General features: G+C 49.3%; 100 protein-coding genes, 3 pseudogenes and 1 riboswitch. Of the genes and pseudogenes, 70 read left to right on the top strand and 33 right to left on the bottom strand.

The genetic code is table 11. From position 1 onward, the window contains the following. Positions 1-148: 148 nt before the first annotated feature. The 4 genes from DQG13_RS09430 to DQG13_RS09415 form a co-directional block, all read right to left on the bottom strand. Positions 149-346 (bottom strand): hypothetical protein, encoded by a 198-nt coding sequence (locus DQG13_RS09430; protein ID WP_113019495.1) that lies wholly within the window; start codon positions 344-346, stop codon positions 149-151. A 144-nt stretch (positions 347-490) separates the two neighbouring features. Beyond that, a complete protein-coding gene (locus tag DQG13_RS09425) occupies positions 491-1,030 on the bottom strand; it encodes a hypothetical protein (protein WP_113019494.1) in 540 nt (179 codons plus the stop codon). Then, a complete protein-coding gene (sda, locus tag DQG13_RS09420) occupies positions 1,014-1,187 on the bottom strand; it encodes a sporulation histidine kinase inhibitor Sda (RefSeq protein WP_113019493.1) in 174 nt (57 codons plus the stop codon). The genes DQG13_RS09425 and sda overlap by 17 nt, the downstream gene beginning before the upstream one ends. A 286-nt stretch (positions 1,188-1,473) precedes the next feature. Further along, the gene (locus tag DQG13_RS09415) at positions 1,474-1,824 is read right to left on the bottom strand and encodes a helix-turn-helix domain-containing protein (RefSeq protein WP_113019492.1); all 351 of its coding nucleotides are present in this window, start codon (positions 1,822-1,824) and stop codon (positions 1,474-1,476) included. Between the two features lie 464 nt (positions 1,825-2,288). Between DQG13_RS09415 and DQG13_RS09410 the strand changes: the two genes are divergently transcribed. From DQG13_RS09410 to DQG13_RS09375, 8 genes are all read left to right on the top strand, one after another. Then, positions 2,289-2,951 (top strand): hypothetical protein, encoded by a 663-nt coding sequence (locus DQG13_RS09410; RefSeq protein WP_113019491.1) that lies wholly within the window; start codon positions 2,289-2,291, stop codon positions 2,949-2,951. A 19-nt stretch (positions 2,952-2,970) separates the two neighbouring features. Further along, entirely contained in the window at positions 2,971-4,209 is a 1,239-nt protein-coding gene (locus DQG13_RS09405) for an S-layer homology domain-containing protein (protein WP_113019490.1), read from the top strand. A 149-nt stretch (positions 4,210-4,358) separates the two neighbouring features. After that, entirely contained in the window at positions 4,359-5,264 is a 906-nt protein-coding gene (locus DQG13_RS09400) for a hypothetical protein (RefSeq protein ID WP_113019489.1), read from the top strand. Positions 5,265-5,497: 233 nt separating this feature from the next. Next, the gene (locus tag DQG13_RS09395; RefSeq protein ID WP_113019488.1) at positions 5,498-7,669 is read left to right on the top strand and encodes an ATP-binding protein; all 2,172 of its coding nucleotides are present in this window, start codon (positions 5,498-5,500) and stop codon (positions 7,667-7,669) included. 194 nt (positions 7,670-7,863) lie between these two features. Continuing rightward, positions 7,864-11,121, top strand: coding sequence for a type I restriction-modification system endonuclease (hsdR, locus tag DQG13_RS09390; RefSeq protein WP_258525576.1), 3,258 nt, complete (start codon positions 7,864-7,866; stop codon positions 11,119-11,121). Then, positions 11,118-12,536: a class I SAM-dependent DNA methyltransferase gene (locus DQG13_RS09385; protein ID WP_113019486.1), complete on the top strand. Its 1,419-nt coding sequence runs from the start codon at positions 11,118-11,120 to the stop codon at positions 12,534-12,536. Before hsdR ends, DQG13_RS09385 begins: the two co-directional genes overlap by 4 nt. After that, complete coding sequence (locus DQG13_RS09380; protein WP_113019485.1) at positions 12,536-13,918, top strand: restriction endonuclease subunit S; 1,383 nt, start codon at positions 12,536-12,538, stop codon at positions 13,916-13,918. Before DQG13_RS09385 ends, DQG13_RS09380 begins: the two co-directional genes overlap by 1 nt. A 363-nt stretch (positions 13,919-14,281) precedes the next feature. Then, a complete protein-coding gene (locus DQG13_RS09375; RefSeq protein WP_113019484.1) occupies positions 14,282-15,151 on the top strand; it encodes an Rpn family recombination-promoting nuclease/putative transposase in 870 nt (289 codons plus the stop codon). A gap of 433 nt (positions 15,152-15,584) precedes the next feature. On the opposite strand, the gene DQG13_RS09370 is transcribed toward DQG13_RS09375, so the two are convergent. The 6 genes from DQG13_RS09370 to DQG13_RS09345 form a co-directional block, all read right to left on the bottom strand. Next, a complete protein-coding gene (locus tag DQG13_RS09370) occupies positions 15,585-16,220 on the bottom strand; it encodes a DUF2628 domain-containing protein (protein ID WP_113019560.1) in 636 nt (211 codons plus the stop codon). A gap of 28 nt (positions 16,221-16,248) precedes the next feature. Continuing rightward, complete coding sequence (locus DQG13_RS09365; RefSeq protein WP_113019483.1) at positions 16,249-16,545, bottom strand: hypothetical protein; 297 nt, start codon at positions 16,543-16,545, stop codon at positions 16,249-16,251. 53 nt (positions 16,546-16,598) lie between these two features. Further along, a complete protein-coding gene (locus DQG13_RS09360; RefSeq protein ID WP_113019482.1) occupies positions 16,599-16,784 on the bottom strand; it encodes a hypothetical protein in 186 nt (61 codons plus the stop codon). Further along, positions 16,781-18,106: a hypothetical protein gene (locus DQG13_RS09355; protein WP_113019481.1), complete on the bottom strand. Its 1,326-nt coding sequence runs from the start codon at positions 18,104-18,106 to the stop codon at positions 16,781-16,783. The genes DQG13_RS09360 and DQG13_RS09355 overlap by 4 nt, the downstream gene beginning before the upstream one ends. Positions 18,107-18,440: 334 nt before the next feature. Continuing rightward, positions 18,441-19,505 carry an S-layer homology domain-containing protein gene (locus tag DQG13_RS09350; protein WP_181592667.1) on the bottom strand — a complete coding sequence of 355 codons (1,065 nt, stop codon included), beginning with the start codon at positions 19,503-19,505 and terminating at the stop codon, positions 18,441-18,443. 59 nt (positions 19,506-19,564) lie between these two features. Further along, a complete protein-coding gene (locus DQG13_RS09345; protein ID WP_113019479.1) occupies positions 19,565-19,867 on the bottom strand; it encodes an S-layer homology domain-containing protein in 303 nt (100 codons plus the stop codon). Between the two features lie 248 nt (positions 19,868-20,115). Here DQG13_RS09345 and DQG13_RS09340 point away from each other — a divergent pair, with 248 nt between their 5' ends. The 10 genes from DQG13_RS09340 to DQG13_RS09310 all read left to right on the top strand — a co-directional run bounded on the left by DQG13_RS09340 (position 20,116) and on the right by DQG13_RS09310 (position 25,494). Beyond that, positions 20,116-20,469 (top strand): helix-turn-helix domain-containing protein, encoded by a 354-nt coding sequence (locus tag DQG13_RS09340; protein WP_113019478.1) that lies wholly within the window; start codon positions 20,116-20,118, stop codon positions 20,467-20,469. A gap of 243 nt (positions 20,470-20,712) precedes the next feature. After that, the gene (locus tag DQG13_RS09335) at positions 20,713-21,057 is read left to right on the top strand and encodes an antirestriction protein ArdA (protein WP_113019477.1); all 345 of its coding nucleotides are present in this window, start codon (positions 20,713-20,715) and stop codon (positions 21,055-21,057) included. 275 nt (positions 21,058-21,332) lie between these two features. Further along, positions 21,333-21,581, top strand: coding sequence for a hypothetical protein (locus tag DQG13_RS09330; protein WP_113019476.1), 249 nt, complete (start codon positions 21,333-21,335; stop codon positions 21,579-21,581). Between the two features lie 19 nt (positions 21,582-21,600). Then, entirely contained in the window at positions 21,601-21,774 is a 174-nt protein-coding gene (locus DQG13_RS30725; RefSeq protein WP_181592666.1) for a hypothetical protein, read from the top strand. A 114-nt stretch (positions 21,775-21,888) separates the two neighbouring features. Continuing rightward, positions 21,889-22,065 (top strand): hypothetical protein, encoded by a 177-nt coding sequence (locus tag DQG13_RS30720; RefSeq protein WP_181592665.1) that lies wholly within the window; start codon positions 21,889-21,891, stop codon positions 22,063-22,065. A gap of 213 nt (positions 22,066-22,278) precedes the next feature. Beyond that, positions 22,279-22,812: a JAB domain-containing protein gene (locus DQG13_RS09325; protein WP_113019475.1), complete on the top strand. Its 534-nt coding sequence runs from the start codon at positions 22,279-22,281 to the stop codon at positions 22,810-22,812. A gap of 81 nt (positions 22,813-22,893) precedes the next feature. Continuing rightward, positions 22,894-23,133, top strand: a complete 240-nt coding sequence (locus tag DQG13_RS09320) for a hypothetical protein (protein WP_113019474.1) — start codon at positions 22,894-22,896, stop codon at positions 23,131-23,133. A 451-nt stretch (positions 23,134-23,584) separates the two neighbouring features. Beyond that, positions 23,585-23,845, top strand: coding sequence for a hypothetical protein (locus DQG13_RS09315; RefSeq protein WP_113019473.1), 261 nt, complete (start codon positions 23,585-23,587; stop codon positions 23,843-23,845). A gap of 407 nt (positions 23,846-24,252) precedes the next feature. Further along, a complete protein-coding gene (locus DQG13_RS30540) occupies positions 24,253-24,441 on the top strand; it encodes a hypothetical protein (protein ID WP_146767127.1) in 189 nt (62 codons plus the stop codon). A 99-nt stretch (positions 24,442-24,540) separates the two neighbouring features. After that, on the top strand, positions 24,541-25,494 hold the full coding sequence (locus DQG13_RS09310; protein WP_113019472.1) for a hypothetical protein: 954 nt from the start codon (positions 24,541-24,543) through the stop codon (positions 25,492-25,494). A 423-nt stretch (positions 25,495-25,917) separates the two neighbouring features. Here DQG13_RS09310 and DQG13_RS09305 read toward each other — a convergent pair whose 3' ends face one another. After that, entirely contained in the window at positions 25,918-27,309 is a 1,392-nt protein-coding gene (locus tag DQG13_RS09305) for an aminotransferase-like domain-containing protein (protein ID WP_113019471.1), read from the bottom strand. A 112-nt stretch (positions 27,310-27,421) separates the two neighbouring features. Between DQG13_RS09305 and DQG13_RS09300 the strand changes: the two genes are divergently transcribed. Beyond that, the gene (locus DQG13_RS09300) at positions 27,422-28,138 is read left to right on the top strand and encodes an AzlC family ABC transporter permease (protein WP_113019470.1); all 717 of its coding nucleotides are present in this window, start codon (positions 27,422-27,424) and stop codon (positions 28,136-28,138) included. Continuing rightward, complete coding sequence (locus DQG13_RS09295) at positions 28,129-28,464, top strand: branched-chain amino acid transporter permease (protein ID WP_113019469.1); 336 nt, start codon at positions 28,129-28,131, stop codon at positions 28,462-28,464. The genes DQG13_RS09300 and DQG13_RS09295 overlap by 10 nt, the downstream gene beginning before the upstream one ends. 494 nt (positions 28,465-28,958) lie before the next feature. Here the strand turns inward: DQG13_RS09295 and DQG13_RS09290 are convergent, their stop codons facing one another. Further along, the gene (locus DQG13_RS09290; RefSeq protein WP_113019468.1) at positions 28,959-30,041 is read right to left on the bottom strand and encodes a YhgE/Pip domain-containing protein; all 1,083 of its coding nucleotides are present in this window, start codon (positions 30,039-30,041) and stop codon (positions 28,959-28,961) included. A gap of 1 nt (position 30,042) precedes the next feature. Beyond that, the gene (locus tag DQG13_RS09285) at positions 30,043-30,720 is read right to left on the bottom strand and encodes a MarR family winged helix-turn-helix transcriptional regulator (protein ID WP_113019467.1); all 678 of its coding nucleotides are present in this window, start codon (positions 30,718-30,720) and stop codon (positions 30,043-30,045) included. Between the two features lie 729 nt (positions 30,721-31,449). Between DQG13_RS09285 and hfq the strand changes: the two genes are divergently transcribed. Together hfq and DQG13_RS09275 are read left to right on the top strand one after the other, a co-directional pair. After that, positions 31,450-31,704: an RNA chaperone Hfq gene (gene hfq / locus DQG13_RS09280; RefSeq protein WP_220094347.1), complete on the top strand. Its 255-nt coding sequence runs from the start codon at positions 31,450-31,452 to the stop codon at positions 31,702-31,704. Further along, positions 31,704-32,309: a pentapeptide repeat-containing protein gene (locus DQG13_RS09275; protein WP_113019466.1), complete on the top strand. Its 606-nt coding sequence runs from the start codon at positions 31,704-31,706 to the stop codon at positions 32,307-32,309. Before hfq ends, DQG13_RS09275 begins: the two co-directional genes overlap by 1 nt. A 399-nt stretch (positions 32,310-32,708) precedes the next feature. Here DQG13_RS09275 and DQG13_RS31845 read toward each other — a convergent pair whose 3' ends face one another. Beyond that, entirely contained in the window at positions 32,709-32,996 is a 288-nt protein-coding gene (locus DQG13_RS31845) for a DUF1064 domain-containing protein (protein ID WP_397333955.1), read from the bottom strand. 195 nt (positions 32,997-33,191) lie between these two features. Then, the gene (locus tag DQG13_RS30535) at positions 33,192-33,524 is read right to left on the bottom strand and encodes a hypothetical protein (protein ID WP_146767126.1); all 333 of its coding nucleotides are present in this window, start codon (positions 33,522-33,524) and stop codon (positions 33,192-33,194) included. Positions 33,525-34,359: 835 nt separating this feature from the next. On the opposite strand from DQG13_RS30535, the gene DQG13_RS09265 reads away from it, so the two are divergent. The 16 genes and pseudogenes from DQG13_RS09265 (at position 34,360) to DQG13_RS09190 (ending at position 49,557) form a co-directional block, all read left to right on the top strand. Further along, entirely contained in the window at positions 34,360-35,154 is a 795-nt protein-coding gene (locus tag DQG13_RS09265) for a sensor domain-containing protein (protein WP_113019464.1), read from the top strand. A gap of 213 nt (positions 35,155-35,367) precedes the next feature. Beyond that, positions 35,368-36,309: a tRNA dihydrouridine synthase gene (locus tag DQG13_RS09260; RefSeq protein WP_113019463.1), complete on the top strand. Its 942-nt coding sequence runs from the start codon at positions 35,368-35,370 to the stop codon at positions 36,307-36,309. A gap of 119 nt (positions 36,310-36,428) precedes the next feature. Further along, positions 36,429-36,985: pseudogene (locus DQG13_RS31840) on the top strand (phosphorothioated DNA-binding restriction endonuclease family protein). 165 nt (positions 36,986-37,150) lie between these two features. Beyond that, complete coding sequence (locus DQG13_RS09250; RefSeq protein WP_113019462.1) at positions 37,151-37,636, top strand: hypothetical protein; 486 nt, start codon at positions 37,151-37,153, stop codon at positions 37,634-37,636. 104 nt (positions 37,637-37,740) lie between these two features. Further along, the gene (locus tag DQG13_RS09245; protein ID WP_220094346.1) at positions 37,741-38,541 is read left to right on the top strand and encodes an RQC domain-containing protein; all 801 of its coding nucleotides are present in this window, start codon (positions 37,741-37,743) and stop codon (positions 38,539-38,541) included. A gap of 80 nt (positions 38,542-38,621) precedes the next feature. Then, complete coding sequence (locus DQG13_RS09240; RefSeq protein ID WP_113019461.1) at positions 38,622-39,989, top strand: YecA family protein; 1,368 nt, start codon at positions 38,622-38,624, stop codon at positions 39,987-39,989. Between the two features lie 42 nt (positions 39,990-40,031). Beyond that, entirely contained in the window at positions 40,032-40,784 is a 753-nt protein-coding gene (locus DQG13_RS09235) for an alpha/beta hydrolase (protein ID WP_113019460.1), read from the top strand. Positions 40,785-41,008: 224 nt separating this feature from the next. Continuing rightward, the gene (locus DQG13_RS09230) at positions 41,009-42,313 is read left to right on the top strand and encodes a BaiN/RdsA family NAD(P)/FAD-dependent oxidoreductase (RefSeq protein WP_113019459.1); all 1,305 of its coding nucleotides are present in this window, start codon (positions 41,009-41,011) and stop codon (positions 42,311-42,313) included. After that, complete coding sequence (locus DQG13_RS09225) at positions 42,310-43,623, top strand: BaiN/RdsA family NAD(P)/FAD-dependent oxidoreductase (RefSeq protein ID WP_113019458.1); 1,314 nt, start codon at positions 42,310-42,312, stop codon at positions 43,621-43,623. Before DQG13_RS09230 ends, DQG13_RS09225 begins: the two co-directional genes overlap by 4 nt. A 424-nt stretch (positions 43,624-44,047) precedes the next feature. Further along, positions 44,048-46,186, top strand: a complete 2,139-nt coding sequence (locus DQG13_RS09220) for a pectate lyase family protein (protein WP_113019557.1) — start codon at positions 44,048-44,050, stop codon at positions 46,184-46,186. Positions 46,187-46,372: 186 nt separating this feature from the next. Then, on the top strand, positions 46,373-47,515 hold the full coding sequence (locus DQG13_RS09215; protein WP_113019457.1) for a Fic family protein: 1,143 nt from the start codon (positions 46,373-46,375) through the stop codon (positions 47,513-47,515). 84 nt (positions 47,516-47,599) lie between these two features. Then, a complete protein-coding gene (locus DQG13_RS09210; protein ID WP_258525571.1) occupies positions 47,600-47,869 on the top strand; it encodes an AbrB/MazE/SpoVT family DNA-binding domain-containing protein in 270 nt (89 codons plus the stop codon). A gap of 84 nt (positions 47,870-47,953) precedes the next feature. Continuing rightward, a complete protein-coding gene (locus DQG13_RS09205; RefSeq protein WP_258525570.1) occupies positions 47,954-48,268 on the top strand; it encodes a type II toxin-antitoxin system death-on-curing family toxin in 315 nt (104 codons plus the stop codon). 39 nt (positions 48,269-48,307) lie between these two features. Then, positions 48,308-48,631: a hypothetical protein gene (locus DQG13_RS09200; RefSeq protein WP_113019455.1), complete on the top strand. Its 324-nt coding sequence runs from the start codon at positions 48,308-48,310 to the stop codon at positions 48,629-48,631. Positions 48,632-48,724: 93 nt separating this feature from the next. Continuing rightward, positions 48,725-49,048 carry a nucleoside triphosphate pyrophosphohydrolase gene (locus DQG13_RS09195; RefSeq protein ID WP_113019454.1) on the top strand — a complete coding sequence of 108 codons (324 nt, stop codon included), beginning with the start codon at positions 48,725-48,727 and terminating at the stop codon, positions 49,046-49,048. 122 nt (positions 49,049-49,170) lie between these two features. After that, positions 49,171-49,557, top strand: a complete 387-nt coding sequence (locus tag DQG13_RS09190) for a DEAD/DEAH box helicase (RefSeq protein WP_258525569.1) — start codon at positions 49,171-49,173, stop codon at positions 49,555-49,557. A 446-nt stretch (positions 49,558-50,003) separates the two neighbouring features. Here the strand turns inward: DQG13_RS09190 and DQG13_RS09180 are convergent, their stop codons facing one another. Further along, the gene (locus DQG13_RS09180) at positions 50,004-50,264 is read right to left on the bottom strand and encodes a hypothetical protein (protein WP_113019451.1); all 261 of its coding nucleotides are present in this window, start codon (positions 50,262-50,264) and stop codon (positions 50,004-50,006) included. Between the two features lie 105 nt (positions 50,265-50,369). Between DQG13_RS09180 and DQG13_RS09175 the strand changes: the two genes are divergently transcribed. Next, the gene (locus tag DQG13_RS09175; RefSeq protein WP_113019450.1) at positions 50,370-50,591 is read left to right on the top strand and encodes a helix-turn-helix domain-containing protein; all 222 of its coding nucleotides are present in this window, start codon (positions 50,370-50,372) and stop codon (positions 50,589-50,591) included. Positions 50,592-50,991: 400 nt separating this feature from the next. Next, positions 50,992-51,264, top strand: coding sequence for an AbrB/MazE/SpoVT family DNA-binding domain-containing protein (locus tag DQG13_RS09170; RefSeq protein WP_258525568.1), 273 nt, complete (start codon positions 50,992-50,994; stop codon positions 51,262-51,264). A 208-nt stretch (positions 51,265-51,472) separates the two neighbouring features. Here the strand turns inward: DQG13_RS09170 and DQG13_RS09160 are convergent, their stop codons facing one another. Next, positions 51,473-51,751 carry a hypothetical protein gene (locus DQG13_RS09160; protein ID WP_113019448.1) on the bottom strand — a complete coding sequence of 93 codons (279 nt, stop codon included), beginning with the start codon at positions 51,749-51,751 and terminating at the stop codon, positions 51,473-51,475. 176 nt (positions 51,752-51,927) lie between these two features. Here DQG13_RS09160 and DQG13_RS09155 point away from each other — a divergent pair, with 176 nt between their 5' ends. From DQG13_RS09155 to DQG13_RS09130, 6 genes and pseudogenes are all read left to right on the top strand, one after another. After that, positions 51,928-52,497 (top strand): beta-class carbonic anhydrase, encoded by a 570-nt coding sequence (locus DQG13_RS09155; protein ID WP_113019556.1) that lies wholly within the window; start codon positions 51,928-51,930, stop codon positions 52,495-52,497. Then, entirely contained in the window at positions 52,484-53,497 is a 1,014-nt protein-coding gene (locus tag DQG13_RS09150; protein ID WP_258525567.1) for a Gfo/Idh/MocA family protein, read from the top strand. The genes DQG13_RS09155 and DQG13_RS09150 overlap by 14 nt, the downstream gene beginning before the upstream one ends. 289 nt (positions 53,498-53,786) lie before the next feature. Then, positions 53,787-55,205, top strand: coding sequence for an RtcB family protein (locus DQG13_RS09145; protein WP_113019447.1), 1,419 nt, complete (start codon positions 53,787-53,789; stop codon positions 55,203-55,205). A gap of 134 nt (positions 55,206-55,339) precedes the next feature. Then, positions 55,340-56,248 (top strand): NUDIX hydrolase, encoded by a 909-nt coding sequence (locus DQG13_RS09140; RefSeq protein WP_113019446.1) that lies wholly within the window; start codon positions 55,340-55,342, stop codon positions 56,246-56,248. Positions 56,249-56,334: 86 nt separating this feature from the next. Then, a pseudogene (locus DQG13_RS31185) lies at positions 56,335-56,475 on the top strand (NADAR domain-containing protein); the annotation flags it as partial. 47 nt (positions 56,476-56,522) lie between these two features. Beyond that, the gene (locus tag DQG13_RS09130) at positions 56,523-57,374 is read left to right on the top strand and encodes a TIGR02452 family protein (protein WP_113019444.1); all 852 of its coding nucleotides are present in this window, start codon (positions 56,523-56,525) and stop codon (positions 57,372-57,374) included. Positions 57,375-57,740: 366 nt separating this feature from the next. Here the strand turns inward: DQG13_RS09130 and DQG13_RS09125 are convergent, their stop codons facing one another. Continuing rightward, the gene (locus DQG13_RS09125; RefSeq protein WP_113019443.1) at positions 57,741-58,634 is read right to left on the bottom strand and encodes a dihydrodipicolinate synthase family protein; all 894 of its coding nucleotides are present in this window, start codon (positions 58,632-58,634) and stop codon (positions 57,741-57,743) included. A 230-nt stretch (positions 58,635-58,864) separates the two neighbouring features. Between DQG13_RS09125 and DQG13_RS09120 the strand changes: the two genes are divergently transcribed. After that, the gene (locus DQG13_RS09120) at positions 58,865-59,749 is read left to right on the top strand and encodes an MBL fold metallo-hydrolase (protein WP_113019442.1); all 885 of its coding nucleotides are present in this window, start codon (positions 58,865-58,867) and stop codon (positions 59,747-59,749) included. Positions 59,750-60,188: 439 nt separating this feature from the next. Here the strand turns inward: DQG13_RS09120 and DQG13_RS09115 are convergent, their stop codons facing one another. After that, positions 60,189-60,539, bottom strand: a complete 351-nt coding sequence (locus DQG13_RS09115; protein ID WP_258525566.1) for a transposase — start codon at positions 60,537-60,539, stop codon at positions 60,189-60,191. Between the two features lie 230 nt (positions 60,540-60,769). Between DQG13_RS09115 and DQG13_RS30715 the strand changes: the two genes are divergently transcribed. Further along, positions 60,770-60,907 carry a hypothetical protein gene (locus tag DQG13_RS30715; protein ID WP_181592663.1) on the top strand — a complete coding sequence of 46 codons (138 nt, stop codon included), beginning with the start codon at positions 60,770-60,772 and terminating at the stop codon, positions 60,905-60,907. Between the two features lie 381 nt (positions 60,908-61,288). On the opposite strand, the gene DQG13_RS30530 is transcribed toward DQG13_RS30715, so the two are convergent. The 4 genes from DQG13_RS30530 to DQG13_RS09090 all read right to left on the bottom strand — a co-directional run bounded on the left by DQG13_RS30530 (position 61,289) and on the right by DQG13_RS09090 (position 64,729). Then, positions 61,289-62,410 (bottom strand): hypothetical protein, encoded by a 1,122-nt coding sequence (locus tag DQG13_RS30530; RefSeq protein WP_146767125.1) that lies wholly within the window; start codon positions 62,408-62,410, stop codon positions 61,289-61,291. A gap of 473 nt (positions 62,411-62,883) precedes the next feature. After that, on the bottom strand, positions 62,884-63,318 hold the full coding sequence (locus DQG13_RS09100) for a hypothetical protein (protein WP_113019438.1): 435 nt from the start codon (positions 63,316-63,318) through the stop codon (positions 62,884-62,886). Positions 63,319-63,393: 75 nt separating this feature from the next. Beyond that, positions 63,394-64,167, bottom strand: coding sequence for a DUF4367 domain-containing protein (locus DQG13_RS09095; protein WP_181592662.1), 774 nt, complete (start codon positions 64,165-64,167; stop codon positions 63,394-63,396). Further along, a complete protein-coding gene (locus DQG13_RS09090) occupies positions 64,160-64,729 on the bottom strand; it encodes an RNA polymerase sigma factor (protein ID WP_113019436.1) in 570 nt (189 codons plus the stop codon). The genes DQG13_RS09095 and DQG13_RS09090 overlap by 8 nt, the downstream gene beginning before the upstream one ends. Positions 64,730-65,010: 281 nt before the next feature. On the opposite strand from DQG13_RS09090, the gene DQG13_RS09085 reads away from it, so the two are divergent. Beyond that, positions 65,011-65,760 (top strand): DUF4184 family protein, encoded by a 750-nt coding sequence (locus tag DQG13_RS09085; RefSeq protein ID WP_113019435.1) that lies wholly within the window; start codon positions 65,011-65,013, stop codon positions 65,758-65,760. Between the two features lie 70 nt (positions 65,761-65,830). On the opposite strand, the pseudogene DQG13_RS09080 reads toward DQG13_RS09085, so the two are convergent. After that, positions 65,831-66,019 (bottom strand): annotated as a pseudogene (locus tag DQG13_RS09080) (PEP-utilizing enzyme); the annotation flags it as partial. An 81-nt stretch (positions 66,020-66,100) separates the two neighbouring features. Here DQG13_RS09080 and DQG13_RS09075 point away from each other — a divergent pair. Next, positions 66,101-67,045: a 5'-nucleotidase gene (locus DQG13_RS09075; protein WP_113019434.1), complete on the top strand. Its 945-nt coding sequence runs from the start codon at positions 66,101-66,103 to the stop codon at positions 67,043-67,045. 36 nt (positions 67,046-67,081) lie between these two features. Here DQG13_RS09075 and DQG13_RS09070 read toward each other — a convergent pair whose 3' ends face one another. After that, positions 67,082-67,693: an SGNH/GDSL hydrolase family protein gene (locus DQG13_RS09070; RefSeq protein ID WP_113019433.1), complete on the bottom strand. Its 612-nt coding sequence runs from the start codon at positions 67,691-67,693 to the stop codon at positions 67,082-67,084. A gap of 138 nt (positions 67,694-67,831) precedes the next feature. Then, positions 67,832-68,479, bottom strand: a complete 648-nt coding sequence (locus DQG13_RS09065; RefSeq protein ID WP_113019432.1) for a hypothetical protein — start codon at positions 68,477-68,479, stop codon at positions 67,832-67,834. A 174-nt stretch (positions 68,480-68,653) separates the two neighbouring features. On the opposite strand from DQG13_RS09065, the gene DQG13_RS09060 reads away from it, so the two are divergent. Together DQG13_RS09060 and DQG13_RS09055 are read left to right on the top strand one after the other, a co-directional pair. Next, positions 68,654-69,847, top strand: a complete 1,194-nt coding sequence (locus DQG13_RS09060; RefSeq protein ID WP_181592661.1) for an SEC-C metal-binding domain-containing protein — start codon at positions 68,654-68,656, stop codon at positions 69,845-69,847. A 30-nt stretch (positions 69,848-69,877) separates the two neighbouring features. After that, entirely contained in the window at positions 69,878-70,696 is an 819-nt protein-coding gene (locus DQG13_RS09055; RefSeq protein WP_113019430.1) for a nitroreductase family protein, read from the top strand. An 84-nt stretch (positions 70,697-70,780) separates the two neighbouring features. Here DQG13_RS09055 and DQG13_RS09050 read toward each other — a convergent pair whose 3' ends face one another. Continuing rightward, positions 70,781-71,194 carry a VOC family protein gene (locus DQG13_RS09050; RefSeq protein WP_113019429.1) on the bottom strand — a complete coding sequence of 138 codons (414 nt, stop codon included), beginning with the start codon at positions 71,192-71,194 and terminating at the stop codon, positions 70,781-70,783. A gap of 333 nt (positions 71,195-71,527) precedes the next feature. Here DQG13_RS09050 and DQG13_RS09045 point away from each other — a divergent pair, with 333 nt between their 5' ends. The 8 genes from DQG13_RS09045 to DQG13_RS09015 all read left to right on the top strand — a co-directional run bounded on the left by DQG13_RS09045 (position 71,528) and on the right by DQG13_RS09015 (position 85,560). Beyond that, positions 71,528-72,919, top strand: a complete 1,392-nt coding sequence (locus DQG13_RS09045; protein WP_146767124.1) for an MATE family efflux transporter — start codon at positions 71,528-71,530, stop codon at positions 72,917-72,919. A 96-nt stretch (positions 72,920-73,015) separates the two neighbouring features. Next, positions 73,016-75,289, top strand: coding sequence for a helix-turn-helix domain-containing protein (locus DQG13_RS09040; protein WP_113019428.1), 2,274 nt, complete (start codon positions 73,016-73,018; stop codon positions 75,287-75,289). A gap of 243 nt (positions 75,290-75,532) precedes the next feature. After that, entirely contained in the window at positions 75,533-76,510 is a 978-nt protein-coding gene (locus tag DQG13_RS09035; RefSeq protein WP_397333952.1) for an ABC transporter permease, read from the top strand. Positions 76,511-76,527: 17 nt separating this feature from the next. Then, entirely contained in the window at positions 76,528-77,412 is an 885-nt protein-coding gene (locus DQG13_RS09030) for a carbohydrate ABC transporter permease (RefSeq protein WP_113019427.1), read from the top strand. 25 nt (positions 77,413-77,437) lie between these two features. After that, positions 77,438-79,018 carry an extracellular solute-binding protein gene (locus tag DQG13_RS09025; protein WP_113019426.1) on the top strand — a complete coding sequence of 527 codons (1,581 nt, stop codon included), beginning with the start codon at positions 77,438-77,440 and terminating at the stop codon, positions 79,016-79,018. Between the two features lie 106 nt (positions 79,019-79,124). Further along, on the top strand, positions 79,125-79,271 hold the full coding sequence (locus tag DQG13_RS30710) for a hypothetical protein (RefSeq protein ID WP_181592660.1): 147 nt from the start codon (positions 79,125-79,127) through the stop codon (positions 79,269-79,271). Then, entirely contained in the window at positions 79,261-81,582 is a 2,322-nt protein-coding gene (locus DQG13_RS09020) for a polysaccharide lyase 8 family protein (protein ID WP_181592659.1), read from the top strand. The genes DQG13_RS30710 and DQG13_RS09020 overlap by 11 nt, the downstream gene beginning before the upstream one ends. Positions 81,583-81,678: 96 nt before the next feature. Next, positions 81,679-85,560 (top strand): sugar-binding protein, encoded by a 3,882-nt coding sequence (locus DQG13_RS09015; RefSeq protein WP_113019424.1) that lies wholly within the window; start codon positions 81,679-81,681, stop codon positions 85,558-85,560. Between the two features lie 353 nt (positions 85,561-85,913). Here DQG13_RS09015 and DQG13_RS09010 read toward each other — a convergent pair whose 3' ends face one another. Then, a complete protein-coding gene (locus DQG13_RS09010; protein ID WP_113019423.1) occupies positions 85,914-87,365 on the bottom strand; it encodes a carboxylesterase/lipase family protein in 1,452 nt (483 codons plus the stop codon). Between the two features lie 60 nt (positions 87,366-87,425). Beyond that, a complete protein-coding gene (locus tag DQG13_RS09005) occupies positions 87,426-88,169 on the bottom strand; it encodes a sulfite exporter TauE/SafE family protein (RefSeq protein WP_220094350.1) in 744 nt (247 codons plus the stop codon). Between the two features lie 260 nt (positions 88,170-88,429). Between DQG13_RS09005 and DQG13_RS09000 the strand changes: the two genes are divergently transcribed. After that, positions 88,430-89,311, top strand: coding sequence for a LysR family transcriptional regulator (locus DQG13_RS09000; protein WP_113019422.1), 882 nt, complete (start codon positions 88,430-88,432; stop codon positions 89,309-89,311). A gap of 291 nt (positions 89,312-89,602) precedes the next feature. Here the strand turns inward: DQG13_RS09000 and DQG13_RS08995 are convergent, their stop codons facing one another. Continuing rightward, positions 89,603-90,640 carry a GGDEF domain-containing protein gene (locus DQG13_RS08995; protein ID WP_258525564.1) on the bottom strand — a complete coding sequence of 346 codons (1,038 nt, stop codon included), beginning with the start codon at positions 90,638-90,640 and terminating at the stop codon, positions 89,603-89,605. Positions 90,641-91,073: 433 nt separating this feature from the next. Continuing rightward, a riboswitch (cyclic di-GMP riboswitch) is annotated at positions 91,074-91,180 on the top strand. A gap of 64 nt (positions 91,181-91,244) precedes the next feature. On the opposite strand from DQG13_RS08995, the gene DQG13_RS08990 reads away from it, so the two are divergent. The 9 genes from DQG13_RS08990 (at position 91,245) to DQG13_RS08950 (ending at position 113,571) form a co-directional block, all read left to right on the top strand. Continuing rightward, positions 91,245-95,384, top strand: coding sequence for a PA14 domain-containing protein (locus DQG13_RS08990; RefSeq protein ID WP_113019421.1), 4,140 nt, complete (start codon positions 91,245-91,247; stop codon positions 95,382-95,384). Between the two features lie 25 nt (positions 95,385-95,409). Then, on the top strand, positions 95,410-98,703 hold the full coding sequence (locus DQG13_RS08985) for a fibronectin type III domain-containing protein (RefSeq protein ID WP_181592658.1): 3,294 nt from the start codon (positions 95,410-95,412) through the stop codon (positions 98,701-98,703). Positions 98,704-98,725: 22 nt separating this feature from the next. After that, complete coding sequence (locus tag DQG13_RS08980; RefSeq protein WP_113019419.1) at positions 98,726-99,721, top strand: hypothetical protein; 996 nt, start codon at positions 98,726-98,728, stop codon at positions 99,719-99,721. An 11-nt stretch (positions 99,722-99,732) separates the two neighbouring features. After that, positions 99,733-100,722 (top strand): hypothetical protein, encoded by a 990-nt coding sequence (locus DQG13_RS08975; RefSeq protein ID WP_113019418.1) that lies wholly within the window; start codon positions 99,733-99,735, stop codon positions 100,720-100,722. A gap of 11 nt (positions 100,723-100,733) precedes the next feature. After that, positions 100,734-110,915: a polymorphic toxin type 47 domain-containing protein gene (locus tag DQG13_RS31730; protein WP_113019417.1), complete on the top strand. Its 10,182-nt coding sequence runs from the start codon at positions 100,734-100,736 to the stop codon at positions 110,913-110,915. Positions 110,916-110,920: 5 nt separating this feature from the next. Beyond that, positions 110,921-111,355 (top strand): hypothetical protein, encoded by a 435-nt coding sequence (locus DQG13_RS08965; RefSeq protein WP_181592657.1) that lies wholly within the window; start codon positions 110,921-110,923, stop codon positions 111,353-111,355. A gap of 146 nt (positions 111,356-111,501) precedes the next feature. Then, positions 111,502-112,161: an RHS repeat-associated core domain-containing protein gene (locus DQG13_RS08960; RefSeq protein WP_258525563.1), complete on the top strand. Its 660-nt coding sequence runs from the start codon at positions 111,502-111,504 to the stop codon at positions 112,159-112,161. Positions 112,162-112,297: 136 nt separating this feature from the next. Continuing rightward, entirely contained in the window at positions 112,298-112,870 is a 573-nt protein-coding gene (locus tag DQG13_RS08955) for an AAA family ATPase (RefSeq protein WP_258525562.1), read from the top strand. Positions 112,871-112,965: 95 nt separating this feature from the next. After that, complete coding sequence (locus DQG13_RS08950) at positions 112,966-113,571, top strand: uracil-DNA glycosylase family protein (protein ID WP_258525561.1); 606 nt, start codon at positions 112,966-112,968, stop codon at positions 113,569-113,571. A 90-nt stretch (positions 113,572-113,661) separates the two neighbouring features. Here the strand turns inward: DQG13_RS08950 and DQG13_RS08945 are convergent, their stop codons facing one another. The 3 genes from DQG13_RS08945 to DQG13_RS31130 all read right to left on the bottom strand — a co-directional run. Next, positions 113,662-114,405: an ABC transporter permease gene (locus DQG13_RS08945; RefSeq protein ID WP_113019415.1), complete on the bottom strand. Its 744-nt coding sequence runs from the start codon at positions 114,403-114,405 to the stop codon at positions 113,662-113,664. Further along, complete coding sequence (locus DQG13_RS08940) at positions 114,392-115,126, bottom strand: ABC transporter ATP-binding protein (protein WP_113019414.1); 735 nt, start codon at positions 115,124-115,126, stop codon at positions 114,392-114,394. The genes DQG13_RS08945 and DQG13_RS08940 overlap by 14 nt, the downstream gene beginning before the upstream one ends. Before the next feature lie 31 nt (positions 115,127-115,157). Further along, on the bottom strand, positions 115,158-115,343 hold a 186-nt coding region (locus tag DQG13_RS31130; RefSeq protein WP_220094344.1), incomplete at its 5' end, for a hypothetical protein.

The following is a 115,343-nucleotide window of genomic DNA, read 5'->3' as shown; positions in this document are numbered from 1 at the left end:
CAAGCAAGATAAATAGGCATGTCCCGCCTCAGTCTGCAAAGAAGCTCTTCGATCCAAGCAGTTTCTGATTCTAATTAATGCTCCGCGGCGCCTAACCAGCATGCTTATCCTGTCCATAGAATTTCCCTCTCTTGTGTGCTAATTGCTTTTAATAGCGCTCAACCTCTTTGCCGTAATATTTTGGGAAATAGACTTGCATGTACTTGTGGGCAAGCTCTTCTTCGACCTTCCAGGAACGAATAAAGTAATTCTTCAGCACGTGAGCAGCCATGCATAAATGGCCATTTACCACGAGCCGCCGTATGAGCACCTCAATTTCTTCAGACCAAGGCTTTTTCTCGGCCATTCAAGTTCTCCTCCTCTCCAACAGTCAAACTGAAATTCTTGAAGTTCATGCATAGTCTTTCCCTCCCTTCATGGGCATCATCGCACAGCCCTTGATTTCTCTCTGTTAATAAAAAAAGACCCTACCTAATAGATCTAGGTAGAGTCATCGGAACTGGTCTAAAAAGCGGCGCATCCTGATCGTGCGTTCTTCAGTGGGATCAAAGATGTTCAGTTTGGTTACGGGGAAGGGTTTGACCATTTCGGGATTTTGGCGATACTTGGCTCTTAATTTCTTCTTGGCTGTTCTTTCAAATGAGTTGCCTTGCTCGTTCTGTTCCCATAATAATCGGCTTTCCATAATAGCCGCGGCAATATTGTCCTCATAAGGCCGATCAAGATTTGCCAGCTTGCTGATGAGCATGTTTACCTCATATGATCTGGCACTCAGAACGCCGCAATCAAAGTTTTCATAATTGAAGTGTCCACCAACATCAACGACTCTGGTAATGAGCAGCCCGAATCCCTCTATTGTTAAAGTTCCTTCCAACATGCCGAGAGCTACCCGAAATGGAGGGCAAGTATACTCGATGGTCTGCCGATACATGGTGAATTCATAATAATGGACATTCTGGTTAGGGTGGTGGATAACGTAATGGGGATTATACCTGGTTATGGTCTTCTGCGGGTTACCCTTGGGGATCATGCAGATCGCCTCCTATAGAATTAGGTTTTTCCATCATGCCGCGCCGAATCAACTCTTTTCTAAGCAGTTCTATGAAGTCCGCCTCCAATTTAAGCTCGACTGCTTTCTGAAAGGCACTCAATAGCACTTCATCACTTAACAGCTGATAATCTGCCATCCTTTTTTCTCCTCTCATGATTGACGGTTAATGCCGCGGCGCTTTAACTCATTCGATTAATGCAATGAAAACGGCATCCAGCGCTAATTTTTTGCCGCTTTCAATACGATCAAAAGCTCCTGGTCAGTTAATTCGTTCAGAGTGCTTTCCATTTGCTCACCTCCTTCCCAATGTGGGCATCATCTCACAGCCCATAATCATCTCTGTAATGCCATTAAAAGCAAAAAAAGACCTGCTCACTCATCCCGAAGGATAAGCAAACAGACCTATTTGAGGAACTGAATGATCAGCTATAAAGCGCTTTTAATAGCTTCAATGCCTTCCGCTGCTCTTCGATACTTTTGCCCTCCAACAACTTTACAATTTGAATAAGAATGCTATTATCAACCCTGTTCCTTGATTCATCAATGTCCTGAAACAGATCGCTGTATGAGACTTGTAATGCATGCAAGATGTTATCCAAGCTTTCGATTGTCCAGTTTGCGCTTCCTGTCTCCAACTTGGTTATATAAGAAGGATGTACATCGGCTTCGTGTGCAACATCCTCTTGCGTTCTCCCCTGATGATTCCTGAATCCTTGCAGCCGCTGACCGACAGCTACCTTGATCTTCTGAACATCTCTTGATTTCCTAGCCATCTCTCTCACCTCTACTCAAACAGTAGAGGAATCACTAATTCCAGTCGAAACATTATATTGCAACATAAATGCTTAACTAACCAATATATTGCATGTTATAATCGACACATACCCATAGTAGGAAATTTGTTCTAGGAAAGGAGGACTGCATTCTGCAGAGAGCCCGTACCCGAGTTAAGAATTCTGTCGATGATTTCAAAGGATATACCTTGAGGTTCATTTATTTAGGATTATGAAAACTGCATAAGTAAATTATTTCACTGTATGGAGGCTTCTATGGGATTATTAGCCGCGGCAGTCGTGGGTCTAGGATTCTTAATTGCTGGATTCCTGGGAGCAAAGAGTCTGGGAGGCAAGGCTCAATATGGATGTATGATTTTTATTATACTAATTGTGATCCTGGCTCTCTTATTTGTAGGCTTACTTTCAATGCTGGTTTGAATTTTCTATGGGGAGAGCTGCGCATGAGAAATATGCTTGTTATTGTGGTTGTGCTACTACTGCTACTAACGGGATGCAATGTTTCCAATGAAGGTAGCAACGGCGGCGACAATTCCAGCAGCCTGAAGAACGAACTGACTTACAAGAATATCAAAATTGGGGATAAGGAAGAAAAGATACTCAAAGAGTTAGGTACCCCAACAAGTGCGATTAAGCTGTCCGATATGTCAAAGAGCTTCACAAATGGTGATGATCGTAGGCAATTAAGCTATAAGGGCGTTAGTTTCCAAGTCTTGAATGGAGTGGTCTATGCTATGGAACTCAATGGAGAAGATGCCATTACGAAAAGCGATTTTAAGGTCAGGGACAAGCGGGAGAAGGCATTGGAGATATATAAGAAGTTCGAAAACGCTGTGGCGAGTAATACTCAGCTCCAAATTCTCGAAGATGGCTACTTTTTTACCATCAATTTTAATGACGATAAGTTCTGGTTAGTAGATGATAGGTATCGTTTAAAACCACCCGTTGATGCATTTAAGGAAGCTGGAGAGAACAAGGGCAAGCCGCTACGTGCTCCTGGTATCGGCGCTTGCTCAAATTCACATGCATTTAGATATGTTAGTGAATTGCTGGATACTTCATTGGGTTTCTGGGATGGTAAGCCATTCTCTTGTGGAAAATCATAATTATAAGGAGCGACTGTGAATGAGAACAAAGGTAATCCTCATTATACTTTGTGCCATGCTAATCAGTTCTGTTTCGTATGCCTCTCCCAGCTTTAAAGATGTGGGTGCCGATCACTGGGCTTTCCAAAGCATCAATGATCTTGCAATCAAAGGAATCATCACTGGTTATGCTGATGGTTCATTTAAACCATCAGCCACAATAACGAGAGCAGAGCTAGCAACAATCTTGGTTAGGGCTGGCGGGCTAAAAGCAGAGAAAGACGAATTTGAAATTGAGTACAGTGATGTTAGCGCTGATGCGTGGTACGCGGCTAATATTGAGGCTGCAGAGGAATATCTTATTGGAGATATTCGAGATGGTAAACATGTTTATGAACCAGAGCGAGAAGCAACAAGGGAGGAAATGACAACAGCCGTAGTTAGATTACTTGGATATTCATTGGTCGATTCTAAACTAGCCTATGTAGACCGATTCAACGATAAAGATGAGATATGGGCAGGGTTCATTCCATACGTTTCCATAGCAGTCGAAAAGGGTATTATTAGCGGCTACAAGGACAACACATTCAGACCCAAGGTGCCCGTTTCCCGTGCAGAAGCGGCATATATAATCTGGAAAGCATACGGTGAAGGGACGAAGCTCCAAGCTTATAGACCATCAGGAGTTAATCCGCAGGTAAAAAAATTTGAGGGAGATTGGAATACAATAGGCTCAGATGAACTATCCATTGCTCTTTCCTTTGCAGACTCATCCAACGGCAGCATCACATTCTTTTCTGAGGGCGAAGGCACTACAAGACTATTTACGTACTTTCAAAACAAGACAGATAGCATAGTCATTCACTTGGAGGAAAATGAGAAAACGACTAATATGATTTTAGCGCTTCAAGATGATAATACAGTGAATTTGGAAGTGGTTTTGGGCAATACCTACACATTAAAAAGGGTACCAGCTAATGGTGATAGTACAAGCAGTGCAGCCGAGAACTCATTAGATTTAAAAGCGTTTGAGGGTGAGTGGTGGGATAAGGATAAAGTGTTTGGCTTTGAAATAAAGGCTACAGGACCAGACAGTGGGACAATAGAGTACATTGACCGATTCTCCATAACAGAGCTTTTTACCGTCGTATCTTCCAACACCAAGAGTATTGTCATTCAGATTGGAGACAGTAAGAAGGAAGTCTCTCTTACACTGTTTACTCAAGATACGCTGATGTACATTGACGGTTCTTTTACACATGATATGTCACGGAAGTAACGATGAAGCGCCCACGTGGCGCTTTTTTATCCATATGCAGGAAATCTTTTGGAGTGTAACGAATAATAGCGTATACGAACTATAGTACAGATGGTGCCACAGCATGTTAATAGGATACATGCTTTTTTAGAAACTGAGGAGGGACAAAAATGTTATGGATTAATCCACTGAAAAGCTTAAAGAAGGATAATTTAGACTTTCAGTTTGAAAGAATCAAAGTGCCATTTTGTGATGAAATCATTAAATTTGTAAGCGATAATAGTATCCTATACTCTAAACAGGGTACAAAACCAGTGTTAGATTACAAGGAATTGTTAGTTGAATATATAGAAGGAATAGAAAGAGACTTTCAAATACTCGATAATATTATTGAATCCATATCTAGTCAGAGGTTAGAAATAAAGAAGGGCGTAAGGCAAATTAATAACGTAGATTGTAGTCTTCATTTCCTCAATAATGAATATGCGCTAGTTTTTTTTGCTGGTCATGATAGGAGGTATGATGCCTATAAGTATGGAATAGTCACTTTTGAAATGGGCAAAAAGCGTAATCATGTAATAGATTCGGAAATCATCTTTACTAAAGAAAGTTTAGATTTAGACTATAACGTTTGTAATTATTTTAGTGATCTTTTCGCACTCATGAATAATGCATCAAATGTAATTGAATTAGATGAAATCCATGAGGATGTGGAGAAAACAATACTAAAAATATTTCGGGTTGAGAATAAGTATGATTTACATAAGAATTCAGACTTTAATGACTTTTATGGAATTGAACCCTTTGTGTTTCTTAAAGATAAATATCAAACTTATATAAAAAATAAAATTAAGCTTGAGCTAACGAATAAAGGTCTCAATTTTAATAGTGATCATATAGAACTTGTGAGAATTGATAGGGTTCTCAAATCATTAATTAATGAGAAGAAGGAACATATTGAATTATTGGGAGAGGAAATCTATTTTACTAGATGTGATGAACTGGAACAGGAAAGAACAGAACTAATTCTTAAGCTTGATATGGAAGAGAGCCAACTTGAATTATTGCTAAGTTGATTCCATTTTATTTTCAGATTTTAGTCAAATCACTGGAGTGAAGAACTCAATAACAAGGGCTGAGGAAGCATGCTTTGGCGCGCACATCAGCAAGGAAATGACAATAAGATTCAGCAGGAGACTCCAAAAGTGCCTTCTGGAATTGAAAAGGGCTCAGCTACTAAACAACCTGTTATGGTTCTGCCAATAGAAACGCCTTCTTTGACAAATTCGGTTTATGGGACGAAGATTCCATGAGAAGTACCACAAGCAGCATGGGTAAAATGATTACAAGAGTGTTGCCAGGAATCGGTGAAGGAACTGGAGACCATATACTGGAGAAAAGGAAAATGAAGATGAGGCGCCAAATTGTGGCGTCTTTTTGGTTCTTTAGAAGGAGGAACTGTGTACGATTTGTCGAAATAGAAATAAACGGAAAATGCTATTCGACCACGAACAGAAAGAACTATAACAAAGAGGTGACCTTAATGGATTATTTATGTGGCTCACTATTTGAAGAGGATTACTTGCTTCGTACTCTTGGTGCGCTTGCTAATTCTCCAGACATAGCTCTTACTGAACTTGTGGCCAATGCATGGGATGCGGGGGCCTCAGAAGTTTCTATTGTCATACCTGATGAATTATCGGAAGAATTAATTGTTACTGACAATGGTACAGGACTTACGCCTGATGAATTTAAACTTCGTTGGATGACGTTAGGCTATAACCGTTTAAAACATCAGGGAAGCAACGTGTTATTCCCAGAAGGAAACGGGACTGGATTTAGAAGAGCATTCGGCAGAAATGGCGTAGGGCGTCACGGGATGCTTTGTTTTTCAAATGAATATACAGTTGAGACAACTCATACAAGTGGGATTGCCTCAAAGTTTATTGTTTCAGTGACCAGCGGACAACAGCCTTTTACACTTAAGCATGAACAAAGAATCAGTGGCAAGGGCCATGGCACTGTTCTTCGAGCAAAAGTAGAACGTAATCTGCCTGATCCGAAAATTGTTCGTAGTCTGCTTTCTGCTAGATTTATGCAGGACCCAAGATTCCAGGTGACGGTGAATGGACTTTCTATTGAGTTGATGCAACATAAGGGATTAATTGAATCCAAAATGATCAAAGTGAATAACGGCGTTACGCTTGAAATTGTAGTAATAGACTCTGCTAAAACAGCAAAGACGGCCAGGCAACATGGAGTCGCCTTCTGGGTTGGAAACAGACTTGTTGGAGAACCAAGTTGGACATTAGGCAATTACTCTATAGATGGACGGACCAGTTTTGCCAAGCGACATACTATTGTTGTGAAAACAAATGACCTTTTTGATGCTGTTATGCCCGATTGGTCCGCTTTTAGAAGATTTCCAATTATTGATGATGTATACAGGATTGTATCTACACATATAGAGTCTTTATTCAAGACTTCAATGAAAGAGCGTGTTCAAGAGACACAACGTACAGTGCTTTATCGGCATAAGTCAGAATTGTCGGAGTTACATGCACTTGGCAGAGTAGAGGTATCACAATTCATTGAGCAACTGACAGAAGAACAGCCTACAATTAACCACGATCATCTATCCGCGGCAGTGCAGGCAATTATACAACTAGAGAAATCCAGAAGTGGCGCTAACTTGATACAGAAGCTCTCAATGCTTTCAGAAGAAGATGTTGATGGGCTAAATAGGCTTTTGGATGATTGGAGTGTTAAGGATGCATTAGTCGTCCTTGATGAGATTGATAAGCGGCTTCTTGTCATCGAAGCTCTAGGGAGGTTCTCACAGGACCCCACCACGGAGGAATTAAAGACACTACATCCGCTTGTTCTTCAAGCTAGATGGCTCTTTGGTCCTGAGTTCGATTCGCCTCATTATACATCGAATGTATCTCTTACTACTGCAATGAGTAAATTGTTCCAAAAAAAAGTTGATAAAGATGCTTTCTTTAATGCTCGCAATCGTCCAGACATTATTATTTTGGAGAATGCAACTTTTTCAACAGTCTGTTCTGAAGAGTTTGAAGACGATAGTCCGCTATCAAAAATGAAAAGAATACTCATTATAGAATTAAAACGTGGTGGATTTGCAATAGGCCGAGACGAAATGGATCAGGCAGGGCATTATGTGGAAGACCTCCTCAACTCTGGACACTTGACTGGAGTCCCATTCATTAATGCTTTTGTTGTTGGGCATGCAATAGATACCAAGGTTACGAGAATTCGCAAGGTAGGGGATAATCCCGAACGTGGACGGATAGAAGCCACCACATTTGGACAGTTAGTAAGCACCGCCAACCAGCGACTTCTTAGACTAAAGGAGCAACTCGATGAGCGTTACAAAGGATATACGGATATGACCATTGTTCAAAAGGTACTGAATGAACCAAGTCAGATAGATTTGTTTGAGGAGATAGAGTCTGCTTAAGAGAAATGTTGTCCGTGCGAAATATGAGATCAGTCCTTGTAGTACGACACTTGATTTGGCACCTGCTTAGGTGCCTTCTTTATTAATGCAGGAAAAATGTCATAGAATAGCGAATAAACTTAAGAACATTGAATATAGTGAAATGACCTCATAGATGCCATTCTGAATCCATCCACCCCACAGGAGGTATTACAATGAATTTCAAATTCTTAGAGAATTCCTTTCCTGTATTATCACAAGTCGGAAGCATGGCTGAAGCATATTTGTATAGTGACACCAATTCTTGCTTAATTAAGCTGGGACAATTGGGTGAAATGATAGTCAATGCTATGTTCCAGTTAGATAATATATCTCCTCCAGCTACTGATAATACCCATGCCAATCGAATCGTACTGTTAAAGAGGAATGGCTTAATTCCAAGAGACATTGAAGATATACTCCATTCATTAAGAACAACCCGTAACAAGGCAGTCCATGCCAATTACGATTCATTCGATGATTGTAAAGTTTTGCTTGAGTTGGCATACAACTTGTCTGTATGGTTTATGCAAACTTACGGTGTTTGGAGCTACCAGCCTGCGGAATTTATCCTACCGCAAGACAATAGTAACCATGTAGACTATGAAGCTTTATTAAAAGAAAAGGAAGAACTCATTAAGAAATTAACGGAACAAGCAGAAAAGATAACCTACAGTAATACCATGACAGTTGAGGAACGGGCCAGGAAGGCAAAACGAGCAGCAGACAGTATCCACCTTTCCGAGCAAGAGACACGTTACCTAATTGATGAGCAGCTCCGAAAAGTAGGTTGGGAAGTAGACACTCTAAACCTGCGATACTCCAAAGGTACAAGGCCAGAAAAAGGAAGAAATTTAGCGATAGCTGAGTGGCCCACTAACTCTACTGTTAGTAGTAGAGGTTCGGCAGACTACGCTTTGTTTGTTGGCGAGAAGCTTGTTGGAGTCATTGAGGCGAAGAGGGCAATTACGGATATCCCTTCTGTTATTGACTATCAATGTAAGGACTATGCGAAGGAAGTCAAAGAAGAACATGCCAAATATCAGATGGGAAACTGGAACGGATACAAGGTTCCTTTTCTGTTTGCAACCAATGGACGTAAGTATTTAAAGCAGCTTGAAACAAAGTCTGGAATTTGGTTCTTGGATGCTCGTCAAAGTTCCAATATCCCTAAGGCATTGCAAGGATGGGTGAGCCCTGATGGCGTAATGGAATTGTTGGCTAAGGATATTGCAGGAGCAAATCAATCGCTTGAGAGCTTACCATATGATCTGTTGAGGGATAAAGATGGGCTCAATCTACGCAAATATCAAATAGAAGCCATCGAAGCTGCAGAGAAAGCTATTCTTGATGGGAAGGAAACCATCCTGCTGTCGATGGCCACTGGAACGGGTAAGACAAGAACGATTTTAGGCATGATATATCGTCTTGTAAAAACGGGACGCTTTCAGCGGGTTTTATTCCTTGTTGATCGAACCGCTTTAGGAGAACAAGCTCAAGATGTATTCAAAGAGGTGAAGATCGAAGATTTGATGACTCTGGACCAAATATATAATCTAAAAGGTCTTGATGATAAGTCAATTGAGAAGGAAACTAAAATTCATGTAGCCACTGTTCAAAGCCTCGTAAAGAGAATCATTTATAATGAAGATGAGGCGATGCCTTCTGTATCCGACTATGATCTCATCGTGGTTGATGAAGCTCATCGTGGGTACATTTTGGATAAAGAAATGGGTGGCGACGAGCTTCTATATCGGAATCAGGAGGATTTCGTAAGTAAATACCGTACCGTCATTGAATACTTCAATGCAGTAAAAATTGCTATGACAGCAACGCCCGCATTACACACATCACAGATTTTTGGTACACCTGTGTTTAACTATACATATCGGAAGGCGGTTATCGAGGGATACTTAGTTGATCACGATGCCCCTCATTCGATAGTAACTAGGCTAAGTAAAGACGGCATTAACTACGATAAGGGTGAGACAGTAGCTATCTATGATCCCATTACAGGTGAAATAACCAATAGCAGTGAGCTAGAGGATGAACTTAAATTTGACGTGGAAAAATTCAATCGTCAGGTTATTACTGAACCTTTTAACCAAACTGTTCTGGAGGAAATAGCAAAGGAACTTAACCCAGAAGGCGATTGTAAAACATTAATTTATGCAGTGGATGACAGTCATGCCGATCTTATCGTCAAAATTTTGAAGGAAATATATGAGCCATATGGTGTAACTAACGAAGCTGTGATGAAGATTACAGGTAGTGTTGGCGGCGGCAATAAGAAGAAGGTATTAGAGGCAATAAGGAAATTTAAAAACGAAAAGTATCCAACCATAGCAGTTACGGTAGATCTCTTGACCACAGGAATTGACGTTCCAGAGATTACGACTCTGGTTTTTATGCGCCGCGTCAAATCTCGTATACTGTTTGAGCAAATGCTAGGAAGAGCTACCCGTCTTTGTCCCGATATAGGCAAATCTCACTTCGAGATATACGATCCTGTAGGGGTCTATGAATCCCTCGAAGATGTAAACACCATGAAACCTGTCGTTGCCAAACCTACAACATCATTCAATGATCTCCTGGATGGACTTGAAGTTCTGTCTGAGGAGAGACATTCAAAGAATCAAATTGATATGATTATTGCTAAGCTTCAGAGAAAAAAACGTATTATGAGTGAAAAGGATATTTCTCGATTCCTGGAATTGTCTGGGGGTAATACTCCTGAGCAATTTATTCATAATGTAGAGGCAATGTTAGTAGGGGATGCTAAAAAGTTACTCCTTAGCAACCGTAAGTTATTTGAAATGTTGAATGAGGGTGGGTCCAAGCCAAAACGATCTGTTATTATCTCTGATAAAGAGGATGAGATGGTTAGCCACACTCGAGGTTATGGCAATGGTCTAAAGCCAGAAGATTATTTGGACCAGTTTAAAACCTTTGTTACCAACAATATAAACACGATTGCAGCACTGAATGTTATATGCACCAGACCAAAGGAACTGACTCGAGAAAGCTTAACAAGTTTAAGGGTTGTGCTTGATCAAGAGGGATTTACTGAGAAACAACTCAATACAGCTTGGAAGGAAGTAAAGAGTCAAGACATTGCCGCGGATATTATTAGTTTTATTCGCAAGGAGGCTATTGGTTCTCCTCTTATCAGCCATGAACAACGGATCGTTAATGCTGTACAAAAGCTGAAACAGAAGCATTCTTTTAGCAGAATGGAGCTTGACTGGCTAAGCCGTATTGAAGCACAATTACTTCATGAGCCTATTTTGGATAAGGAAACCTTCGATAGCGAAGCATTCAAGAACCATGGGGGCTTTGTTCGTATCAACAAGATATTCAATAATCAACTTGATAGTATCATATCTGAATTAAACGATTATATGTACGATGATGGAGGAAGAACAACAGCATGAATAACCAGACTATAGTAGCAAAGCTTTGGAACCTAAGTAACGTGCTTCGAGATGATGGGATCACTTATCATCAGTATGTAACAGAGTTGACGTATATTCTTTTTCTGAAGATGGCTAAGGAGACTGGAACAGAGGAGCAAATTCCAGTTGAATACCGTTGGGATGAACTGATGAAACCTAAGGGCATTGAACTCTTAAAATTTTATAAGAAGCTATTAACCTACTTGGGTGAAAAGAGCATAGGAAGAGTGCGCCAAATCTATGCAGGAGCATCGACAAGTATCGAAGAACCTAAAAACCTAGAGAAGATTATTACTTCTATTGATGCCCTTGACTGGTACTCAGCTAAGGAAGAGGGGCTAGGTAATCTGTATGAAGGCCTACTGGAGAAAAACGCTAATGAGAAGAAATCAGGAGCAGGGCAATATTTTACTCCTCGTGTGCTGATCGATTTGATGACAAAGTTGATAGCTCCGCAACCAGGAGAGCTATGTAATGATCCAGCTTGCGGAACATTCGGATTTATGATTGCGGCTGATCGTTATGTTAAGGATAATACCAATAATCTATTTGAGTTGTCTCCAGCGGAGCAAGATTTTCAGAAGAAGAAGGCTTTCTCTGGGTGTGAGTTAGTACATGAAACTCATCGGTTGGCCCTAATGAACGCTATGTTACATGATATAGAAGGACCAATATTGCATGCGGATACTCTATCTAGCAAAGGTAAGGAAATGAAGAACTTTGATGTGGTATTAACAAATCCACCTTTCGGTACAAAGAAGGGGGGAGAGCGTGCAAATCGAGATGACCTTTCTTTTCCTTCATCAAACAAGCAGTTAAACTTTCTTCAACATATTTATCGGAGCCTGAAAAAAAATGGTACGGCTCGCGCTGCGGTAGTGCTACCTGATAATGTTCTCTTTGCCGATGGGGATGGAGCTTCTATTCGTAATGACTTAATGGACAAATGCAATCTTCATACCGTCCTGCGGCTTCCTACAGGAATATTCTATGCCCAGGGAGTGAAGACAAACGTGCTCTTCTTTACCCGCGGCAGAATTAATGAGGATAATACTAAAGAAGTATGGTTTTATGATCTGAGAACGAATATGTCTTCCTTCGGCAAAACGAATCCGTTAAGGACCGAGCATTTTGATGCATTTATAGCAGCATATAATGCTCAAGATCGTCAGAAGGTACAGGATGAGCGTTGGAGTGTATTCACTCGTGAGCAAATTCGTGAGAAGAGCAACAGCCTTGATCTAGGACTTATTCGTGACGATAGTGTACTGGATTATGAGGATCTTCCAGATCCTATTGAAAGCGGAGAAGAAGTTGTAGCACAGCTTGAAGAAGCGGTCGACTTAATTTTGAGCGTTGTAAAGGAACTGAAGTCATTGGAGGTTAATCGCTAATGGCTAGGGGGAAGGAGCAAAGCTTATCGGCAATAGAGTATTTTGAACAAGTATTGGTGCCTGAAAATGAGCAGCCACATGAGGTGCCTGAAAATTGGTCATGGGTTAGATTTGGATATTTAGCGGCGGATATAGCAGATGGTCCTTTCGGAAGTAACCTAAAGAAAGAACATTATACTGATAACAAAGAGGTTCGAATAATCCAGTTAAGTAACATTGGCGAATATGGATGGAGAGATGACAATTCCAAATATACATCATTTGAACATGCAGAGACCATTTCACGTAGTTTAGTTAATCCAGGTGAAATTGTTATAGCAAAGATGATGCCCGCGGGGAGGGCAATTATTGTTCCTAATGATGAAAAGGCGTACGTTCTTTCGTCCGATGCGATAAAGTTTGTGCCAAAGGAATTCACAAATACTAAATACATGCTATACGCTGTTAATAGCAGTACATTCAGAAATCAAGTGACTTCAGAAACGCAAGGGATTACAAGGGCAAGAACGAGTATTGGTAAAATGAAAACTTATGCGTTTCCCCTTCCACCTCTCGCTGAACAACAACGTATCGTTGACCGAATTGAGAGCCTGTTTGCTAAGCTTGATCAGGCAAAGGAACTTGCACAAAAAGCTTTGGATAGCTTTGAAACACGTAAAGCTGCTATCCTACACAAAGCTTTTACGGGAGTTCTTACAGCGAAATGGCGTGAAAAGCATGGTGTCGGAATTAATACTTGGGAGAGGAAACAGTTTGCGGATATATGTGATATAGTTCGAGGTGGTTCACCTAGACCAGCAGGAGACCCACAATATTATGGTGGAGACATCCCATTTCTAAAAGTTGCGGATATAACAAGAAACAATAGTCCATTTGTAACTTCTGCTGAGTATTCAATAAAAGAAACAGGATTAAAGAAAACACGAATGGTTGAAGCTAATACATTGCTTTTAACAAATAGTGGTGCGACACTTGGGGTTCCTGCAATTTGTACATTCCCAACAACTTTTAATGATGGAATTGCAGCGTTTCTAAACCTTGATGCAAGAAGTCTAAAATTTATGTACTATTTTTGGACAAGTAAGACTTCCGAATTGAGAGGAATTAATAAAGGGGCTGCCCAACCAAATTTAAACACTGATATTATTGGCTCATTTATGATAGACCTTCCTACGCTTGAAGAACAGCAGGAAATTGCTCGACTTTTGGACGACTTACTCGATAAAGAACAGAAGGTAGAGGAGCTTATTGATGTAACTGATAAGATAGAACTACTGAAAAAAACCATCCTTGCTCGCGCTTTACGTGGTGGACTGGGAACAAATGATGCATGTGACGAGAGTGCGTTGGAACTGTTGAAAGAAATACTTCCGTGTCACTAGCTATTATTCGGAGATAAGGTAAAAAAAGCCTTTGTTACGGGGGAACCCTCGGGTGACATCAAAACCGTGACTACACCCGTAGAAGCCTGTGTGGCGTTGCCTTCGGACAGGGGTTCGACTCCCCTCGGCTCCATATGTACGTAGCGAAACGACAGCAAAAGACGCTATCGTTTCGTTTTTTTGTGTTCATGGCGGTTTTGCTGTCACCCAAGTGTCCCCCCGTAATCGGCTTCACGTTGGGTCAGTTGATTATTTTCTTCATTAACCCCTGCGGGGATTAGCCGGCGTATCCCACTAATAATTGTCCAATACGAATTGTCCGTAGTTACACGTCAATATCTCCTCGTGATATAATAAATGTGAATGGAGTTGATGGTCGTGGAATTTGAATTGCTTGACCCGAGGGTCGATATTATCTTTAAGCGAATCTTCGGAAGCGAACATAACAAAGATGTATTGTTGGCCTTCTTGAACAGCACCTTCCGCGAGGCCGGAGAGCCGCCGCTGACGGAGATCGTGCTGCTGAATCCGTATTCGGAGCCAGACAGTCCCGGCGACAAATTGTCCATCATGGATATTAAGGCCAAGACAGCTACCGGGCAGCTTATTAATATCGAACTCCAATTGTTTAACCCGTACCACATGGAAAAGCGGACACTGTTTTATTGGAGCGAAATGTACTACCACCAAATTCCGAAAGGCCACAATTACAATACACTAAAGAAATGTGTCACCATTAATATCTTGGATTTCACTCTCCTGAAAAATGATCGGTATCACAGCATCTTTCATCTGAAGGAGGATCATACGGGGATTCCTCTCACCGACGATATCGAGATTCATGTCATTGAACTGACGAAGCTGGATGAGCATTCGGTGCCGCTGGAAGAAGGCGGGCTGGTCAACTGGCTGCTGTTTTTGAAAGGCGTGGACAAATCCAATTGGGAGGTGCTGGCGATGAATGAACCGATGCTGAAAAAGGCAATGGATACGTTGGAGTTCTTAAGTCAGGATGCCGCGGCCCGGATGGAATATGAAGCCCGGATGAAGGCTCTCAGCGACGAGAAGTCGCGGATTGAGGGTGCAAGGCTAGAGGGGATGACTGCGGGATTAGCTGCCGGAAAATCCGAAACTGCCCGAAACCTGCTTGCGTTGGGGGCTGACGTTCCGTTCATCATGAAAGCTACCGGATTGTCAGAAACAGAGATTGAGGCATTACGTCCCATTCAATGATAGTCGAGATGAATGAAAATAGGCTGTTCCTTCGGGAGCGGCCTATTTGTATATTTTAAATCACAGATAATACCGCCTGACGGCGATTAATGAAATTGGTACGTCGTACCATTACTTGTACAGCGTACCTTTTTGAATGGATGCCTCAGCAAGAAATTAACTTAAAACTTCGAGTATAGCATTGAAGCAATTGTAGCTTCTATCGGCTCTGAATTCGGGGTTTCACACATATTCTCGCGGAGTAACATATCCAATCCCAGTAATCATGGGGATTAGTCGGACGAAGAGGATATTGCCGATTCCATTTTCCCATCAGAAAATAAGCAATCGGACTGTATAACAGACACCAAATCCCCTAACTGTAACATCACCTCAGAAAAAAAGTACAAGGATGCCCCCCTGTACTCTACAGATTCATTTATTTGCCTGATTATTAGTAGTATCTCGCGGCTTCCTGCACGAAGATGAGAACAAAGCAGATGATGACGAGCAGTATGGACAGTACAATTTGGAGAATGACACTGACCCAACTGATCCCGCCTATTTTGTGCATGTCCCGCTTCGCTTCGGAGGAGGTTGCAGCGTAGGAGAGGATACGTTCGATCTTCTTTTTCACCATGGTCCAATAGGAGCCATTACCAGTGATACCGAACGCTAGATGAGCAACGAGGGCCAATACACTGATGATACCTCCATCCAGACTGTCGTCGGTCATAATTACATACCCCAATAGAAGATACAAAGCATAATATGACGCCACCACGCCATACATTTTTCGATACGCATACCACAGGGGACCAAGGCAAAATGCTGCCCAATTCCAGCTTCCATAGGATGGCCCGTGGCTCCATTTTCGTATGTAATAATCGGCATTGTCGCCGACGAAATGCTTAATCATGCCGTCGCTAATTTTGCTGCCCGGGATGTAGGTTATAACTGCTGGGGTGGCTGCGACCGCCGCTTGTTCTTTTTGGGCCGCCGTCGCCGGAGATGCGTTGGTACGTTGCCCGCATGATTTGCAAAACAGGTCATCGTCCGCTAATTGTGTCCCGCATTTGGTGCAAAACATTGAATATCTCCTCCAAACTTATCTTCTGTTATGGGGTGAAGTATGGATAGGCGAGGGCAAGCAAACCCGCTACCACAGCCGCGGGAAGCAGGAGTTTCCGAATCAGCGTTGCAGGCTGCCGTTTTCTGCTGACCTGCACATCCCGAAGTGTCTCCACCTGCTCGTACAAAAACTCAATATGAGATGCCGTCCGAGTATGAACACTTTTGGCCTTGCCCAGTTCATCCAAAATTTCATCCATCACCGCCACGTTTTCCGCATGATGGATTGCCAGCGTCAGCACCAGCTTGATTGTCGTCTGCTGGGATTGGGCTAATGCCCGCATCAGCGAAACCATCTCCCGCTGCGTCGAGCCCGTAATGGAGCCCCAGACGCGGCCTAAGAGTCCCTGGTTCTCCAAACGATCCAGTCGATATCGATAGCGGAAAGCTGCTGCAAAGATTTTTGCACGATGCCTCGGACTTCATCTTGCCGCTTCAACTGCGGATTGGCTTTCGTAGCTGCCTTAACCTGTTGCTTGTTTGGCACATGGGCCAGCATCACTGTGTTCTGCTGCGGATTCATATATGCCTCCTTTGCAGTAGCGTTCGTTTGGCGTCCAGCCGCGAGAGAATATCGGCGGCGGTCTGGTGCTGATCGACGATCATGCCTCCCGGGTGATATTCCCGCTCCAGCCGTTGCAGCTTGTGTTCCGCTTGCATCCGATCTCGAATGGCCTCGTCGATGATGACACTGCTTTTCGCCAACAGTTGCTCATTGATCTCAGACAGCCGGGCCACATACACCGAGCCATGATGCACCATCTCTACGTTGGCTTGAACGGCCTTCGTCAGCTTGAGTACCTCACCGAACATTCCGTCGCCATAGGCTTCATCCAACAGCCGCCGCAGCGTTATGCCTGCCGCGAATGCAATACCATGTCCGATCAATCCGCCGGGGATGAACAAGGACAAGCCCGCCAGTGTGCCACCAGTGACGGCTCCCTTGAGCCCATCCTTGGCCAACTTGGTCCGCAGTTGCTCCAGCGTCATGCGGCCGGATTGATATTGAAAGAACGCCAGTAGGCCGGATACAGTAACGGATATCGCTGCACCGACAGCCGCACCGCCCAGCATTTCGGGAGCGACGGTTGTCGGCGTGAAGCCGGTAGCCAGATCATGATGAAGGATCTTGTCGCCGAGTTCATGAGCGGAATCCAGATTGTCCTGAAGAGTTCCCATCACCTTCGTCGGATTGGGGATGCCCAACTCATGAGCACGGTCGATTAGTTCCTGAGGCCCGACAAGCACTGTCGTCGGTTTGTAATGCTCGTTATCCAGAAATCCTTTGAGCGTCTCGTTGATACTGTCGGCGGATCGCAGTGTTTTTACCTGAAACTCCTGCATCACATCTCCCGTGAAGCGATTCACTTCAACCGCATCGATCCCGGGGAAGTTGCTGGTGATGCGGCCATCTGCGTTGCGGACGAAAGCGGTTCGGGTAAACAGGCTGCGAAGGTCGTCCTGCATATCACGGACAAAATCTACTTCTCCTGCGGCATCGCCCTGTATCCGGCTTAGTGCGTTGGCATACGCTTGATCGCTAACTTGCATCCGCTCCGTCAGCCAATTCCGCAATCCGTCAGCGGAGTGATACTCTTGCATATGCGGAAATTTCGCTTGCAGGGTTTCGACGATTTTCACTTCACGGACAAAAGCATTCGTTCCTTCCCACACGCCGGGAATGCCACCGTGAATGGCTTCATACGCAGGAATGGTTGTCGCCATGTTCAGGAAGTTGGATAAGCTCTGTGGAGTGAGTGTATGCCGGAGATGACGTATGCCGATGGGGCTGGACAGATCGTGTGCGGCGTTGCAGTGCTTGCAATAGTAATGGTCACGACTCATACAGGCTCGGCTCCTTTAAAGAGAGGGAGAAGCAATCTGTACTTCCCCCTCCGGAGATTCATTACAGGTTGATTCGGCGAATGGCCTTGTTCTGATCATCGTAGAGGATTACGTTGCCCTGACTGTCGAAGGCCAACTGATTGATTCTTTTAATAGGGTTACCATCGTTGTAGGTTAAATGAGAGCCATTTACAAATACAGATATGGAACCGTCCAAGCCGATTTCATAAATGGTTGCCCCACGTGTGGCATAAAATTTATTGTTGTACGCGACCACACAATCAAATGCCAGCGTATCAAATTCTTTGACAATCTCTATTTTCCGGGGAAAGACCTATAGCTTGGTGATGGTACTGATATAGGTATCAAAAACATAGATGGTGTTTGCATTGACTATGGCATCTATATGTTGCCAGGAATAGTAACTGAATGGTCCAAATGAGAAGCCAGTTTTGTCGGAGGCTTTGGCAATAACAGATGCTTCTTTGCCCAGAGTAGCCTGGCTGATGATGGAATCGTCGTAGTAGCTGTTGTAGCCGAGAAAGAGATTGTTATCATCCGTGAATTGAACAAAGCTGTAGTATGTCCCATTCGCTGGTGCATAGGTTACACTTTGTACAGTAGGGCGTATTTCGTAAAATGTAATATAGTGTGTCCCGGCAATGGTCGCTCCCAGATACAATTTATTACTGACCGGATTATACGTGAGCGATTGAAAATATGTATGCGGCTGATTAAGGGAGTATCTGTTATCCAGGCTATGGTCTGCTATAGAAAGGGTTTCAACAGTCCCGTTTCCGGCGTTAAATTTGCGAACCTTGTTTTTTTCGGCGTTGAGGAAATAGATATTGTCGTCTTTATCCAATGCCACGCTATCCAGACGGCTAATCTGTGCCATGCTGACAGGACCATCTATATCTTCCGCTCCCGTGCCACCAACCAATGTATCTACGCTGAATTTGGCATTAGCAGGTTTTGGAGTAGCCGATGGCTGCAATGTTGATTTCGGAGAAACTGTTGGTGTGGGCTGAGAGGCTGATGGTGTAGTTGTCGTAGCCCCTCCCACTCCCTTGTTATCACTTCCGTATTGGAAGGCTCTCCATAAAAGGGTGGCTGCTTCTGCCCGGGTAACGGTGGCTTGCGGACGGAAGGTTTCATCTTCATAACCGCTGACCAGTCCATTCTCGACTGCAACCGCAACATAATCCTTTGCTGCTTCTGAAATTCCATCATAATCCTTGAACATGGCTTCGATGATGCTACGGTTGGACAGACGGCTTACGTCAAAACCTTTGAGCTTTGTGATCGCTACGGTAATATCTTCACGCAACGCCGGAGCATCAGGATTGAAGATATAGCTGCCGTCTGCTGTTCGATATCCAGTCATATAGTCTTTCACGGCTTCCACATAAGGAGACGACCAGTCTGTAGCTTTTACATCTGAAAACGAAGCGTAATTCACCTTCTTAGGTTGGATACCCGAGCCTTGACGATAATCGTGGCAAATTCCGCCCTGGTCACTTGTCTGTCTGGACGATAGCGGCCATCGGGATAGCCCTCCAGAACCCTCCTACCCACCATATCGGCAATATACGAGTACGCCCAATGTGTCTGATCTACATCTGTAAAAGATACTGTGACGCCGGATGAGGCTGGAGCGTTGCGGTTTTCTTCGCCATATTCGACAGGTGCAGCAACAGCAAGAGTGGTACTGCCGAGTAGCAGCATACATGCGAGAAACAAAATAATGCACTTTTTCATGGATCGTCACACTCTCCCTTTTTACTCTCGTGTGTGTGAATCAGGCTTTTCTAGTGGATATTCAATGTAACAAATGATTCATTCCGTTCTATCAGTCCTCCAGTCAAAATCTGCTGAATCTTGGCAATCAAGGTCGTAACAGGGCCATTTTACCATCATTTCACTTATAAGTGTAGTATAAATGTCACTATAGAAGGATAAGCCGACGAATCCGCCTCAACTAAGCTTGACATAGAGGTGATTCAACGGTGGAATTTAAACAATTAGTGGGCGAGCAAGTTCGCAAGGCACGTAAGTTAAGAGGAATAACCCAAGAGAAGCTGGCGGAGCTATCCGGGGTTAGCCTGAGCTATTTGAGTGACGTGGAAAGATCGCAACGCAATATCTCATTAGAATCGTTAGGGAAGATTATAGAAGCATTGCGGATTGAACCCGCACAGCTATTTACAGATGACAGCATACCAGAGGATGCATCTTTAAATGATGCAAATGATTCACTCCGGGCTTTGAACATTTTGCTAAAAGACCGGGAGAAGGAGGACATCGACTTCGTGCTGGCAGTAGCTCGGGAATACCTGAATGCGATAGATAGGAAATCTTAATGGTATGTTAAGTGGCTTCTTATGAATTGTGGCCTTATAGCCAGCAAAAATACATATATTTTCTAGTGGTAACACGCTTATATAATGAAGGGGAGGGGTTACCGTTTCATGCCCCACCCCCTCGAATTGGACCTGCTTTCTGCTGCTGATGCAGTGGATCGCAGGTCTTTTTTGCTTTCCGGCCATTCAGCGAGGACGATGGAGCGTGAGAGAGGGCTTCATACGATATAGGAGGAAAAGAAAATGCAGATTCGGGTTTGTGCCGCAAGACGGATAGAGGAAGGTAAGGGGACGGACGGCGACGGCGAGTGGCTGTCTTTGCCGATGCCGGTGAATCAGTTGGACAGGACGATGAGGCGAATTGGGGGCAGTCGTTCAGATTGGATCATTACGGATTGGGAGGCACCGTTCTGGATCGAGGAGGACGAAGATATTTGTTGGATTAATGAAGTGGTTTATACATTGGCAGGGTATGATAAGAGGCTTGTTCATGCTCTTTGCGGCTGTATAGATAGCTTGGATATGTTTTCTCATGGTGCTGAAGACGGGCCTCTACTCTGTACAGTACGATGTTCAGAGTTTGCATGATGTAGCGGAACGATTGATGCATTCAGGGTACTACGGCATCATTCCCGCTGCAATTTGCAAATTCATCGACATGGACAAGCTGATTCGGGACATGGAAGACAAGGGCTGGCATATGCAATACGAGGTTAGGACTGCTGTCTTGTTACTGCCGTAAAGATGCGGTGCAGTTTCATTCATGGGTCTGTGGGAGCCTGCCGAGAGCGGGTTCTTTGTGCTGGGCAAAAACAGAAATAATCGCCGGAATGAGAGTACGGCACTTGAGGAGGTGATTGCATATGACCGAGAAAGAAAAGGGTCTGCCGGAGGATTTGGTGTTGCTGCTACGGCAACTGGTGATGAACGGCCAGTACCGGATCGGCGGCGTGTTGCTGTTTGTCTATTGCCGCCGCGTGTATGGCGTCGATGAAGCGACAGCTTCCCGCTGGATACAGATATACTTTCGCCGCGAGTTCCCGAAACAAGCAGAGCGGCATCGCAAGCGGTCTGTGAAGGGGGAACGCTCGAATGGGCTTTCATCATTTTAACAGAAGGGAGAATGATTCTATGACCTATGCATCTCTCATTAAGAACAGCACCAAACAGTATTTGGGCTATTGTGAGCAAAAGGGCTATGTCTACAGCGTACAGGTCGATACCGAAAAATATGCCATAGTAGCCCTGAGAGACTCTGTCGTAACGACGCTGATCATGTATCAGGTTTCGGACAATCGGTGCTAAAGAGTCGGAATGACAGTAGGAGGCTTGGGGTTAACTAGCAGGTAAGAAGTCCGTTTCGCATGATAGAACGCGAAATCGGGCTTGTTTTACATGCCTGAGAGGAGGTGAATATGGATGCAGTCGATGACAAAGTTATTGATGAGGAAGAAGCAGTTGAAGGCGATTCTGCGGATGATGGATTCCGAAGCAAGCTTCCAAACGGAGGAAGGAAGAGCCTATGCAAACCTGCTGGTGAAGGTGACGCTTATACAGATTCAGATCGATGAATTACAAAAAGAAACCGCTCCCTGAATAGAGCGGTCAAGACAAAATAACCTAATCACAGCTTATCTGAAATCATGGTTTCATGCAAGAACCAATATCATATTCTGCAAAAAGGGGGGGGCCGCGATGGTTACTCCCCTTTTTGCATTTCAGGAGGAATCATTTTGAACCCATATGCATTGTCATCAATAAAAGTTCTATTAATCTGAAACGCTTCGTGAGAAGCCGGACAGCTACCAGATGCAATTGCTCTTTTTCCGTATTTCGACTGTACAAGAACTGCTAGAGCTAACGCAGGAAGAAATCATTGAGTGTGACATCCGCCCAGCGAAAGCAAAGCAAATCATGTCCGTTCTCCGGCTGGGCAAATATCTTGCAACTCCTCCGGCATCAACAAGGATCATTATCAAAAATCCGGATGATGCTTATGAGGTACTGAAGCCGCATCTGCTGTATCGGCCTAATGAGAAGATGGTCTTGATTGGCTTAGGAACGAAGAACAACGTTGTGTTCACTGAAGTGATTTCATCTGGTACGTTAAACAGTTGCCTCTTAACGCCGCTTTTGGTTCTACGACCTTTAATCAAGAGAAACTGCACCGGAGGCATTTTAGGACATGTACACCCATCCGGGGACTGCACACCCAGTCCTGAAGATGTTTTGGTCACGAAGACCATCATGGATGCTGCCTCAGCATGTTCTCTGGAGATTACCGACCATCTTATTCTCGGGGACAATTGCTATGTCAGCTTAAGGCAGAAAGGCCTAATCTAAATCTATATCGCATTCCCAACAGCGGCTGGTCCATCGTCGGACCGGGCCGCTTTTTTGTCGCCTGAAAGGGGGGTGATACACATGTTGAGTCGAGAGTACGAGAAAACGGTTCAGGCCGTCGCCGATCTGCAAGACGCGATTGAGGCTTGCCGGAATGTGGCTGATACGATTCAGCTTGCACTCTATCAAGGGCGAATCAGCCTGTTTGCAGCGGTTATCCTGCTTCACAAGCTCGCTATTATCGAAGGTGACCTTGTTTTGCAGCTTTATCTTGCAGAAGCTCAGAAAGCTTTTCTTGCCCATTTGATAAAGAATTCGTAGACTGTACCATATAGTCGTATGGTTCAGACAAAGGCAATCATGATCATTCGGCACACGGGTAGCAACGTTTTTTTCTTGTTGATTTCGGCGGCTTTAGCAGAGATGAACGCAGGTGGCCGCTCGCTAACGCTCGCGGCCCAAGCATCATCATCGTTTGATTGTTACGCAAGCAAAGACAAAAGCTCGCCCCTTTTATCCCCGATCCCGGGGAAAGCAAAGGCTTTGCCTCTGCACTCCATATTCGCCTGCCGCTGGCATCCTTCGTCAACAGGGTTGACGAAGGCATTTATAGCTTAGGCAATAGGAGCTGCTCAGTCAAGGGTAAAGGCTATCGCCGCCTACGGCCCCTTGACTGGCTACAATCTGCCCTTTTCACGGCTACCTTTTCGGAATTCGTCATTTCTGCTTTAATAGAATCAAAGCATACGCATGGTAGTAAGGAGTGATCAATTTGCTTATACCTCAATTTTCAACCCATGTCGTACAAAATGCGGGGTATTTTATCCAATGTGAAAATCCCCTTTTTGTAGAAAGAATAATTATTACCGATGTATATCACGATTTTCCCAACGATAACACTTTTAAAGTCTATTTGTTTCTTTGTAAGCATTGTCGTACAGATGAGAAACAAAAAAAGGGAATAGCCAAAGAGAAAGATATCCTCAGCCTCGGTGATATTTCATGGAGCATAAAGGGTATTCAGGCATTCTAAAGCTTATAATCAAGATGAAGCAGTCATGAAATCTCGCCCCCAATTCATATATTCCTCATAACACAATTTTGTAACATGGTTTTAAAAATAATATATTCGCGATACCGACCTCGCGGGGCTGTTGCTGTAGTCGGCCGAGCTTCGTATCAGTGATTGGGGCAAACCCACCGACATGGGCAGTTGGCGGTTAGAAAGGCATATGCTTTCGTATTATGAAATGATCGGGAGCAGAGGGTAGCGAGGTTGGATTCTTTGCATATCTGGAAGCAGTAGCTTTACAGAGTAACCTGCTCAAAGAAGGTTTCCAGTGACTCAGATATTGTTTGGGCTGGTGAGCATTACAAAATAATACATCATAAATCAACTCAGGAACGTTGTTACTGAGCAGATGAGGGATCGGGGGAAATGTGACAATAGAGAATAAATGGCCTCAAGCTAGTCCGGATTTTTATCGAATTGCCTCCCAAGAAAATGTGGTAAGTATAAAAGGCAATTGTGATCTTGAGGTTGAATTTTATGATTATGCTAACAAGTTTAATAAATCAGCACATATTTTAACAAACCATATTTTAGAAAAAAGCCAAATAAGAGAATAAGATGTATACTTTTTTGCCATAGCTTATCTGTATAGGCATAGTCTTGAGTTGGTTTTAAAAGCTATTGGTTTTAAGTTTATAGCGAATACAGAAGAAAGAATGGAGTTTATCAAAACTACTTTCCATAATCTCTCTATAATACTCAAGACTATTGAGCCATACCTAAACAAGGAGTTAGATCCGAGCTATAAAGCATTAATTTGGATGGAGAAGCTATTTGCCGATATGAGCGAGATAGATCAGGAATCGGATTCTTTTAGATACCCATTCGGAATAATTGGGTATAAAACAGACCCATTTTCAGATAAGAAGTTTAAAATAAAATCCGTCTTTGAGAAGCAAACGCATCTCGATCTAGTCGCATTTGCTAACAAGATGGAGATTTCTTTCAATATATTATCCTGTTTTTATTCTGAATCTCCACTCACCTCACACAGCTATAACGAGTATAAGCCAATATTATTTGAAGGGGGAGGTAGTTATTATTCCCAGAGTGTAGTGGGGTACTCTTATAATAAAAATAAATTCTATCCATATGTGAGAGCATACACGGAGTCAGCTACTTACATATATGAGTATATGATGTTGGATAAAGGATTAAAAGATGATATGTTTTTACCAATGTGTTACTTGTATAGAAATGGTATTGAATTAGCAATGAAGGAAATATTGTTCGAAGAATGCTCATTAGATCATCAAAAAGCGTTAAGCCTCCTTAAAGATAGAAAGCACGGTTTCTTACGCTTATGGAACACCATTGTTGGCGATATAGAGAAACATGCTAATGCTGATACTGATGATCCTACATTAGAAAATGTGCAGAAATATATTAATCAACTTCACGAAATTGATGGAACATCTGATAAATTTAGATATCCGACAGACAAATTTTTAAAGCTACATTTTAAAAAGGAGGAGCGTTTTGATATTCAAATTGTAGCATTCTTCTTTTGTGAACTCGGATCGTTTTTAGATGGAGTTTGTATGCAGATGGCATATCAAAATGATATTCAAGCTGAGTATGAAAGTGAAATGAGGTCATATTACAAGTAAAATTAATCCCCGTCATCCCTTTAATACAGTAAGGAATTTGACTATTAATAAGCAGTCGCGTGTTTCTACCTTCCATCGCCCATGTGGCAGGCTAGGGGCTAACCTATAGTGGGATACGCCGTCTAGTCTCCGCCTGGGGCTAACGGAAGAAGACAATCAGGCTGACCCAACGGGGACCCGGTTACGGGGGGACCCTCGGGTAACATCAAAACTGTGACTACACCCGTAGAAGCCTATGTGGCGTTGCCTTCGGACAGGGGTTCAGTCCGCGCGGACCGGAGCGTAAGCGCAGGGAGGGGAGCACGGCATCTACCGCTAAGCTTGTCCTCGTGAATAAGCTTCGTCAGCAAGTTAGGTCAAGATTGAGATACTCCCTTCGGCTCCACTTCCCTGTCCGAAAAAATCGGTGTCTTTTTTATGCCGTCAGTTAACAACCCCCCTCAAGATCCCCAACCCCTTGTCCAATTCCTTCAGAGAATCCGTGGAAGCCAGGCTTATCCGCAGGAAATGACCAGGAATGCTGGCTCCGCTGCGGAACCGGTCGGAGTGAAAAACGCGGACGCCTTGAAGCAGCAAGGTTTGCTCCAGCTGTGCCCCGGCTTCCCTGTTGGAGATGGGCAACCACCGGAAGTAACTTAACGCATGGCCGGTACTTGCGTGCTGGGGGAAATATGATGCAAACAGCAGGTTGACCGATTGGGCCAGCCGTTTCTTTTCGTCCACGATTTCCTTGGCCTTGCCCGAAAAAATCAGCTCCGATATAATCTCAGCATCCAAAGATGAGGTTTTGACATTGACCGTAAAGACCGCCTTTTCAATCCGCTCTCTAAACCGCTCTCCAAATACCAAGTAAGCTACCCGTAGCCCTGAACAAAGCGACTTGGAGGTTCCACATATATAAAGAGTTTGATCCGGCAGCAGCTGATACAACGGCTGACGGTAATCCTCCACCAAGCCTGCCGTCAGAAATGCATGAATGTCATCTTCCAGCACAATTAACTGATGGCGCCGGATTACGGCAGCCAATTCATGTTTGCGCATGTCTGTCATCATAATGGTTGTGGGATTGGAGCAGGAGGGCATGAGAAAGATACCGTGCACCTCAAGTAAGCGGCATTGCTGGTCCAAATGGTCCGGGAGCATGCCGTTGCTGTCTCCAGGAATAGGAAGCAGCTGTATCCGGTACAATTTCGATATTTCGATAAAGTTGGAGTAGGTGAACTCATCCACGGCAATCCGGCTTCCCGGTTCAAACAAGGCAAACAAAGCAATGGCCAAGCCATTTTGGGCTCCTGATACAATGGCCACATGCTTTGCATCTGCACTGATCCCCAGTTCCTTCATCCAGAGCTGTCCCGCATATTTGTGCCGCGGCAATCCGGTAGGCTCATTGTAATTGAACAATTCCTCCAAAACAGTTTTCTCCGCAACTCTTCTGGCAGTTTCAGCAACAAGAGCATTACTTCCCTCGAATGAAGCAACAAAACCGAGATCAATGCAATCCTCCGCAACTTTATTCTTGGTAATGGCAACAGAACGGCCTGCGTTGGGGGAAACGAAGGTGCCTTTGCCGATAATGGCATAGATAAGCCCTTTTGATTCACAAATTTTGTAGGCACGGGTGACAGTAGTGAAGTTAAGATCCAAAAAATCCGCCAGTTCCCGCTGAGGAGGCAGCTTGGTTCCTGGAACCAGAATTCCCTCAGTAATATCATGCTCCAACAAGGAGGCAAGTGATTGATAAACAGGACGGTGAAGTGTGTTCCTGTTAGGGCGCCACGACATCGGATAATTTGTAAAGGAGTTAAATGGCATACGTATCCCCATTAAAAAAAATTGTAATGCATACAATTATAGCGTTGATTGTATGGATTTGCACGTTTAATATTACAGGATAGCAATCTTAAATAGTAGCGAGGAGACAAATATGACTAACAAAAGAATGATTTTCACAGCATTCTGCGCATCCTTTCCATCAACAGTCCCTATACTGGCCGGTTTTTTGTTCCTTGGAATTGCTTATGGAATTTTCATGAACGTATCGGGTTTTCATGCGGGCTATGCCATTGCCATGAGCTTGCTTATTTTCGCTGGGTCCATGGAGTTCGTAGCGGTGAATCTGATGCTCGGCGCGTTTCATCCAATGGGTGCCTTGATGCTTACATTAATGGTTAACGCACGGCATCTGTTTTATGGCATCTCCATGCTTGAAAACTATAGAGGATTGGGAATAAAGAAGCTTTATCTGATTTTTGGACTCTGTGATGAATCCTTTTCCATAAACCTGACAGCGGTTATTCCCCAGGGAGTGGACAGAGGCTGGTATATGTTTTTTGTAACTCTGCTGAATCATATGTATTGGGTTTTTGGAGCAGCAGTTGGCGGAATCTTCGGATCGGTAGTGCGGATGAATATGGAGGGTCTGGAATTTGTGATGACGGCGTTGTTTGTAGTGATTTTTCTGGAGCAATGGATGAAGGAGACAAGGCATACCAGTGCGCTGCTGGGTGTAGGCTTATCTCTTCTAAGTCTAATTGTGTTCGGCAGCAGCGGGTTTATTCTTCCGGCAATGACCGGTATTCTTCTGGTTTTGTCGCTGCTGCGCAAACAATTGGAAAGACTAGGTGAACCAGAATGGAAATGACGGTATTGGAGAGATGCCTGACCATTGGAATGGTGGTCCTCGGAACCATGATCACGCGTTTTCTGCCATTTGTACTTTTTCCTGCAAACCGGCTTGCTCCCGCATTTGTGCAATATCTTGGAAAGGTACTGCCCTCTGCAGCTCTCGGACTCTTGGTTATCTATAGCATGAAGGATGTCAGTTTGTTATCTTCCCATCACGGAGTGCCCGAGCTATTGTCTGTTTTGACGGTTGTCTTGCTTCACATCTGGTGCCGGAATATGCTGTTGAGTATTGCTGGCGGCACTATGTTGTACATGATGCTGCTCCAACTGGTGTTTGGATGAATTACAACCCGCGATACACGTACATGTAAGATTAAATTTATAATTCCGTACTTTCTGGGTACCGATGCCCCTCGGCTCCACTTCCCTGTCCGAAAATATCGGACAGGACCAAGAAAAGACACATTCTCTAATAACAGAGATATGTGTCTTTTTACTAGAATTACAGAAAATGGCTTCCGTGTGAAGTAATGAAAAAGCTTCGTGTAATCCTCTTTCTTGATAAGATTGTACATGCCTGATCTCCCACTTGCTACACGTATGTACGTGGCCGTCACGCAGCTCATCCTCAATCGGATCATGCCGATCTCCCTCAGCTAAACCAGGATATGAGGCGGCGGCAAATCACGACTACATGCTGAAGACCAGCAAGATGATAGACTTTATGTGCCGCGGCTATCAATTATGTGGGAGGTTCTGCGGACAGAGGTGAGTCTCCGGCTCGGCCTATATGTCAAGATCGGGGCATGACGCGCTTTTGAGTAAAAAGCCTAGAGTTAAGCTGCTCTTTGTCCAAGATTTTTTTGAATTATTGTCGCCTTGCTGGGCCAAGCAATCCGTAACACAGTAAGCCCCCACGTTACAATTGAAATCATAATTAAATTAACAGCATAACTCATTACGTCTCCACCTCCATAGACAAGGTGCATGGCCCCCTGTATCCCATTGGGTGCCGGGAGGAAAGATCCTAGATCGCGATAAAATGGGGTGAGCATCGAAACAGCAATAATATTCCCCGCTGTCATGAGTTGGAATGGAACAGAAAAAGCGTTGAGTAACGGCCCATAGTTTCCTAGCAATTCAAATGCCAGTTGAGTAAAACAAATGCTCGCGATGAAGACAAGTACTTCAAAGCTCCAGAGCTGCCAGAAGGAGGCCGCAACAGGCAAGAACATTTTTATTGCTGCCGATAACAGAAGCGGGACGATAATGGCAATGGAGGCAAGCACTAATTGGCGTCCGAAAAATAATTCCCATTTACCAAACTGACGTTTCACAATCATTGAAGCAATATTAAATTGAATATTCATCGTCATCAATGCAATGAAGGGTATAAAACCAAGTATCATTGGCAGCATGGAGATGGCAAAATTCGAAATCTTGTTCACATTGATAATTTCCGATTGAATAGGGAGTTGTTTTGCCCCAGGAACAAAAGCGATGTTTAATTGGTCCGTCAATTTTTTAGAAAATCCCTCCATTATGGATTTAACAATTTCTGAATTACGATCATTCAAGTAATAGGTAAGACTCTTCGCACCATCAACTAATGTGGTTTGCAGGTTGGCTGGAATAACTATAACCATATCAGTGTTTCCACTATCCATATCTACCAGCGCCTCTTCTTTCGAAGATGCTAAAATTGTTTGAAAGGGAGCCTCAGTTGTCAGAAATTCTAAAACATCCCTGCTTTCTTCTGTATTCTCAACAACAAGCCCAACATGAAGTTGGTCAATACGTTCAGTCGCACCATTGTAGCCTGTCATCCAGATCAGTAAAAAAATAAAAGGGAAAAAAATTGAAAATGTAATTCCTAGTTTAGCTGGTTTTGTCTTCAAAAATTCGACTATTACCTTCATTTTATTCATCCTCATTTACATTAATATTATTTAAATTATTTTGCAGTCGAAGCATTATGCTCTCAAACATCTTAATTTCTTCAGTAGAAATCCCCTCCCACGCTTTCGCATTGAGCGCTTCCGCCAGAGGCTTAAGTTTATTGAGCACTTCTCCGCAATTATCGGAAATATATAACTGAAAAGCACGGCGATCAGAAGGATCTGTCAGACGTTTCAAAAGTCCTTTGGCTTCAAGCTTTTCAACAATCTTCCCGGTGGTCGCTTGATCCTTGTGTATAAGGTTTGCCAATTTTTTCTGGCTCACTTTCTCACGATTATGTAGTTGGAAAAGCAATCCGTACTGTTCAGTTGTTAGCCCAAACTTTTTGGTTTCGATAGCAAAAGCTCTTCGATGAAGCGCAGAGGTTTGATGTAACCAGTATCCGAGCGATTCCATTTGAATATATTTTGTCATCAGGCATCTTCCTTCACTGAAATAATAAGTGAACTTATTATATGTATAATTATTAAATTTGTAAATTGATTTTTTATGTTTTTTATGACAGAGCAGGCTTTCCTTCAACAATTCATGTAGATTGGCCGCCTTGATTGAGATACCGTTGCGTCGCTGGTCAATGGCCAAATCAATAAAGTCCCTCAGCTCATGGACACGCTGTATAGCAAACTTTCTTCCCATCATTGTTTTATTCTCAACCGCTACCTAGAGCAATCCATTGAACGCTTCGGTGCGGAGATCGGTCAACATTTGGACCCGTATCGCTTGGGCTTAGAACTGCTTCTAACGATTCCGGGCGTCGATATCACTTCGGCTTCGGCCATCTTAGCTGAGGTTGGAGCAGACATGTTCAGACCATCATCTTGCATCTTGGGCGGGGGACTATCTCTGGCACCTGCGAAAGTGCAGAAATGAAAGTCCTCCCGCATCCTCCACGGAAATCTTTACTTGAAATCCGTCCCTCACTGAATGCGCATGGGCGGCATCCCAAACGAATAAGACATATTTAGCTTCTGGAAGCAGCAATCCCATTTTCTTTTTAGAAACATCCAATATGCCCTCATTCTCATTCGCTCGTCGTATGCAGACATTTTCGCAAAAAAAAATGCTTGACAACTCTGCCAGAAATGGACGGGACTTGACAGCCGTGTGCTAAGATTTAAGTTGATTGATGTCAATAATGTACGAAGACAAACTTTAAGGTGTAGAAAAGAGATTACTTACTTAAAGAGTTCCTTGATACGCTAGAAGCAGATGCCTGCGCAATCGGATTTCAAGCATATAACAGGCTGTATATGTAGTAGTCTGTGGGCAACAGCTACAATTTTTCATCAGAAAACTTACTACGAAAACTTCAACTTGAAGGCTCAAATAATTACGCAGATCATTTCGCCCTTCTAAGGAGGATTAATTATGGAGCATACAGGCTCAGAAATGATACTTCTCCAAGAGCATCAGCTTAGCCGTTTACGGAAAGAGCGCTCGGTATGTACGATTATTACTATAAATGGGGCACGGATGAAGGGGGTGATTGATCATTTCGATAAATATGTCGTACTGATCAGTGAGTCATCAGGGCGGTCGAATATGATATTCAAACATGCGATCTCCACAATTGTAGAGGAAAAAACAAAAGCAACAAAAACAAGCAACCATGGAGGCAAGTGATGTTTCAACATAGTCATCAACAATACGAAGGAGTGGACTTCGGTGCACGTGATTTGAGATACAATGAGCTCATAAACTGCAAGTTTAGTCGTTGCTCATTTGCTCACGGCTCACTCGAAGAAATCACCTCCAGCCACTGCAGATTCTCAGATTGCGACTTTATGGGTTCGATGTTAAATGGATCCATCCATACTGATACCGCCTTTGAAAATTGCCGTTTTAATGGTGCAAACCTATTTTCCGCGAAATTTGTTGAATGCAAAATGACGGGCTCTGATTTCTCCGGAGCCAATCTTGATGGGATCACAATCGTTCAAGGCGACTGGTCATATACCAACTTACGCCATGCCAGGCTTGCCCGGCAGGATCTGCGGGGAGTGAAATTTTACGAAGCTGACCTATCTGGCGCCGATTTGAACAAAGCCGATCTACGGGATGCAGATCTGACCCTAGTCCTTCTGTCCAAAGCAAAGCTGCAAGGAGCAGATATTCGAGGAGCCACCTTAAGTGGTGTGGATTTTAAGACATTTGAAGTAGCAGGCCTCCGGATGGATAAGGAGCAGACGATTTTGTTCGCTATGGGATTTGGAGCTAGAGTGGGGTAACGACTATCAATGAATGGATTATAAAAGCAGTTACCCCTTTGGTGTCATCTCCATCCGATGGTAGCCTATGTCCAGCGATAGGAAATTGTATTATTATGCAATTTCCCACGCACAACTACCCCCTCCAGCATTATGCCAACAGGGGCTCTCCATTATAAAAGTTGGCCCTTCCCAAAGCTGCTCGTAATCCCTCTACCAAATGATCCTGTCCAAACCATCTCCAAAGTTTTCCGCTCACCAATCGATTATCTTGAGTTCGTGCCAGCATACTGGTCGACCACATTTTTCTTGAAAAATCAGGAAGCAAGATCCTAAAGTCAAAGAAATATCGAACCGACTGCATCAGCAATGAGTTCCAAATAAATATTGATATCTTCCCTAAATAATGGCTAGAGACAGCTATGAAAAAATTATAGCCATCTCATTAGACTGACGGCGAAGTGGATAATCGCGTTGCATTTTTTTTATAACGCGTCCTTTAATCTCGACAACCTCCACAGAGCCATCTTTCATCTCTATATAGAAGTCTGGTGTAAACACACGTTTTTGGTATCTCTTCCCGCAATGTTCTACAGCCTCTACGATTTCAAAGGTTTTATGCAGCTCCAGCTTATGAAGAAAACCTGCGATAATCAAAGGAACTATTCGCTTATAGTAAAAACGTTCTTCTGCTTGACTTTCAAATATAGGAAGTTGTTTAAATAACGGTTCCTGTGGTTTGACTGGTTTTTGATCTTGAGCTCGAATACATGAGGATTTGCAGTAAGGAGTTCCATAAGCTCTTCTTCAGACATATGCATTGGGCACCTCTTTTGTAATCCATATCCGATTAATAATCAAGAGCAAACAGATACTGTAGAGGTATCTGTTTGTTCAATAAAACTACTCATTCAAAAATGATTTTACACAAGATTTGAGATTAATTAGTGAACTAAGAATTAGGCCGCCAATTGCAAAAAACATTGCGACGAATAGTGCATCTTCCATGCCAGCGACTAATGCCAAAGTTTCGTTGTCTGGATCTGTAGGGTTGGATACATTCATAGGGATGCCGCGGCTAATATCATCCACAAGAACTATAGGCCCGGATTTGTCAAAGAGCGAACCTACTATATGCGAAAGAACACCAGAAAGAATACAGCCAGGAAGAAGATAAACGCTCACCGATAATTTAACAACCTGTGAGGCGGAGAACTCTATAACCTTTTTGATCATATCACACGCATGTCAAGTACCCTCTAACAAACCCAAAAAAGTCAATCCCCTTTTTTGCTCATAATTTAGGGTTTCTTCCCGTAGATGTACAAACTGTCTACTTCAAGTCCGTTACTGTTTTTTTATTCCAATATATGTAACTGTCACCTACCTGGGAGGGCCAGAGGATAGAGCCATTCGGAGCCGATACCCATCAAGATAATTAGGTAATAGAGACTGTACACAGCAAACGTCAGTTATTTATTAATACATACACCAGTCTGTTTTTTTATTAAAAAAAGTGCTATTCAAAGTGCTTTTTTAATTAACTCAACTTTCGCACCTGAAAAAATAGCTTAAACCCTTGAGTACGTAAGAATAACTCAGTAGATTTGCTCATATTGACAAAAGCACCCTACTTGTTTGGTATACTCCCCTTCTACACAGCCGCGGTTCGTTTACATACCGAGAGCCCGCTTCTGGAGCGGGATTGCAGTCCCCCATCCGACACGGAAGCCAAAGAACTGCTGAATGGATTCAAATATAGCCAATAACTTCACCTGCTCCAGCCTGTCCCTAGGGCGTGTATGCAAACCCGCTTGAGGGCATCTTTCACCGTCTTTTCGCCCCTTGTTTCGTTACTTTTACTAGACGTACCCTGGTACGCCTTCGCAAAAGTGCCTTGACTGGAACGAAAATTTGGGTATTACCTGCTCTTCTCTCGGAATTTGCACACACCCTAGCCTAAAGTCGAGGTTGGGATACCTCCTAAGACCGTTATGTCAGGAAAATATAGCGGATATAATGGATGTATCACATGGAGCGTGACTTATGAGGGCAAAAGGGGTGTTTGAGTATGAAGGCAACAGATGCGACTTCAATGGCGCGGGCGGGCAAGGTGAAATGGGCGCTTTTTAATCCAAAAACCTATGCAACGATTCTCTATTTATTGCTGTCTCTCCCGTTAGGGATTATTTATTTGACATTAGCGATAACGGGACTTGTCTTATCCATCTGTTTGACTCCGATATTTATCGGAATTCCGCTGTTTTTTGGAGTAGCCAAGCTGTTGAATGGGATTGTGCATTTTGAACAAAGCATGATTAGACAAATTTTAGGCTTACCTGCTCCTTCTGCTTCGCATACCTATCATCAACCGTCTGAAGCCGGAGAAAACTGGCTGAAGCGAATGGTGAAAGGTTTTGAGGGGGCACTCTTCATCCGAAATCTGTTGCTTGTATTGCTAAGGTTTGTAACAGGCATTGTATTCTTTGTGGTTATGGTAACGTTCCTTTCACTGGGACTCGGATTTATTGCTCTTCCCGCGGTGCATATCATTTTGATGAATGAACTTCAGCTTGATATTTTAGAGAATAGCTTGTTTAGTTATTTTCATATCAATTGGACGTATAATCAGCAATATCTGCTGTACGTGGGCGTTGGCCTTATCCTTTTCTGGATCGCGCTGCGCGTTGTGAATGGACTCATGCAAATTCAGCGCAGAATCATGTATGTGGATGAGCTATATCAGCAGCCGTCAGTAGCGCCAATGGAAGCACCAATACATGCACCCGCTCAGTCGCAATATTACGAATACCAAGAGGCTTATCCCACTCAAGGCATGATGCAGCCAGCCCACAGTGAGCTTTAGAAGCGCTCCTTGGGTCAGCGCTGCCGCGGTTCGGCTCATATGAAAAGCAAGTACCTCTGACCAGATTTGGACAGAGGTTTTTGCTATTTATGGAGCTGAAGAGGGAGCGGTGTGACGACAGGAAGTTGACGAGCTTGTTAAAAAAGTTTATGCTCCCTATATTATTAGCCTAACCAAGATGGGCACTACTTGAATGAAGGAGCTATTAGCTAAATGAAATTTTATTTTGCCCCTATGGAGGGGTTGACGGGGTACATTTATAGAAATGCCCATCATGCTTTTTTCAATAACGTGGATAAATACTTTTCGCCTTTTATTGTCCCACAGCAAAACGAAAGCTTTAAAACTCGGGACATTAATGATATCTTGCCTGAACACAACCAGGGGCTGGTTTTGATTCCGCAGCTGCTGACGAATAATGCCAAGGATTTTATTCATACGTCCAAAAAATTAAAGCGGATGGGATATAATGAAATTAATTTAAATCTGGGATGTCCATCGGGAACGGTTGTTTCCAAATATAAAGGGTCCGGATTTCTTGCGAAAAGAGAAGAGCTTGATCTGTTTTTGGAAGAAATTTTTGCTCATGTGGAAACCAAAATCTCTATAAAAACCAGGCTGGGAAAAGACCAACCGGAGGAGTTTTATGCGTTAATTGAAATATTCAACAAATATCCTATGGAGGAGCTGATCATTCATCCCCGGATTCAAAAGGATTTTTATAAAAATACGCCGAATCTGAATATTTTCAGGGATGCCTTGAAGGTAAGCAAAAATCCTGTTTGCTACAATGGTGACCTTTTTACAATCAGAGAGTACAAGGAGTTTTCGGCTGATTTCCCGACGGTAGATACATTGATGCTCGGCAGAGGATTATTAGCCAATCCCGGGTTAATCAGCGAGATTTCCAATAACGTTAAAATCGATAAAAAAATGCTCAAAGACTTTCATGATAAAGTGTATGAAGGGTATCAAGGCGTACTTTTTGGAGATAAGAATGTATTGTATAAAATGAAAGAACTGTGGTTTTACATGATCCAAGTGTTTTCTGACCCTGCCAAATATATGAAGAAAATCAGGAAATCCGAACGGTTATATGATTATGATGAAGCCGTTTCAAGTGTATTCAGAGAACTGGAGCTTGTAGAGACTTAAATCAGGATTAGGATACAGAAGGACCGCTGACTGAGATGACTCCGTTCAGCGGTTTTTTCTTATGGAATATAGTATGATGGAAATAACCTTCAATTTTTGGGAAGAGGCAGGCAGGAGCTATGGATGCGTTCGAGTTAAAAGAAAAGCTATCTAAGCTTTCCATATGGAAAAAGAACGGGCAGCGGGCTCCGCATAAGCCCTTGTTGATTCTTCTGGGGTTTGCCCAGTTGCAGCAAAACCATACGACATTGCCGTATGAGCTGGTCCGGGAGAAATTAAGAAAGCTGCTGATGGAGTTTGGTCCGCCTAGACGGTCCTATCATCCGGAGGAGCCTTTTGTCCGGCTGACGACTGACGGGATTTGGAGATTAAGCGATTCGGTGGATAAAAGACAGTTTTCAGACAAGCAGCTTTTGGAACGGCATATAGAGGGGGGCTTTAATGTCAGACTTGGACATCAATTGGTAGGCGTTGACGCGGTGCACATACAATGGCATCAAGCCGGCGGCCCTGATACGGAGGAGAATGGAATTGCCCTCTGCTCCTTGCATCACAAATGTTTGACCCTGGTAAAAAGATACGTTCGCCCATTCATCCTGCCTATGCACCGAAAGGGAGGTTTATCAATTGGCATATGAGGGAGGTATTTAGAGGGCCGGCCAGATACCGCATGTGAGGATGGTGTGATATAGTTTAGAAGCAAGCAACCGCCGTCCTGTGGATGGAGGTTGTTTTAGTTTTGAAGGGATCAAGACAAAACAAAAAAGTCTTGGAGATTATCTTGACTTATCTTGGGTTCTGGTTTATTGTATGTACATAATCTGGAATGGAGGGATGGAGGATGGATAAGGGTTACCAAGATATCTTCAATCAGCTTTTGAAAACAGACCCTGAGGTACTTAGAAGCCGGTTGAGGGAGCTGGAGATTGAGCGAAAAATATTACTGACTGTTTTAGAAAAAGACGCTGCCTCTCTCAAATCTCCAAATCCATCTGCACATGAATTTCCTATTGAGACTCATGAAGATGCATTAGGCGGGGATGAAATAGTGGGGGAAGCCATTCTGACTGATGCGGACTTATCCTACAATAATCTGCGTTTTAAGATTAAATCCAATATCGCTAAGGGTTTGCCGCAAAATGGAACAGTTAAGGTTGTTTATCAAGATATATCCGTTGAAGGGACGATCCCGCCCTCAGTAAGAGGACGGATTAATGGAGTCCACTTATACAAGAAATTTCCCGATTTGTTCAAGGTCGGATCTAAATTGAATGTAAAATACTCAAAATCTGATCGCATATTAACTGTTTTAAGTGTCGAAAACTAAGATGATGGGCAAATGGAATATAGTGAATACCCGTACTTTATTCTCGTGATAAAATGAGGATAACGTCATTCAAAGATTGTTATGGATAAGGAGGTCAGGGCCACTTGAATACTCGGGGGAAAAGTCCTAAACAGCCGGCGCGAAGAGGGGCGTCCCAAAAGCGGACGAATATACCGCTGCCTGATCCGGAGCTGCATGCCATTCTGCGGGCGGCTGATGATATCATTGCCGAAGGGGGGCGTACGCAGCTGGCCAAGATCCTGAAGGGCTCCAAGGAGAAAAAATTGCTTGAGCTTGGTTTGGATCGCAATCCCTCCTATGGCTTTTACCGTGATCTTACGCTGGAGCAGATCATGGAGAAAGTGGACAATCTGATTCATACCGATTTTATCGAGACTGAGCTGTCCGGCAGGCTGCCCATGATCGTGTTCACTCCCCGCGGCTGGGCAGTGGAGCGGGAGCGGCGGGCGGAGGAGTTTCTGCGGGAATGGGATCATTGGCTTGAGAACGGGATTACGCCGCTCAGCATGGAATATTTGAAGGAACGAAACCGGGGGATGATTCTCCTGTTTCTGTACAAGATTCTGCGTTCCGGAGACAAGAAATATATTCCGTACTTGAAGCAATGGGAGAAAATCGACTTCAAGAAGGTGCAGGCGGAGATCCGGCGGGTGATCGGCGATCTGAACCGGCGGGACCAACTGAAGGAGACGGAGTGGCAGCAGCTGCTGCTGGAACGCTCAAAATCGCTGATCGTACATTCGCAGCAGCCGATTCTTCTGGCGTGTCAGGAGTGCGGAGGGCCGTTTATTTTTGATGAATTCGATTTGAATTGTTATCAGCCGGAGGGACTTCGTTTTCAAGAGATTTGCCCTCGTTGCAAGTATCGTGATGAGGAGCCTTAATCTGGCCCAGTTTAGCTTCATCTCCCATCACTTTGTGAGAAAGTCCGGGGGATTTGCAATGGGAAGAAGGAGCAGCGAACATGATTGGGAGAAATGATCCTTGCCCGTGTGGAAGCGGGAAGAAGTATAAGCAATGCTGCTTGATGAAGCAGTCTGAAGATCAGGCGGAGCAGATAAAGGTGCAGCGTTTTTTTGAACGGAAATGGAAGCTGACCAATGACCTGCATTCCTTTCTGGATGAGAAGCATGGTGGGGGATGGATGCTGGATCATCAAAAAATGGAACCCTTTGACCCATCTATAGATCATTTTAGAGAAGGACTTGGTAGCGTATGGGCCTTTTTCTTCCGTAAGTATGAGAATGGCAAACGCGGAATCGACTGGTTTCTGGAGGAGGGGGGCAGGCGGTATTCGGCAGAAGACCGGGAAATGCTTGAACGATGGAGTGCTATGAAGGTATCGTGCTACCAGATAGTTGGCCCGTATGAGCAAGGTGTGGTCATTGAAGATGTTTGGTCAGGTGAACGGTACCGGATGCCTTATTGCGAGACGATGGTGAAGCTTCCCCCGTGGTCGGTGGCTGTTGGTATGATCGAGCCCTATTTCGAAAATTGGTGTATCCATGGAGCCTTTATGTGGTGCGGTCCGGATACTAAACCGGCGGTCATGGCATTGGTGCAGCAGCTGCAAAAAGAAGCATTGCAGGCTTTGGGCCGGGAGCTGCCTCCTGCCGATATCATAGCGGATCACTATCCGGACATCATTAATATGTGCCACAGGAATAACCGGAATGAAAAACGGGTCAGCTCTCCCAAAGATACACAGGAGCAAGTATTTCTAACACGTGTGTATACTTGCAGCAATACCGAGCTGTTAGCGGAGACGCTTTTGCAAATAGAAGATGAGTATCTTCTGGCACCTGGAACGGACCCTGCAGAAGGGAGAATCGTGATTAGCCGGGCAGAAAGGTTGGACCACATACTTGACGCCTTACCGGCGGATCGCAGGGCACAGCTTGGATTGGATGATATCCTGATATTTAATAGTTTGGGTAATATTGAAATGGATACAAAGGGCGTAACCGTGTCCGGCTGGTGGAGCAATGAGCTGGAAGCTACGCTGGAGCTGCTGGAGTCGAGGATGGCGTCAGCCGTGGGGTTGAGTCGGGTCAATGAGCACCAAGAGACTCACCGGTTTCCTAAAGGGGTGATTCTGAAGGAAACTACTATCCTTACGGAAAAGGATCTCTCCGAGCAGGAGATAGTTGCATACAGCAGTTTGCCCCAGTTTTTGCAGTGGTTTCAACTTGAACAGGAGGAAAATCCGGGTGAGACCGCCGAAACACTTGTAAGGAGAAAGGAGTATGAGCAATACCGGATCAATCCCAACACGTCATTGAAGCTTCTTCGTGTGGCGCTTGGGCTGCCTGAAAGTCCTTTCGTAGGATAAGGAAAGGGAATTGCGTGATTTGGTCGGGGGGGAGATGAGAACATGCGGGGGAGCCTGGTTACAAAATGGTTTGAGGACAGGAACCTTTACATTTATACACCGCCTTCTTATGCTGAGGACGAATCGGTCTATTACCCCGCTGTATATGTCCAGGATGGGAGCTATTTGTTTGCCGATTCGATGGAGGAGCTGGAGGCGGATTTTGCCCGGGGTGTGACGCAAGAGGTGGTTTTTGTGGGGATTGAGCCTGTGGAGCGCACTCGTGAATATACTCCATGGAAGGCAACGCCCCTCCAGCCTAACGAAAATCTCGCCGGTGAGGGAGACGCTTATCTGACCTTCGTGACGGAGAACGTGATGCCCTATGTCAAGGAGCAGTACCGGATCTTGGAGGATGCCTCCCGGGCAGGGATCGCCGGGGGTTCTTTTGGAGCGCTCATTTCTCTGTATGCCGCGTACCGGAAGCCGGCACATTTCGGCCGGTTTGCCTTAATGTCCGCTTCTCTTTGGTACGAGCAGATGATGGAGTTTGTGGAGAGCAGTTCCTTTGCCCAGGAGGAAATACGCCTCTATATGTATGTTGGCGAGCAGGAGGGGGTCAAGATGGCCAACCTGCTGAAGCATATGGTTCCGAATACAAAGAAGGCCTACGCGCTTCTAAAAGATAAGGTCCCGGGCGGGGCGGGCAGCATTATGTTGGAAACAGATCCGGATGGGGTTCATAGCCATCATTATTTTAACCGGTACTTCCCTCATGCTATGAAATTTTTATATCCGGGTGCGAAGTTTGAGTAAAAGAAAATGAGTTTGTGCTTCAAGCAGCCAGTAGGTAAAGCGGCAGAGGAAACAGATGAAAGAAGGGAATCCTGGTTGGGTTTCCTTTTTTTATTTATTGAACCTCTCTTGGCTGGGAATAAATAGGGAGGATGGGGAGGCGCCCACTGGCGCGTGAGCTTTATCACTTGTGCTATAATGGTTCCCATAGAACCAAATCATCAGACAAAGGCGGATCAACTTCCATGCATCACACGTTGTTGATTATCGGCGCTGGGGCTGCCGGGCTGATGGCGGCTGTGACAGCGAAGGAGCTGGGCATTGACACCGCTATTCTGGAGGGCAATGACCGGGTCGGCAAAAAAATATTGGTGACCGGCGACGGCCGCTGCAACATTACCAATACCTCCACAGCTGCAAGCGAGGATGGAACGGCTGCGTTATCCGGCAGGTTTCACGGGAAAATGCCGGGGTTTCCTCTTCAGGTGCTGGAGCAGTTTGGCGTCCGGCAAACCATAGATTTCTTTTATTCCCTGGGGCTTCCTCTTACCGAACTGAAGGAAGGCATGATGTATCCCCGCTCCCTGCAGGCTGCATCGGTGACGGAGCTTTTTCAGCTGGCGCTGGAGGAGCGGGAGGTTCCCGTCTATTTCCAACATAAAGTAGTGGATGTCACCGTCGGAGGGGGGCATCCACGCTTCACCGTTGTATGCCGTACAGAAACGGAGGAGCAGGCGGTATATACCAGCGATTATCTGCTGCTCTCTACCGGCGGCCTGACAGCACCCCATACGGGAGCGGATGGCTCCGGGTATACCCTGGCCGAAGGGTTAGGGCATACCCTGATTCAACCTGTGCCCTCTATTGTGCAGCTTAAGGTGCAGTATCCGCACTTGAAGGCTTTGTCCGGCATCAAATTGCAGGGGCGAGCCCATATCCTGGTCAACGGGGAAATTGTCCGCAGCGAGTCCGGCGAAATCCAGTTTACGGACTATGGCCTGGCCGGTCCGCCCATCCTTCAGCTAAGCCGGGAGGCTTCGGTTCATCTTGCCAAGGGGGATTCTGTCAGCGTAGCCGTAGATTTGATGCCGGGGCGTACGGAGGAGGAGGTTGTCGATTTCCTGGACATGCATTGGGGCATCTTCGGGCACCGGACGGTTGCCGATTCCTTCATTGGCATTCTGCACAAGAAGCTCACTCCGGTTCTGCTGAAGGAAGCCGGGATCGACAAGCAGCCGTATCTGCTTTGCCAGGATCTGTCGTGGCGGGCCAAGGCGGTGTTTTACCGGATATTGAAGCATTGGGAATTCAAAGTGACGGACACCAATGGCTTTGCCCATGCCCAAACCACGGCCGGAGGCGTCAATACGGCGGAGATCATGGAAGGAACCCTGGAATCCAGGCTGGTTCCCGGGTTTTATTTTGCCGGCGAGATAGTGGATGTGGATGGGGATTTCGGCGGATACAATCTGCAATGGGCCTGGAGCTCCGGCTATGTGGCGGCCAAGGCGCTTGCCGAATCTATGAAGCAAAAGGATGTTTCGGGATGAAGGTGTACCAGAATTCGACTCATCATCAGGTGTTTGTGATTGGAGCAGGGGCCGCGGGTTTGATGGCCGCCGTTACGGCCCGGGATCTGGGGCTGGACGTGGCGATGATTGAAAGCAATGACCGCATCGGCAAAAAGGTGCTCACCACAGGCAACGGGCGCTGCAATATCACCAATGAATCCACCGCAACGGGGACAAATGAAGCCGCCGCGCTGGCGCGCAAATATCATAGCAACAACACCGGGTTTCCGCTGCCTGTTCTGGAGCAATTCGGCATCCGCCAGACCATCGATTTCTTCTTCACTCTGGGGCTGCCGCTGATCAGCCTGGAGGATGGGCGGATGTATCCCATGTCGTTGCAGGCGGGGGCGGTGCTGGATATTTTTCAGCTGGCGCTGGAGGACCGGAATGTTCCGGTATACTTTAAGAACAAGGTGCTGGATGTGGCCGTCCAAGAGGAGTACCCGCGCTTCTCCATCATATGCCGGAACGAAGCTGGGGAGGAAGCTGTCTACACCAGCGACTATCTGATCCTCTGTACAGGTGGCCTGACCGCACCGAAGACGGGAACGGACGGCTCCGGTTATACCCTGGCCGGGCGTCTGGGGCATACTCTCGTCAATCCGGTTCCGGGGATTGTACAGTTGAAGCTGGACTATCCCTACTTGAAGGAGCTGTCCGGCGTCAAATTTGACGGAACAGGCCGGATTATCGTGAACGGGGAGGTGATCCGGAGCGAGTTCGGGGAAATTCTGTTTACGGACTATGGCATCTCCGGTCCGCCCATTCTCCAGCTGAGCCGGAAGGCTGCTTTTTATATGGCCAAAGGGGAAGAGGTTACGCTGTCGGTTGATCTGATGCCGGACCGGACAGAGGATGAGGTGGCGGAGTTTCTGAATGCCCACTGGGGAAGCTTCGGACACCGGACCGTGGCCAATTCCTTCATCGGCGTACTCAACAAAAAGCTAATCCCCATCCTCCTGAAGGAGGCGGGGATTGGGGATGACCCGGGCCTGCTTTGCCGGGACCTGTCGTGGGAGACGAAGCAGGCATTCTTCCGGCTCATGAAGCATTGGGCATTCAAAGTGACGGATACCAACAGCTTCACCAACGCCCAAACCACAGCCGGCGGCATCGATACAACAGAGCTGACGGAAGGCACGCTGGAGTCGAAGCTGGTGCCGGGGCTTTATCTGGCCGGAGAAGTGATGGATGTGGATGGAGATTGCGGCGGCTACAACCTTCAGTGGGCGTGGAGCTCCGGATATGTGGCGGCAACGTCCCTTGCGAAGCGTTTGTCCGGCGGATAATTCGCTTCCCATTGCCCGCGGCGTTAACTGCCATCCCATGCAAAAGAGCCCTCAACCCATTTTTGGGGTTGGGGGCTTTTCTTCGTCGGGGAAAGGCAGGGGTTATTTTATTCTTTCGACAGGAAAATGGAGAATCCTATCATAAACGCTAAAGGAGTGGAGAGGCACTTCTTTCGACCTAAATGATACATACCTGGTGTCATTATCTCTGGATGGTAATCATTAGGACAGAATGATAGAAAAAAACACCAATATGAGCTAATGATTATGTCGGAAATGTTTTCCAATATGATAATCTGGGCATGTCCTTGATTAAGGAGAGAATGGTGGTGGGAACAGAAGCTGCAGTGTTTTGTGGTTGCGCTTTCAATAGTAGGCAAGGGTAACACATTAAAGTCGGGAGGGATTGTTCGTGAATCGGAAGATGAAACATGCAATTAGCATCGCTGTATTATTTACTCTTGTTATTTCGTTATTATCCGGCGGATTGGCCAACACCACTACCCGTGCGGCCGGGGTCACCATCACCGGCAGCGGCGGCTGGAACGAAACGGCCTATGTCCAATGGTCGCCGGTCAGCGGCGCGCAGGGGTACAATGTCTATGTGAAGCCGGCCAGTGCGGCAGATTCCCAATACAAACAATTGGACAACGAGCTGATCCGCAAGTATCCCTCCTATTGGAGAGCCGATGCAGTAGGTCTGGCCGCCGGAAGCTATGTTATGAAGGTAGAAGCCATCTTATCCGGCGGTTCCACAGCCACTGCGGTATCCGGCGCATTGTCCGTGACAGCCCATGACCGGTCGGGATTTGCCTTTTCGCCCAATTCCCAATATGGGACAAGCTCCGGCGCTTACAACAATGATGGTACCCTGAGGAGCGGGGCCAAGGTGGTCTACATCACCTCCCAGACAGCCAAAACCGTGACGCTGGATGTTATTATCAACAGCAAGGGTGGTCTCCAAACCGCTGTGGGCCTTGGCGAGATTCTGAAGCTTCGGCAAAAGGGTTATGACACCACTCCGCTTGCTATCCGGTTTATTGGAAAAATCACGGCCTCCGACATGAGCGGCCAGCTTAACAGCAGCGGATACCTTGAGGTGAAGGGGAAAAGCAACTATTCCGAAATGAACCTGACCCTGGAGGGAATCGGCAACGACGCCTATGCCTACGGCTGGGGAATGCTCCTCCGTTATGCGGGCAATGTGGAAGTACGGAACATGGGGCTGATGCTGTTCCCGGACGACGGGATTTCCATGGATACCGGCAATGTGAATGTATGGGTCCATAATAATGACGTATTCTATGGAACGGCGGGCGGGGATGCCGATCAGGCCAAGGGTGACGGCTCCACCGACCTGAAGGGCGGCTCCACCTATATCACCATCTCCTACAACCACTATTGGGACTCGGGGAAATCCTCCCTGGTGGGCTTAAGCGAATCGTCTCCATTCTATGTTACCTTCCATCATAACTGGTTTGACCATTCCGACTCCCGTCACCCCCGGATCAGAGTGGCATCGGTTCATATCTACAACAACTTCTTTGATGGCGTCTCCAAATATGGGGTTGGGATGACCTCGGGCGGCTCCGCTTTTGTGGAATCCAACTATTTCAGACAAACCAAATACCCGATGCTGATTTCCCTGCAAGGCACAGATGCCCAGGGTGAAGGCACCTTCTCCGGTGAACCCGGAGGTATCATTAAGGCCTACAACAATACCATCGTGGGCGCAACAGGTCTGATCTACGCCAACTCCAATGCGGGCACAGCGCCGGCTAATGCAACCTCCTTCGATGCTTATCTGGCTTCCTCCAGAAATGAAACCGTCCCCAGTTCCTACAAAGCGGTATCTGGCGGAACATCGTATAACAATTTTGATACCACCGTTAACACAGGGGTCAGCGCATCTGCCGTGGATAACGTCAGCAATGTGGAGCAAATTGTAAGGGCAAAAGCAGGACGCCTTGGCAACGGTGACTTCACCTGGACATTTAATAATGCAGTGGATGATACTTCGTATGCGCTCAACACAGCGCTGATGGCCAAAATCACCAGCTACGCCACGCAGCTTGTATCGGTAGGGGGCAACTCTGGCACCACGAACCCGACCCCAACACCGACAGCAACGGCCACACCTACGCCGACTCCGACACCAACTGCTACGCCGACCGCAACACCGACGGCCACACCAACAGCCACACCAACAGCCACACCGACTCCGGTACCGGGTGCATACGTGCATAACTTTACCACATCCGGCACCACCAGCAGCTTCTTCAACATCCAGGGCAATCTGTCCACCACCAAGGGAACCGTCACATACAACGGCTTAACCCTGACCCAATGCCTGAAAATCGAAAGCTCCACCAGCATTAGCTTCACCACCACCAAAGCTTCAACCTTAACCTTGGTGCTTAATTCCCCGGACGGCACCAAAATCAAGGTGGACGGCACTAGCTATGCCATGACCAATGGCATCGTCACCGTCTCCCTGGCCGCCGGCTCTCACACCATTACCAAGGCTGACACCACCAACCTGTTTTATATGAAGGTGGAGTAAACAATAGTTATATAGTGAAGGAAGGCCCTCAGCCATTTGGTTGGGGGTTTTTGCTGTATGATGATATATAAAGCAGGGTTTAAGAGTAAATATCCATGTACATAATAGGTGTAATTGAATATACTTAATATATATGAAAAATAGCGTGGATACTGGATTTTTTAGTGTAAAAAGGTGGTGTAAGAATTGACGCATTTATTTGCCTATGAGCACTTTGATAACACAGGGGAACGTTTAGTCTATAGGCCCAGTTTTAATGTATATGATTACGAGGTCCAGCAGCTTATCTTGGAGGCAGAAAGAAATATAGGAGCGCTGGCTAGATTGGGTTTAAAGAGCCATCCTCTAAAGCCTACAATTTTGCGTAATGCTATGGTTAGAACGGCACATTTCACGACTAAGATTGAACAAAACAAACTAGAGTTTAAAGAAGTGGAACAACTCTATCAAAGCTACAAGAAAAATCCCCTAACCATCAAGCAAAAAGCACAACTGGAAGTTAAAAATGTGTTTGAAACGTACGAGTTTATTTATACTTTAGATCCAAGCAAAGACTTTTCTGACATGGATGAACCTGTGTTGAAAAAGATACAGCAAACATTAATGAACCATTTAACCGGATACCCTGAAGGCTACAGGAATATTCCCGTAGTCCTTCAAGATGGCGATGGTCACATCAGTTATCAGCCTCCGGGAGCTGATGAAGTTCCGCGGCTAATGCAGGCATACTTCTCCTGGCTATTTACTAGCGTGACCGGGTTCATGAACCCTTATGAAACGGAAAAAATTCACTATGATAAGAAAGTTCACCCGCTCATCATTGCCGCAGTTACCCATCACTTAATAGCGTATATTCACCCCTTTCCAGATGGTAATGGAAGAACGGCTCGGGCTTTCTCTACATTAGTTGGTTTAATCCACCCTGACCTTGCTACCATTAAGGATGCATTCAGCGTTGAGGAATACTTCGACAAAAGAATCGAGGATTACTATGACACCCTTATGGCTGCAACACAAGGCGACTTGAAGCCTTTCCTTATATTTTATCTGGAATGTGTGAATGCTTCTCTAACCAAGGTGCTCAAGGAACTTCAACGTTATGACAGGATTAAACATGTGCGCGAACTGTTAGGAAAAGGGCATGCCAAAACGATGTTCGAATTGATTAGCCGAATGGAAGATGGCGAGAACTTCCATAGAAATCTGTTTGACGATATTCTGGAGGCATCACCCTCAAGCATTGCCAAGAACATCTCCCGATTAAAAGAGCTCGGAGTCATAAAGTCAGGAGAGGGCCGCGGAGAATATATCGTTTCTATTGTTGATTAAGCTGCTTTCATTTTGTCCGCGGGTTAATCGCCGCGTGATGCTCAGCCATATGGTTTAAAGAAACCAATGAATGGTGTGGTCAAAGTGACGAAGGATAAACAATTCCGGGTTACCCGCAAAGTCGGGCGGATGGGTAATAGCTTGGGGGTCAGTCTGCCTAAGGCACTGGCTGAAAAACTGAATGTTTCACAAGGGGATGAAGTGGAATTTGTGGAACATGAGTATGGAGAAGTGGTATTAAAAAAAGTCCGTCAAGGACAACTGCCTGAGCATGTGCGGTCGGAGGTGCTTGCAGCGTTCTTTGACGTGTTTGAAGAGGACACGGGGATTTTTGAGGACCTAAGGGATAGATGACATGGTGATTTTTTTAACTAAAGAAGAGGTTGTATCCGCACATTATTCCATGATGAAACGAATGAACAACCTGAGCGGGCTGGAGTGAAGGACCACGGCCTGCTGGACTCCGCGGTAAATAGGCCACAGCAGAGTGTGTTCGGAGAAGATGTCTACCCGACTCTATTTGACAAGGCTGCGGCTTTGCTGGAATCTCTGTTGAAGAATCATTGCTTCCACAATGGCAACAAACGCACCGCCTATCTGGCGGTTAAGGCATTTTTGATGCTAAATGGCTACCATCTGCGAATGGATCGCGAATATGCAGTAGAGTTTATCGTCGATATTGCAAAAGGCGTATATTCAGTGGAGACGCTTGCTCACATTTTGAAGGAGCATGTAGAAGAAAGAAAGGTGTAGGTTAAGGACTTGACTTTAATTTAGAAAGGATGCCTTTTGTTGGAATTAGTTCCTTTAAAAATCCCCTCCGGCTGGCAGGTCGACTGGAACAAATTTTTTTATGGCGGCATCTTAGAGCATGATTTGAGTGAAAATCTATTGATCTTAATAAATCAAACTTATCATAGAATCATCGACTTGGGATGGTACCCGGCTTCGAAACCTTCAGGGGAATATTGCATTGTCGTAGCTGAATTTTCTGAGGGTGTGCATGGTTTGGGTTATTGGAGCGGGCCATTAGCCTATTTTAAATCAAAAGACATTCACTCCATTCAGGAGAAAATAAATGAGTTTATGGCTGAAATAAGCGTCGGAAGGTTATGACGCCGCAAGTGCGGCAGGATTGCGTGAATGGCAGAAAGGATCGCCTCGACGGTCAAAAAACAATCATCACAATGGCTGAAAAGGAGCTTGTCCATGCCTACTTATAATAAATTGGTTCGGGACCGCATTCCCGAAATTATTCGTGCAACCGGGAGACAGTGCCGGACTGCCATTTTAAACGAAGAAGATTACCGGAAGGAACTGCTGACGAAGCTGCGGGAAGAGTCCCGGGAATATTTTGCTGCGCAAAGTCCGGAGGAGTCGCTGGAGGAGCTTGCCGATCTGCTGGAGGTGATCCGGGCATTGGCTGCTGTGCATGGAGCGACATGGGAGCAGCTTGAGACGCTGTGTGAAAAGAAGACGGAAGCCCGCGGCGGCTTTCAGGATAGGCTGTTTCTGATTGATGTGGATGACTAATAATCCGTAACGCCCAAATTACAGGGTATAGTCTTTTGAGCTTGACCCGAGCGTCCTGCGTTGTAAATTGCCAATCAACGGTCGAACGCGCGTCATTCCGATTGACGGAGCGGACAAGCCATGTGGAATACTTCCAAAACCGACTTGAGAAGTTTGCGAAAAATGTGATTGTGATGCGCGGCGGCTTGGGCAAAAAACAGCGGGAGGCCCTGCGGCAACAAATTGCCAGCGTTCAAGATCATGAGGAACGAGTCTTGATTGCAACCGGCAAGTTGATTGGCGAAAGATTTGATGATCCACGGCTGGACACTCTCTTCTTGGTGCATCCCATCTCTTGGAAAGGCACTTTGCAGCAATATGCGGGTCGTCTCCACCGCTCCCACTCCAACAAAACCGAGGTCCAAATCTACGATTATGTGGATCTGCAAGTTCCCGTATTAATGAGCATGTTCAAAAAGCGGGTCAAGGGTTATAAAGCCATGGGTTATACGGGAGCTGGGTTGGTGTAGGCAACTATTTCACTAACATTCACTTGGGGGTAAAAGAGATGCGATGGGATGAGGTGCGTGAACAGTTTCCAAATGAATGGGTCGTCTGCGAGGCATTAAAGTCTTGTTCGGAGGAGGGATTCTGGCTTGTTGACGAAGTGACTGTCATAGATCGTTTTGACGATTCTACTGTTGCTATGAAGCGTTATTACGAATTACATCGTGCTGAGCCCCATCGGGAGTACGGTTTTTTCCATACATCCCGCGAAAAACTTCGATTGCGAGAAAAGTAGGATGGTCTGGTGATTGATGCGAAGGAACTGAACGTATTGGCTAATGATTGATTACGTCACCGCCTGTCGAACCATATGAATCTATAAATGGAAAATTATTAATTATTATAGACCGGAAAAGGCGCTAACTGATTTTTCAGTAAGGCGCCTTTGTTTTATCCGTATTACCTTCTCTTACATCTCCCTCAGCCTGCTAATCTCCCGACTCAAAATGTTCTTTTCAATCCGCAAATGCAGCAGTTCTGTCTGCAAATCCTTCATGATTACATGGATCGCGGAAAGGATGGCTTCGGCGGTTAAGATGTGAAGGGAGTCTGCTTTTTCTGCGATGTAATCCAATATATTATCCGTGCATTCCTCGCATACTTGGATTCCCTTGTAGAGATTGTCCTCTTTTTCAATCATTCCATTGTAATCCTTCATTAATTCGACCATCTTCATCACCTCATATACATATGATACGCATATGCGTACCGGATATAACTGGATTATATGGTACGTTTATGCGTAAAGTCAACAGCTAAGTGGGTGGTGTTTTCGATGCCGAAGAAGGTCGTTGTCAAAATCCCTGCCTTAACCAAGAAATTCAACATTTCGCTACGAGAGTTGTCTCGTCTTTCTGATGTCCGTCATGCTGCATTAAGTGAGTTGTCCAACGGCAAGCGGGAAAGCATTAGCTTCAGCCACATTGAAAGAATCGCCGATGTCCTCAATATTACAGATATCCGGGAGATCATTGATCTCGTCGAAACGGATGATTAGCTTGCTTTTCTCCGCCGCGCATCCCAAAGATTAACAAATGTCTCCCCAAAAAGGCCTGGATCGTTTATACTAAGATTCGACAGGAACTTATTGTTAGGGGTGACAGTCTATGGCGTACATGGTGCCTGAGACGATTCGCCGGACAGCTACGGTTGGGGAGCGGATAATAAGAGGGCTTCTGCCCCATCAAGTGAATTAAACGAGTTAAGCGAACCTCTTCTTGATGAACATGTCTGTGCCCTCTGTGGCAAACCGGTTAGTGCAAAAGTATTGAGCTATTGTAAAGCTAATTCCCAACGGTTTCAGGGAAAAATATATTGTTACGATCACCAGCGTATGGTCAAGCAATCATCATAATGTGATAGGATTGAAGCATAACCCTAAAAGGAGCAGGATGCTGATGACAACGACAGTGCCCCTCAGCCGATGGGGCAACAGTAGTGGCATTCGCATTCCAAACCAGTTTTTAAAACGGATGAATCTGGTGGAGGAGACCGAAATGGAAATTATTCTTGCACCTGAGAATCATATTTTACTTCGCCCTTTGCAAACACCGGATGAGTCAACAATGGAATTGCGGAACCATTTAAGAACACTGTTATCTCAAATCAAGACAGATTCCCCCCGTCATGAAGAAGTTGACTTAGGCGTTGAAGGAGACGAAATCATTTGAGTGTACCAGCGCGCGGCGACCTCGTTTGGCTGGTAAAGGTTGTTGGCCACGTGCCTGTTGAATCTGACTTTTTGAAGGCCGTTTTGCGGAATGTACGGTCGATTTTGGCTTAAATGAACACCTCGTTGCTTATGCTTTGTCAGATAGTAAAGAACCACCACCCTCTCTCATAGAGGGCGGTGGTTCTTTGAGGTTCAAGGAAACCCGTTTACGCTTCGATCAGATAATAGAGTACGCCAGTGATGGGGGCGCCCAAGGCGAGGAGGCCGATGGTTTGGACATTGCCGATGCTGACGGAGAATGTTGTGCCGGCGGGAACGGTGAATTCGAATGTGGGGGCGTTATAACGGGTGATGACCAGGTGAACGGGGCCGGCTGTGCTGGCTACCGTTACCACGCCTCTGGTTCCCAGAGGATCTTGGGCCACATAATAACCTTGGCCGACACCAGGCGCTTGGCTGTAAGGGAATACTAATGAAATTGCCATGTTAGTTCCTCCTTTCTCTCTTTGATACTGATAGTCTATGAAGCTACCATGCGCACGGATACGGACAAGTAACGTATGCAAGAATTTATTTTTTTGAGGGAATAGATTCAGCTCAGTGGACAGAAGCATCCGGGAATGCGAAAATGAAGAATAAAAAAATGAAAAGGGTGAGCACCATGTCGATCTTGCCTAATATGGCGGAGTTTAACCGGCAATTTGTCCAACAGAAGCAATATGAGGCGTACTTAACCGACAAGTACCCGGACAAAAAGGTGGCCATTCTGACCTGTATGGATACAAGGCTGATGGAGCTGCTCCCCAAGGCCCTGGGCCTGAAGAATGGCGATGCCAAATTCATCAAAAACGCCGGGGCTATCCTGACCCAGCCCTTCGGAAGCGCCATGCGGAGTATTTTGGTGGCGGTGTATGAGCTGGGCGCGCGGGAAGTGATTGTAATTGGCCATCACGGCTGCGGTATGACCGAGATTGATCCGGGGCGGATCGTGGATAAGTTCATGGAATTTGGCATCGACCCGCTTGTTATTAAAACCCTTGAGCACTCCGGTATCCGGATGGAAAAATTTCTGCGCGGCTTTGAAAAGGCGGAGGACGGCGTTTTGCACAGTGTTCGCATGATCCGCAGGCATCCCCTTTTCCCCAAGTCTGTGCCTGTACACGGCTGCGTTATGGATTCGGAGACAGGCAAGCTGGAGATTATTGTGGAGGACTATCGTGAACAAGAGTGAAATAGAGAATCTTCAACGTATCATCTTGATCGGACATGGAAATATCAGTGAGAAGTATGTTTCCGCCATCAAACGTTTCCCGGACAAGGCGGTACTCTCCGGAGTGGTAGGCAGGAATGCAGAGAAATGCCGGGTGTTTGCGCAAAAGCACGGCATTCCTGTTTATGGCACATCGGCCGCGGAGGTGGCGGAGCGTTCCCGGGCAACGGCTGCGGTAATCTGCACGCCCAATGCCCTCCACTATGAGGGAGTGATGGAAGCCTCCCGGCTAGGTCTGCATTGCCTGTGCGAGAAGCCGCTGGATATTTCGGCGGAGCGGCAGCGGGAGATGGTGCAAAGCTGCCGCGAGCAGCGTGTCCTGCTGGCAGTTTCCTATATGAGGCGGTTCATTCCCCATATCCGGGAGTTGAAAAGCTGGATCGATTCCGGCAGACTGGGCCGGATCACTGTTGTGGACGCCGTCATCAAGCACTTCCGGCCCAAGGAGTATTATGACTCCTGGCACGGCACTTGGGAGCTGGACGGCGGCGGCCCCTTCATGCAGCAAGGCAGCCATCTCTTAGATATGGTGCTGTGGTTGGCTGGCGGGTACCAGGAAGTGCTTACGGCCAGAACCTTCCGGGCGTACCATGACATTGAAACGGAGGATCACGGCTACGCGGTGGTCCGTTATGGGAACGGAGCTGTAGGCATGATCGAAGCCTCCACAGCCAGCACGGGGATGAAGAAGGAATATGTGGAAATTACGGGGACACGGGGAAGCATCAAGGCGGATTACGGCGGAATTATCGGCTTTCATGTTCCAGGAGAGGAAAAGCCGGAGTGGCCCGCTGCCAAGCCCAACGATGAGCTGTTTGTGGATTTGCTGGAGGATTTTCTGGCCGCTATTGCCGAAGGGCGGGAGCCGTTTGTTTCCGGCGAGGCCGCCTCGTTGTCCACCGAGCTGGCGTTGGCGATTTACGCCAAAGCCGGGCCCCCTATTTCCCTGGGCAGCCGATAAAATTCCTATATCCATTTTCTCCCGCCGCGGCCCATTGACGGAAGAACGGGATGGATAGTATGATGCAGATAATTCCACTGAAAGGAGACGATGAGCATGACCGGCATTCAACGTACTGCACAACAACTGAATAGGCGATTCCTGCCATCGGTCTCTCGGACTTGTACGAGATAATAGGACCTGTTTTTTAACGCGTCCTATTGCTATCGGAACTTGCAGCCACAGACCAAAAAGGCCTGTGGCTTTTTTAGCCCTTTTTTACCAAAAAATGAGAGGAAAGAATAAATATATGGATACGAATTATTACCGGAAGGTGCAGCTTCCTGCGGGAGATGTGCATGTGTATGCAGGAGACTCTTTGTTTGCGGAGCTGAATTATCAAGTGTTTGAAATGGCCAACAATAACCTGCAAATCCCCAATCAGGTTTATATGAGCTATACCCCCGATGTGCATGTGGGCGTGGGGACCTGCATCGGTACTACTGCTGTATGGCGGACCGCCGACGGCTATGTGTCGCCCTCCATTGTGGGCAGCGACATCGGCTGCGGCATGCGGGTCCATCTCACCAATCTCCACAAGGATGAAGTGAAGGATATAAAGCTCCGCCGCAAGCTGGTGAAGGCGATTGAGAGGCTGCTGCCTGTGGAGGATCATGTACGGGGGCATTTTTCGGACATCCGGCTGGAGCATGTGGTCCTGAAGGGGCTTCATGGCCTGCCGAAAAAGTATCTGCCTGACGGCTACATGCCCCGGAAAAACCGTTCCCTCACCCATGTGGAGCAGAGCCGGTTTAGCCTGGATGAGGAAGCGCTGAATCTGTTCCCTGAACGGGTATGGCACCGGTCCCACCGGCAGCTGGGTACCTTGGGGAATGGCAATCATTTTGTGGAAATCCAGTCCATTGAGATTGCTGAGCCTCTGCGGGGGATCGCGGAAAGCTGGGGGCTATTCGACGGGCAGGTGGCGGTGATGATTCACTCCGGCTCCCGCAACTGGGGAGGGTCGGTGAGCCAATACTGCGGCAGCCTGATGAAAAAGATGATGCATAAGGAAGGCCTGGGCACCGCCGATCCCAATCTGCTGTTTGCGCCCCTGGCCCACCGGGAGGGCCGGAACTATGTGAACCTGCTGTATTCCGCCCTAAACTACGCGGTGGTTAACCGCCATCTGATTGCCTATGCGGTGCGGGAGGCGGGCAAAGAGGTGTTCGGGTCCAAGTTTGAGATGACGGTGCTCTATGACCTGATGCACAACTACGCGTGGGAGGAAAAGCATGGGGAGGAGTCATACTTCGTCCACCGCAAGGGCGCTACCCGCGCCCTTCCCGCCAACCATCCGGATAACCCGGAGCCGTACCTGGAAACCGGGCATCCCGCCTTGATTCCCGGCTCTATGGGTTCCTCCTCTTATATCATGGTGGGAGCGCCTGGAGGCAAGGAGAACTTCTATTCCATCTGCCACGGAGCCGGTCGAATCCGCTCCCGCAATCAAACCAAAAAGCTGATTACTGTGGATGCTTTCTCTGCAGCCTTAAAGGTGGGGACGGAGGATGAGGTGGTGGTCAACCACAAGTCTCTTGAAGCGCTGGTGGATGAATCCCCTCAAGCCTACAAGGATGTGGACCAAATCATCGAAAGCGTGGTTGGCGCCGGGCTGGCCCAGGTGGTAGCTAAGTGCAAGCCCTTGGCTGCGGTGAAGGGAGTCTAAGCGGTCAAGATCGTAATATATGCAGTAGAAGCCCGGGCAGCCGGGCTTTTTTCTTTTCCACAACTTGACATAAAGTCATGAAGATATATAATATTAATTAGATATTATCAAATTAATAATAACAGGTGATGAAAATGGCCGACTCCAGCCTCCGTGACCGGAACGGGCTGACGGAACAGGAATTTTTGGGGCAATATGATGCGAGTGTCTATGAGCGGCCGTCGGTGACGGTGGATATGCTCATTTTTACGGTGTTCGATAAAGAGCAGGATAATTACCGGAAGCTGCCGGAGAAGGCGATGCAGCTGCTGTTGATTAAGCGGGGGGAGCATCCCTACCTGGGGCAATGGGCGTTGCCCGGAGGGTTCGTGTCGGTGTATGAAGGCCTGGAGGAGGCGGCGCAGCGGGAGCTTTTAAGCGAGGCCAATGTCGGAAATCTGTATATGGAGCAGCTGTTTACCTGGGGAGACGCGGACCGGGACCCCCGCACGCGGGTGATCAGCACGTCGTATATGGCGTTGGTGGACCGGATGGCGCTGGATGTGAAGGCCGGGGATGATGCGGATGATGCCCGCTGGTTTGAGGTGGGCTGCCGACTGGTTCAGGAGAAGAAAACCATGCTGGAGGACGGCTACGAGCTGGAGCGTTTGATCCGCGTTTCCCTGGTTCATGAATCGGAGTCCCTCGGCGCAACAGTAAAGGTGACCACTGCTTTTGTCGGCCGGACGAAACGGGTCAGCCGGGAGATCGTGGAATCCGAGGGGCTTGCTTTTGACCATGCGAAAATTATCGAATACGCCATTGAACGGCTGCGCAACAAAATCGAGTACACGGATATTGCCTTTCATCTGATGCCGCCTCTGTTCACGCTGTCGGAGCTTCAGCAGGTGTATGAGGTGATTCTGGGCAAGGAGCTGCTGGCTGCGGCTTTCCGGCGCAAGATCGCTCCCATGGTGACGGAGACCAATGAGTACACCAGGGATGCGGGGCACCGGCCATCGAAACTGTACCGGTTTAATCCCCATTGGGGGAGTCCGGAATAGGAAGAGGAGGGAAGGAGTATGGAGAGGTTTACATTTTTTTACCGGACGGAATCGCCGTTTTCCCAGTGGCATCCCGCTAACTTTCTACGGACCGGATATGGGGCGTGGGGCTGGAGGAGGACGACCCCCGGATCAAGAACCGCGCCACCTGGAGGGGTACCAACTGGCTGGGTGAGATATTGACGAAGCTGAGAGAGGAGCTGCTGGCAGGCGGCGTTATGGAGTAGCTTCCCTCCGAACTGCAACGAAATTTGTAACCATTGGAGTGAGAAAAATGAACATCAATAACCGGGAAGTCCGGTCCCAGATAGCCCGCGAGACATTGAGCATTATGGAAGATGGAGCTTATTTGAACCGGGAGGGAATCCGCGTTGACGTAAGGGCGCAGGTGGAAGCGGCGGTGAGGGATTCCAAGCTGTACACTCCTGAAATGCTGCCGGAAATCAGGCTAGGGGTGGATGCTCGTGTGGGAGGGGCAGTTTCACCTAAAATTGAGGTTACGGATGAATCTACATTGGCTGCAGTACAGAGGCTTGTGCAGGTTGAGGGAGTACCTGGGACCGTGTGCTTGAACTTCGCCTCGGCCAAGAACCCGGGCGGCGGGTTTCTGGGGGGAAGCCAAGCCCAGGAGGAAAGTCTGGCCCGTTCCTCGGCGCTGTATCCCTGCATTTCCCAAATGGAGGAGATGTACCGGTATAACCGGAATCTGAAAACATGTCTATATTCGGATCATATGATTTATTCTCCAAGGGTTCCTGTGTTCCGCGAGGACCGCGGCGGGCTGCTGGAGACTCCATATGCAGTGTCCATGATCACGGCGCCGGCGGTGAATGCCGGAGTGGTACGGGAGAGGGAGCCGGAGCATGTGGCAATGATCGCCCCCGTTATGCTGGAGCGGATCAGGTTCATTCTTTCGGTGGCAGCCCATCATGGGGAAAAGGCAGTGGTTCTGGGAGCCCTCGGCTGCGGCGTCTTCAGGAATAACCCCAGCGAGGTAGCCGGATGGTTCAGGCAGGTACTGGTGGATGAAGGTTACGGCACACGATTTGAACACATTGTATTTGCCATATTGGATAAATCGGCTGGGCAGAGAACCTTGCAGGTTTTCGAGAGGGCGTTTGGGTAGATGCTGGTTGACGGCTATGTGCGGACAAAAAACCAAGAAGCTGGGCGGTATCGAACTGCTTAGCTTCTTGGTTTTTTCAGAAGGGGCAGTCAGCCGGACCCACGATCCGCTATTCAGCGGAAAAACGCCAATTCTGCAGCTGCGCGGACAGAGAATCTGTTAAGCATATAAAAACAGCCGGTTTTGGCCTCCGTAGAGGTAAATAAGGTATCCTGTGTCCGCGAAATTCCCAAATGCGCCAAGATTGCAGAAATAGCGGATCGTGGGTCCAGATGGCAGAGAAGGTGGAGCGGCTTTGAGAGCAGCGGATCGTCGGTCCGGATGGCAGACAGCGTGCGTGGATGGAGTGCAGCCCTCTGAGGGCGCTCAGCCCAACATCTCCGCCCCAGCCAGCTCCGCCTGCTCCTCCGCAGTCAACGGCGTCAGCGGCTCCCGGCAGTTGGCGCCGATCAGACCCAACGCGGCAAAGCAGTGGCGGATGACCCGGACCCATCCGATCCGCCCGCCCAGCGTCAAGCGTGGCTGAAGCTCCGCCAGCAGCTCCCGGGCCTCGCCCTGGCGGCCTTCCCGGAGCAGCCCGATAATCCTCCCCATCTCCAGCGGAAACAGATTCCCCGCTACGCTGGTCAGACCGTCATAGCCCTTATCGAAGGAATGGGCAATGGTCAGGTCCGAACCGGACAGCACCTGGAAGCCGGGGGCAAGCCTCTTTTTGGTCAGAGTCACATGGTCCGGGCTGCCCGCCTCTTTCAATGCCGTGATCCGGGGACATTCCTCTGCCAGGCGGATCAAGGTGTCGGGCTCCAAGGTAAAGCCGGTGCGCAGCGGATTATTGTAAAGCATCACCGGCAGAGAGGTGGCCGCACAGACTGCTTGTACATACTGCGCCCCCTCCTGCTGGTTGGGGCGGACGTATGGGGGAAAGCCAAGCATAATTGCCGCGCAGCCCGCCTCCTCCGCCTCCTTGGCCAACCGGACAGCATCCCGCGTGCGGATGGAAGCGACTCCGGCGTACAAAGGAAGCGCTGGAGCGGCTGTCTTCACGGCCCGGTAAAGACGGATTCGTTCGTCCACAGTCAGCGAGTGCTGTTCTCCCGTTGAACCGCTGACCAGCAGCGCTGGGACTTGATGCTCTGTATAGTAGTCCACCATCCGGCGGATGCCGGCTTCATCCACTGCATCTTCATGGGTAAAGGGTGTGATCATAGCTACACTGTACGGCAAAAAATGCGGAGGGTTCATGGGCGCATTCTCCTTCATTCTGTATATCCTCCCAGTATATCATTTGGGACGCCCAGGTCCAGAGTGAGGCCGCCTTTTCCAGAGCCGGATCAAGTGGGGTTTCAGGTTGCTGGGAATATCCCCGGATTTTTTGGGTATGCCCGACGTGCTGCGAGATAATCGGCGCATACGGGAACGGTTTTCTTTACTCCAAGGAGGAGGACTTGCTAGAATGGAAGTAAAGCTGGTCTATGAAATGGAGGCACAAGATGAATCGTGCACAATCCGCACTGTCCCGCACCCCGCAGGTGCTGATGAGCGAAATCAAGGATACGGCACCTCCGGAGGGCTGTATGGCCCTTTGGTTCTTTGGGCAAGAAAGTATCGTGGCGAAAGGGCGGCATACGGTCATTTGTGTGGACCCGTTCTTTTCCGACCATTTGGAGGTTCTTCATGGCATGAAGCGGACATATCCCTCGCTGCTCCGGCCGGAGGATGTGGTTTACGCCGATCTGTGTTTGATTACTCATGAGCATGACGACCACCTGGATATCAAAACCTTGCCGGCCATAGCCGCCCAATGTCCGCAGGTCCGATTCCTGGCTCCCCCTTGCTGCCGTCCCATTCTGGAGAAGCAATGCGGGATTGATCCGGAGCGGATTATTGACGCTCTTACCGGACAGTGGATGGAGCTGGAGGGGCGGGAGGGAGAACGGGTCCGCATCCAGCCGGTGCCCGCGGCCCATGAGTCCCTGCAGAACACCGGAAGCGAGAGGGAGCACCGGTTCGTAGGCTATTTGGTGGAAATGAACGGCGTTGTTCTGTATCACGCAGGGGACACGGTGATATATCCCGGCTTGCCGGATTTACTTCGCCGGGAGCGGGTCGATGTAGGCATGCTGCCTATCAACGGCAGGGATTACTTCCGCAACAGCCAGGGTATTATTGGCAATATGAATATCCGGGAGGCCGCAGAGCTTGCGGCAGTGGCGGAGATGGAAACCGTGATCCCGCTGCATTATGATGTGTTCGCCACCAACAGCGAAAAGCCCGGTTATTTCCTGCAAGAACTGTATGAGCGCACGCCCGAGCAGAAATGCCATGTGATCTTTTGGGGCAGTCTGCACTTACAAATCTTCAAACCCTGCAATTAAAAAAATGAGAAAAGCAACAATAATAATGTGAGCAATTGAAAAAATAAGATGTGCCGACAGCTTCCAATCTGTATCAGAAAGTTCCCACTTTATCAGCAATTGATGAATTAAATAGCCCGCTAAATTTGCAACCAATAGAGACTGTATTAGCCATTTTGAAACAGTAATAAATGCAGGGGTATTATTTACATTTGGTATTAAAAACCAGTTGAAATCCTCGACAACCAAAGAAACAACTATGATTACCCACGCAAAAAAATGAATTGGAACAGCTATCGGGATATTCTCACGAATATGGACCAACTCCCTTGTCGATTTCTTCCTTCCTATTTCAAGATCCAGCCAGAATAAAACAAACTAATTTTACTTGAATCTTGCGAATTCAATGTGAGGATAGCCCAATAGGGAACACGGATAGTGCAATCAGCCAATCGATGTTTTAGGCAGATAACTTGAGTAGCCTGAGAATGTCGAAAAGAGGCTTCTTTTCGAGGGCCTGTAGGTACACATAGACGATGACCTGCCCGAAGTACTCTTCTCGAATGCGGCGTACCACATCACCAAGCGTCAAATCAGCTTGCTTCTCCATCCACTCCTGCCGCTGTGATTCCAGGAAGTTTTGGGTCAGGAACTGGATGGCCCAAAATCGCTGAATGCCCGTAAACGAAAGCAACTGATATTGGTCAAAGCCCAGCAGCTCCTTGAAGTAACGGTACCCCGTCTCGATGTTCCAGCGAACGTGATAATATCGCTGAATGGTAACAAGATCCAACGACACATCCGTGCACAAGAGACAAACCTGTGGTTTGCTCGAAGCCGTGTACTCCTCCTTCCAGGACAGCAACAGCTTGACGTTTTCGATTTCACTAATCGGTCCCTCGTAAGGGTATACCCAAATGTGTCATCTACGATGGGAAACACAAGATGGCGGCGTTCCCCCTGTTTCGCCCGCTTGGCCCGGATTCGAGTCAGGATCATGTCCATCCGCCGCCGTTGCATGCGATTGACGCACCAAGGAGCATGATTCAAGAAATTCGTCGTGCTGCTAAGATGGCGATTACTCTTGGCCGCCTGTTGGATTTGCGTGATATTCTTACGTCCGGCGCAGAGAATGATGCCATGGACGAGGGTAAACAAATGATTCAACTGAGGTTTTGAAAATTCCAGTTTGAGCGCCAAAATGAACTTGACGATCGGCAGGTAGAGGGATACCATAGTATTGGGACATCTCCTTTATCTGGAAATTGGGTGTGGTAACCAAAATTTCTGCAGTAAAGGTAAGATGTCCGTTTTCTATTATGCCGTTCGACAAAGGTTCTGAAATCTTGACTGCTTCCTACACCAACTCGACAGCGATATTTTTGCAAGACTCAAGTAATTTTAATAATTCCAGCTGAAATTTCTATTTTTAACAATACCACAAATCGTTGTCACCTCCATAAATACCAGACGACGCTTTCATTAATTATGTTTCTCTTCGTGAAATTTTTCAAAAAAAATTATAAACCTCGGCATGAAACATACCGAGGTTCACAATACTTACTTCTGGGAATGTTCAAGTTTCCAATACAGTCCTCCGGGAAGATATTCATCATCCGCAACTTCAACCGCGAATACATCTTTGTCTGCCGATAATTTCTTTAATACCTTTACCGGAGCCTTTCCTTCAATTTGAATAATTCCCTTATAAGAAGTTTCTGTTTGGTTCTTTATTTCATCAAGTATTCTATTATCGAAAGAAAATGCAATTCCTGTCTGAATATCTCCATTATTTCCAATACTTCTGGTATATATCCCATCAATATCAAGCTGATTCCTGTACAAATCTATTTTTTCCTTTACTTGTTTGAACTGCAACGGAGAATTGAAAGTAATTACAAATTCACTTTCACTTTCGTCATTAGAATTTGTCAATATTTGTTCAAGCTTTTTCTTGTAGGCCTCCAAATCATCTTTTGTTTTCACTTTTTCATAATTCGGATCACGCTTTTTTAATTTCACTGATGTCTCATCAATGGAGCTTGGCACAGCCGGTACTACTTCCGATAGAGAGACTTGATTAATCACGGAAGCTGGATTTCCTTGCATTTCGGATGTATAAATGCCAGCTAAAGGGTAATCTGATTGATATACAGTATTATAGTCGCACCAACTGCAACTTGGACTAGAACTCAATGACGAATACGCTATCATATATTCATTTGTTGATTGGTTTAGTTTAGTCCAGTACGTCTCGAATTTATATGGATTGTAGGCTTGCAAATCCTGAGGACTTCTTGAAACCACTTCAACTTCATCAATTTCCGGGCCGTCCGACTCGTAATCATATTTGGGATCAGGCAGGTTGCTTGTTGCCCACGTACCTCTAACATTCCCGGTTCGAAGATTATCCCTAATTTCTAAAGTAGGATAAAAGCCAGAAATATCAATATTCGTTACCCTATCAGGATCCCACTTAACATTAGTTAATGCAGCCTGAAAGTCACCAGGAGTGGTTGTCCAAATCAGCGACATGGTGCCTGTGTAGGGTCTTGAGTACTCATAGGGTGTGTTTTCTTCATTAAAGTTCCAAGTATATGGATTTGCCGCATAAGATGTGGATGCCAATAACCCAAAAACCAAAGTTCCCAATAAGGATGTTTTTAACCACCTACGTTTCACATAAATCACTCCTTAAGATAGTCTAGAGAAATTCTCAACATCATTAATTTTCAAATACTCAATAGGATACAGAGTAACAAAATCAAAATAGATAATGCCAACCTAAGAATAATTCTAGTAATCTTCTTGACTGACTAATCTCTTTTAAACAATCGAACTGAAAGCAAACTGAACTTTCCTTCATCCACCTATACAGGATTATTATCCAGTGCCTCAACTCCCTATTTAAGATTTGGCGAAAAGCCTTCTTTTGGCGGTTGAATTGCATTATGTATCTCTTCGCACTCATATAGACGTTCATACATCATTACTTGTAACAAGAAAAAGAAATATTTTTCTATTTTATGATATTATATGAACTTCCTATAAGCAAAAACCATACTTAGATAGTTTCTCATTGAGTCATTTAGTTGGGTTGTATCTACTGAAACAGTGAACAACAAACAATTTTTTCATGCTGATACGTTGATAAATTAATATTCAACACTCGAAGATGTACTGCTGGCTATTTCCAAAATAACATTTCCGCTCTTAATGGCGGCTGTGGTTACCACTCGATATGTATACCCTGAAAACACATAGTAATCCTCTTCAATCAATTTATATCCACTTCCTGAAAAAGAATCGCTCCATGATTTCACTGTCGACCAGCCCGTGCCATCTGAACGCTGAAGCTCAACGGTGAGCATTGAGTCATAATTATCTGTATAAAACACATACCCTGTGGATGTCGACCGTCCCCCGCTATCGATGGAAATTGTTGCTCCAACAAAAGAGATATAATCATAGTAAGGAACAACAATTCCATCTCCCGACACCAAGGTATTGGTGTTAGCCTGTGCAACAGCAACACCGGAAGTGAAAATTAACATGAATGCCAGCATGAATGACACCATCTTTTTACGCACCCTAAAACCTCCTCGTATTATTGTTCATAAATAAAAGACGACTTTAGTTCCCGTTATGTAACAGAGGAGGATAAATTATTTAAGCAATGTTACACTTTCCGACAGTTCAATGATCTTCTCTTTATTTAGACCTGTAGATCTGGCCACAACCAAAAACAAATGAGCTTGATATTTCCATACAACCGTAATTTGCTCTCTTTTTCGTATAACAAGTCCTTCTCCGCCTTGAATATTTGTATGAATCACTTCATCTGCATCTTCAGTATCTACATTCATACCGCCGTTTTCGCTTTGTTGTTGGAACAGAATATGTCCATTATTATCATTTTTATATTCAATCACCTTTAAGTTTTGGTTATTCATTACGTTCACAATATGGTAACCTTCTGGAACCTTGGAGGGCACAAAAGCGGGACTCCAGTCAATCTGCTCATATTCTTCGTTATTCTGTATTGCATCGTTCCCCACCCTTATTGCCGTGTATTCTTTTTGCACTTGAATAAACATATTGAAGACTCTTACCCGCACTGCTTCCACGGTAAAAACTGAAGTAAACAGGAGTATTACAGCTGCCGAAAGAGCAATCATAAGCTTTTGGGATTGAATTGGAAACGGGAACAACAGTTTTTTAAAGCGAATAAATGCAAAGCGGCGATTTATGCGGCTCATGAATCTCTTTTTTTCTGCATCTGAAGGAAGATAGAATGGGTCCTTCCTAAGTTCCTCATTCTCTTCCAGAAATCGTTTCCCTTCTAACTCGGCATAATGAGCCATGAGCAGCCTAATTTTGCTTTCCTCGTATTCTTCCTGAAGGGATTGCTGGTCCATCAGTTTATTTGACTTAAACATGATATTCACCTTTTTCTGACAAGATATGAAGCGCTCGATGTCTTGCTCTCGCAACATATTGCCGGACATGTCTTGTTGGAATATTCAAGAGGTCCCCAATCTGTTGATCTCCCATTTCCATATTATATTTAAAATATAGCAAGGTTCGATCCCGCTCCGATAACTGGAACATAGCCTTTTCTAAAGCTTCACATTCTTCGGTTTTCATATAGTTTTCTTCGGTAGCGGCTTGAAAATCGGGAATTTGTTCTGCTAAATCATCGTCTAAACCAGTATAAACATGATTTGAAAGTCGTGCTTTCTTTCGGATATGGTCAATCGCAACATGCTTGATTGTATTAACGATATACGATGTTGTTTTGTAACAGCTTAGTGAACGCAGAAGCGAAATTTTAGGAATTAACTTTAGAAATGCTTCTTGGATCAAATCGTCCACTACTTCATAATCCTGAACTATGCTACACGCCTTTTTTTTCATTAGGGGATAGTAGCGCTCATATAAATCTGTCATGTATATTTTATCATCATCATTTTCACACGCAGATAGGAAAAGAAGAGACATCCTGTATACCTCCAAGTTGAAACTATGCAGCATTAACAATTACAATTTAGTACGATTGTGGAAATTCTATTAAATTTGAAACCAGCTGACAAACGCCTCCGCGGCTATGATTTTTAAACCGGTTGTATGGAAAAAACATCATATTTGCGGTAGAATCTAAAGGAATTAATCAGGATGAAGAAGAAATGTTAAGTTGCTCAAATAAAAGTATATCGTCAGTTGTTACAAAATGGAAGCCAGAACGTGGGTAATTCAATCTATAATCACAAGGGGGGGCCGCTATGCCTTTTACTTTTTCCCATCCCATCTATGCGCTTCCAATGAAATATATAAGTCCCAAAAAACTTAATGCCACAGGTCTGGTATTGGGAAGTATGGCTCCTGATTTTGAATATTTCATTATGCTGGAGCCTTATAGCAGAATAGGCCATTCTATGTTGGGTTTGATTTCGCAGGCACTTCCTTTAAGCATATTGCTAGCCTTTATCTTTCACCGTATTGTTAAGGAGCAAATGGCAATCCATTTGCCTTCAATGTTTAGTCTGAATCAAAGAGCATATCATGCCATAAAAGAATGGAAGCTTTACAGCACAAACGATTGGATAATTTTTGTATTATCAATCACTGTTGGTTTTTTCTCGCATATAGCATTAGACGCTTTTACGCACAATCAAGGTTATTTTGTCATTCACCTCTCTTTTTTACGTGAAACATACTGGGGTTTGCCATTATTCAAAATATTGCAGCACAGTTTATCTCTATTGGGGCTATTGTTAACTTTTATTTTTATGGCAATTTATCTTCTGAGAACGAGCCCTGTTTCGAATAAAGCGGTGAACGCAACAATGAAGCAAAAACTGTTATTTTGGCTGGCTGCAATAGCATGTTCAATCATTGTCACCGGTTTAAAGCTATTATTCACCCCAAGTAAAAATATCATTGGCATTTTTGTCGTAGCTCCCATTTCCGGCTTGATGTTAGGCATAGCCTTGATCTCTTTAACAATCAAATTAAATAAATCCCTTAGATGAAATGTATTGTCTGCGGGAACAGTCCCGACCCTTTCTCTCTTCCTGTTCCCGCCGCGGCTTATCCCTGCCCTTACAATAGTTCGATATACCCTTCTGTTCCGTGTACGCGAATCCGTTGCCCGTCCTTGATCAATTTGGTAGCATTTTCCACGCCTACAACTGCCGGCAATCCATATTCACGGGCGATAACGGCTCCATGGGTCATCAGCCCTCCCACTTCGGTGACCAAGCCTTTAATGGAGATAAACAACGGCCCGGGGTGAGCGGTTTGTGTATGTATCGCCGCGGACATTCTTGGGGCAGGGGCACAAATAATGAATACCAGGAGGAGGGGAAGGTTTTGCCTTATCCCATTGAGCAAAAATTCGTTGTGGCGGTTGCCTCCAGCGCCTTATTCCAACTGGATGAGGCGGATCAGGTGTTCCGGGAAAAAGGGGAGGAGGAATACCGCACGTACCAGCGGGAGCATGAGCAATCGGTGCTTCAGCCGGGGGTGGCTTTCCCCTTGATCAAGCGGCTGCTGAACCTGAATGGGGATAAGCCTGATGATCAGCCGGTGGAGGTGGTGCTGCTGTCGCGTAATGATCCCGACACAGGCCTGCGGGTGTTCAAGTCCATTGAGCATTATGGTCTGTCCATTTCCCGGGCGGCGTTTGTGGCAGGAGCCAATCCCTTCATTTATATGGAGGCCTTCAATGCTTCCCTGTTCCTTTCGGCCAACCTGGAGGACGTGCGGGAGGCGGTAAGCAATGGCCTGCCTGCGGCGCAGGTATTTCCCTCGAGGTACGTGGATGATGAGGAAGGGCCGGAGCTGCGGATTGCCTTCGACTTCGACGGCATTATTGCCGATGATTCGGCGGAGGGAATTTATCAGGAGCTGGGGATGGCGCAGTTTCATGAAAATGAGCGCCAAAAGGCCCGGGAGCTGCTGCCTCCCGGACCGCTGTTCAAGTTCTTCGGTGAAATCGCCCGCCTCCAGAAGCGGGAGTGGGAGCGGAAGCGGCAGGATGAAGGGTATCAGCCGCGCATCCGCATCGCCATCGCTACCGCCCGGAACGCCCCCGCCCACGAGCGGGTGGTTACCACCCTGCGGAGCCTGGGCATCCGGGTGGACGAGGCTTTTTTCCTGGGCGGCATCGACAAGGGGCGGGTGCTGCGGGTATTTAGGCCGCATATCTTCTTCGATGACCAGGTGGGCCATATTGAAGGAGTGGCCGGTATTTCCCCTTCGGCCCATGTTCCCTTCGGAGTCACCAACACCGCGGCAGTCAGCGCTTCGCAGTGAGATGGATGGTGACGCAGCAGAAGGCAGGACCGGAGCTTACAGCCCGGCCAGGAAGGGCGCCGCCATATCGGCGATCCGCCGGTGTCCTGCTTCGTTGGGATGCAGGCGGTCAGAGGTGAAGTGGGACAGGGTCAGCAGGTTGATGCCGCTTTGCCCATACAGATTCAGCACCGGCAGGGCATAACGCAAGCCTACCTCCTGGACAGCCTCCACGTAGTCGGACAAGCGGTAGCCTGCTCCATTGACGGAGAAGATGTTCCAGCCATCCTTGTCGCGCATCAGCGGTGTCCACAGATTCAGGCGTGAGGCGGGATGAGCGGTGAGGATCTCCTCCACCAGGGCGATGTATGCCCCATAGAAGGTGTGTATGCTCCGTGTTTCGATGGTGCCAAGAGGCATGTCCAGCCGGAAGTCATTGGTGCCGGCGAAGATGGTGATGCAATCCGGCGAGCCTTCAATGGCCTTTCCCATGTGGGTGGTGGCGCCGTAGTCCCGTTCCCCTCCGGCGGTCATGGGGCAGCCGCTTTTGCTCAGGTTTTGAACTGCGGCAAAGCCCAGCGCTTCCTGCACCAGGGGCTGGTAGCCATTGGCCGCTGTAATGCTGTCGCCCAGGGTGGCCCAGGTTTTATCCGTCCACTTGCCGTTCATATAGGTCGAGCTCCTTTGGATTTGAAATGTGGATTGAGTCCCTTTCACCCGGGGCGAAGGGATTCCTCCGCCTCTATTATAGAAAGGCCGGGGCAGCCTGGCTAGTTTACTTTTGGTATGCACCCCGGGCGAGCCGGATCATCCGGCAGTGGTCAGGGCCGTTGCCCCCGCCCCGGCCAGCTCGTGCCGGCTGCGGGCGGCAAGCCGCGGACTGCCGCTGTATGCGGGCTGCGGAACAGCCTCGCGCCATTGCTCCAGCAGTTGCCGCACGGTCCCGCGGAAAATGGGGGCCAGTTCCTTCAACTCCGCCAGATCTCCCGGCGTGGTCAGGGCAGGCGGCTTTTCCAGGCGGACCGCTCCGTTTTCCTGGAGCACCGCAGCTACGAATTGGGAGCAGAAGTAGGTATTTTCCCGGCTCCACGCCCGGTTAAAGGCCACTCCCACAAGCCCCCGTACACTGTATTTATATTCATCCTGGCGGCGGCGCATCTCTTCAACATGGCGCTGCAGCCGCGCATAGACGGAAGAGCTGACAGAGCAGCGGTACAACGCGCAGGAAGCGTCCAGCAGCAGGCCGCTTTTGAGACTTTCCCGGACAAAGCCGCCAATAAACGGATTGCCGGGATTTTTCCGGCCGAAGCTGTAGATTTCCTGCAGCTCCTGATCCAGCACCAGAGAGGCGTGGCTCAAGGGTTGTTTGGTATACCATTTGATCACCCGTGCAAGCATCGTCCCGGAATCGGTTAATAAAACATACACTTGCCTTTCTTTCTTATTTATCATCATATATTTCCCCGCCCGTTCATTAAGTTTTCTGTAGTTCAAGCATACAGGCGGAGTGGCGGTTGCAAAACCATCCCGGGATGTGTTGTTAATCCCGACCTAAGGCGGGCTTCGGAACCGGACCCGGGCCGGAAAAAGCGTTATTCAGGTAAATTATGTAATAAATGGAGTGAAATGATGGAATTCACTGTGCAAGAAATCTACAATGAGACCAATCAGTTGCGTGCTGTCCCGGGAGAACCGCGGACTAAGCTGGCGGAATGCCTTGAGCCCTTAAAAAAGAATATGCTGTCCCTGATTGCCTCCAACCTGGCGCTGGCCGGAAGATCAAGCATGAAAAAGCAGGAGCTTGCCTCTGCGTTGAGCGAGGCTCTGCTTGACCCGGACCGGCTGCTGAGAACCCTTTTCCTGGCCCGCCGGGAGGAGCGGGGACTGTTTCAGCAGCTGTTGAAGCAACCGGTTCTGGAAAGCAGCCGGATCTATCCCGCCCAATATTTATTTTTGCAAGAAAGAGGCGCAGTCTTTACTTATTGGAACGGGGATAAGCTGGCTGTTCTGATTCCGGAGGAAATCCAGCAGGTTTACCGAAGCCTGGAGCTGGACGATTTTTGGAAAAAGTGGGAGCGCCGCCAGCTGATTCTGGATTATATTTTAGCGGCTGTCCATTTATACGGGGCTTGTGAGCGCGGCAAGCTGCTGGAGATTTTTAATAGCCAGAATGCGGAAGCCGCCACAGCGGATGAAATGGACCTAACTGCCCTCAAGCATCTGGCCCGTGAGCAAATGTACAGCATCCATCGGGATTATTGGATCAGCAGTTACTTTAGGGACGAAGGGCGGGAGGAGCTGCCGAAGCTGCTGGAAGGGACCCGCAACAAACCGTACTATATTCCTGATAAGGCGGAATTTCTCCGCTATGCCGATGACCTGTACACCCCTAACACCCTTCAGCTCGAAAGGCTGAAGGCGCATGTGCTGAAGCATATTATACGCGATCGGGAGCTTGCTGATATCCTCGTGGAAAATATCCAGGCAGCCAGCTCCATGGAAGCGCCGCTGGATGAGCTTTTGGACGAGTTTGCCTATCTGGATATTGAAATGTCCGAAGGGCAGATCGGCGCTTTGCTCCCGCTGCTGGTGGAGGTTCACAATAACACGAGAATGTGGATCAACCGCGGCTTCACACCAGTGGAACTGCGGAATCACTTTTCTCCGGAAAGAGCTCCGTTAGCTTCCCGCCCTATGGGGGTGGTATCGGAGGCCGATTTTGGGCGGAGCGCAGCGGCTCCTAAGGTGGGCCGCAATGATCCGTGTCCTTGCGGAAGCGGCAAAAAGCATAAAAAATGCTGCGGCGCCGTGAAAAAAGAATAGGGAGATTGTGCAGAGAGGAGGAGGCTGACAGTGAGCATTCTTACGGTGGATGAGGAAGCCTGTATGGTTTGCGGAATTTGCGAGGAGGTTTGTCCGGCGAATTATATTCTGATGAATGATGCAGGGCCGCAGGAGGCGGACGGTGGGCGGTGCATAGCCTGCGGCCATTGTGTGGCTGCCTGCCCGTCGGAGGCGCTGGATAACAGCCGGACTCCATTGGCCGCGCAAATCCCTGTGCGCAGAGAATTGCAATGGGATGCGGCAGGAGCCAGACAGTTCCTGCGCTCCCGCCGTTCGGTACGGGTTTACCGGCAGGATCAGGTCTCCCGGGAGGCGCTGACGGAATTGCTGGACGTGGCCCGGTTTGCGCCTACCGCCAGCAACACCCAGAGCATCACCTTCCAGGTGATCAGCGGCAAGGAGCGGCTGGACCGGATCTGGCAGGCGGTGATTGCCTGGATGGAGGAGCAGGTGGCCGCTTCGGGAGGCAGGGGCTTCAGCTATTTGAAGCTGCATATTGCCGCCGCCCGCCGCGGGAAGGATACCATTCTGCGCGGCGCGCCCCATCTGATTCTCGCCTTGGCTCCGAAGCAGCTGACCCAGCATACGGCCAGGAGCAACGCGGAATTTGTGCTGGCTTACGCGGAGCTGTATGCCCCGAGCCTGGGGCTTGGCACCTGCTGGGGCGGCTTCGTCCAGCATTGCGGCTTCAGCGGCTATGAACCGCTCTTGCGGGAGCTGGAGCTGCCGGAGGGCACACAACTGGCCGGCGCCGTTATGGCCGGTTATCCCAAGTACCGGTATACCCGCCTGGTGGACCGCAATCCGCTGGAGATTTCGTGGAAATAAGGACAATACCTTAGCTGAAAGAAAAAGCACACGACGCCTGTCCCGGCGCAACGTGTGCTTGTTTCTGTTTATCTCGGAAAAGGCTTATCCCTCCTGGCTCAATTGCCAGCCAATGCCGAACTTGTCTGTAAGATTGGCATAGGCCTTGCTCCAGAAGGTTTCCTGCAGCTCCATGTGCACGGTGCCGCCTTCCTTCAGCTTGTCGAAGTAGCGCTTCACTTCGGCAGTCTCCTTGCTGACCACCGTAATGCTGATGTTATTGCCCTGGACATACGGATGGCCGGGGAATACATCGGAACACATAACCGGGGTGCCGTGAATGGAAAACTGGGTGTGCATAATCAATGCTTTGGCCTCTTCCGGAATCGGGTGGGACGGATCTCCCGGGGCATCGCCAAAAGCCATGAAGACAGGCTTGTCCGACTCGAACACATCCGCATAGAACTCGACTGCTTCCCGGCAATTGCCGTTGAAATTGATATAAGGATTGATAGCCATATTCACAGCTCCCTCTGTTATTTAGTGTCAGACTCATCTTACTATCATTCTATAGTATTGGCAAATTTATGTCCGGCTTATCCCGATTAAATCCGTTTTGGCTGAAAGTTCCGTTGACGAACTGGTAAAAGAGGTGTATCCTCAATCAAGTATGCCCTAATCGGCGGATGCCTCCGCGAAGCCGGGCTTGTGTTTACCCGTCGTACTGCCGCTCTTTCTCTGTGAAAATGCGCTTCCACCAGGTATTTTGACCAGGGGATTGTATTTAAGCTCTTCGTATAGAAGAGTTTTTTCCTTTATTACGACTATTTTACCAGAAAAGAATGTGATGACATGGGACAGCAAGCTTTATCAAAGAACAAGCCCGGTCTCCTGGAAAAGTATTTCACCGGAGAATCCATGGATTACCGGCAGATTGTTGCCTTATTTATTCCGATCCTGATTGACCAGCTGTTTGTAATCGGCTTGAACCTGGTCAACACCGCCATGGTCAGCTCCTACGGAGTGGCCGCCATCAGTGCGGTGAATATGGTGGACTCCCTGAACATCTTTCTGATGCAGGTGTTTATTGCCCTGGCTACCGGCGGAACGGTAGTGGTGGCCCAATATAAGGGCAGCGGCAATGGCTCCATGGTATCCAGATCGTCGGCGTCCTCCGTGACCATCGTTTCCCTGGTAGCCTTAGTCATCGGCGCTATTGTGGTGGCATTCCACAACCCGATCCTGCATCTGCTTTTTGGCACTGCCGAAGCGGATGTGATGGCCAATGCCAGAACCTATCTCATCGGCAGCGGCATTTCCTTCGGCGGCGCCGGCATTGTCCAGGCGGTGTGCGGCGCGCTGCGGGGTACAGGCAAAACAAGGGCGTCGCTGGCCTTGTCGCTGATTACCAACATCTCATACGTGGCCCTGAACGGCGTATTCATTTACCTGCTGGGCATGGGCGTAACCGGAATGACCATTGCCGTAAACATCGCCCGGTATCTTGGGGCGGCTTGCTCCATCTTCTACCTGATCCGGATGGAAACCACTATGGGTCTTCGGATCGCCGATTTTTTCCGTGTGCAGGTGTCCATGCTGAAAAAGATCATGTTCATCGGACTGCCCTTCGCGGCGGAGCAGATGTTCTTCAACGGCGGCAAGCTGCTGACCCAGATTTTTATCGTCAGTCTGGGCACCTATGCCATTGCCACCAATGCCATCGGCAATACCATTGCCGGGTTGGCCCAGATTCCTTCCGGAGCCTTGTCCCTGACCATTGTTACCGTAGTGGGCCAATGTATGGGGCGGCGGAATATCCAGGATGCCCGCAAGTTCGTGAAATCCTTTATCGTCCTGTCTTCCTTGTCGCTCTTGGCTATGGCGCTGATTCTGCTGCCGTTGTTCCATCCGCTGGTCAGCCTCTTCAATCCGCCGGATGAAATTGTGCATGATCTGTTTATTCTGACGGTGATCAATTTCGCCTTCCAGGTGCCGCTTTGGTCCATCAGCTTTATTACGCCTGCCGCGCTGCGGGCCGCCGGGGATTCCAAATTTACCTCCATTGTTTCCATGCTCACCATGTGGCTGTTCCGGGTGGTGCTGGGGTATATTCTTGGCATTATGATGGGCTACGGCATCATCGGCGTATGGCTGGCCATGAACTGCGAATGGGGTGTGCGCGGCGCCATATTCCTGTGGCGGTATCGGGGGAGCAAGTGGTATGCCCACCGCGTGATCGATTAAAGCACAAATGCAATGAAATGATTATTCCCTGTTAAAACCTTTTTCGATTATGATATACTTTCAAGGCAAAGGTCACTTTAATCGGGGGATGTGACGATGATCAGAGAGACAAGGTATTTGCGCAGATTGATCGGGTTTGGATTGCTGATAGGGATGCTTCCTGTAACATTGCTGGGTTTTTTCTCCTACAAAGGATGGTCTTCCAATATTCAGGAAAAAGTAAATGAAGCCAATGTGCAGCTCCTGCAGCAGACTCAAATGACCGTGGAGCAAATGCTGAAGACTCTGCAGCATTCGGCGGTCCGTTTTGCCAATTCTCCAACGGTCAATACCTGGATCGACAAGCCGCTTACCTTTCAGGATTTCCGGTTAATCGATGATATTCAGACGGATCTGACGGCTCTGTCCGGTGTTCAGATGGAGATGTTCAAGCCTCAATTGATGAGCACCAGCATGAAATGGGCGGTTACCCCGGAGGAGCTGGGAACGGTTTCCGTTGAGGATGTGGAGTATTACACCAGCCAGCCTGACAATTCGTATTGGTTAAGTGGCGGGAGGGAAGCGGCGGCTGACGGGTCCGGAGAAGTCGCTCTGGTCGTGAAGATTCCGCTTAATCTGAACACCCCGACCGGTCTTCTGGTTGTGCGGATCTCAGGTCGGGATATCAATAAGCTGCTTCTGAAGAACAGTCAGCCCGGAACGGTGATGGTTCTGGATAATCATTGCCGGGTGCTGGCCGCTGCTGACGAAACCATGGTGGGCACGGATCTGCAGGCTGTTCCGTATGTGCGGACGATCAGCGGCACGAACGCTTCCAACGGCTATATCGAGTCCGAGGTCAACGGCGATACCGCGGGTATCAGCTTCATCAAATCCAGATACAACGGCTGGACCTATCTGTCTGTCATCTCGATCAAGGACATTACGAAGGAATCCACAATGATCGGCTGGCTGACGCTGGGGGTAAGCATTTTCCTTTTGATTGTAATCGCTTCCATCGCTTGTGTGATATCCTTAAGAATGTATAAGCCTGTCCGGGGCCTGTACGATCTGGTCATCCGGACGGCGGGAATGCCGGAGACGAATAAGCGGGCCCAGGATGAATTCGGTTTCATCAGCGAGCGGATCAGCCGATTGGACAACAGCAAGAACCGGCTTGCCGAACAGTTGAACCGGCAGATCGAGCCGCTGAACGACTTTCTGATGATTCGGCTGATTCAGGGGGAAATCCGGCCGAGAGAAATCGCGGACCGGTTGAAGATGCTGGACTATCGGGAGTCCTGGAGCAGCCTGTGCATCGTAGCGGTGCAGATCGATACGATGGATGGGACCCCTTACCGGGAGGGGGACAAGGATCTGATGCTGTTTGCCATCAAAAACATCGTCAACGAGCTGTCCACCCAAAAGAACATGCTGCGCTCCGTCCTTACCGACCAGACGGTAGTAGCTATATTGGGAGGCAATGAGGAGAGCACGGAGCATTTCAAGAATAACGTGTATTCTCTGGCGGAGTCCTTCCAGAACGCTGTCAAGCAGTATTTGAGGCTTAAAGTGAGCTGCGGCATCAGCCGGGCATATGCCAGCTTCGCGGAGCTGCCCCGGGCCTATGAAGAAAGCATGGATGCGCTGAAATACAGGGTGAAGCTGGGTCATGAATCGATCCTGTTCATTGAGGACATGGAAGCGGGGGAAGGAAGGCTTGCGTATCCGGAGCATATGGAGTCCCAACTGCTGGATGCGATCAAGCGGACGGATTACGAGCAGGCCCATCTGCTTCTCAATGAGTGGATCGAGGTTGTTTTTAACAGTGAAATGCGGCTTGACGAATATCAGATTTCGTTGGTCCGCCTGCTGAGCCAGATTATGAGGGTGTCCCAGGATTCCGGCGAGCCGCTGCGGATCATGGATCTGGAGAGCAAATCGATTATCAACAAGCTGTTCGAGCTGTCAACCAAGGAGGAAATCAGGCTTTGGTTCACCCATTCGGTTCTTGATCCGGTTATCCGGCTGCTGGACGAGCGCAGAAGCGAGAAGTACCGCGATATTGCCAATGAAGTGATCGGGATGATCCATGAGGAATACACGACCGATCTGACGCTGGAGGTCTGCGCGGAGCGGCTCCATTATCATCCCAGCTATATATGGCGGGTACTGCGCCGGGAAGCCGGAATCAGCTTCAGCGATTACTTGTCCCAATACCGATTGAAGGTGGCCAAGGAATGGCTGGAGCAGACAGACATGACCATTACCGAAATCGCAGAGAAGCTGCAATATAACAAGGCCCAAAATTTTATCCGCTACTTCAAGAAAAACGAAGGGATTTCGCCTGGAAAGTACAGGGAGGCCTTCAGACAAGACAGCATCTCCTAAGCCTTCAGCTTGGGAGTTTTTTGTGCATGTATGGATAGTCTCTTTGCATGGACTGAGCTTGCGGCATGCAGTCTTGATCTTGATTATGCGCGGATCAAAGCATGGCTGGACCGGTTTTTTCAACAAGCAAGGAGCTGATTATATACGGTTAGGGAAGCGGATGATACATTGAAGGCGTCAACGTTGCAGCGGGATGCACCCGTTGCGAAGATAGGGCGCGAATAGATAGGAGGAGATGTTTCGTTGATTGCTGCAAATAAAGCGACCGGGGAGGTACCGTCCGCCGGTCATACGGCTGGGAAGTCTTTGGTCAGGAAAAACAAGATACTCCGCAAGCTGGTGAAGGACCGCTGGATCTATGTCCTGCTGCTGCCGGGGCTCCTGTACTTTCTGGTATTCAAATATGTCCCCATGTGGGGAGTGGTGATTGCCTTTAAGGAATACAACCCCTTTCTGGGCATGATGGGCAGCCCGTGGGTGGGCTGGGAGCATTTTGAACGCCTGTTTCACGACCCTGATTTTACCATGCTGCTTAAGAATACGATGACGATCGGGCTATACAAGCTGGTGTTCTTCTTCCCGGCGCCGATTATCGTGGCTTTGCTGCTGAATGAACTGCGCAAGCTGGTATTCAAGCGTTTTGTCCAGACCATGATCTATATCCCGCACTTTATGTCATGGGTTGTGGTGGTGGCCATCTCCTACGTGCTGTTCACGACAGAAGGCGGAGTATTGAACCTGCAGCTGGAGCGGATTTTCGGTCATTCCTTCAATATCCTGTTGAGTGCCGAATGGTTCCGGACCCTGTTTGTGGGGCAGATCATCTGGAAGGAAACAGGCTGGGGGACGATTATTTTTCTGGCTGCGCTGGCCGGCGTCGATACGGAGCAATATGAGGCGGCCTTTATCGACGGAGCCAACCGTTGGCAGATGACCTGGAACATTACACTGCCGGCAATCAGCAGCACCATTGTGATCATGCTGATTCTGCGTTTGGGTGATTTTCTGGAGACCGGGTTCGAGCATGTATTCCTGCTGCTCAATCCGATGAACCGGGAGGTTGGCGAGGTCTTTGACACGTATGTCTATCAGATGGGACTTGCCAAAGGACAGTACAGCTACAGCACGGCGGTAGGGCTGTTCAAGTCGGCTGTTGGCCTGGTTCTGGTTATGGTGGCCAACTATACAGCCAAAAAAGCCGGTCAGGAAAGTCTATATTAAACCGGAGGAGCATGAGGATGAACAGGTTCAAAACAAAATCCCTCGGAAGCGTCCTGTTTGACAGCTTCAACGTGGTGTTTCTTACTCTCTTTTCGCTTGTAACCGTGCTTCCGTTTATCAATATTCTTGCCGTTTCGCTGTCCACCTCGGAAGGGCTGAAGGCGAAGGATTTCATCCTGATTCCAAGCGGGTTTTCTCTGGATGCATACAGGTATTTGTTTACAACGGAAGCTGTTCCGAGAGGCCTCCTGGTTACGGTACTCATTACATTAGCCGGTACGGCGATCAATCTGATTTTTACACTGACGATGGCTTATGCGCTGGCCAAAAAAGATCTGATGGGCAGGAAAACAGTCATGCTGCTGGTCACCTTCTCCATGCTGTTCAGCGGCGGAATGATTCCCTCTTACCTGCTGATCCGAAACCTGAGCATGCTGGATACCTACTGGGCTTTAACCGTTCCGGGGGCGATCAGCGCGTTCAATCTGATTATCATCAAGAACTTCTTCCAGCAGCTCCCGCCGGGTCTGGAGGAGTCCGCCAAGATCGACGGAGCAAGCGACATCGGGGTTTTATGCCGGATTGTGCTTCCGCTGTCCATGCCGACCATCGCAACCTTCACCCTGTTCTACGCGGTAGGGCATTGGAATACATTCTTCGCGGCAATTATTTATATGAATGATTCTGCAAAGTGGCCGATTCAGGTTGTTCTGCGCCAGATCGTGATCCTTTCATCCCAGCTTGGGGAAAACGGTGATTTCGACGCAGCGGCAATCAGCGCTTTGTCAGAATCGATCAAGATGGGTGTTATTGTAGTCGCGACCCTTCCCATCCTGCTTTTATATCCGTTTTTGCAAAAGTACTTTGTAAAAGGGGTTCTGTTGGGATCCATCAAAGGGTAATTAAAAAAAGGGAGGATCATCTTTTATGAAAATCCAGAGAATGGCCTTGTCGAAAACTGCGCTGCTTTTATGCTCCGCGTCACTCGCATTATCCGCATTGGCGGGCTGCGGCAAAGAGGAGAACGCCAACAGTACCGAGCCGACGGTTGCACCGGCGGGAACAACAGCGCAGGCAAGTCCAAGTTCAAGTCCGAAGGAAGAGCCCTTTAAGCTCAGTCTGATGCTGATGCAGCTTCAACCGGAGCCGCCCAAAGCGGACAATGTGATCTTGAAAGCGCTTGAAGGGCTCACCAATACCAAGCTGGAGATTACCTGGGTGCCGCAGGCCCAGATCGACGAGAAGACCAATCTGATCATGGCTTCCGGGGACATGCCGCAGCTGATGTATATCCAAAGCTTCAAATCCCCCAGCATCCTCAATGCCGTCAAAGCGGGCGCATTCTGGGAAATGGGTCCTTATCTGAAGGATTATCCGAATCTGAGCCAGGCCAATAAGGACATTCTCAACAATGTCAGCGTTGACGGCAAGAACTATGCCATGTACAAGTACGCCGCGCCGGCCCAGGTGGGCGTCAACTACCGCAAGGATTGGCTGGACAGCCTTGGCATGGCCGCCCCCAAGACCACGGACGATTTCTACAATATGCTGAAGGCCTTCAAAACGAAGGACCCGGACAAGGACGGCCAGGAGGATACCTACGGCATGGTGTATTGGAAGGAGTCTTTCCTCTCCATGTTCCGGATTGTGTCGTTGTGGTTCGGGGCCTCCAATCAATTCGGGTTGGATTCATCCGGTAATGTCACGCCTGATTTTGCCACCGACGAATATATGCAGGCGATGAAGTTCATGAAGAAATTATATGACGAAAAGCTGATCAACCAGGATTTTGCCGTTGTGACCAATGCCAAGGCCAATGACATGTTTCTGGACGGGACAGCCGGGGCAGTGTTCGCTACGACCGGCAACCTGACGACTTTTCAGAATACCGAGAAAATAAAGGCCCAGAACGCGCAGCTGGATATGTTCGGCATGCTGGATGCCGGCAAAGGTCTGCATGCAAGAGCCGGAACCGGCTACTTGGGAACCTATATGATTCCGAAGAAATCCGTCAAGTCGGAAGACGAATTCAAGAAGATCCTGTCGTTTCTCGACAAGCTGAATACCAAGGAGGTACAGGATCTGCTGATTTACGGTATTGAGGGAAGGCACTACAAGAAGGAAAACGGCGTGATCGTGAAGCTGGACAATGTGCCGGAGGCGCAGCAATTTGCCAAGGAAAGACTGGATTTGAATCAACTGCTCCTTAAGAATGTGGCGAATGAAACGCCTGCCAAGCTGACTCCGATCGAGCAAAGAGGAGAAGAGATCAAGGCAGCGAATGAGAAGAACGCCGTCTACAATCTGGTTGAGCCCTATATCTCGGATACTTATACGAAGCAGGGGCAGCAGCTGGATACGATGAGGTACGACATGATGGTGAAATTCGTCATGGGACAGCTGGATGAAGCAGGCTATAAGGCGGAGGTCGACAAATGGTACAAGGCCGGCGGAACCGAGGTATTGAAGGAATTCAACGACCAATATCAGTTGGCCAAGAAGAAGTAATTTTATCGCAGTAAGATACCGTTGCAGGTTTGGGCGTTGTGCATGGATTGGGCGCAAGCCCGAACCTGCTTGTGCGGTGTACAGCAATCCCGAAGGGAGTCGCTTCGTGTGGACAATCCTGCTTGCTTCGGGAGGAACCGATTGCCAGGAGAAGGCCGGGTATCTCAAGGTGCCCTATGCGCAAACGCTGTATGCTTACGGTATTGTACTCATGCTCTTCAGTGAGGCGTTGGAGGTGTGTCATGGAGTTTGATGTTCTATTGGCCAAATGGAGGCGGATGGTGACAGGCGGTCCGCTGCCGTCTTCCGGGGAAGAGCTGTCCCCCTTCCGCAGCGGCACCACAGTCAGGCTTACTGAAAAGGCGCGCTGGAATAGGGATACCATGGATCTTCAGCAGGACAACGGCTTATGGCCTGATCTGGCCGGAAGCAAGGATGCACGGCATATCCACCAGACCTATCTTCGCCTGAAGGAGATGGCGATTGCCTATGAGACGGAAGGATCGGCACTTTATCAGAATGCCGAATTGTCGCAAGCGGTTCGGCAGGGGCTGGAACGGGCTTATCAGATTCTTTATAACGAGCGTACAGTCATTTACGGGAACTGGTGGAACTGGGAGATTGGGGTGCCGCTGTCGCTCCTCGATACCTTGGTGCTGATGCGCCAGCAGCTGTCTTCCGGGCTTGTTGCGTCCTGCCTTCGAGCCGTGGACCGCTGTACGCCCAATCCCGAGTGGCAGCTGGTAACGGTAAAGCCCAATCCCCATCCGTCAACTGGCGCCAACCGAGTCTGGAAGAGCCGCGTCTGTCTGTTCAGCGCTTTGCTGAAGCGGGACTCTGCAGCCATGGCCTCCTCCTGCAAGGCATTGTCCCCGGTGTTCGAGTATGTGGAGGAAGGGGACGGCTTCTACGAGGACGGATCATTCATTCAGCATAAACGGTTTCCTTACACCGGCGGGTACGGCAAGGCTCTGCTTAAGGAATTGTCGGAGCTGCTGTACTGGCTAAACGGCAGCGCCTGGGAGATTCCCCATGAGGACATGCGTAATGTGTACCGCTGGGTGGAGGAGGCTTACGAGCCTCTCATGTACAAGGGGCTCATGGCGGATATGGTGAGAGGCAGAGAGGTTTCCCGTTGCGCCCATCAGAACATCCACTCCGGCCATACGGTGCTTGACGGGGTACTGCGGCTCATTGATATCGCTCCTGCGGAAACGGCGGAGCGGCTGAAGCGCATGGCCAAGACCTGGATCATGGCGAATACTGGCAAAAGCTATCTGGCAGAGGCGCCCCTGGATCTGGCCAATTCGGCCTGGAGCCTGTTGAATGACACTTCCGTGGAGCCTCGCGGCGATTACCTGATTTCCAAGGTATTTGCCCGGATGGACCGGGTGATCCATCAGTGCTCCGGGTTTGCCTTTGGCATCAGCATGTTCTCCAGCCGGATCGCGGCTTACGAATCCATCAACGGGGAAAATCTGCACGGCTGGCATACGGCCCACGGCATGACCTATCTGTATAATGACGACCTGGGGCAATACAGCGACGGGTTCTGGCCCACTGTGAATCCCTACAGGCTTCCGGGAACCACCGTCAGCACACGGGTCCGCAGCAATGGCGAGGGAACCGGCATGAGTCCGCAGCCCTTTGCCGGGGGAGCCGTCCTGCATGGCCTATACAGCGCGGCAGGGATGGAGCTTGAGGAGCCCGGCCAATTCCGGGCCAGAAAATCGTGGTTTCTGTTCGATGACGTACTGATCGCCTTGGGGTCGGGAATACGCTCGGAGGCAGGTCTGCAGTTGGAAACCACCGTAGACAGCCGCATGTTGAGCCGGAGTGGCGCCGATGCGGTAAGGGTTGGAGAGGACGGGAGGATCCGTCTCCTTGATGCAGAAGAGGAAGTGAACACGCTGAAGCCGCGTTGGGTTCACCTGGAAGGCCGTGTGCCGGGAGCGGATGTGGGATATGTGTTTCCCCGGCGGCAGGCGGTCCATATTTTGCGGGAGGCGAGAACAGGCAGATGGAACGATATTGATGAGCACGGACCCTCGGAGGAACTGACCCGCCGGTATTTGACTCTTTGGATCGATCACGGCCTTGAGCCGGACGGAGCGGAGTATGCCTATGCGGTGCTTCCCGGATGGAGCGCAGCCCAAACTGCCGCTTACGCGGAGAATGGGGGGGCAGAGATTATCGAGCTGTCTGGGGAGGTTCATGCGGTCAGGCTATGCCGTCTGGGGCTCATGGGGCTCATGTTCTGGGAGGATGGGGAAAGGAAGGCGGGACCGGTTGCATGCAACCGGAAAGCGGCCCTGCTGGTAAGGGACGAAGGAGCATCCATCGCGGTGTCCGTTGCCGATCCCACCATGGAGAATGAAGGCTTCGTTGCCGTTGAGCTTGATGCCTGCGCGAGCGGCGTAATTGCCGGGGATGAGCGGATTACCGTCCACAGGCTGGAGCCCTCCATCCGGTTCACGGTGAACGTGAACGGGGCCAAGGGGAGGAGTTGCACGGTTGTTTTTGCAACAGGTTTACTCTCGGAACGGGCATCACAGGTTGAATAGGGGCCGCTGGATCGGCCCTTATCGGCTTTTAAGGAGGTGGTGGAGAAGCATTCTGCGGATGATATGCCAATCGGAAGCAAAAGGAGGAATTTGTGAATGGGTCGAATTCGTCAGGTTTTTCGAAAAGTGCTGGTGGTATGGTTATCCTTCGGCATGCTGTTGATCGGCGGCCTGCTGCCGGAGCAAGTGGTCAAGGCGGAGCAGGGACAGGTTCTGTTTTTCGATGATTTTGCAGATGGCAATGCAGACGGGTGGACCATCGTGCAAGGAAATCCGGCCTCTTTTTCCGTCAACGGCTCCAATGAATACGCCATTTCTTACGGGGGCGGGAGCGACTATGAGAAGGTTGCCGTCGCGGGAAGTGAGGAGTGGAACGATTTTTCGGTCGAGGCCCGGATCAAGCTGTTGTCGGACGGGGCGGCGGGAGTGATTGCCAGGTATACGGATGCGGACAACTTTTATCATCTGAGAATCAACAGCAAGAATGACAAGGTGGAGCTGTACCGAAAAACCGGGAGGACCATGATGCTCCTGAGCGATGCCGCCATGTCCCTGCAAACCGGTACGGTGTACAGTGTCAGGCTGACGGTGAACGGACCGGCTATATCCGGGTATGTGAATGGAGGCCAGAAGATTAGTGTCACGGATTTCACTTTATCCGGCGGGAAGGCGGGAACAAGGGGATATGGGACCGATTATCTGCTGGACGATGTTCTTGTGACGGCTCCGGAGCCGGATCTTATTCCCCCCGAAATTCCCGCTGATCTGACTGCAGTGGCGGGCAGCAGCAGCATTGGGTTAAGCTGGACTCCTGCGGCGGACAACATAGGGACAGTCGGGTATTCCGTATACCGGAATGACGCTTTTCTCGCCACTGTTGTTGAAACCGCATTCATAGACCGGAATTTGTCTCCGGGAATTTACAGCTATCGGGTGACGGCTCATGATGCCGCCGGAAATACATCGGAGTTGAGCCTGCCTGCATCCGCAACCGTTGTTGCCGGTGAAGAGGAAGATTGGCCCATTCTATTTGCCGATGACTTCGAGGACGGCGATGCGGCCGGCTGGAGCGGATCGGGATACTCTGTAGCGGCTGACGGAGGGACTCTGGTGTATAAGCATACGTATACCTCGGGCTCCACAACCCGGTATGCCACCGCAGGCTCTTCGACATGGACCAGCTATTCCATGGAGGCGCGGCTGAAGAACAGCAATGACAACAACTCCACCGGTCTCTACGCCCGGATGAAGGACAGCGACAACTCTTACGTCATCAAGCTGGATCTCAAAAATGATATGGTCCGATTGAACAAGATGGTAAACGGGGTCAGCACAGCGCTGGATTCCGCGCCGCTTGTATTGAATACGAATACGGCTTATACCATCCGGCTTGATCTAGACGGCCCTATTCTGACCGGCTTCGTGGATGGGGTGGAACTGCTGAATGCGGTTGACGCCACCTTCACCTCCGGCAAAATAGGCCTGGGAGGATACAGCAAGCACAGCTATTCGATAGATGACGTACTGGTGAGGGACCTGCGGAGGCCGATGCGGATGATGGCCGGTCCGCAGAATGCGGTTCTGCTGGAGGGGGAAAGCCGGCAGTTCTCTGCAACGGTGTACGATCAAGGGGATGCAGTGATGAGCGGGCTTACCCTTGATTGGACCAGCGACGATCCCGGTACCGCGGTTGTAGACGCCAACGGTCTTGTTACTGGAGTGGCGCAGGGCAGCACCGTGATCCGCGCCGGTTACGGGGACCTTTCCGCCAGCGCCGCTGTAACGGTGAAGGAGTATGTGCCCGAGCCGCCCCTTTCGGTCAGTAAGGTGCTGAGTCCGATTGCCGTTGACGGAATACTCGATGAGGATGTTTGGTCCACGGACCGGGCTGCGGGCAAGCTTGTCACCGGAGTCAGCGACAATTCCTCCGTTTTCGGCACTTTGTGGGACGACCAATACTTATATGTGGGTGTGCTGGTGCAGGATGGGCAGCTCTTTAATGATTCGACGGATAGCTTTGACGATGATTCCGTGGAAATTTTCATTGACGCCGATCATAATCACGGCACGAGCTACGATTTGAACGACTGGCATTTTAGGAAGGGTTATCTGGATGCCGACTTGTATGAAAGACTGAAGGAAACCGCCGGCGTGAAGCACGGCTCTTCGGCTGCTCTCGGAGGCTATGCGGTGGAGATGGCGATTCCGTGGAAGAACTTGGGGCTGTCGGCCGCTCCGGGGCTCAGTGTCGGCTTTGATATTGCCGTTAACGACGACGATAACGGAGTAGGCAGGGAAGGGCAGATCGTATGGGCGGGCATTGCGGACAATTACAAGAATACCTTCGGCTTCGGGGATTTGATCCTGTCTTCCGCCACAGTGGGAATTGCGGTTCCGCCTCCGGTTCCGGTTGTTTCCCACCGTTATGTAACGCCCCTGGGGGCGGGTGCCATGGACGGCACCAGTTGGGACAATGCTTTCCCCGGCGATCAGATCGGCGGTCTGCAAGCGGCCTGGGAGGCAACAAGCGCTGTCAGCACCCTTTATGTGGGAAGCGGAATCTATACCGTACCGCAAACTCTCCATATGGAAAGCGGCGGTCTGGATGCGCTTCACATGAAGAAGCTGGCCGGTGTGGACACGGGAGGCGGATTGCCCGTATTCACAGGCCCCTATACGTTGGCCAACCAAGCGGCGGGTTCGCTCATTGATGTGGCGGTCGGCGTCAGCTACTGGACGGTTCAGGACATTGTGATCCGCAATTATTTCACCGGCATCTATGCCAACGGGCAGCATGAGGGCATCCGCATCCTGAATGTCAGCGTCCACGATATGAGCGACGGCATCTATTTGTGGGGCCGGGCGACCCGCTCCAATCCGGCGGCAGGCTCCCATGACATCATCATCAAGGACGGGGAATATACCAACTACACGAAGAGCGCAGTCCGCTTCCGCAACGGAAACTACATGGCCAGTGTGATCAACGTGATGGCAGACGCGGGAGGGCAGGCCAATTGGCGGTCCGGTAACTTCCCGATGGGCTTCCGGATCGGAAATTCGCCGGAGGAGTCGTATTTTTTTGAACATGATATTGTGTTCCAGGATGTGGTCAGCCGAAACAGCTGGCACCAGGACGGCAGCAATTACTGGAACGGCGACGGCTTTACGGCGGAGCGCCAAGCCTACAACATTACGTATATCCGCAGCAAAGCCTTCGACAGCACGGACGGGGGCTGGGATGACAAATCCGTGGACCCGGTGCTGATTGATACCGTCTCCATGGGCAATAAGCGCAACTACCGCTTCTGGAACAATCCGACCTTCATCGGTGTGGTTGCCGGGTATTCCTGCAAGCGCGGCGGCAGCGGGGACTCTCCGGGATTATGGGTAGGCAGCGGCACAGGCCGGGCGGATATCTACTACAGTACGTTCTATAACAACCAGGACAGTGAAATTTCTCTGGAGAGCGCAGTGAATCAAGTGAATATCTACGATTCGATTATTGCAAAGTCCGAGGGAACGTATCTGTACTCGCCGAACGGCGGCCAGTTGACGGTGACGGGCACGGAGGAATACATTCAGGGCTTGCAGGGAACGGACCCGCAGCTGGTCAACGGCTCCAACGGGGATTGGGAAGGGGGAAGCGCGGATTTCAACAGCCTCCTGTATGGCAGCACAAAGGGCTATTATTATCCGGGTCCCTATGCGGCTCCGTATACGATAGAGCTCAGCACTCCCAGTCTCTTGCTTGGATTATACACCGAGCAGGCCGTAAGCGCCCAGGTGTACGATCAGAATCATAACCCTGTTGCCGATCCCGAAAAAGTCGTATGGTACAGCGACGACGGGTACACCTCGCGCCTTTTGCAATCCCGGGGAGCCAACGCGGTTGTGCAAGGGGTAAACGCTGGAGTGACGGAGATTGTGGCAGTATATAAAGGGGCGGAGGCGCGCATTCTTGTAACGGTAGCGGAATAGCCCGCCGAATGAGTTAAACAGCGGGGGCTGCAAGCCCAGGAAGGACCGGAGGCAAACAACCTCCGGTCCTTCTTCCGTCCGTTTATTTTCTCTCCTCAAAATAGGCTCGATATAGCCCTCCCGGATTCCTGCAACCAGCTTGCCCAGCACCTCCGGGCACTCATTGGCTATAATCTCGATGGTTTCGCCGGACGCTTCAAAGGCAATTTTCACCTCCTGATCTTTGGCTGAGTCGAATATTTTTTCGTAGGATTCCTTTACCACCCATGCCCGTTTTTCGGGCTGCAGCTGGGAGTACTGCAAATTTCCGTGGGGCATGAAAATGATGCCTGGCTTCTTGTTCATTTTTCTTCTCATTTCAGGGTAAAGACCTGGTCTGAAAAGCCCGGATCGTCGCAGAAAGCTTGAAGATTATCGATGCCGCACTCATGATCGAGAATCAGAAACAACCGCTCCTTTGCTTCGTATCTGCACCATTCCGGCGCCGCCGCCTGAGGGGAGCCGGTGCGGATGAAGCTGGTCCAGATGCTGTGAATCCGGTCCGCCAGCGCCGCCTCCTGGGGAGGAAAGCCGTTATGCCACACAAAACTCCGCTCTCCGCCATGAACTGCGTTGCCTCCCGCTCCGGCGAAGTCAAAGCGGTACAGCCAGACGGAGGCCCCCGCTGCGCTGTATGCGTCGGCCGTGCGGATGGCCGCGATCCGGTACATATAATCGGTCAGCACCGACTCCCAGGCCGCCAGATCCGTTTCCTGCTCCAATGTACGCCCGGACAGCCGCTGGTAAGCAAGCTTCACGGTGCCGGCGTTGCGGCCGAACATGCTGGCGAGCAGTTCGTCGTCGGGCTTCTGCATCACCGCACTCTCGGCGACAAAGCCGGCAGTCTCATTGCGCGTGGTTCCGATCAGCAGGACGGGCAAGGGACGGCCGCTTGTGCGGGGAAGCCCCTTCAGCGGAGGGGTGTCCATAACGGCTCCGTCGATAACCGGGCCGAACAGGTGAACCCCCCGCAAGTCCCTCACCCAAGCCTGTTGGACGGACATCAAGTCGAAGACGGACATCTCGAGAAGTTTGCCGGCGCTCTGTGGAGGCAGGCCGAGGAAATCCATGAAGCGCCGGGTCACCACTGCCGAGGTAGTCCGGTCCCGGATAGCCTGGACGGCGCCGCTTATGGCAATCGCCTGATGAAACAGCCCCTCCGCCAATGGGGAGTTCAACAGTCCGCCGATACATTTGGCGCCTGCCGATTGTCCCATCACGGTAACGCGGGAAGGGTCGCCTCCGAAGCGGGAGATATTGGACTGCACCCAACGCAAGGCTTCGATAAGGTCCAGCAGCCCGCAGTTGCCGGAGGAACGGTAGTCTTCGCCAAGCGCGTCATGCAGGTCCAGAAATCCCAGCACCCCAAGCCGGTAATTGACAGTCACGACGACGATGTCTCCGTTCTCGGCAAAGGTGCGGCCGTTATAGAACGGATTGGAGCCGGAGCCTGTAACGAAGCCGCCGCCGTGGATATACAGCAGCACCGGCCGCACCGGCTCCTCTGTCCCACTGGTCCAGACATTGAGCGTCAGGCAATCCTCGTCTTGCAGGGGATTGTAGGCCAGGGGGGCAGGCTGGGGAGCTGCGGGCCCGAATTGGTCCGCCTTGAATATACCCGCCCAAGCTTTGAGCGGCTGCGGCGGTTGAAACCGGAGTGGCGGCTCCGCATACCGCAGTCCGCGGAATGCCTGAATATTCCCTTCCGCCACGCCTTGCACCAGCCCGCATTGCGTTTCAACGATTAACGAATGGTTTGTGGACATGGTTTCCCTCCCGATTATATGTGGAAGATGACTGATGACCGTATTGCCGCCGGAACGATGCTACAGCAATAGAAGGCAGGCGGCTGCAATGGGAGTGGCAATCATCCCGGTCTTCAGCAGTTTGGCCGAAGCGTGTTTGGTGAATCTTGCCCCGATGTAAGACCCGGTCATCGTACCGACCAGCACGGTGACGAGCAGATGAAGGTCCAAGCCCCCTTCTCCGTAATAGCCCAGCCCTCCAGCCGCCGCGATCGGCAATATGACCAGCATGGAAGTGCCGGCCGCAGTCCGCATCCCAAGGCCCAGCAGAAGCATCAATCCCACTTGAATGAACGGGGTGGACCCGATGCCGAAGGTTCCCGTCAGAAATCCGGTGACCAGACCCAAGGCAACCGCGCACAGAAAATAGCGGAGGTCTCTTTTTCCGACGGCTGTAGAAGGCTGCTCGGATGTCAGGGTTACGCGCACCCAAAGCACGATGGAGGACAGCACCAGCATAGCTGCCGTAAACCACGTAATGTGGGAGGGGGAAATGGAGAACGCCACTCCCGAGCCCAACCATGAGGCTATGGCCCCCGTCAGTCCGACGACAAGGCCGCTGGTCAGATCCGTGTTCTTCTGGCGCAGCTGGCTCACGGTTCCCGACAGGGAGGTGAACATCATAGCCGCCAGGGCGGTTCCCATGGCAGTGTGCACCGGGTAGCCGAAGCCGACCGTCAGGATGGCGATCATAAACCCGGATCCTCCCGCTCCGATAAATCCCAGAAGAAGTCCCACCAGCAGCATTACCATAATAATAAGGATTGTTGTCAATGCAGGTCAGTTCCTTTCGCTGCGCTATCAAGCCCTCGCATTCTTTTGTCTCATTTAAATAGTACGTTGCGCCAATCATGATGTCTAATGTATTATTTTAATGGAAACGATGCGTAAAAGGTATGATGAACTGTTTATTGAACTGCATAGCATTTTTGCATCCATAAATTCAGATAGGGGCAACAAGAGAAATGAAAGCAACACCAAATGCCTGCTATTCGATCGCAGATTTGATATAGGGAGGAACGAGCATGGAATGGCAGCAGCTTGAATACTTTCAGACCGTCGCCCGACTGCAGCACTTCACGCGTGCCGCGGAGGAGCTGTCCATCTCTCAGCCGGCCCTGAGCCGCTCCATTGCCAACCTGGAAGCGGAATTGGGCATGCCTTTGTTTGACCGGCAGGGTCGGAGCGTGCGGTTGAACCGGTACGGCGAACGGTTTGCGGTGCGGGTCGGCCGGGCGCTGGCGGAAATCCGGGAAGGGAAAGAGGAGCTGGCCCATTGGCTTGACCCGGATTACGGCACAGTAGCCCTCATCTTCCTCAAATCGCTGGGCATATCTGCAGTCCCGTCTTTATTGAGCGAATTTGCGCAGCATTGGCCCAACATCCGCTTCCGGCTGGACCAGCAATCCACCCATGAGATGCTTGACCGGTTGGAGAGAGGAGAGGTGGACTTCATCTTGTCCTCCATGACCGAAACGAGGAGCGGGGTTCAATGGCGCAGCCTGTGGGAGGAGGTGCTCTATGCTTATGTCCCGCATGGACACCGGCTTGCGGGCTGCACGGAAATCCACATTGCGGATATGGCCGAAGAGCCCTTTATCGCCTTGAAGACAGGATACGGGATGCGGACGATAGCCGAGCGGTTGTTCGAACAAGAGAAGGCGACGCCGAACATCGTGTTTGAAGGTGATGATGTGATGACGGTTGTGGGCTTTGTATCGGCGGGATTGGGAGTATCGCTTTTGCCGGCCATACCGAGCCTGGAATTGGACAAGGTATCCCGGCTCCCCATCGCCAATCCCGAATGCCGGCGGACGATCGGCCTTGCCTGGCGGACGGAAGGCTATTTATCCCCTCCGGCTGAGAGGTTTCGAGCGTTTTTGTTGGAACGGTTTGAACGTGCGTAGGGGGTTTTTCTTCTGGGTGCGGAATAATGAACCAATTATGTCTTTCCTCAGTGGACAAAAGTCTTCAAGTATAATACGCTTCCATAAATTGTTCCCCGTACTTGTCAAGGCCGTTTCTCGCGGGAGCAGCGGCGACCATGGGTGGGGACTACGGCTAATCCCTTTCGTCCCTTCGTACACGCTTTTATTTGCGTTCGGGACGGAAGGGTTTTTTTGGTTTTCCAAGAAGCTATTCCATCGAGCCCAACCTGAAAAAGGCGCAGCCATCATGTTCATGGGCTATTGCTGCCGTTACCCGCTGCCTTTGGCGGAAACAGCTGCCATTGTCCGGTTGCGGCCCGCTCTTTTGGCCTGGTACAGAAGATTGTCGGCGGCCTCGAACATGGTTTCCTTGGTGTCAAACCGGCTGAAGCTCCGCAGTCCGATACTGATGGTGACCGCCTTCCGCTGCAGCTCCTCATGCTGCAGCTCCGCCAGCCGTTCCCGGATGGATTCCATGAGGGCGTAAGCGCGTTCGAAGCTTTTTTCAAACAGCAGAATGGCAAATTCCTCTCCTCCGTAACGGGCGGCGATATCCGTGGGCTCAATGGCCTCCCGGATCACCTGCGCCACCCGGGCAAGTACAAGGTCGCCGGTACGGTGGCCGAATTTGTCATTAACCGCTTTGAAGTGGTCGATATCCAGCAGCGCCAGGTGGAAGAGATGTCCCTGGGAGCCGAAATCAATGGCTCTGTCATAGAACTCGTGGAAGGACATATGGTTGTACAGCCCGGTCAGCGCATCGGTTTTGGCCTTGGCTGTGATCAGCACATTTTCTACCATGAGCTCCTGCTTGTCCAGGGTTGTAAGCTCCAGATTCTCCACAATGCCTCTGCCGTTCTGGATGATAACCACGGTGACCAGGGTACCCACCAAGAGAAACAGGGGAATGGCAATCAGGTCGAAGGGATTCAGGAACTGCCGGAACCAGGAATCCGTTCCGTACAGGAGCAAAAGCGCAACTGCCTGAAGCCCCGCAGTGAACCAGGTGACATCCAAGCGGAAGAAGATGGCGGAAGCTATAACCGGAAGAAGCATCGCGGCGGAGATAATCCGGATGTCGCCGTTTAAGTGAATGATTCCCGTGGAGATAATGGTTCCGCAGACGGATAGGGCATGAAAGGACAAGCGGGGCCGGAACCGGCAGATTGCGTAGGCGATTCCTGTGCATATGCTCATGAGCATATGCGGGAACAGCAGGATGTAAAGATAGAATTCGCGGGCGCCGATGTCATAAGCGGGAACAAACAGAAATGCCCCCAACTGTGCGGCAAAATGCAAAGCAATCATAAGCCAGTAAATCCCCAGGAAGCGGTGAATCCAGTGCTTGTGGCGCGGGTTGTCAGCTTCATATAAATGGAGACGGGCTTTCAGGTTCAAGTGATTCACCTTTCATTCGGGCAAAAAGCATCCGCGGATCGTTTTTTTGCGAAAATGCTGTGTACTGCGCATTTTCATTCGGGGGATTGGTTTTGTTTCAGCGTACCATAACCGGAGACAGGGCACAAGGAAGGAGCAGGAAAATGGGAAGTGGAAAAAATTATGCCATAATTCTACTTTATACACAAAATTGTAACAAATAATGTGCAACCTTGCAGGATTAATGGGACCATAGACAGAATTTGTTGTTGAAAATGGATAAAATTCCTTGGGAATGTTATCAATCTGCGTATGAATCTGCTTCTGAAGTAATGAATTAGCTGCGTGTGGATCAAGCAAGCTTAACTGAAAAAGGCAAACCCGTACAAAAGTCGGGGACGCAAAGCCACGGGCCTAAGCCGCCGCATGAGTCGTTTGACATGCAGCAGGTATGGCAGCCGGGCCGCCGGAGGGGCTTGTTTTTTTGTGCCTGCAAAATGCTGAAAGCGACATTTTTCCAGAGAGGAGAAAAACAATGAAGTTGTGGAGAGAAAAGCATTGGAGGCGCATCTGCGCTATGTTGCTTGTTTGCGCCCTGGTATTTTCGGGAGGAGTGCCAGGCCCACTCACTGCCCGTGCCTTAGCTGCTGCAGGAGAGCAAGCCGTTTGGCAGTTCCGGTTTCAAAGCGGCGATGCTGACATTCCCGAGGGAGTGACAGTGGATTCGGGCGGGGTTTACGACCAACAGAACGGTCTTGAATTTGGCTGGAATCATGGGGTGGAGGATCAGACGGTTACGAGAAATACATACAGCGGACCGGACAGCTTTATCCGCACACGGGGAGGAGACCAGTGGGAACTCTCCCTGGCTAGAGGAAAATATGAGGTTTCCGTTACTGTAGGCGATGCGGTTTATTCCAGCGTCAACACCGTATATGCCGAGAATTTGGCTCTGGCTGAGCAGATGGCTTTGGCAGAAGGAGCGGTACATACGGTTAAGCAGTCCATTTACGTGTATGACGGACGCTTGACGCTGACCTTCGGAGATCAACCGGCAACGGCCACTGCTTTGCGGGTTGTGCAGGTTCTCAAGCTGGATGAACCGGAAAAGAGGAAGCCGGCGGCCCCGCAAATTTCCCTGCCTCCGGAGGCAAGAACAAGCTCCGGCAACAAATTATTGCTGTCGGGTCAATCTACTAATATATACAACACGCCCGAATACATTCGGGTAGCCGGGCTGGATGCAGCTATTGGCGGTCATTTGGAAAGCAAGTGGCAGGAGATGGAGGACCAGCTGTCATCATTGCAAGCACAGGCCGTATTTGGAGGGCATGATGTGCCGGCGATTCAGTCGACTATTGCCGGCAGCGTCGGAGCACCGGTTGTGATTCGTTCAGGTCAGCTGAATTTGGACTCCTCCGCCGTATTCGGCTCCCCTGAACGTCCGGTTTTCCTGATTGTGGACGGGATCAATACCAACCAAAAACTCAGCGTTACCGTTTATGGCAGCCTGTTTGTTCGTCAGAACCTTAATGCCAATACAGAGCTTACGCTGAAAATGCTGCCTTCCAACCTTCAGTTGGAGAAGGAGGGCAATATATGGGTAGGAGGCAGTCTTCATCTGAACCAGAATTCCACGGTACAGGCTTCGGGCCAATTGGCTGCGGGAAGTCTGGTCTATAACAACGGCACGCTTCAGGTTTCCGCCAACACCATACTGGTAAAAGGGAACTTGAATATTAATACCCGGGTGGATATGAGCGCGCAGGAAGAAATAACGGTGGGCGAACTGGTATCCAATAATGAAACGGCAAACCTGGTTGTGACCCGGGGCGATTTTTTTATCAAAAACAATGTTTCGGTAAATAACCATCTCCGCATCGCCGCAGGCGGCTGGATAGCCATGGGCGGCAATCTGACTGCCAACAAGCAGCCCGTGATTCAATCGGGTTATGGAGGCCATGGACATACCTTGTTGAAATACGCGCTTCACGGGTTGCGTGCAGAGTATTACAGCGGCGGTGATTTTACCGGAACGATGCTCAATAAGATGGATGAGCAAATTAACGTGCAAACCAGGCCTGTGCTGCCCGCCCCCGGATTCAACGACCAGGATTTCTCCGTCAGGTGGTCGGGCCAATTCCAGCCGGAATATTCGGAGGAATACACATTGGATATGCAGTCCCGTGGACCTGTCCGGCTGTGGCTGAACGATCAATTGGTCATTGATCGCTGGGAGTCCGGCAGCGGGGGACCCCAGACGGTTACTGCACAGGTTTATGCAGGCGAAAGATATAATGTGCGTGCCGAATACTCCAGCAAGGATGGAAATCCGCAGGCTGTGCTGTATTGGCAAAGTGCAAGCCAGGCCCGTGAACCCATCCCGCAGGAGAACCTCTATCCCTTCGGCATTCCGCAGCCAAGCGCCATAGCGGCATCGGATGCACTGACCCTTGAGTGGCCCGCTGTTTGGCAGGCGGACGGACATGAGGTAGAGGTGGATGGCATCATTTATCCGGTGGGGGCTACCCCCTCCTACCGCTATGCGGGCCTGGAACCGGGAACGGTCCATACCTACCGGGTCAGAGCCAACAGCGGCGATATCATCGGGGAATGGAGCCAGCTTGGAGAGGCCTGGACATTGCCGGATGTGCCGGGGAATGTTCGGTTGGATTCCACCATCGATTCCGTACAATTAACCTGGGACGCGGTTAAGGGGGCAACCGGCTATGAGGTGGAGACCTATAACACAGTATTGAATGTGGGATCAGCGCTGTCATATACGGATCAGCATCTGGAGTCCAACATGCAGCGAACTTACCGGGTAAGGGCCTATAACGCCAGTGGCCCCGGAGCCTGGAGCAGGCTGTTCGTAGGGATTACTCTGCCTGCAGTTCCGGCCAATTTGACGGGAACCCCGTCGGATACTGCTATTGTGCTGACATGGGATACAGTGCCCGGGGCGCTTTCTTATGATTTGGAAATAGACGGCAGCCTGACCTCCGGCATTAAAGCTGCCAGGCATGTATATGCACCGGTAGACCCCGGCTCCGTTCACAGCTTCAGGGCAAGATCGGTCAATCAGGATGGGACAAGTCCATGGAGCGGGCAGGTGGAGGTATATGTCCAGCCGTCCGTTCCACAGCATGTACAGGCGATAGCCGGATCAAGCTCTATCCGGTTTGAATGGGAGCGGACACCAGGGGCAAAAACCTATGAAATCGAAATAGACGGCCGGATCACCGACAATGGGGAAGCTAACTTTTACAGCATGAGTCCGGTGGATTCCAGCTCCGAGCATACGTACCGGGTCCGGGCCAAAAGCGCTTATACAGCGGGAGATTGGTCTGTCCTGTCCCGGGTTATGACACTGCCGGATACCCCTGTTCAAATGCAGGCTGTTGCGGTAAGCAGCTCCGTGATTGCACTTGGGTGGAATGCGGTAAAAGGCGCACAGGGATATGAAGTGGAAGCAGATGGGGAAATCATCCCTGTATCTCTTCAGGGCGCCTACCGCCATGAACAGTTACTTCCCAACAGCACTCACAGCTATCGGGTGAGAGCCTGGAATGCGGGAGGCGTCGGGGCATGGTCGGAGCAGATCACCAAAACCACCGGCTTAGGCCAGCCCCAGCAGGTTGCCGTAATGTCTAACGAGAATACCATTACGCTTTCCTGGGAACCGGTGGAAGGGGCGGAAACCTACGATGTTCTGGCAGATGGCGTGTTAATTGACAACGGCGCCTCCAACCGATTTGAACATAGCGGATTGGAGCCTAATTCCCGTCACGTGTATCGGGTGAGGGCACGGAGCGGGTCAACAGTCGGGGACTGGTCGGAGACCGTATCCAGCCTTACGGCTTTGGGAACCCCCCGTATTATCAGTGTGGTATCGGGCAGCCAGCATATTGACATCAGTTGGAGCCAGGTAGAGGGTGCGGCAGGTTATGAGCTTGAAGCGGATGGGGTTATTCTTACAGTGGGGCAAGCCACCGCTTACAGCCATACGAACCTGTCCTCCAACAGCCTGCACACTTATCGTGTCAGAGCAGTCAACGGAACAGTAGTGGGAGAGTGGAGCAACTGGAGCAGTCTGGCTACCAGCTCCACCGCTCCCTCCATGCCGATGAATCTGAAAGCGGAGGCTTCCGCCACGGCCGTTGTGTTGAGCTGGGATAAGGTCATGGGAGCAAATGGCTATGAGGTAGAGGTGGACGGGCAGACAGTTCCGGTTTACAGCGGGAACAGCTATACCCATGGGGGACTGGAGCCCAATACCATGCACACCTACCGCGTCAGGTCAACAGGAAGCGCAGGCGCAAGCGATTGGACAAGCAAGCTGAAAAAGAATACATTGCCTGAATTGACCGTGGATATTCCCCAGGACACCCAGTTTAATTTTGTATTTGCCGTCCCCCGGAAAGCAGGCCAGCTTCAACGGAAGATTACAGTCACCTATGATCCGGACAAGCTGGAGGTCCTGGATTTGAGCTCCATTACACCGGAATATGAACGAACTGCCGGTGCAATTCAGGGAACAAACATGGTTGTTGCCAGCTATACGCCAGGCACCATTGTATACATCGTATATGACGCGGACAAAACCATTGTAAACAGCATCAGATTGCAGACCAAGACTAATGAATATTCCAAGCTGAGATATGTGATTGAATAATTCTTTAATGAAAGAGGTGCATGCCGTGAAAAGACTGGCCATTATTCTGTTGTGTTTAGCCATCCTGTCCCCTTTACTGATAAAACCATCCCCTGCATTTGCCAGATCGAGTGTGGATATCGTGTTTATTATTGACCGTTCGGGAAGCATGAGTCCTTCCATTAATAATGTGAAAACACAGGTAACTGGCTTTGCCAACAAGCTGAGCCGGCAGGGGATTCCATTTCAGCTGGGGCTGATATCCTATGAATATTCCCCAACCGTATATCCCCTCACCTCGGATGTCAGTACCTTTATCCAGAACGTGGGAAGGATTTATGTGGAAGGGGGGATAGAGAATGGGCTGGATGCCATTATGAAAGCCCGGGACTACACCTTTGAACTAAATTCTACCAAGTATTTCATCCTGATTGGGGATGAAGCGATTTTCAGTGCCGGGAGTTATACGGAAGCAGGGGTGATTCAGACCCTGAAAAATGAAAATATTATCCTGACCACAATCGGAGGGGGCACCGCAGTATCCCAATTTCAGCGAATGGCCCCTCTGACGGGCGGGAAATACCTTGATTTATACAGCAATTTCGAGGAAAACCTGGATGAAATCTTCCAACAGATTAATTCCATGCCATCTATTGAAGGCTATCTGCCCCAAAATAATCAACTGGTGTCGGATTTAATTCCTTTTTCGCCTGCGGTCACGGTCAAGGATGTGGATAACGAAGCCTTGCATGTGGAGTATTACCTGGATGGAGAGGGGACGGCAAGAGCTGTCCAGACTATTTCCAATACCCAGATTCCCCAATATGTGGCGTTTCCGCCGCTTGATACAGCAGCACTATTGGAAGGAACTCATACTATTTTGTACAAAGTCCGGGACGCATCCACAACTGTTCAAGCCCAGACCACCTTCCGTCTGGATAAATCGCCTCCCTATATGGGCAATGTCGGAATAGCAACGACGGACAGCTCGATTCAGATAACGGGGTCAGCTGCCGATCATTTTGGACTTGATCCCGCTCCATACCGGTACCGGATTGATTCCGGAGACAGCGGATGGATACAGGATACTGCCTATATCCAATACGATCTGCTTCCCAATACAGCCTACTCTGTTTTATTCCAGGCGAGGGACGCAACTGGTCATACGAATCAGTGGACTGGGACGGCTCGAACGAAGGCGCAGACACCGATGCCTGTCATTTCCTCCAAAACGGAAACGGCGCTGCAGATTACCTTTTCGGATCGCAACCCCGGCCACACCCAGTACCAGATCCAGTTGAACAATCAGTTTCTGGACCAAAATGGACAATTGTCCGCCACGGCACAATGGATACAGCTGCAAGCCCAGAGCATTACCGCTGCAGGCTTAGCTCCGGGAACTGTCTATACTATCCATGCCAAGGCAAGAAATGATGAGGGGATCGAGTCCCCCGGCAGTCAGCCTGTACAAGGCATTACTCTGGCGTATCCCCCGGCTAATTTCTACGGATCAGCCGCCCAGCGGTCCATTGCCTTAAGCTGGGAAGCAGCAGCCGGCGCATTGCATTATGAGGTAGAGCTGGACAGACAAGCTGTGGCTGTGGCCAGTTCCACCGCTTATATTCATTCCGGGCTTAGTCCCAATACCAGACATGAGTATCGCGTCCGGTCTGTAACGGGAGGAGGAGCGGGGGCATGGAGCCCCTACCTCACCGTGTTCACCCTGCCCGATCCACCCCCTGTGCCGGCTCATGTAACAGCAGTGCCATCACAGACGGAAATTACACTGGAGTGGGACATTTCAATCCGTGCCGAAGCCTATGAGGTGGAGGCGGACGGCGCTGTTTATCCGGTCGGTGCTCTTCCCCAGTTTGTCCACCGTGGCCTGGAACCCAAATCCCTCCATACCTATCGGGTAAGGGCCTTGAATCCGGGAGGGGTCAGTGACTGGAGCCCGGCAATTGCCCTCAAGACATTGCCATACCCTCCGGTTGCGCCGGAGCGGCCACTGGCCCAGCCCTCCATTTATTCCATGGCGGTGTCTTGGAACAAGGTCGAGGAGGCCGATGCCTATGAGCTGGAGGTAGATGGCCTGATTATGGATGTGGGGAATACGGATACTTATCTTCATGAGGGGCTGGAGCCTGTATCCGGACACACCTACCGGGTAAGGGCCAAAAACGCCGGAGGCAAAAGCCCGTGGAGCGCCCCCGTCGATATGACCACACATCCGGAAAAGCCATCCGTACCAACCAATATTATGGGGACGGCAGATGAAGCCTCCATTACGCTGACCTGGTACAGGGTGCTCCATACCGACCGCTACGAAATCGAAGTGGATGGCGCTGTCCTGGGAGATGAAACCGACAACCAATTTGTAGACAGCGGACTAGTCCCCAATAGTCGGCATACCTATCGTGTACGGGCGGTGAACATCAGTGGCAAGAGCGATTGGACTGCCCCTGTCAGCATGAAGACTCTGCCGGAAGGAAGCGGGGCAACCATGTCGTTAACCAATGTGGTGGCACTGGTAACCAATAACCGCATCCTCATCTCGTGGGACACAGTGTCTCCGGATGCCAGATACGATGTGGAGGTTGACGGCGTTGTCCGGGATAACGGGGCGGGGACAATCTACAACCATACGGGACTGGCAGCCAATGAGTTCCATACCTACAAGATACGGATTCAGGATGAAGACGGCAGCGGCAATGGTGAGTGGATTGCCATTCTCAGCCTGTCCACCCTGCCTGATCCCCCTGATGCACCTGAAGGTCTGGAGGCATTCCCGGCGGATAATTCCATTGAGCTGCGTTGGGAAAGAGTCGACGGGGCCGACGGCTATGATATTGAGGTAGATGGTCAGGTTTACGATTTGGGCGCATCCAGAATATACCTTCATGAGCAACTGGCATCGGGAACTTCTCACACCTACCGCATTCGCGCCAAAAATCAGACTGGCGTTACCGCCTGGAGCAATGCCATGGTTAAAAGCACAACCAGCCCGGATTACACTGCAGCAGTTACGGCCGATCAGAGCTTTGAAGTATCTCTCCTGGGATGGAATGTGCAGGATTTTAGCGAACTGTCCTTTGTAGTGTCCTATAATCCGGAAGAACTGGAGATCACCGACTTATACAGCTTCACTCCTGTGGCAGACCTGATGGCTTCCGGAACCATTCCGGGCTCCCCCCTGAAGGTAGAATACACCCGGGGAAAGGTGATCTATCGCATGAGCCAAAGCATCGAGCCCGGCACATCATGGTCAGGAGAATTGGCGGCGGTCCGGTTCAAGTCGAAAATAAACGGAGCGGCCAACATCCGCGTGACAGTCGAATAATAGGGAAAGAGGTCGATGAAGGTTGAAAAAAAGACATACCCGAATCATTGGCATCGTGCTGGCCGTGAGTCTTCTCGCGCCCTCTTCGGTTTACTTCGGCGCTCTTGCCGCCAGACAGCCTGACGGGGCGGAAAATCCCGGCTCTGCAATTGCATCCGCAAGCAGCGATCAAGAGATTCTCGCAGATATTTCTAATATGACAGGAGTGCCTACGCAGGAGATAACCAAGCTGAGGGCGGAAGGGCTAAATTGGAATCAGGTACTGGTCCGCTTGCAAGCTGACCCATACGCCTCCATGGAGGAAGACCGGACGTCCCGGATTGAGGCCCTTATGGGAGAAAAGGATGGGGAAGCAGTCATTAATGAGCTGATCCAGGCAGGCTTTTCCCGGGAGCAGATTCTTCAAGCCAAGCTGCTGGCAGAGCGGGTACAGGTGCAGCTGGCAAGCATTGCCGATAGCCAGACATCCTGGAGCCCGGCCCCTCCGGCAGCCGTTATGAATTCAGGAGGGGCTGGAGAACTGCTGGAGGACAAAGAGGAAACGGAAGCTTACAGCAAATTGGCCGAGGCCTTCCAAACATCCGGGGCAATTGCGTTTATGATCCGCCTGCAAGACGAGTTTGGCGGGTTGGAGCAGGCCTTGAACGAATATTTGCTCGCACTCCAATTGGGGCTGAATCCGGAGGACCGAGCGGCTGAGCCCGGGGCTTATGAAGAGGCAAAGAAGAAGCGGTTGTCGGAAAATCCCCTGTTCCGGGCCATTACCATCCAGAGCTTGGAAGAAAAAGCGTTGGAGCAGCTTCAGGAGAGCAACCGCCAGGAGCGGGAGAACAATGTGTCCACCGGACAAGCGGGAGGTACAGCCGGGAGTGTTTTGTCTCCGGCGGCGCAGGAGGACGGACCTTTGCCGGCCGCCCCTGCTTCCATGGCTCCCGATGTCCGGGATGTGAAGCCGGTTAACCCCGCGGAGCAGATTATGAAGGAAATTGAGAATCTCAATCCCAACAAGCAGAAATGAGGGTTAATCCCATGAGAAAATCCATTCTGGCCAAATTCACTGCCGCCATGCTTGTGCTGGTGCTGCTCTTATCCGGCGGCACGGCATTCTATTCCTATGCGAAGGAATGGGGCTGGGCAGGTCCAGCCCCGGCGCGAGAAGCGGAATCTGCCGGAGCAGCGGCAACGGCAGAGGCCACAGCAAGTCCGCAAGCGATCAGCGTACTGGATGAACAGCTTCGGCAGACTCTGAAGGCGCAGGCCGAGGCGGAGGAAGCCACGCTGGAGGCAGCCGCAGGCGCTATCGAATTGTCCGGCTTGGTATTGGAGGGATTGCAGCGCTCCAATCCGCAGGGCTACAAGCAGGATGCGGAGCATTACAAGCGGCTTCTTGCGGAGTTCCACGTGCACGAGGCCTACCGGACCAAGCTTGATGATCTGCTGGCCAGTGGTGCCAAGGCTGCGGATGTGCTGACGGCCTACGAATTCGCCTACCGCCAGTTCGGCAGCTTCGCAGACGTGGAGAGCTTGCTTGCTCTCCGGCAGACTGGCCGTAGTTGGGCCGAACTGTTTGCCGCCTATCTGCAGGATGCGCAAGAGTTTGTCCCGCAGGCCTTTGACTCGGACTATCTTGAGACGCTATTGAAATCCCCGCGGCTCACTGCAGACGATATCATGATCGCCGACCAGATTTCCTTTAAAACCGGCAAACCGTTTAAGGAACTGATCAACAGCAAGCTGGAAGCGGCCGCCCCCGGCTGGAGGGAGCAATGCGCCGCCGTGGGGCTGTTGTTCAGCGGAACTGCGCTGCCGCGGGTATCCGTCACTGAGGAGCAGCTGAAGAAGTTTACGGAGGCAGGGGTGATGAGTGAGGAGCAGGTAGTGGAGGCTTTCGTTCTGGCCGGCAAGCTGGGGCAAGAGACGGAGCCGGTAATAGCCAAGCTGAAGAAGGGCACTTCGGAGGCTGCGCTGTATGAGGAAGCATATGCGCTCAAATATGACAGTGTAAACAGCAATCTGTGAACGGAGGTGAAATGGTGAAATTTTACATAAAATGGATAAGTACCGCGATTTTATTCTTTTTCATGCTTATGCCGGCGGCAGCCCATGCCGAAACACTGGAGGAGCAGCTGAACAATCTGATTGGCCCCACGGAGAAGTACAGCACGATGCTTTCCCCGGTCTATCTGCGGACAAGTGCGGCTGAGGAGAGCATCAATCCCCAGAACGGGGAACTGACCATTGCCCAGACGGATTTCATCCTTCCCGGCCGCAATGGCTTGAATGTGGAGCTGAAGCGTATCTACAGAAACAACTCCTCCAATGTGCAAGAGATGAAGGTGAAGTACGTTAATGGCGCCTGGGTGGATTATGTGTACTCCGACGCCAAAACCGCCTCCTTCTATGAAGAGCGCTATAATTTGGGGATCGGCACCCGGTTTTCCATTCCCACTATGGAAATCCGGGAGAATTCCGATGGTACCAGCCATAAATTCCTGCACACGGAAAGTGGGGATGTCTACCGCTTGAAGGCGTACACCGATCACGGGGAGCTTATCTATCTGCCTGAAGGGCAGACGGTGCAGGATGTGGTGGTGAAAGAAACGGATGCCTACAGCAACGGCCAGGATGACGGCAAGTCCAAGTATGTCATGGCCGGCAATGATGGCAAAAAGAGCTATTTTACCGAGGACGGCAGATTGGTGGGGATTGTGGACCGCTATGGAAATGCCATCCGCTTCGAGTATAGCTCCTTCACCTACACGATAGACGGAGCAGCCAGTACACGAAAGCTCTTGACCTCCATTACGGATACCATCGGCCGGGTTATTACTCTTGAATACAAGGAGGACGAAGGCTTCACGGTAAAGCCTCTTGAAGGCGCCGGTGCGCCTGCCGAGTCCTATCTGGCTTCCCAGAATCCCACAGCGACAGATTCCGGTGATCTGGAGGGTAAATTTCAGGTGATTGCCCACGTTCCCGGCGGCCAGACCATTGTCTATGACAAATCCGCTGTGCTGGTCAGCTCCTCCAAGCATGTGATGCGGACCCGCCTGCAGCGGGTATACGATCTGGACGGGCAGGTGAAGGCTCATCTATGGTATGAGCAGCCGGATCTGGGTTTTACATTCATGAACGGCAGCACCTATTCGGTATTCAACCGGTACGAGAATCTGACCCAGATCGACTATGTCAAGACCAACCGGATCAAGCGCTACGTGTACAATACCTATACCAGCGGCCTCAATGATAAGGGCAGTATGCAGGTCCGCAAGGTATTTGAAGCCAAGGAATTGATTAAGCAGGGCTACGATCCCTCCCCAAGCGGTTTTTTGGAGAGATTTACCACTGCGGAAAAGGACAAGACCCACTATGCCTACACCAATGAGTCCGACGGATATGGCATTGCGGATTACCAGAAGAACGACTATACCTATCTGAAGGATACCTATCGTTATTCCAGCATGACTACAGACATGAAGGGCAATACCACAGCCTACAGCTTTGACGGTCTTCACCAGCTGTTGACCACGGAGAAGAATGGCGCCGACCACAAGGAGATTCTGACCACTGAACGGGATGACATGAAGCTGGTCAAGAAGCAGGAAATCGTGCAGTATCCCATGTCAGGCGGACAAAGCAGCGGTGTTCCGGTGAAACGAACCGAAAATTACCGTTACGACCAGTACGGCAATCTGACCAATTATACAGGGCCTGAGGCGGAGCGGGACGAGAATGGCAATCCGGTGGACAATGAGCATACGGTTGTGTATGCCTACGCCTATGACAAATACCATGTCCTGACGGGGAAGACATGGAAAACAGACAGCGGCACCACAGCGCAGATTTTGTACGATGTGGATGAGCGCGGCAATATTTCCAGAGAAACGAAGATAACCGGCGGCTCCGGAGAAGCGGCCGTTATAACAGAATTCGGCTATGATGCTTACGGCAATATGATCCGCAAGGAGGCCTTCTCGGGAACAGATGGTCAGCACTTTATTACGGCGTACAGCTACGGAACAGACGGGGACGGAGCCGATACCCAAGGAGCCTATCTGACAGAGGAGCGGGTTGTTTCCGCTTCGGGGGAGACGGTTTCCCGCAGGTATGCCTACGATCTGAACAGAGGGGCAGTCACAGGAAAATGGGACGGCAACGGCAACCGTATCTCTTACCAGTATGATGCGCTGGGGCGGGTATTGCGGATTGTGGAGGCAGACGGCACGGCCAAGGAATATGCTTACCGGGAAAAGCCGTATCAGAATCTGGAGATCGAGCTGACCGATGCCAACGGCAATGCTTTTCTCCACCAGTATGATATTCTGGGCAATCTGGTCAAGAAGGACATCCGGGAGAAGGGAGTATGGTCCTTCCAATATGCCGGGGAATATGATGGCAAGGGCAACAAAACCAGGGAAACCGATGCCAATGGCAATGCCGTCCTGTATGAGTATGACAGCCGGTACAGGCTGGTTTCCAAAACCTTTTTCGATGCGGGGAATGTCAATAAGGGAACCATTCGGCTTGCTTATACCCTGACGGGGAATTCGGCCCTTCCCTTGGCAATGACTGCGAAGGATGAGGAAGGAAACCCCAAAACCTATTATTACGATGCCCTGAACCGGTTGGTTAAGCTGGAAACCACGGCGGACGGCTTCCGTACAGATGTCACCTTGTTTGCCTATGACTATGTAGGCAATAAGGTCAGCGAAACGGATGCCAACGGTCATACTGCTTTTTATACCTATGACGCCTTGGGCAGATTAACAGGCCGTAAGGACCCGGCAGGCAATGAGATCAGGCAGTCCTACAATGCCCTGAATCAGGTGGTGAAGCAGGAGGAGCCGGAGGGGCGGATAACGGAATCACGCTATGACGATGCCGGACGGCTTGCCGAAGGGAGGGTTTATCAGGAGGGACAGCCAGCCGCTTACACCTATACCAAGTACGACTATGATGCTGCCGGCAACCGGATTCGGGTGCGGCAGGGCCAGCAAGAGGCCGGCGCGGACCGGATGGCATCGGATACGGAATACCGCTACGATGCGCTAAATCGGTTGACGGACGAATATCGCACCGTTGACGAACAAACCCGCTCTCATATCAAGGTTTCCTATGATGCGGCGGGCAATAAAACCGGCGTGGTCCAATATGCAGACGCCGCAGAGACCCAATACCGGATTTACGAGTATGCCTACGATTATGCAGGCAGAGTGCTTGTGGAAACAGGCGCTTACAGGGAGCAGTCTCCCGCAGGCATTGCGGAGGATTACGGCTATTACCGCAAGAGCTACCTTCGGGACGCGGCAGGCAATGTGCTGGAGGAGCGGGATCTCAATGCCGCCGGGGAAGAGTTCGTCACCACCTATGCTTATGATTACCGCAACCAGATTGTGGAGAAAAACAGCCCGTTTACCGCTGGCCGGACGAAGACGATCCGTTATGCGTATGACAAAACGGGAAGGCGTGTCTCCGAGTCCATGACAGTGGGCGGGGTGGAGACAACGGTGTTGTATGCTTACGACGGCCTGGGGCGGCTCATCGGGCAAACGGATGCGTTGGGGAATATGACCCGCTATTTGTATGACGCTGCAGGCAACCGGGTGAAGCAGATTGATCCCCGGTACGGCCATCTTCCGCCGGAGCAGGCGCCGGGAATGGAGTATGAGTATGATGCCAACAACCGGCTTTTCCGCACCGCGGCTTTTGATGGAACCGCCAGAACGGTTGTGGGCTACAGGGAATACGACGGCCGCGGCAATATTGTCAAGGAGGTTGCAGGAGAGGGTTACCGGCAGGAGGACCCCCGGAAGTCGGTGGGGCGGCTGTTCGTCTATGATGCCAACAACCGGAAAATCAGTGAAACCTCTGCACAGACAGCGGCGGATAATGCAGCCAACTCCACAGCCAAGGTCAGCCAGCGCTTCACCTATGACGCATTGGGCAATCCGCTGACCAGGACGGATGCTCTGGGGCAAATGACCTCCTTCGCTTATTACGGAAACGGGCTGCTCAAGAGCCGAACGGACCCCGACGGTCTGACGGAGACATACGCCTATGATCTCACAGGCAAGGCGTACTTGGCGGTAACCAATCGTGCGGGAGCTGTAACCCGCACCCGCTTCAACATTTTTGACAAGCCCTACCGGACGGAATATGCCGATGGCACTGTCCAGACCTTCAGCTATTCGCCCAAGGGCGAGCTGCTTCAGAGTGTGGATCAGAACGGGGGCATAACTGACTACGGGTACGATGCCTCGGGAAATATGACGGAGAAAAGGGCCTGGATTTCCACTGAGGGAGCCAGCCGGCTCTTCAAGGTGAACCGTTACGAATATGATGAGGCCAATCGGCTTGTGTCCAGTGAAACCTTTCTGGAGACGGCTCCTGCTTCCGGAAGCCGCGGTTCCCTGGTATCTGCTGGGGACCGGGTGGAGCATGAATACGATCAAGCGGGCAGGTTAATCCGCACCTCCGGTCCCAATGGCCGGGAGGTCAGACAGGAATATGACCGCAGCGGCAAGGTGCTTGTGAAGAAAACCAAGGTGACGGAGGGGACAGAAGAGGTCAGACGCTACGAGTATGACCTGCTGCTCCGGGTGACAAAAGAGATTTTATTGGTGCCGACCTCCGATCTGCGGATGAATGATGTGCGCAATCCCGTCTATGATGACGAATATTATGACCGGCTGCAGTCGGCAACGGTGTATCGCTACGACAGAAGCGGCAATATGACCGCCGTCACTGATCCCAACGGCTACACCATCACCATGAATGTTGATCTGGATGGCAAGGTGGTCAAGAAAATCAATCCGCTGCAAGCCTCCGTGTCTTACCGTTACGATGGCAACGGAAATGTGATGGAGGAGAAAAACGCCAATGGAATCTCTACCTTCTATGAGTACGATGCCCTAAGCCGGCTGATCCGCAAGAGTCAGGCGGCAGACGGGGAGGCAGCCGTCACCCGCTATGTGCTGGATGCCATGGGCAATGTGGTGAAGACCATTGCTCCCAACCAGTATCAGGCGGAGCTGGATCAGCCGGATACAGTGGCCTCCATGACAGGAATTTCTTACACCTACGATGCTCTGAACCGGCGGACGGCAACCCTCTCACCCGAGGGCCCGGCAATGGAGATTCTCCAGTATGACGGCAAGGGACAAGTGGTGAAACAGGTGGATGGGTTGCGCTGGACCGGGGATATGTCCGGCTCCGCAGGTATGGAAATCCGCTATGACGGCCTGGGCCGTCCTGTAGAGTCCAAGGATGCCATGGGCGGGACCATTCGCATGTCTTATGATGTGCTGGATCATATTGTGCGCCGCACCGATGCGCGGGGGTTTGCCACCGCCTATGTTTATGACCCGGACGGAACCTTGCGCCGGGTGGACGACCCCAATGGAGGCGCGACGGAATACAGCTATGACAAGCTGGGCCGGATGCTGTCGGAGAAGAATCCGCTGGGGAATGTGACTGCCTATGCCTACAACGCCTTCGGCCAGGTAAAAGCTGTTACGGACGCGCTGGGCCATACCATGGAGAACAAGACGGATCTGGCGGGCAATCTGGTTTCAGCGTCGGACAAGCGGGGCAGCGCGGTGTTATTCAGCTATGACGGCGCCCGCAGAGTGACGGAGAAGCGCACGCCTCTGGAACGGGACGAAAGCGGCAATACGGTCTATGCGGTAGAGACCTACCGGTATGACCCGGCAGGCAACATGATCCGCAAGAGCCTGTCCGGCTCCCGGGAGACGGATTTCCTGCGGACCACCGCTTACACCTACTATGAGAACGGTCTGCTCCATACGGAGCTGGACGGCAGCGGCGGGCTCACACAGTATGCCTATGACAAAAGCGGGAATATGGTCAAGCGGGAGCGGCTGCGGGAGGCGGACCGGTATGATACGGAGCTGTTTGAGTATGATGGTCTGAACCGGCTCACCCGCCATATCCGCTTGGCGGAGCAAGAGAGTCTGGAGATTGATTCCGGGCTGGCGGCGACGCCTGCTTTGCAAGATCCCGCTTATCCCGGCATGGTTCGTCTGATAACAGGCTATGAGTACGATCTTTTGGGCAACAAGGTGAAGGAAATTCGTCCGCTTGCCTATGCCTATGAAGAGGCAGATACAGTCAACCGGGAGCTGTATGCCACCCGTTATGTCTATGATGCCCTGAACCGGCCCGTGGCGGAAATTCGCAAGCACCAGGGAGCCGATGTACAGGTGCGGTACAGCTATGACGCAAGCGGCAACCGGATAGCGGTGGAAAATGAGCGCGGCGCTGTGACGGCGTATGCCTATGACGGGCTCAACCGGCCGGTGTCCATGACAGACGGAGAAGGACAAACGCTTCATTATGCCTACGATTTGGCTGGCAATAAAACGCAGGATACCAATGCCAAGGGCTACAGCATGTCCTACCGGTATGACGGACTGAATCGGCTGGTGGAGGTAATTGACCCTTATGGGGCGGCCGTCACCCGCTATGCCTATGACGCCAACGGCAACATGACGAAGAAAATGGACGCATCGGGCATCCTCTCTGCCGATACGGATGAGGCCAGGGACGGTTGGGTGTATGAGTACGATCTGGCCAACCGGCTGGTGAAGGAGACGAACCCGGAGCTCGCGGCCTTGCACGATGCCAGCTGGTTTTCCGCTTCCTACCGGTACAATCCCGCAGGGGAACTGGTGGAACAGACGGATGCCCTGGGGAATGTGACGGCCTATGCCTACAACGAAGCAGGCTTGCTGCTGTCTGTGACAGATCCGCAGCAGGTGACCACTGCCTACAGCTATGATCTGGCCGGCAACAAGCTGACCCTGACGGATGGCCGGGGCAAAACCACCCGGTATACCTATGGCGCCCTCGGGCTGCTGTTGGAATCGGTGAATGCCGCGGGGAGGAAAGAGAGCTACCGCTACAATCTGGCGCTGCAAATGGCTCTGGTGCAGGACGGCAACGGGAATCAGACCCGGTATAGGTTTGACAACCAGGAAAGGCTCACGGGCAAGTCTGTGGAGGAAACCGGTGACGCCATCGCTTTCACCTACGATGAAACAGGCAATCGGGCCAGTATGACTGATGCCAGCGGCGGAAGCGTATATGCCTATGACCGGAACAATCGTCTGCTGCGTGTGGAGAAGGACGGGGCGCCGCAGGTTGCCTATACCTATGATGCTATCGGCAATGTCGAGACGGTCACGGACAAGCTGGGGCATGTGATTCGCTACAGCTACGACAAGTCCAGCCGGATGGAGACCGTAGAGGCGGAGGGCAAGACCACCTCTTATGCCTATGATGCCAACGGCAACCGGGCTTCGGTGACCTATCCGGGCGGAGTCAGCGAGACCTACGTGTATGACAAGGCATACCGTCTGCTGGCGATGGTGAACAAAAAGCCGGATGGCAGTGTCATCTCCCAGTATGCCTACACCTATGACGAGAATGGACGCCAGATCAGCAAGACGGACAGCTATGGGCGGACCGACTATGCGTATGATGAATCGGGCCGCGTCACCAAGGTGGAAGCACCGGGAAAAACCACGGTGTATGCCTATGATGCCGCCGGCAACCGGCAATCCCTGCAAGAAACCTATACCTCCAACCAGCCCAGCGGATACACGGAGCCGGGCAGCGGAGAGCAGACGGAATACCGGGTGAAGAAAAGCGAGTACCTGTATACCCGGGACAACCAACTGGTGAAGCTGATTGAACAGATGCAGGACGATACGGGGAAAGAGGTGCTGGAGAAGACTACCGAGTATCTGTACGACGGCAATGGCAATGAGGTGAGGCAGAAGGTAAGCTACCTGCACCCGCATACCCGCAGTCTGCGGCAAAGCACCGGAGGCAGCTTGTACGGAGACGGAGTAGAGAGCGATCCGAACGCGGTGATTGAAAAGGTAAGCAATAGTTTTGATGGGTTCAACCAACTGGTGACCACTGAGCGGGTAAAAGGCGGCGAACGGACCACCATTGGCTTCGTCTATGATGGAAACGGCCTGCGGACGCAGAAGACGGTGGAGAGTTCGGCCAACGGCTACGAGGCCCAGGTGACCCGTTATCTCTATGACCGCCAATACGTGATCCTGGAAACGGACGCTGCGGACAGCCTGTCGGTACGGTATGTGCGGGGCATCAACTACATCTCGCGGACAGGGGTCACAGGGGACGCCGCGGCGCAACCCTCCTACTTCCTGTACAACGGACATGGGGATGTGGTGCAGACCGTAAGCGAAGACGGTACTGTCGAGAACCAGTACGATTACGACATCTTCGGCAGCCCGACGCTGACCATCGAGGAGACATATAGCAACGCCATCCGCTACGCAGGCGAATTCTACGACGCCGAATCGGGGCTATACTATCTGCGGGCGCGGTACTACAACCCGTATACAGGCCGCTTCATTTCGGAGGATAGCTACTGGGGTGAGGATAACCGTCCGTTGTCGTTGAACCGGTATACGTACGTGCTCAACAGCCCGCTGATGTTCTGGGACCCGACGGGTCATTGGGAAGCGGGGGATGAATATCTGAGTGCAGACGACCAAGCCAAAATTATTGCTTTGACTTCCGCCTATTATTCCACGGTATCGGAAGCGGATCGCAAAGGCATTCAACAAGAAGCGATAGCGATTCGGGAGCAGGCGAAGAACAACGCGAATTATGATAGGGATCAAGTAACGGTTTTGCAAGTAGAAGCAAAGCAAACCTTGGAATATGTCATCGACAATGCGAGTGAGTATGACGACAAGGATTTTGACAAAGCAGCATGGGATGCGGTCCTGCGGTCAGCGAATCAAAAAGCGGAAGAATATGCAAACGATCATGATTCTACCTATGTTTCTATCGAGTATACCAGTTCCCCGTATACGTCGGGATTGAACACGGGAACAGAGACCACCACGACCATCGGGCGAACCCAGCTACTGGTGACTACCTCCAGCAATGAGTATGAGAATCCGGAAGTGGCATCGGTGAGCATGGGGAAGAATTATCTGCTCACCCCGGCGGAAGAGTTATTTGTTGGGCAAGTATTGGCTAACACGGATTCCTCTGTAAGTTTGGATCAGACCGTTACTTTGTTGGCAGTGATGGAGAAGAATGGGGGAACAATCAGCGACCCAAATTTGGAGAAGATATTTGGTAAGGATCAATTTGTGGAACGGGACAGTTGGTGGAAATTCTGGAACTGGGCCACAGGAGATGTGCTAGAATTAACCTATAACACAAGTATGAGAAGCGGAATGTCCATAACGGAGATCGATGCGCAACTTCAGTCCGAAAGAATGCAGGAAGCGCTTGGACTAATCGGGATATCCGCGGCAATGGGGCCGAGGTCCACCTACACCGCCGTTCGCAACGGGGCCGTGAATAACGGTAAGGCCAAGACCTATAAGGAGGCGAACTTTAATCCCTGTAATTGCTTTGTAGCAGGGACTGAGGTTCAAACAGACGAAGGGGAGAAGAATATCGAAGACATTGAAGTCGGAGATAAGGTTCTCGCCAAGGATGAGAAAAACCCTGATGGAGAGTTGGATTTTAAGGAAGTGACTGGCTTATATCGCAACCAACGTGATGATATAATTAAGCTGTACGTTGGGGAGCAAGTCATCGAGACGACCGACAACCATCCGTTCTGGGTGGAAGGCAAGGGCTGGGTCTTTGCGGATGAGCTTCAGGCGGGTGACAAACTCCAAAAGGCTGACGGAAGCAACCTGATAATTGATAACGTTGAGTTTGTAAAACTGGATGAAAAGGTGACGGTGTATAACTTTACGGTTGCGGACTACCACACGTATTATGTAACGGATATTGGTATTTGGGTGCATAATACGAATTGTAATGGAGTGGGTTTAACTGGTGGCAACTGGAAATATAATCCCAATAAAGACGTGGATCTGCGAGGAACTGGAAAAAGATATCAAGATGCACTTGATGAGGCCTTCAAGCGAACGGGTGTACCTAGAGATCAGTTTAATGTGACTAAATGGGGAAAGGATGAAACTGGAAAGAGTATTCCTGTAGAATGGTCAGGTCCGAACGGTGCAAATGTAAACATGGATATACCAAAATGGAATAATGTTAAGCCAGATGGAACTTTGGGTGAAGGACCTCACCAACCACATATTGGGTATCAAACATCTGGAAAAGGTGCAAATAGAACAAGGGGACATATATTTGTAGACGATGTTCCTGCAACGAGGTGATGTATATGAACAAACCAAATAAACAAGAGCTAATTCAAGTAAGTAGCAAGTTAGGTATAGAAATAGAAGTTTTGGATGATGATTCTTCAAAAGATTATATTAAGAGAGTAATTAGACAGTTTACACCTTTTAAGACTGCAGGTCACTTAGCGATTGGAGCAGATTCTCATGCTATTTCATTAGAGAAATATGAATTTTCATATTCAAAATATTTAAATAGTGAGCCTGCATTTATATTTTTTGATCAAGAAGGTCTTGATAGGAACACAGTAGTTGTAGTCAAAGATGCTAAATTAGCTGGGGACTTGATGGAAAATTCTTTTGGAATGGAGTATTTTTTAAGCAACGAAAAATTGGATTATCTTATTGCAGTAAATTGGTATGTAATAGAAGTTGCAGGGTCTGTAGCACCTCTCCTTACTAATCTGGATTGTAGTTAAAAACTCAACTTTCGTAGCTTGAAATCGGCAAATAAGCCTTAATGTGATTAGGCAAAGCCTCGATCCATTGCTGTAGTTGACGCTGAATCAGAGTGAACCTTGATTGGCCTCGTGCCTTTCAAGGTTCCTCTTTTTTGAGCGGGCGGGTGACGAATGAACACACCTATACCTCCAACCAGCCCAGCGGGTACACGGAGCCGGGCAGCAGAGAGCAGACGGAATACCGGGTGAAGAAAAGCGAGTACCTGTATACCCGGGACAACCAACTGGTGAAGCTGATTGAACAGATGCAGGACGATGCGGGGAAAGAGGTGCTGGAGAAGACCACCGAGGAGACATATAGCAACGCCATCCGCTACGCAGGCGAATTCTACGACGCCGAATCGGGACTCATCTACCTGCGGGCGCGGTACTACAACCCGTATACAGGCCGCTTCATTTCGGAGGATAGCTACTGGGGTGAGGATAACCGTCCGTTGTCGTTGAACCGGTATACGTACGTGCTCAACAGCCCGCTGATGTTCTGGGACCCGACGGGTCATTGGGAAGCGGGGGATGAGAATTTAAATGTGTATGCCCAAATTAAGATTATCGAATTGACCAATAACTATTATAACGCGACTACAGAGGAAGATCGCCAAAGGATTCAAGCAGAAGCGAATGGAATCCGAAACAATCCCAGTTCCAGTGAGCCTGTTCATTCCATTATAAAAATTCCAACCGGAGCTATTGAAGAGGCAAACCGGCTGGGAGACGAAACAAGAGGATGGCTTTTAACAATCTTGGAAAAGCAGTATCGGGAGTAGTCAATGGCACGGAAATCAAACGCTCCCCGTAAGTAGACCTCCCCCACGAAACATATGCACAAGCGAGAACATCCTAATGTCAGCATAGCAGATTCTCCGTTTCCAGTTAGCATGTCTTAAAACAGGTGAAGCTGTTTTGTCCACCAAGATTTTACTGTATAATGGCGTTACATGTGTATCGATAAACCATATAGAATTTAGAGGACTGCGTATGAAAAATATATATTTGATCGGCGGTACAATGGGCGTAGGAAAAACAACGACTTGCCAAATCATAAAGGATAAATTGAACAACAGCGTTTTTCTCGATGGGGATTGGTGCTGGGACATGCGTCCCTTTCAAGTGACCGCGGAAACAAAGCAAATGGTCATGGAGAATATTTGCTTTCTTCTAAATAATTTTATCAAGTGCTCGGTCTATGAGAATATCGTGTTTTGTTGGGTTATGCACGAGCAGGCAATTATTGACGAGATAATTTCACGCCTTGATACAACAGGCTGCAAGGTACATCGTATATCCTTGGTTTGCAATAAACAGGCATTGCATGAACGACTGACCAAGGATATAAATGTGGGAAATCGTACAGAAGATATCATTCGCAAAAGCTTGGAACGCATTCCCCTTTACGAAAAACTGAACACCTGTAAAGTGGATGTTTCGAATATGACGCCGTGGCAAGCAGCCGACTTCATTATTCAGAATTGCTGAGTTTCAATTTAACCAATGGAATGTGTGAACAATGTGGTCAAACGTGTTCTGAGCATAATATTCATCAATATTCATAAAAAAGGGGGGATTCATCCATGGTGAACATTAAAAATGAATTGGAGAATACTTACGATGAAGCGGAGGACATGAGGTTTAATGATCTGGATGTAGATCCCCAGGCTATTCGGGCCATCATGATCAATGAGATCGTGCCGTCCGATCCCAAGCAGGACTTCTATGGCGGGGGAAATCCTCAATATTTGGAGACGGTCATTCCCTTGTTCCAAAAGGCAGGGCTGCCTGTAACCTCCATCGAAGACATTCTCAACATGGGCATTTATCTTACCAATGTGGTCAAGCGGCCCAAATCTCAGTATACGGTAGAGAAAAGCAGCATTGAACAGAGCCTGCCGTTTCTGGAAAAGGAGCTTGGCTTGTTCCCCCATGTGAGGGTGATCATGCTGATGGGGGATGTAGCCAAAAAAGCGTTTAATCTCCTTGCCAAGAAAAAGACCGGAAAAAACGCCGTGCCATCGATTTCAACCTACAAGATTCGCCACAGTGAAATCTATTATGGTAATGTACGGGTCATGCCTTCGTATATGATGACTGGAGGCAATATTTTGATTGAAAAATCCAAATTTGAAATGGCCTCCGAAGATATAGCGCTTATGGCCAAGCTCGTTCGTGAACAGCCTTAATTCGATCAGATTGGAATAAGGGCGGAACTGTTCAAGGTTGGTCCGTGAACGGATGTTATGCCCTGACGGCAATGCATCCGTACATGCGTCTTATTCCCATTTGAAAAAACGAAGAGACAGACATATACACAGCACTGTGAGCACAATCATCACTACTACGGGAATGATCACACTATCCAGAGGCAAGCCGAGCGAAGCGGCTTTCAACATCTTAATACCCTGTGTAAGCGGCAATAGATCGGCCGCGTTTTGAAGCGCCGCGGGCATGATCTCATAAGGCAAGGTAGCCCCGGAGAAAATCAGCATGGGAAAGTAGAGCAGGCTGGCCACAGCGCTTGCTGTTTTCATGTTGGGCGCAAGTCCGCCCACCAGCAGTCCGATGCTGAACATGGACAGCATGACCAGCAAGTATGCCCCTGCAAATGGCAGCCATGAACCATGAAATTGATAATCAAAAAAAAGCGTCGAAGTCAAATAAACAAGGATAAGCGAAGCGATGGAATAGATCGCATAAATGACAACCTGTACGGCCAAGATGAGGGCGGGAGGGGTCGGCGTTACCTTGAAGCGTTTCAGTATCCTCCTGCTTCGGTAATCGGATACCACCAAAGGAAGGCCCATTACGCCTCCGGCGCAGATCGCAATGGTCGCCAGCGCTCCAAAGGATTGCTCCAGGAAGGTATAAGCTGCACCATCGTAAGCCGACTTATTGCCGAAAATTGCCCCTATAATGATCACTGCGACGACAGGCATGCAGATGGCAAAGATGAACATATCCATCCCGCGCAGCGACAGCTTGCCTTCGGTTTTGAGCAGCGTTCTAAATGCTTTCATTTTCGTTTCCCTCCTCGTCTGTATACCAAAGATAGGCATCCTCGAATGTTTCATACGGGCTGGCCGCAATCGCTTCTTGCACGGTGCCGTAAAAAATGCTTTTTCCTTTTTTCAGAATCATGATGTTGTCACAGAGCGCTTCCACCTCGTCCATAAAGTGAGAGGTCAACACAATGGTTAATCCTCTTGCCTTTAGATCGGAAAGACTTTTCCAGACATCCCGTCTTGCTCTCGCATCAAGCCCGGTAGTCAGCTCGTCCAAAAAGACGACCTCGGGGTTTGGAATTAACGCAAGCACGATGAACAGCCGCTGCTTCTGTCCTCCCGATAGCTCGCTTACTTGGTTTTTCAGCTTGTCGGACAGCCCGAATTGTTGCAGCAAGCTCGTATAATCCGCGGCGGTCTGGTAAAGGGATGCTGTAACCTCGCAAAGCTCCGCCACTTTGATTTTGTCTTGGTAATAGGCTTCTTGAAATTGAACGCTAATTTTCTCAAACAGCTTCTTTCGTTCTTTTTGCGGGTCCATTCCCAATATGGTCACCGTGCCGCTGTCCGGTTGTTTGGTGCCCAACATACATTCCATGGCGGTGCTTTTGCCTGCGCCGTTTGCGCCCAGCAAGCCGAACACTTCCCCGCGGCAAATCGCCAGATGGAGTCGATCAACCGCTTTGACGTTGGCGTAAGACTTGCTCAAGTTTTCTACCTTGATCGTAGTTTCCACGTGATCCCATCCCTCCTACATTTGTGTTGCATCAATAAAATAACACCAGCGCAAAGTCTGGTGTTAAAGTGGAGGGTTTGTAGCAAATTGCTTTTTCATCTTCTCCAATTGCGTGAGCATCAAGTGAGCATTTGTCTCGGCGTGTTGTAGGGTAAGCGTCAAATACGGACCACCTAGCAAAGCTGTCAAATCTATGAGATGCTGGCATTAGGACGAA

This window comes from Paenibacillus sp. YN15, assembly GCF_003285005.1.
Taxonomy (GTDB): Bacteria; Bacillota; Bacilli; order Paenibacillales; family NBRC-103111; genus Paenibacillus_AR.
The sequence above is the reverse complement of the archived record's forward strand: the minus strand, read 5'-3'. Positions and strand labels throughout refer to the sequence as shown.

Excerpts from the sequence above, each read along its gene's own strand:
- DQG13_RS09310 (WP_113019472.1), top strand. The coding sequence starts at position 24,541 with ATGGAGTTTATCAAAACTACTTTCCATAATCTCTCTATAATACTCAAG.
- DQG13_RS09300 (WP_113019470.1), top strand. The coding sequence starts at position 27,422 with ATGACTAACAAAAGAATGATTTTCACAGCATTCTGCGCATCCTTTCCA.
- DQG13_RS09085 (WP_113019435.1), top strand. The coding sequence starts at position 65,011 with ATGCCTTTTACTTTTTCCCATCCCATCTATGCGCTTCCAATGAAATAT.
- DQG13_RS09095 (WP_181592662.1), bottom strand. The coding sequence starts at position 64,167 with ATGTTTAAGTCAAATAAACTGATGGACCAGCAATCCCTTCAGGAAGAA.
- DQG13_RS09170 (WP_258525568.1), top strand. The coding sequence starts at position 50,992 with ATGACAACGACAGTGCCCCTCAGCCGATGGGGCAACAGTAGTGGCATT.
- DQG13_RS09010 (WP_113019423.1), bottom strand. The coding sequence starts at position 87,365 with ATGTCCACAAACCATTCGTTAATCGTTGAAACGCAATGCGGGCTGGTG.
- DQG13_RS09230 (WP_113019459.1), top strand. The coding sequence starts at position 41,009 with ATGCATCACACGTTGTTGATTATCGGCGCTGGGGCTGCCGGGCTGATG.
- DQG13_RS09355 (WP_113019481.1), bottom strand. The coding sequence starts at position 18,106 with ATGAGTCGTGACCATTACTATTGCAAGCACTGCAACGCCGCACACGAT.
- DQG13_RS08990 (WP_113019421.1), top strand. The coding sequence starts at position 91,245 with ATGAAGTTGTGGAGAGAAAAGCATTGGAGGCGCATCTGCGCTATGTTG.
- DQG13_RS09330 (WP_113019476.1), top strand. The coding sequence starts at position 21,333 with ATGACCGAGAAAGAAAAGGGTCTGCCGGAGGATTTGGTGTTGCTGCTA.
- DQG13_RS09370 (WP_113019560.1), bottom strand. The coding sequence starts at position 16,220 with ATGTTTTGCACCAAATGCGGGACACAATTAGCGGACGATGACCTGTTT.
- DQG13_RS09415 (WP_113019492.1), bottom strand. The coding sequence starts at position 1,824 with ATGGCTAGGAAATCAAGAGATGTTCAGAAGATCAAGGTAGCTGTCGGT.
- DQG13_RS09030 (WP_113019427.1), top strand. The coding sequence starts at position 76,528 with ATGAACAGGTTCAAAACAAAATCCCTCGGAAGCGTCCTGTTTGACAGC.
- DQG13_RS09025 (WP_113019426.1), top strand. The coding sequence starts at position 77,438 with ATGAAAATCCAGAGAATGGCCTTGTCGAAAACTGCGCTGCTTTTATGC.
- DQG13_RS30535 (WP_146767126.1), bottom strand. The coding sequence starts at position 33,524 with ATGATCAAAAAGGTTATAGAGTTCTCCGCCTCACAGGTTGTTAAATTA.
- DQG13_RS09285 (WP_113019467.1), bottom strand. The coding sequence starts at position 30,720 with ATGATGGGAAGAAAGTTTGCTATACAGCGTGTCCATGAGCTGAGGGAC.
- DQG13_RS30715 (WP_181592663.1), top strand. The coding sequence starts at position 60,770 with ATGATTCAAGAAATTCGTCGTGCTGCTAAGATGGCGATTACTCTTGGC.
- DQG13_RS09335 (WP_113019477.1), top strand. The coding sequence starts at position 20,713 with ATGCAGATTCGGGTTTGTGCCGCAAGACGGATAGAGGAAGGTAAGGGG.
- DQG13_RS09365 (WP_113019483.1), bottom strand. The coding sequence starts at position 16,545 with ATGCGGGCATTAGCCCAATCCCAGCAGACGACAATCAAGCTGGTGCTG.
- DQG13_RS09195 (WP_113019454.1), top strand. The coding sequence starts at position 48,725 with ATGCCTACTTATAATAAATTGGTTCGGGACCGCATTCCCGAAATTATT.
- DQG13_RS09225 (WP_113019458.1), top strand. The coding sequence starts at position 42,310 with ATGAAGGTGTACCAGAATTCGACTCATCATCAGGTGTTTGTGATTGGA.
- DQG13_RS31730 (WP_113019417.1), top strand. The coding sequence starts at position 100,734 with ATGGTGAAATTTTACATAAAATGGATAAGTACCGCGATTTTATTCTTT.
- DQG13_RS09395 (WP_113019488.1), top strand. The coding sequence starts at position 5,498 with ATGAGAAGTACCACAAGCAGCATGGGTAAAATGATTACAAGAGTGTTG.
- DQG13_RS08945 (WP_113019415.1), bottom strand. The coding sequence starts at position 114,405 with ATGAAAGCATTTAGAACGCTGCTCAAAACCGAAGGCAAGCTGTCGCTG.
- DQG13_RS09140 (WP_113019446.1), top strand. The coding sequence starts at position 55,340 with ATGGCCGACTCCAGCCTCCGTGACCGGAACGGGCTGACGGAACAGGAA.
- DQG13_RS09045 (WP_146767124.1), top strand. The coding sequence starts at position 71,528 with ATGGGACAGCAAGCTTTATCAAAGAACAAGCCCGGTCTCCTGGAAAAG.
- DQG13_RS08950 (WP_258525561.1), top strand. The coding sequence starts at position 112,966 with ATGGTGAACATTAAAAATGAATTGGAGAATACTTACGATGAAGCGGAG.
- DQG13_RS09385 (WP_113019486.1), top strand. The coding sequence starts at position 11,118 with ATGAATAACCAGACTATAGTAGCAAAGCTTTGGAACCTAAGTAACGTG.
- DQG13_RS09325 (WP_113019475.1), top strand. The coding sequence starts at position 22,279 with ATGCAATTGCTCTTTTTCCGTATTTCGACTGTACAAGAACTGCTAGAG.
- DQG13_RS09305 (WP_113019471.1), bottom strand. The coding sequence starts at position 27,309 with ATGCCATTTAACTCCTTTACAAATTATCCGATGTCGTGGCGCCCTAAC.
- DQG13_RS09240 (WP_113019461.1), top strand. The coding sequence starts at position 38,622 with ATGATTGGGAGAAATGATCCTTGCCCGTGTGGAAGCGGGAAGAAGTAT.
- DQG13_RS09405 (WP_113019490.1), top strand. The coding sequence starts at position 2,971 with ATGAGAACAAAGGTAATCCTCATTATACTTTGTGCCATGCTAATCAGT.
- DQG13_RS09000 (WP_113019422.1), top strand. The coding sequence starts at position 88,430 with ATGGAATGGCAGCAGCTTGAATACTTTCAGACCGTCGCCCGACTGCAG.
- DQG13_RS09145 (WP_113019447.1), top strand. The coding sequence starts at position 53,787 with ATGGATACGAATTATTACCGGAAGGTGCAGCTTCCTGCGGGAGATGTG.
- DQG13_RS09260 (WP_113019463.1), top strand. The coding sequence starts at position 35,368 with ATGAAATTTTATTTTGCCCCTATGGAGGGGTTGACGGGGTACATTTAT.
- hsdR (WP_258525576.1), top strand. The coding sequence starts at position 7,864 with ATGAATTTCAAATTCTTAGAGAATTCCTTTCCTGTATTATCACAAGTC.
- DQG13_RS09345 (WP_113019479.1), bottom strand. The coding sequence starts at position 19,867 with ATGAAAAAGTGCATTATTTTGTTTCTCGCATGTATGCTGCTACTCGGC.
- DQG13_RS09290 (WP_113019468.1), bottom strand. The coding sequence starts at position 30,041 with ATGAAGGTAATAGTCGAATTTTTGAAGACAAAACCAGCTAAACTAGGA.
- DQG13_RS09410 (WP_113019491.1), top strand. The coding sequence starts at position 2,289 with ATGAGAAATATGCTTGTTATTGTGGTTGTGCTACTACTGCTACTAACG.
- DQG13_RS09360 (WP_113019482.1), bottom strand. The coding sequence starts at position 16,784 with ATGAATCCGCAGCAGAACACAGTGATGCTGGCCCATGTGCCAAACAAG.
- DQG13_RS09160 (WP_113019448.1), bottom strand. The coding sequence starts at position 51,751 with ATGGCAATTTCATTAGTATTCCCTTACAGCCAAGCGCCTGGTGTCGGC.
- DQG13_RS09065 (WP_113019432.1), bottom strand. The coding sequence starts at position 68,479 with ATGATGATAAATAAGAAAGAAAGGCAAGTGTATGTTTTATTAACCGAT.
- DQG13_RS08975 (WP_113019418.1), top strand. The coding sequence starts at position 99,733 with ATGAGAAAATCCATTCTGGCCAAATTCACTGCCGCCATGCTTGTGCTG.
- DQG13_RS09425 (WP_113019494.1), bottom strand. The coding sequence starts at position 1,030 with ATGATCCCCAAGGGTAACCCGCAGAAGACCATAACCAGGTATAATCCC.
- hfq (WP_220094347.1), top strand. The coding sequence starts at position 31,450 with ATGGAGCATACAGGCTCAGAAATGATACTTCTCCAAGAGCATCAGCTT.
- DQG13_RS09180 (WP_113019451.1), bottom strand. The coding sequence starts at position 50,264 with ATGGTCGAATTAATGAAGGATTACAATGGAATGATTGAAAAAGAGGAC.
- DQG13_RS09235 (WP_113019460.1), top strand. The coding sequence starts at position 40,032 with ATGCGGGGGAGCCTGGTTACAAAATGGTTTGAGGACAGGAACCTTTAC.
- DQG13_RS09265 (WP_113019464.1), top strand. The coding sequence starts at position 34,360 with ATGAAGGCAACAGATGCGACTTCAATGGCGCGGGCGGGCAAGGTGAAA.
- DQG13_RS09125 (WP_113019443.1), bottom strand. The coding sequence starts at position 58,634 with ATGAAGGAGAATGCGCCCATGAACCCTCCGCATTTTTTGCCGTACAGT.
- DQG13_RS09175 (WP_113019450.1), top strand. The coding sequence starts at position 50,370 with ATGCCGAAGAAGGTCGTTGTCAAAATCCCTGCCTTAACCAAGAAATTC.
- DQG13_RS09430 (WP_113019495.1), bottom strand. The coding sequence starts at position 346 with ATGGCCGAGAAAAAGCCTTGGTCTGAAGAAATTGAGGTGCTCATACGG.
- DQG13_RS09320 (WP_113019474.1), top strand. The coding sequence starts at position 22,894 with ATGTTGAGTCGAGAGTACGAGAAAACGGTTCAGGCCGTCGCCGATCTG.
- DQG13_RS09130 (WP_113019444.1), top strand. The coding sequence starts at position 56,523 with ATGAACATCAATAACCGGGAAGTCCGGTCCCAGATAGCCCGCGAGACA.
- DQG13_RS09400 (WP_113019489.1), top strand. The coding sequence starts at position 4,359 with ATGTTATGGATTAATCCACTGAAAAGCTTAAAGAAGGATAATTTAGAC.
- DQG13_RS09060 (WP_181592661.1), top strand. The coding sequence starts at position 68,654 with ATGGAATTCACTGTGCAAGAAATCTACAATGAGACCAATCAGTTGCGT.
- DQG13_RS08965 (WP_181592657.1), top strand. The coding sequence starts at position 110,921 with ATGAACAAACCAAATAAACAAGAGCTAATTCAAGTAAGTAGCAAGTTA.
- DQG13_RS09120 (WP_113019442.1), top strand. The coding sequence starts at position 58,865 with ATGAATCGTGCACAATCCGCACTGTCCCGCACCCCGCAGGTGCTGATG.
- DQG13_RS09070 (WP_113019433.1), bottom strand. The coding sequence starts at position 67,693 with ATGAACGGCAAGTGGACGGATAAAACCTGGGCCACCCTGGGCGACAGC.
- DQG13_RS09220 (WP_113019557.1), top strand. The coding sequence starts at position 44,048 with ATGAAACATGCAATTAGCATCGCTGTATTATTTACTCTTGTTATTTCG.
- DQG13_RS30720 (WP_181592665.1), top strand. The coding sequence starts at position 21,889 with ATGCAGTCGATGACAAAGTTATTGATGAGGAAGAAGCAGTTGAAGGCG.
- DQG13_RS30725 (WP_181592666.1), top strand. The coding sequence starts at position 21,601 with ATGACCTATGCATCTCTCATTAAGAACAGCACCAAACAGTATTTGGGC.
- DQG13_RS09295 (WP_113019469.1), top strand. The coding sequence starts at position 28,129 with ATGGAAATGACGGTATTGGAGAGATGCCTGACCATTGGAATGGTGGTC.
- DQG13_RS09040 (WP_113019428.1), top strand. The coding sequence starts at position 73,016 with ATGATCAGAGAGACAAGGTATTTGCGCAGATTGATCGGGTTTGGATTG.
- DQG13_RS08995 (WP_258525564.1), bottom strand. The coding sequence starts at position 90,640 with ATGATTGCTTTGCATTTTGCCGCACAGTTGGGGGCATTTCTGTTTGTT.
- DQG13_RS09015 (WP_113019424.1), top strand. The coding sequence starts at position 81,679 with ATGGGTCGAATTCGTCAGGTTTTTCGAAAAGTGCTGGTGGTATGGTTA.
- DQG13_RS09155 (WP_113019556.1), top strand. The coding sequence starts at position 51,928 with ATGTCGATCTTGCCTAATATGGCGGAGTTTAACCGGCAATTTGTCCAA.
- sda (WP_113019493.1), bottom strand. The coding sequence starts at position 1,187 with ATGGCAGATTATCAGCTGTTAAGTGATGAAGTGCTATTGAGTGCCTTT.
- DQG13_RS09050 (WP_113019429.1), bottom strand. The coding sequence starts at position 71,194 with ATGGCTATCAATCCTTATATCAATTTCAACGGCAATTGCCGGGAAGCA.
- DQG13_RS09375 (WP_113019484.1), top strand. The coding sequence starts at position 14,282 with ATGGAGTTGATGGTCGTGGAATTTGAATTGCTTGACCCGAGGGTCGAT.
- DQG13_RS09380 (WP_113019485.1), top strand. The coding sequence starts at position 12,536 with ATGGCTAGGGGGAAGGAGCAAAGCTTATCGGCAATAGAGTATTTTGAA.
- DQG13_RS09090 (WP_113019436.1), bottom strand. The coding sequence starts at position 64,729 with ATGTCTCTTCTTTTCCTATCTGCGTGTGAAAATGATGATGATAAAATA.
- DQG13_RS09275 (WP_113019466.1), top strand. The coding sequence starts at position 31,704 with ATGTTTCAACATAGTCATCAACAATACGAAGGAGTGGACTTCGGTGCA.
- DQG13_RS09250 (WP_113019462.1), top strand. The coding sequence starts at position 37,151 with ATGGATAAGGGTTACCAAGATATCTTCAATCAGCTTTTGAAAACAGAC.
- DQG13_RS09020 (WP_181592659.1), top strand. The coding sequence starts at position 79,261 with ATGGAGTTTGATGTTCTATTGGCCAAATGGAGGCGGATGGTGACAGGC.